The 112818-nt window shown below is 71.9% G+C and carries 111 protein-coding genes and 1 pseudogene (2 of these 112 running past the window's edge); 53 read left to right on the top strand and 59 right to left on the bottom strand.

Translation table 11 applies throughout. From position 1 onward, the window contains the following. From purQ to purB, 4 genes are all read right to left on the bottom strand, one after another. Positions 1-457: the 5' portion of a phosphoribosylformylglycinamidine synthase subunit PurQ gene (gene purQ, locus F9C41_RS22465; protein ID WP_155388782.1), read on the bottom strand. 230 nt of this gene lie to the left of the window's left edge; only the first 457 of its 687 coding nucleotides appear in the window; the start codon lies at positions 455-457; its stop codon lies beyond the left edge, outside the window. Further along, positions 454-696: a phosphoribosylformylglycinamidine synthase subunit PurS gene (gene purS / locus F9C41_RS22460; RefSeq protein WP_120317757.1), complete on the bottom strand. Its 243-nt coding sequence runs from the start codon at positions 694-696 to the stop codon at positions 454-456. Before purS ends, purQ begins: the two co-directional genes overlap by 4 nt. Before the next feature lie 119 nt (positions 697-815). Beyond that, positions 816-1418: a TMEM165/GDT1 family protein gene (locus F9C41_RS22455; protein WP_155388781.1), complete on the bottom strand. Its 603-nt coding sequence runs from the start codon at positions 1416-1418 to the stop codon at positions 816-818. A 76-nt stretch (positions 1419-1494) separates the two neighbouring features. Continuing rightward, complete coding sequence (purB, locus tag F9C41_RS22450) at positions 1495-2937, bottom strand: adenylosuccinate lyase (protein ID WP_155388780.1); 1443 nt, start codon at positions 2935-2937, stop codon at positions 1495-1497. A gap of 96 nt (positions 2938-3033) precedes the next feature. On the opposite strand from purB, the gene F9C41_RS22445 reads away from it, so the two are divergent. Together F9C41_RS22445 and F9C41_RS22440 are read left to right on the top strand one after the other, a co-directional pair. Then, complete coding sequence (locus tag F9C41_RS22445) at positions 3034-3249, top strand: type II toxin-antitoxin system VapB family antitoxin (protein ID WP_155388779.1); 216 nt, start codon at positions 3034-3036, stop codon at positions 3247-3249. Further along, positions 3246-3668, top strand: a complete 423-nt coding sequence (locus F9C41_RS22440; RefSeq protein ID WP_155388778.1) for a PIN domain nuclease — start codon at positions 3246-3248, stop codon at positions 3666-3668. The genes F9C41_RS22445 and F9C41_RS22440 overlap by 4 nt, the downstream gene beginning before the upstream one ends. Here F9C41_RS22440 and F9C41_RS22435 read toward each other — a convergent pair. The 3 genes from F9C41_RS22435 to F9C41_RS22425 form a co-directional block, all read right to left on the bottom strand. Then, positions 3665-4438, bottom strand: a complete 774-nt coding sequence (locus tag F9C41_RS22435) for a hypothetical protein (RefSeq protein WP_155388777.1) — start codon at positions 4436-4438, stop codon at positions 3665-3667. The two genes, F9C41_RS22440 and F9C41_RS22435, sit on opposite strands and share 4 nt — an antisense overlap. After that, complete coding sequence (locus F9C41_RS22430) at positions 4435-4932, bottom strand: SigE family RNA polymerase sigma factor (protein ID WP_155388776.1); 498 nt, start codon at positions 4930-4932, stop codon at positions 4435-4437. Before F9C41_RS22430 ends, F9C41_RS22435 begins: the two co-directional genes overlap by 4 nt. Positions 4933-5077: 145 nt before the next feature. Beyond that, a complete protein-coding gene (locus F9C41_RS22425) occupies positions 5078-6340 on the bottom strand; it encodes an acetyl-CoA C-acetyltransferase (RefSeq protein ID WP_155388775.1) in 1263 nt (420 codons plus the stop codon). 46 nt (positions 6341-6386) lie between these two features. Here F9C41_RS22425 and F9C41_RS22420 point away from each other — a divergent pair, with 46 nt between their 5' ends. Then, positions 6387-7688 (top strand): 3-oxoacyl-ACP reductase, encoded by a 1302-nt coding sequence (locus tag F9C41_RS22420; protein ID WP_155388774.1) that lies wholly within the window; start codon positions 6387-6389, stop codon positions 7686-7688. Beyond that, on the top strand, positions 7688-8488 hold the full coding sequence (locus tag F9C41_RS22415; RefSeq protein ID WP_155388773.1) for a MaoC/PaaZ C-terminal domain-containing protein: 801 nt from the start codon (positions 7688-7690) through the stop codon (positions 8486-8488). The genes F9C41_RS22420 and F9C41_RS22415 overlap by 1 nt, the downstream gene beginning before the upstream one ends. Here F9C41_RS22415 and tadA read toward each other — a convergent pair. From tadA to F9C41_RS22390, 5 genes are all read right to left on the bottom strand, one after another. Beyond that, complete coding sequence (tadA, locus tag F9C41_RS22410; protein ID WP_407924722.1) at positions 8478-8951, bottom strand: tRNA adenosine(34) deaminase TadA; 474 nt, start codon at positions 8949-8951, stop codon at positions 8478-8480. The genes F9C41_RS22415 and tadA overlap by 11 nt on opposite strands. Next, positions 8948-9457: a tRNA adenosine deaminase-associated protein gene (locus F9C41_RS22405; protein ID WP_155388772.1), complete on the bottom strand. Its 510-nt coding sequence runs from the start codon at positions 9455-9457 to the stop codon at positions 8948-8950. The genes tadA and F9C41_RS22405 overlap by 4 nt, the downstream gene beginning before the upstream one ends. Before the next feature lie 110 nt (positions 9458-9567). Then, complete coding sequence (locus tag F9C41_RS22400; protein WP_155388771.1) at positions 9568-9777, bottom strand: hypothetical protein; 210 nt, start codon at positions 9775-9777, stop codon at positions 9568-9570. A 133-nt stretch (positions 9778-9910) separates the two neighbouring features. Then, positions 9911-10219 carry a hypothetical protein gene (locus F9C41_RS22395; RefSeq protein WP_155388770.1) on the bottom strand — a complete coding sequence of 103 codons (309 nt, stop codon included), beginning with the start codon at positions 10217-10219 and terminating at the stop codon, positions 9911-9913. A 73-nt stretch (positions 10220-10292) separates the two neighbouring features. Further along, positions 10293-11285 carry a prephenate dehydrogenase/arogenate dehydrogenase family protein gene (locus F9C41_RS22390; RefSeq protein WP_230689876.1) on the bottom strand — a complete coding sequence of 331 codons (993 nt, stop codon included), beginning with the start codon at positions 11283-11285 and terminating at the stop codon, positions 10293-10295. A 92-nt stretch (positions 11286-11377) separates the two neighbouring features. Here F9C41_RS22390 and F9C41_RS22385 point away from each other — a divergent pair, with 92 nt between their 5' ends. Continuing rightward, positions 11378-12535 carry a PQQ-binding-like beta-propeller repeat protein gene (locus F9C41_RS22385; protein ID WP_155388768.1) on the top strand — a complete coding sequence of 386 codons (1158 nt, stop codon included), beginning with the start codon at positions 11378-11380 and terminating at the stop codon, positions 12533-12535. Positions 12536-12592: 57 nt separating this feature from the next. On the opposite strand, the gene F9C41_RS22380 is transcribed toward F9C41_RS22385, so the two are convergent. Further along, positions 12593-13582, bottom strand: a complete 990-nt coding sequence (locus F9C41_RS22380) for a hypothetical protein (RefSeq protein WP_155388767.1) — start codon at positions 13580-13582, stop codon at positions 12593-12595. Positions 13583-13859: 277 nt separating this feature from the next. On the opposite strand from F9C41_RS22380, the pseudogene F9C41_RS22375 reads away from it, so the two are divergent. Continuing rightward, a pseudogene (locus F9C41_RS22375) lies at positions 13860-14642 on the top strand (PHP domain-containing protein); the annotation flags it as partial. A 144-nt stretch (positions 14643-14786) separates the two neighbouring features. Here the strand turns inward: F9C41_RS22375 and F9C41_RS22370 are convergent. Beyond that, the gene (locus tag F9C41_RS22370; protein ID WP_230689875.1) at positions 14787-15737 is read right to left on the bottom strand and encodes a DMT family transporter; all 951 of its coding nucleotides are present in this window, start codon (positions 15735-15737) and stop codon (positions 14787-14789) included. A 121-nt stretch (positions 15738-15858) separates the two neighbouring features. Here F9C41_RS22370 and F9C41_RS22365 point away from each other — a divergent pair, with 121 nt between their 5' ends. Next, positions 15859-17529, top strand: a complete 1671-nt coding sequence (locus F9C41_RS22365; protein ID WP_155388764.1) for a DUF885 domain-containing protein — start codon at positions 15859-15861, stop codon at positions 17527-17529. Between the two features lie 57 nt (positions 17530-17586). On the opposite strand, the gene F9C41_RS22360 is transcribed toward F9C41_RS22365, so the two are convergent. Genes F9C41_RS22360 through F9C41_RS22345 form a run of 4 tightly spaced genes read right to left on the bottom strand, consistent with a single transcriptional unit; the run spans position 17587 to position 21075 of the window. Continuing rightward, the gene (locus F9C41_RS22360) at positions 17587-18789 is read right to left on the bottom strand and encodes an ABC transporter permease (RefSeq protein WP_155388763.1); all 1203 of its coding nucleotides are present in this window, start codon (positions 18787-18789) and stop codon (positions 17587-17589) included. Beyond that, the gene (locus F9C41_RS22355) at positions 18786-19451 is read right to left on the bottom strand and encodes an ABC transporter ATP-binding protein (RefSeq protein WP_155388829.1); all 666 of its coding nucleotides are present in this window, start codon (positions 19449-19451) and stop codon (positions 18786-18788) included. The genes F9C41_RS22360 and F9C41_RS22355 overlap by 4 nt, the downstream gene beginning before the upstream one ends. Positions 19452-19504: 53 nt before the next feature. Further along, positions 19505-20554: an efflux RND transporter periplasmic adaptor subunit gene (locus tag F9C41_RS22350; RefSeq protein WP_155388762.1), complete on the bottom strand. Its 1050-nt coding sequence runs from the start codon at positions 20552-20554 to the stop codon at positions 19505-19507. Continuing rightward, positions 20551-21075, bottom strand: coding sequence for a hypothetical protein (locus F9C41_RS22345; protein WP_155388761.1), 525 nt, complete (start codon positions 21073-21075; stop codon positions 20551-20553). Before F9C41_RS22345 ends, F9C41_RS22350 begins: the two co-directional genes overlap by 4 nt. A gap of 112 nt (positions 21076-21187) precedes the next feature. On the opposite strand from F9C41_RS22345, the gene F9C41_RS22340 reads away from it, so the two are divergent. Together F9C41_RS22340 and F9C41_RS22335 are read left to right on the top strand one after the other, a co-directional pair. Beyond that, positions 21188-21844: a response regulator transcription factor gene (locus F9C41_RS22340; RefSeq protein WP_196279890.1), complete on the top strand. Its 657-nt coding sequence runs from the start codon at positions 21188-21190 to the stop codon at positions 21842-21844. After that, the gene (locus tag F9C41_RS22335) at positions 21841-22968 is read left to right on the top strand and encodes a sensor histidine kinase (RefSeq protein ID WP_155388760.1); all 1128 of its coding nucleotides are present in this window, start codon (positions 21841-21843) and stop codon (positions 22966-22968) included. Before F9C41_RS22340 ends, F9C41_RS22335 begins: the two co-directional genes overlap by 4 nt. 119 nt (positions 22969-23087) lie before the next feature. On the opposite strand, the gene F9C41_RS22330 is transcribed toward F9C41_RS22335, so the two are convergent. The 8 genes from F9C41_RS22330 to F9C41_RS22295 form a co-directional block, all read right to left on the bottom strand. Continuing rightward, entirely contained in the window at positions 23088-23651 is a 564-nt protein-coding gene (locus F9C41_RS22330) for a hypothetical protein (protein WP_230689873.1), read from the bottom strand. A 15-nt stretch (positions 23652-23666) separates the two neighbouring features. Beyond that, on the bottom strand, positions 23667-24872 hold the full coding sequence (locus F9C41_RS22325) for an ABC transporter permease (RefSeq protein WP_155388759.1): 1206 nt from the start codon (positions 24870-24872) through the stop codon (positions 23667-23669). A 58-nt stretch (positions 24873-24930) separates the two neighbouring features. Beyond that, entirely contained in the window at positions 24931-25668 is a 738-nt protein-coding gene (locus tag F9C41_RS22320; RefSeq protein WP_230689871.1) for an ABC transporter ATP-binding protein, read from the bottom strand. Then, entirely contained in the window at positions 25665-26828 is a 1164-nt protein-coding gene (locus F9C41_RS22315) for an efflux RND transporter periplasmic adaptor subunit (protein WP_155388758.1), read from the bottom strand. The genes F9C41_RS22320 and F9C41_RS22315 overlap by 4 nt, the downstream gene beginning before the upstream one ends. Before the next feature lie 65 nt (positions 26829-26893). After that, on the bottom strand, positions 26894-28105 hold the full coding sequence (locus tag F9C41_RS22310) for a Fic family protein (RefSeq protein ID WP_155388757.1): 1212 nt from the start codon (positions 28103-28105) through the stop codon (positions 26894-26896). Between the two features lie 100 nt (positions 28106-28205). Next, the gene (locus F9C41_RS22305) at positions 28206-29918 is read right to left on the bottom strand and encodes a sensor histidine kinase (protein WP_230689869.1); all 1713 of its coding nucleotides are present in this window, start codon (positions 29916-29918) and stop codon (positions 28206-28208) included. Then, positions 29915-30652, bottom strand: a complete 738-nt coding sequence (locus F9C41_RS22300) for a response regulator transcription factor (protein ID WP_155388756.1) — start codon at positions 30650-30652, stop codon at positions 29915-29917. The genes F9C41_RS22305 and F9C41_RS22300 overlap by 4 nt, the downstream gene beginning before the upstream one ends. Before the next feature lie 108 nt (positions 30653-30760). Beyond that, the gene (locus F9C41_RS22295; protein ID WP_155388755.1) at positions 30761-32065 is read right to left on the bottom strand and encodes an efflux RND transporter periplasmic adaptor subunit; all 1305 of its coding nucleotides are present in this window, start codon (positions 32063-32065) and stop codon (positions 30761-30763) included. A 133-nt stretch (positions 32066-32198) separates the two neighbouring features. Between F9C41_RS22295 and F9C41_RS22290 the strand changes: the two genes are divergently transcribed. After that, positions 32199-32795, top strand: a complete 597-nt coding sequence (locus F9C41_RS22290; RefSeq protein ID WP_196279889.1) for a PT domain-containing protein — start codon at positions 32199-32201, stop codon at positions 32793-32795. A gap of 132 nt (positions 32796-32927) precedes the next feature. Here the strand turns inward: F9C41_RS22290 and F9C41_RS22285 are convergent, their stop codons facing one another. Then, positions 32928-33509, bottom strand: coding sequence for a TetR/AcrR family transcriptional regulator (locus tag F9C41_RS22285; protein WP_155388823.1), 582 nt, complete (start codon positions 33507-33509; stop codon positions 32928-32930). 169 nt (positions 33510-33678) lie between these two features. Between F9C41_RS22285 and F9C41_RS22280 the strand changes: the two genes are divergently transcribed. The 3 genes from F9C41_RS22280 (at position 33679) to F9C41_RS22270 (ending at position 37108) form a co-directional block, all read left to right on the top strand. Further along, complete coding sequence (locus F9C41_RS22280; protein ID WP_155388754.1) at positions 33679-34131, top strand: SCP2 sterol-binding domain-containing protein; 453 nt, start codon at positions 33679-33681, stop codon at positions 34129-34131. A gap of 85 nt (positions 34132-34216) precedes the next feature. After that, on the top strand, positions 34217-35428 hold the full coding sequence (locus F9C41_RS22275) for an acyl-CoA dehydrogenase family protein (RefSeq protein WP_155388753.1): 1212 nt from the start codon (positions 34217-34219) through the stop codon (positions 35426-35428). Positions 35429-35542: 114 nt separating this feature from the next. Continuing rightward, positions 35543-37108 carry an AMP-binding protein gene (locus F9C41_RS22270; RefSeq protein ID WP_155388752.1) on the top strand — a complete coding sequence of 522 codons (1566 nt, stop codon included), beginning with the start codon at positions 35543-35545 and terminating at the stop codon, positions 37106-37108. Positions 37109-37174: 66 nt separating this feature from the next. On the opposite strand, the gene purD is transcribed toward F9C41_RS22270, so the two are convergent. From purD to F9C41_RS22255, 3 genes are all read right to left on the bottom strand, one after another. Next, the gene (gene purD / locus F9C41_RS22265; RefSeq protein WP_155388751.1) at positions 37175-38422 is read right to left on the bottom strand and encodes a phosphoribosylamine--glycine ligase; all 1248 of its coding nucleotides are present in this window, start codon (positions 38420-38422) and stop codon (positions 37175-37177) included. Between the two features lie 56 nt (positions 38423-38478). Next, positions 38479-39438, bottom strand: coding sequence for a type IV toxin-antitoxin system AbiEi family antitoxin domain-containing protein (locus F9C41_RS22260; protein ID WP_230689868.1), 960 nt, complete (start codon positions 39436-39438; stop codon positions 38479-38481). Between the two features lie 159 nt (positions 39439-39597). Further along, complete coding sequence (locus F9C41_RS22255; protein WP_155388749.1) at positions 39598-40890, bottom strand: adenylosuccinate synthase; 1293 nt, start codon at positions 40888-40890, stop codon at positions 39598-39600. 126 nt (positions 40891-41016) lie between these two features. Here F9C41_RS22255 and F9C41_RS22250 point away from each other — a divergent pair, with 126 nt between their 5' ends. Together F9C41_RS22250 and F9C41_RS41420 are read left to right on the top strand one after the other, a co-directional pair. Then, a complete protein-coding gene (locus F9C41_RS22250; RefSeq protein ID WP_155388748.1) occupies positions 41017-41964 on the top strand; it encodes a diacylglycerol kinase family protein in 948 nt (315 codons plus the stop codon). A 68-nt stretch (positions 41965-42032) separates the two neighbouring features. Then, positions 42033-43676 carry a chromosome partitioning protein gene (locus F9C41_RS41420; protein WP_230689865.1) on the top strand — a complete coding sequence of 548 codons (1644 nt, stop codon included), beginning with the start codon at positions 42033-42035 and terminating at the stop codon, positions 43674-43676. Between the two features lie 70 nt (positions 43677-43746). Here F9C41_RS41420 and F9C41_RS22240 read toward each other — a convergent pair whose 3' ends face one another. After that, positions 43747-44154 (bottom strand): DUF3151 domain-containing protein, encoded by a 408-nt coding sequence (locus F9C41_RS22240; RefSeq protein ID WP_155388822.1) that lies wholly within the window; start codon positions 44152-44154, stop codon positions 43747-43749. 75 nt (positions 44155-44229) lie between these two features. Between F9C41_RS22240 and F9C41_RS22235 the strand changes: the two genes are divergently transcribed. Continuing rightward, a complete protein-coding gene (locus tag F9C41_RS22235; protein ID WP_155388747.1) occupies positions 44230-45333 on the top strand; it encodes an LOG family protein in 1104 nt (367 codons plus the stop codon). 87 nt (positions 45334-45420) lie between these two features. On the opposite strand, the gene F9C41_RS22230 is transcribed toward F9C41_RS22235, so the two are convergent. From F9C41_RS22230 to F9C41_RS22220, 3 genes are all read right to left on the bottom strand, one after another. Further along, positions 45421-45939, bottom strand: coding sequence for a hypothetical protein (locus tag F9C41_RS22230; protein WP_120317715.1), 519 nt, complete (start codon positions 45937-45939; stop codon positions 45421-45423). Between the two features lie 204 nt (positions 45940-46143). Next, positions 46144-47166: a class II fructose-bisphosphate aldolase gene (gene fbaA, locus F9C41_RS22225; RefSeq protein WP_155388746.1), complete on the bottom strand. Its 1023-nt coding sequence runs from the start codon at positions 47164-47166 to the stop codon at positions 46144-46146. A 150-nt stretch (positions 47167-47316) separates the two neighbouring features. Next, entirely contained in the window at positions 47317-47697 is a 381-nt protein-coding gene (locus tag F9C41_RS22220) for a phage holin family protein (RefSeq protein ID WP_155388745.1), read from the bottom strand. A 68-nt stretch (positions 47698-47765) separates the two neighbouring features. On the opposite strand from F9C41_RS22220, the gene F9C41_RS22215 reads away from it, so the two are divergent. Further along, a complete protein-coding gene (locus tag F9C41_RS22215) occupies positions 47766-47984 on the top strand; it encodes a hypothetical protein (protein WP_120317712.1) in 219 nt (72 codons plus the stop codon). Here the strand turns inward: F9C41_RS22215 and F9C41_RS22210 are convergent. After that, positions 47975-49012 carry an LCP family protein gene (locus tag F9C41_RS22210; RefSeq protein ID WP_155388744.1) on the bottom strand — a complete coding sequence of 346 codons (1038 nt, stop codon included), beginning with the start codon at positions 49010-49012 and terminating at the stop codon, positions 47975-47977. The genes F9C41_RS22215 and F9C41_RS22210 overlap by 10 nt on opposite strands. Further along, positions 49009-49506: a SigE family RNA polymerase sigma factor gene (locus tag F9C41_RS22205; protein ID WP_155388743.1), complete on the bottom strand. Its 498-nt coding sequence runs from the start codon at positions 49504-49506 to the stop codon at positions 49009-49011. The genes F9C41_RS22210 and F9C41_RS22205 overlap by 4 nt, the downstream gene beginning before the upstream one ends. Positions 49507-49572: 66 nt before the next feature. Here F9C41_RS22205 and F9C41_RS22200 point away from each other — a divergent pair, with 66 nt between their 5' ends. Next, entirely contained in the window at positions 49573-50334 is a 762-nt protein-coding gene (locus tag F9C41_RS22200) for a DedA family protein (protein WP_230689863.1), read from the top strand. A gap of 96 nt (positions 50335-50430) precedes the next feature. Here the strand turns inward: F9C41_RS22200 and F9C41_RS22195 are convergent, their stop codons facing one another. The 9 genes from F9C41_RS22195 to F9C41_RS22155 all read right to left on the bottom strand — a co-directional run bounded on the left by F9C41_RS22195 (position 50431) and on the right by F9C41_RS22155 (position 60682). Continuing rightward, positions 50431-52155 carry a VWA domain-containing protein gene (locus F9C41_RS22195; RefSeq protein WP_155388742.1) on the bottom strand — a complete coding sequence of 575 codons (1725 nt, stop codon included), beginning with the start codon at positions 52153-52155 and terminating at the stop codon, positions 50431-50433. A gap of 336 nt (positions 52156-52491) precedes the next feature. Next, positions 52492-52887, bottom strand: coding sequence for an ArsR/SmtB family transcription factor (locus F9C41_RS22190; RefSeq protein WP_120317708.1), 396 nt, complete (start codon positions 52885-52887; stop codon positions 52492-52494). 40 nt (positions 52888-52927) lie between these two features. Continuing rightward, positions 52928-53458 carry an orotate phosphoribosyltransferase gene (gene pyrE / locus F9C41_RS22185; RefSeq protein ID WP_155388741.1) on the bottom strand — a complete coding sequence of 177 codons (531 nt, stop codon included), beginning with the start codon at positions 53456-53458 and terminating at the stop codon, positions 52928-52930. Positions 53459-53525: 67 nt separating this feature from the next. After that, complete coding sequence (locus tag F9C41_RS22180) at positions 53526-54401, bottom strand: SDR family NAD(P)-dependent oxidoreductase (protein ID WP_155388740.1); 876 nt, start codon at positions 54399-54401, stop codon at positions 53526-53528. Positions 54402-54410: 9 nt separating this feature from the next. Further along, positions 54411-55070 carry a hypothetical protein gene (locus F9C41_RS22175; protein ID WP_155388739.1) on the bottom strand — a complete coding sequence of 220 codons (660 nt, stop codon included), beginning with the start codon at positions 55068-55070 and terminating at the stop codon, positions 54411-54413. A gap of 139 nt (positions 55071-55209) precedes the next feature. Next, positions 55210-55842, bottom strand: coding sequence for a hypothetical protein (locus tag F9C41_RS22170; protein WP_155388738.1), 633 nt, complete (start codon positions 55840-55842; stop codon positions 55210-55212). Between the two features lie 93 nt (positions 55843-55935). Further along, positions 55936-56820, bottom strand: coding sequence for a hypothetical protein (locus tag F9C41_RS22165; protein WP_155388737.1), 885 nt, complete (start codon positions 56818-56820; stop codon positions 55936-55938). A gap of 54 nt (positions 56821-56874) precedes the next feature. Continuing rightward, positions 56875-59454, bottom strand: a complete 2580-nt coding sequence (gene clpB / locus F9C41_RS22160) for an ATP-dependent chaperone ClpB (RefSeq protein ID WP_155388736.1) — start codon at positions 59452-59454, stop codon at positions 56875-56877. A gap of 88 nt (positions 59455-59542) precedes the next feature. Then, complete coding sequence (locus F9C41_RS22155) at positions 59543-60682, bottom strand: beta propeller repeat protein (protein ID WP_155388735.1); 1140 nt, start codon at positions 60680-60682, stop codon at positions 59543-59545. A 268-nt stretch (positions 60683-60950) separates the two neighbouring features. On the opposite strand from F9C41_RS22155, the gene F9C41_RS22150 reads away from it, so the two are divergent. Next, positions 60951-61382: a hypothetical protein gene (locus tag F9C41_RS22150; RefSeq protein ID WP_155388734.1), complete on the top strand. Its 432-nt coding sequence runs from the start codon at positions 60951-60953 to the stop codon at positions 61380-61382. Positions 61383-61526: 144 nt separating this feature from the next. On the opposite strand, the gene F9C41_RS22145 is transcribed toward F9C41_RS22150, so the two are convergent. The 5 genes from F9C41_RS22145 to dnaK all read right to left on the bottom strand — a co-directional run bounded on the left by F9C41_RS22145 (position 61527) and on the right by dnaK (position 66138). Next, a complete protein-coding gene (locus F9C41_RS22145; protein WP_155388733.1) occupies positions 61527-61742 on the bottom strand; it encodes an antitoxin in 216 nt (71 codons plus the stop codon). A 75-nt stretch (positions 61743-61817) separates the two neighbouring features. Further along, positions 61818-62225, bottom strand: a complete 408-nt coding sequence (locus tag F9C41_RS22140; protein WP_155388732.1) for a heat shock protein transcriptional repressor HspR — start codon at positions 62223-62225, stop codon at positions 61818-61820. A 6-nt stretch (positions 62226-62231) separates the two neighbouring features. Further along, positions 62232-63392 (bottom strand): molecular chaperone DnaJ, encoded by a 1161-nt coding sequence (gene dnaJ, locus F9C41_RS22135; protein ID WP_155388731.1) that lies wholly within the window; start codon positions 63390-63392, stop codon positions 62232-62234. 77 nt (positions 63393-63469) lie between these two features. Next, positions 63470-64297, bottom strand: coding sequence for a nucleotide exchange factor GrpE (gene grpE / locus F9C41_RS22130; protein ID WP_230689862.1), 828 nt, complete (start codon positions 64295-64297; stop codon positions 63470-63472). Continuing rightward, positions 64294-66138: a molecular chaperone DnaK gene (dnaK, locus tag F9C41_RS22125; protein ID WP_155388730.1), complete on the bottom strand. Its 1845-nt coding sequence runs from the start codon at positions 66136-66138 to the stop codon at positions 64294-64296. The genes grpE and dnaK overlap by 4 nt, the downstream gene beginning before the upstream one ends. A gap of 162 nt (positions 66139-66300) precedes the next feature. Between dnaK and F9C41_RS22120 the strand changes: the two genes are divergently transcribed. Together F9C41_RS22120 and F9C41_RS22115 are read left to right on the top strand one after the other, a co-directional pair. Beyond that, a complete protein-coding gene (locus F9C41_RS22120; RefSeq protein WP_196279888.1) occupies positions 66301-66924 on the top strand; it encodes a GTPase in 624 nt (207 codons plus the stop codon). A gap of 78 nt (positions 66925-67002) precedes the next feature. Next, positions 67003-68301, top strand: coding sequence for a P-loop NTPase family protein (locus tag F9C41_RS22115; protein WP_155388728.1), 1299 nt, complete (start codon positions 67003-67005; stop codon positions 68299-68301). Between the two features lie 130 nt (positions 68302-68431). Here the strand turns inward: F9C41_RS22115 and F9C41_RS22110 are convergent, their stop codons facing one another. Further along, positions 68432-69712 (bottom strand): hypothetical protein, encoded by a 1281-nt coding sequence (locus F9C41_RS22110; protein ID WP_155388727.1) that lies wholly within the window; start codon positions 69710-69712, stop codon positions 68432-68434. 312 nt (positions 69713-70024) lie between these two features. On the opposite strand from F9C41_RS22110, the gene pdhA reads away from it, so the two are divergent. From pdhA to F9C41_RS22000, 22 genes are all read left to right on the top strand, one after another. Beyond that, on the top strand, positions 70025-71167 hold the full coding sequence (pdhA, locus tag F9C41_RS22105; RefSeq protein ID WP_155388726.1) for a pyruvate dehydrogenase (acetyl-transferring) E1 component subunit alpha: 1143 nt from the start codon (positions 70025-70027) through the stop codon (positions 71165-71167). Beyond that, positions 71164-72153: an alpha-ketoacid dehydrogenase subunit beta gene (locus tag F9C41_RS22100; protein WP_155388819.1), complete on the top strand. Its 990-nt coding sequence runs from the start codon at positions 71164-71166 to the stop codon at positions 72151-72153. Before pdhA ends, F9C41_RS22100 begins: the two co-directional genes overlap by 4 nt. Positions 72154-72165: 12 nt before the next feature. Then, complete coding sequence (locus tag F9C41_RS22095; protein ID WP_155388725.1) at positions 72166-73569, top strand: dihydrolipoamide acetyltransferase family protein; 1404 nt, start codon at positions 72166-72168, stop codon at positions 73567-73569. Between the two features lie 91 nt (positions 73570-73660). Beyond that, positions 73661-74161, top strand: coding sequence for a flavin reductase family protein (locus F9C41_RS22090; RefSeq protein ID WP_155388724.1), 501 nt, complete (start codon positions 73661-73663; stop codon positions 74159-74161). Between the two features lie 95 nt (positions 74162-74256). Next, positions 74257-75729 (top strand): LCP family protein, encoded by a 1473-nt coding sequence (locus F9C41_RS22085; protein ID WP_155388723.1) that lies wholly within the window; start codon positions 74257-74259, stop codon positions 75727-75729. Positions 75730-75852: 123 nt separating this feature from the next. Continuing rightward, entirely contained in the window at positions 75853-77127 is a 1275-nt protein-coding gene (locus tag F9C41_RS22080) for an LCP family protein (protein WP_230689861.1), read from the top strand. Further along, entirely contained in the window at positions 77124-78407 is a 1284-nt protein-coding gene (locus F9C41_RS22075) for an LCP family protein (RefSeq protein WP_155388722.1), read from the top strand. The genes F9C41_RS22080 and F9C41_RS22075 overlap by 4 nt, the downstream gene beginning before the upstream one ends. A gap of 75 nt (positions 78408-78482) precedes the next feature. Continuing rightward, positions 78483-79703 (top strand): LCP family protein, encoded by a 1221-nt coding sequence (locus tag F9C41_RS22070; protein ID WP_155388721.1) that lies wholly within the window; start codon positions 78483-78485, stop codon positions 79701-79703. A gap of 16 nt (positions 79704-79719) precedes the next feature. Continuing rightward, positions 79720-80055 (top strand): rhodanese-like domain-containing protein, encoded by a 336-nt coding sequence (locus F9C41_RS22065; protein WP_155388720.1) that lies wholly within the window; start codon positions 79720-79722, stop codon positions 80053-80055. Between the two features lie 65 nt (positions 80056-80120). Beyond that, a complete protein-coding gene (locus F9C41_RS22060) occupies positions 80121-80894 on the top strand; it encodes a glycerophosphodiester phosphodiesterase (RefSeq protein ID WP_230689892.1) in 774 nt (257 codons plus the stop codon). A gap of 60 nt (positions 80895-80954) precedes the next feature. Continuing rightward, complete coding sequence (locus F9C41_RS22055; RefSeq protein WP_230689859.1) at positions 80955-82178, top strand: sensor histidine kinase; 1224 nt, start codon at positions 80955-80957, stop codon at positions 82176-82178. Beyond that, positions 82175-82591 carry an ATP-binding protein gene (locus F9C41_RS22050; protein ID WP_196279887.1) on the top strand — a complete coding sequence of 139 codons (417 nt, stop codon included), beginning with the start codon at positions 82175-82177 and terminating at the stop codon, positions 82589-82591. The genes F9C41_RS22055 and F9C41_RS22050 overlap by 4 nt, the downstream gene beginning before the upstream one ends. 33 nt (positions 82592-82624) lie before the next feature. After that, on the top strand, positions 82625-83503 hold the full coding sequence (locus F9C41_RS22045; protein ID WP_155388718.1) for a DUF5926 family protein: 879 nt from the start codon (positions 82625-82627) through the stop codon (positions 83501-83503). Positions 83504-83784: 281 nt separating this feature from the next. After that, positions 83785-84519, top strand: a complete 735-nt coding sequence (locus F9C41_RS22040) for a hypothetical protein (RefSeq protein ID WP_230689858.1) — start codon at positions 83785-83787, stop codon at positions 84517-84519. An 11-nt stretch (positions 84520-84530) separates the two neighbouring features. Next, on the top strand, positions 84531-84959 hold the full coding sequence (locus F9C41_RS22035; protein ID WP_120317685.1) for a transcriptional regulator: 429 nt from the start codon (positions 84531-84533) through the stop codon (positions 84957-84959). 37 nt (positions 84960-84996) lie between these two features. Further along, a complete protein-coding gene (locus F9C41_RS22030; protein WP_155388717.1) occupies positions 84997-85512 on the top strand; it encodes a hypothetical protein in 516 nt (171 codons plus the stop codon). 191 nt (positions 85513-85703) lie between these two features. Next, a complete protein-coding gene (gene pheA / locus F9C41_RS22025; RefSeq protein ID WP_155388716.1) occupies positions 85704-86660 on the top strand; it encodes a prephenate dehydratase in 957 nt (318 codons plus the stop codon). A 3-nt stretch (positions 86661-86663) separates the two neighbouring features. Continuing rightward, on the top strand, positions 86664-87017 hold the full coding sequence (locus F9C41_RS22020; protein ID WP_155388715.1) for a metallopeptidase family protein: 354 nt from the start codon (positions 86664-86666) through the stop codon (positions 87015-87017). A 136-nt stretch (positions 87018-87153) separates the two neighbouring features. Beyond that, on the top strand, positions 87154-87891 hold the full coding sequence (locus F9C41_RS22015) for an AIM24 family protein (RefSeq protein WP_155388714.1): 738 nt from the start codon (positions 87154-87156) through the stop codon (positions 87889-87891). Between the two features lie 80 nt (positions 87892-87971). Continuing rightward, positions 87972-88640, top strand: a complete 669-nt coding sequence (locus F9C41_RS22010; RefSeq protein WP_155388713.1) for a hypothetical protein — start codon at positions 87972-87974, stop codon at positions 88638-88640. 37 nt (positions 88641-88677) lie between these two features. Continuing rightward, on the top strand, positions 88678-89949 hold the full coding sequence (gene serS, locus F9C41_RS22005) for a serine--tRNA ligase (RefSeq protein WP_155388712.1): 1272 nt from the start codon (positions 88678-88680) through the stop codon (positions 89947-89949). Between the two features lie 86 nt (positions 89950-90035). Continuing rightward, the gene (locus F9C41_RS22000) at positions 90036-90860 is read left to right on the top strand and encodes an HAD family hydrolase (protein WP_155388814.1); all 825 of its coding nucleotides are present in this window, start codon (positions 90036-90038) and stop codon (positions 90858-90860) included. A 125-nt stretch (positions 90861-90985) separates the two neighbouring features. Here F9C41_RS22000 and F9C41_RS21995 read toward each other — a convergent pair whose 3' ends face one another. Next, the gene (locus F9C41_RS21995) at positions 90986-91516 is read right to left on the bottom strand and encodes a bacterial proteasome activator family protein (RefSeq protein WP_407924721.1); all 531 of its coding nucleotides are present in this window, start codon (positions 91514-91516) and stop codon (positions 90986-90988) included. A gap of 196 nt (positions 91517-91712) precedes the next feature. Here F9C41_RS21995 and F9C41_RS21990 point away from each other — a divergent pair, with 196 nt between their 5' ends. The 3 genes from F9C41_RS21990 to F9C41_RS21980 all read left to right on the top strand — a co-directional run bounded on the left by F9C41_RS21990 (position 91713) and on the right by F9C41_RS21980 (position 95239). Continuing rightward, complete coding sequence (locus F9C41_RS21990) at positions 91713-92909, top strand: ABC transporter substrate-binding protein (protein ID WP_196279886.1); 1197 nt, start codon at positions 91713-91715, stop codon at positions 92907-92909. Further along, positions 92909-93340 carry an Lrp/AsnC family transcriptional regulator gene (locus F9C41_RS21985; protein WP_120317676.1) on the top strand — a complete coding sequence of 144 codons (432 nt, stop codon included), beginning with the start codon at positions 92909-92911 and terminating at the stop codon, positions 93338-93340. The genes F9C41_RS21990 and F9C41_RS21985 overlap by 1 nt, the downstream gene beginning before the upstream one ends. Before the next feature lie 78 nt (positions 93341-93418). Then, entirely contained in the window at positions 93419-95239 is a 1821-nt protein-coding gene (locus F9C41_RS21980; RefSeq protein WP_230689856.1) for a beta-propeller domain-containing protein, read from the top strand. An 82-nt stretch (positions 95240-95321) separates the two neighbouring features. On the opposite strand, the gene F9C41_RS21975 is transcribed toward F9C41_RS21980, so the two are convergent. The 3 genes from F9C41_RS21975 to mobA all read right to left on the bottom strand — a co-directional run bounded on the left by F9C41_RS21975 (position 95322) and on the right by mobA (position 97443). Then, positions 95322-96350 carry a T3SS (YopN, CesT) and YbjN peptide-binding chaperone 1 gene (locus F9C41_RS21975; RefSeq protein ID WP_155388709.1) on the bottom strand — a complete coding sequence of 343 codons (1029 nt, stop codon included), beginning with the start codon at positions 96348-96350 and terminating at the stop codon, positions 95322-95324. A gap of 202 nt (positions 96351-96552) precedes the next feature. After that, positions 96553-96798 carry a DUF6457 domain-containing protein gene (locus F9C41_RS21970; protein WP_155388708.1) on the bottom strand — a complete coding sequence of 82 codons (246 nt, stop codon included), beginning with the start codon at positions 96796-96798 and terminating at the stop codon, positions 96553-96555. A 27-nt stretch (positions 96799-96825) separates the two neighbouring features. Further along, complete coding sequence (gene mobA, locus F9C41_RS21965; protein WP_155388812.1) at positions 96826-97443, bottom strand: molybdenum cofactor guanylyltransferase; 618 nt, start codon at positions 97441-97443, stop codon at positions 96826-96828. A gap of 114 nt (positions 97444-97557) precedes the next feature. Here mobA and F9C41_RS21960 point away from each other — a divergent pair, with 114 nt between their 5' ends. Together F9C41_RS21960 and F9C41_RS21955 are read left to right on the top strand one after the other, a co-directional pair. Next, positions 97558-98610: a DUF4192 domain-containing protein gene (locus F9C41_RS21960; protein ID WP_155388707.1), complete on the top strand. Its 1053-nt coding sequence runs from the start codon at positions 97558-97560 to the stop codon at positions 98608-98610. 95 nt (positions 98611-98705) lie between these two features. Next, positions 98706-99599, top strand: a complete 894-nt coding sequence (locus F9C41_RS21955) for a fructosamine kinase family protein (RefSeq protein ID WP_155388706.1) — start codon at positions 98706-98708, stop codon at positions 99597-99599. Between the two features lie 72 nt (positions 99600-99671). Here the strand turns inward: F9C41_RS21955 and F9C41_RS21950 are convergent, their stop codons facing one another. Both F9C41_RS21950 and F9C41_RS21945 read right to left on the bottom strand, forming a co-directional pair. Next, on the bottom strand, positions 99672-102344 hold the full coding sequence (locus F9C41_RS21950; protein ID WP_155388705.1) for a polynucleotide kinase-phosphatase: 2673 nt from the start codon (positions 102342-102344) through the stop codon (positions 99672-99674). Further along, positions 102341-103747 carry a 3' terminal RNA ribose 2'-O-methyltransferase Hen1 gene (locus tag F9C41_RS21945; RefSeq protein WP_155388704.1) on the bottom strand — a complete coding sequence of 469 codons (1407 nt, stop codon included), beginning with the start codon at positions 103745-103747 and terminating at the stop codon, positions 102341-102343. The genes F9C41_RS21950 and F9C41_RS21945 overlap by 4 nt, the downstream gene beginning before the upstream one ends. Positions 103748-103835: 88 nt before the next feature. Here F9C41_RS21945 and moaA point away from each other — a divergent pair, with 88 nt between their 5' ends. The 5 genes from moaA (at position 103836) to F9C41_RS21920 (ending at position 110272) form a co-directional block, all read left to right on the top strand. Then, positions 103836-104816 carry a GTP 3',8-cyclase MoaA gene (gene moaA / locus F9C41_RS21940; RefSeq protein ID WP_230689889.1) on the top strand — a complete coding sequence of 327 codons (981 nt, stop codon included), beginning with the start codon at positions 103836-103838 and terminating at the stop codon, positions 104814-104816. Then, the gene (locus F9C41_RS21935) at positions 104813-105061 is read left to right on the top strand and encodes a MoaD/ThiS family protein (protein WP_120317671.1); all 249 of its coding nucleotides are present in this window, start codon (positions 104813-104815) and stop codon (positions 105059-105061) included. The genes moaA and F9C41_RS21935 overlap by 4 nt, the downstream gene beginning before the upstream one ends. A 31-nt stretch (positions 105062-105092) precedes the next feature. Beyond that, positions 105093-106445, top strand: coding sequence for a metallophosphoesterase (locus tag F9C41_RS21930; RefSeq protein ID WP_155388811.1), 1353 nt, complete (start codon positions 105093-105095; stop codon positions 106443-106445). Between the two features lie 65 nt (positions 106446-106510). After that, on the top strand, positions 106511-109549 hold the full coding sequence (locus F9C41_RS21925; RefSeq protein WP_230689855.1) for a UvrD-helicase domain-containing protein: 3039 nt from the start codon (positions 106511-106513) through the stop codon (positions 109547-109549). 114 nt (positions 109550-109663) lie between these two features. Then, entirely contained in the window at positions 109664-110272 is a 609-nt protein-coding gene (locus F9C41_RS21920) for a response regulator transcription factor (RefSeq protein ID WP_230689887.1), read from the top strand. 16 nt (positions 110273-110288) lie between these two features. Here F9C41_RS21920 and F9C41_RS21915 read toward each other — a convergent pair whose 3' ends face one another. Continuing rightward, complete coding sequence (locus F9C41_RS21915) at positions 110289-111209, bottom strand: type II secretion system F family protein (RefSeq protein ID WP_155388700.1); 921 nt, start codon at positions 111207-111209, stop codon at positions 110289-110291. 2 nt (positions 111210-111211) lie between these two features. Then, positions 111212-112818, bottom strand: the 3' portion of a protein-coding gene (locus F9C41_RS21910) for a VWA domain-containing protein (RefSeq protein WP_155388699.1). It continues 295 nt past the right edge of the window; 1607 of the gene's 1902 nt are visible here — the last part of the coding sequence; its start codon lies beyond the right edge, outside the window — the gene reads right to left on this strand; it ends in the stop codon at positions 111212-111214.

Below are 112818 nucleotides of genomic sequence, written 5' to 3'. Positions count from 1 at the left end.
TGCGCTCGTCGGCGACGTAGCAGCCCTCGCCGTTCTTCACCGGGATCAGGATCTCCTGGCCCTCGGCGAAGTGGTTCGTCCAGGCCGTCGAGGAGTTCTCCATCCGCAGCCACTGGTCGCGGTTGCGGAAGTGCAGGTGCTGGTTGCGGGTCAGCGCGCCGGGCAGCAGGTGGGCCTCGCAGAGGATCTGGAAGCCGTTGCAGATGCCCAGGACCGGCATGCCACCGCGGGCGGCGTCGGCGATCGTCTCCATCACCGGCGCGAACCGGGCGATCGCGCCGCAGCGCAGGTAGTCACCGTAGGAGAAGCCGCCCGGGAGCACCACGGCGTCGACGCCGTGCAGGTCCGGGTCGGCGTGCCAGAGCCGTACGACCTCGGCTCCGGAGATACGTGCGGCACGGGCCGCGTCCCCGTCGTCCAGCGAACCGGGGAAGGTCACCACACCGATCTTGCTCATGCTGCTTCGACTACCCGGATCTCGTAGTCCTCGATGACCGGATTGGCGAGGAGCTTGTCCGCGATCTCGCGGGCCCTCTCCAGGTCGGCATCTCCGGCGAAATCGATCTCCACACGACGACCGATACGCACTGAGGCGACGTCATTGACGCCCAGGCGGGGCAGCGCGTTCGCAACGGCCTGCCCCTGCGGGTCGAGGATCTCGGGCTTAAGCATGACGTCAACCACGACGCGAGCCACGGGGAAACTCCTGACTTTTTTCTATGTCTGCCTGTCCGCCACGGGCACCACCAGATTACCGGTCGGCCAAGTCGCCCCTTATTCTGGGGATCGGCAAAAGTCCCACGAGTTGACTGCTTTCACAGAGCTGAGAGCAAGGTCACGACCGCGAGGACCGTACACACCCCGGCTCCGACGTAACGGATGACTGCCAGTCTCACCCGTTTCAACAGCCATCGACCGAGAAGCACGGCGAGTCCGGAAACCGTCGCCAGACCGAGCCAGCCGCCCAGAAACGTCGGCAACATCGGGCGTCCGCTGGCGACCAGACCCGCCAGCAGCAGTTGCGACAGATCGCCCCATTCGGCGGTGAACAGCACCACGAAACTGGCGGCCGCCGCCCGCCAGCCCCGCTTCGGCTCGACGGCCTTGGCCTCGAACTCGGCCTCCTGCTCCTTCTCCTCCGCGTCGGCCTGCTTCGCGCCCCGGGCCAGGACGAACGCCCCTACCGCGAACAGCAGCGCGGCCACCAGCTGCACCGGCCGGGTCGGCAGCTTGGTCAGCAGCACGCCGAACCCCACCGCGATCACGCACTGCACCCCGAACGCCGCGACCGCACCGAGCCAGGTGGGCAACGGACGGTAACGGGTGCTCAGCACGAGCGTCGCCACGAACGTCTTGTCCGGCAGTTCGACCGGAACGATCGCGACATAGGCGACCAACAGCGCGGTGAGGAACTCCACGTGCCGATCCTCCCAGCTCAACGCACACCCACGGGGCCGACAGGCGCACCGCGGCGGTGCCCTTCCTTTGCTCGGGTCAGAGGATGGCGGCGGGCGTGTAGGCGGCGGCGGTGGGGTGGTGCGCGGCGATCTTCTCGACCTGGGCGACGATCGCGGCGACCTGGGCGGAGGCGGCGCCGACGAAGGCGGAGCGGTCGGCGACCAGGGCATCGATCTCGGCGCGGGACAGGCCGAGGCGGGTGTCGGCGGCGAGGCGGTCGAACAGGTCGTTGTCGGCCTGGCCCCGCTCGCGCATGGCCAGCGCCACGGCGACCGCGTGCTCCTTGATCGCCTCGTGCGCGGTCTCCCGGCCGACGCCCTTCTTCACTGCGCCGACCAGCACCTTCGTGGTGGCCAGGAAGGGCAGGTAGCGGTCCAGCTCGCGGTTGATGACCGCCGGGTACGCGCCGAACTCGTCGAGCACGGTCAGGAAGGTCTGGAACAGGCCGTCCAGGGCGAAGAAGGCGTCCGGCAGGGCCACCCGGCGCACCACCGAGCAGGACACGTCGCCCTCGTTCCACTGGTCACCGGCCAGCTCCCCGGCCATGCTCGCGTAGCCGCGCACGATCACGGCCAGGCCGTTGACCCGCTCGCTGGAACGCGTGTTCATCTTGTGCGGCATCGCCGACGAGCCGACCTGGCCGGGCTTGAAACCCTCGGTGGCCAGCTCCTGGCCCACCATCAGCCGGATCGTGGTGGCCAGGCTCGACGGCGCGGACGCGGCCTGGGCCAGCGCGGTGAGCACGTCGAAGTCGAGCGAACGCGGGTACACCTGGCCCACGCTGTCGAGCACCCGCTGGAAGCCGAGGTGGCCGGCGACCCGGCGCTCCAGCTCGGCGACCTTCGCGGCGTCGCCGTCGAACAGGTCGAGCTGGTCGGCCGACGTGCCGACCGGGCCCTTGATGCCGCGCAGGGGGTAGCGGGCGATCAGCTCGTCGAGGCGCTCGTACGCGATGAGCATCTCCTGCGCCGCGCTCGCGAACCGCTTGCCCATGGTCGTGGCCTGCGCCGGGACGTTGTGCGAGCGTCCGGCCATGATCAGGTTTTCGTACTCGGCGGCGCGGGCGGCCATCCGGGTCAGCGCGGCGACGATCCGGTCCCGGATCAGCAGCAGCGAGTCGCGGATCTGCAGCTGCTCGACGTTCTCGGTGAGGTCGCGCGACGTCATGCCCTTGTGGATCTGCTCGTGCCCGGCCAGCGCGCTGAACTCCTCGATGCGCGCCTTCACGTCGTGCCGCGTCACCCGCTCGCGCTGCGCGATCGAGTCCAGGTCGACGGTGTCCAGCACCCGCTCGTACGCCTCGATGACGCCGTCCGGGAGCGCGATGCCCAGGTCGCGCTGCGCGCGAAGGACGGCGAGCCAGAGCCGCCGCTCGGCGCGGACCTTCTCCTCGGGTGACCACAGCGTCACCAACTCGGTGGAGGCATACCGGGTGGCCAGGACATTCGGAACGTGCGGGCGCTTTGTCACGTGCCTCATTCTCGCACGCACCGATCGACGACCCTGGCGAGGCCATGCGGGCGCGCATATACTCGGGAGCCAAGTCGTATATATGTAACGCGAGGGGGAGCGCCGATGGTGAAGATGCTGATCGACATCGAAGAGGAACTGCTCGCCGAAGCAGCCAAGGTCCTCGGCACCAAGACCAAGAAGGACACCGTCAACACGGCCCTGCGGGAGTCGGCCGCCAGGCTACGCCGCGCCCGCGCCCTGGACGAGTTACGGCAACTGGGCGAGGCCGGATACTTCGACGAGCTATTGGACAAGAACAACTATCGTCCGAAGCCATGACTGTCGACTACCTGATCGATACCAGTGCCCTGGTGCGGCTGCTTCGACCCGGTTCGGCGACCCTCGGTTGGGATCAGCAGATCGAACAAGGACTGGTCGGCGTCTGCCCGATCACGGAACTTGAACTTCTCTTTGCCGCAAGGTCGCTGGTCGACCGGAAGAAGATCGTTGCACTCCTGAGCGATGCCTACCCCGGGGTGCCGATGCCTGATGACGTCTACCGCCGGGCAACGCAAGTGCAGGACCTACTGACGCAGAAGGGTCAGCACCGCAGTGCCGGGCCGATCGATCTGCTGGTGGCGGCGGCCGCGGAGCTGAGCGGGCTGACCGTGCTGCACTACGACGGGGACTTCGACGTGATCAAGCGAGCCACCGGGCAACCCGCCCAGTGGCTCGCTCCGCCCGGCACCATCCGCTAGGCGAGCACCTGCTCCGCGACCTCGCTCGCGATCGACTGCAACTGCGCCACCGACAGCGGCGGCTGCTCCTGGAACGCGGTCGCCACGTCGCCGCGCGGTCCCCGGTTGTGACTGGCCAGCAGAAGGTAACGGCCGTCGGCCAGCTTCACGGTGACCTTGTGGTAGACGAACACCTCTCCCGATTCCGCCTCGTCGCGCAGCGTCTCCGCCGGCGGCCCCGGATCGCCGCCGACGGCGGGCACCACCGTCAGTTCCAGCATCCCCCGCCGGCCGTCCGTCAGAATGCCGCTGCGGCCCAGGAAGAGCGTGTGCTCGTTGCCCTGCCCGTCGATCTTGCCGTCGAAGTGCACCGCGAAAGGCAGCCCGTCGGGCTGATCCGGCTCGCCGGGCTTCGACGGGAAGAACAGCCACTGACGATCCGGAGCGACCTCCACCACCGCCGAATTCAGCACCTCGCCGAGCCGCCGCGCCGTCGTGGCCGCCTCCTCCTCGGTGCCGAACACCAGCCGGAACCCGTCAGCCGGCCCTGGAGCGCCGGTCTGTGCCGGTTCGCTGACGACCGGCACCGCCAACGGCTGCGACGGACCGCCCGGCCAGACGCCCGTGCCCAGCACCAGCGCACCGGCCGCGAGCAGGGCCAGGCCGCCCGTGGAGGCGATCCCGAACCGGCGGGCCGCCGCGCCGCGCCGCTCCCGGCGGATGATCCGGTCGACGTCCACGGCCGGTGCCGGAACCTCGCCGATGACGTCGTCGAACAACTGCTGCGTCATGACATACCCCCCATCGGGACGGCCCGCCGACGCAGCGTCTCCAGGCCTCGTGCGGATTGGCTCTTCACGGTGCCGACCGAGATGCCCAGCACCTCGGCGGTCTCCTCGACCGAGTAGTCGAGGTAGTAGCGCAGCACGACCACCGCGCGCTGCCGCGGCCCGAGCTCGCCCAGCAGGGTGTTCAGGCCGTCGCGGTCGAGGAAGCCGTGGGACTCGTGCACCGCCCGCTCCGGCAGCTCTGCGGTGACACGCTCGCGCCGCCACGGGCGGACGGTCTCGTCGAGCCAGACCCGGGTCAGGACCCGCTGGGCGTACGCCTCGGGATTGTCCGCGGCCCGGACCTTGCGCCAGTGCCGGTAGAGCCTGCCGACGGTGACCGATACCAGGTCGTCCGCGGTGTGCCAGTCCCGGCTGAGCAGATACGCGGTGCGCCGCCAGCGGTCCATCCGCTCCGCGACGAACACCCGGAACTGTTCCTCTTCGGACTTCGTCATCCCCTCACCTCCACCCGCCCGACCGGCCCCACACGTCGCGAGGTTGCACGTCCGGCAGTTTCGGGGAAACTGCGCCTTCGCACGACGAGAAACCCGCAGTTTCCCCGAAACTGCGGGAAACTGCGGGCGGGTGAGGCGGAGCGGGTCAGCGTTCGAGGACGGCTACGACGCCCTGGCCGCCGGCGGCGCAGATGGAGATGAGGGCGCGGCCGCGGCCCTTCTGGGCGAGGAGTTTCGCGGCGGTGGCGATGATGCGGCCACCGGTGGCGGCGAAGGGGTGGCCGGCGGCCAGCGAGGAGCCGTTGACGTTGAGGCGCGAGCGGTCGATGGTGCCCAGTCCGTTGGACTCCCACGCGGCCAGGGTCGCGAGCACCTGCGAGGCGAACGCCTCGTGGATCTCGTAGAAGTCGAAGTCCTGCAGCTTCAGGTCGAGGCGGGACAGCAGCTGGGGCACCGCGTACACGGGGGCCATGAGCAGGCCCTCGGGCTCCGGGTCGCCGTGCACGAAGTCGACGGCGGCGGTCTGCGCGGTGACGAAGCGGGCCAGCACCGGCAGCTTGCGCTCGGCGGCCCACTCGTCGGTGCCCAGCAGCACGACCGCGGCCCCGTCGGTCAGCGGGGTGGAGTTGCCCGCAGTCATGGTGGGGTTCTTGCCGCGCAGGCCGTAGACGGGCTTGAGCGCGCCGAGCTTGTCCAGCGAGGTGTCCGGGCGCAGGTTCTGGTCGCGGGTGAGGCCGAGGTACGGCGTGAGCAGGTCGTCGAAGAAGCCCGCGTCGTACGCGGCGGCGAGCTTGCGGTGCGAGTCCAGCGCGAGTTCGTCCTGGTCGGCGCGGGTGACGCCCCAGCGCTCGGCGGTGATCGCGGCGTGCTCGCCCATGGACAGGCCGGTGCGCGGCTCGGCGTTGCGGGGCAGCTCGGGCTTGAACGGCTGCAGCGGGCGCAGCGCCATCGCCGCCTTGATGCGCTCGCCGGTGGTCTTCGCGTTGTTGAGGCGCAGCAGGATGCGGCGGAACTGCTCGTTCAGGGCGAGGGGGGCGTCGGAGGTGGTGTCGACGCCGCCGCCGATGCCGGACTCCAGCTGCCCGAGCGCGATCTTGTTGGCCAGGTAGGTGATCGCCTGCAGGCCGGTGCCGCAGGCCTGCTGCAGGTCGACGGCGGGGGTGGCCGGGTCGAGGCCGGTGCCGAGCACGGCTTCACGGGTGAGGTTGAAGTCGCGGGAGTGCTTGAGCACCGCGCCCGCGGCCACCTCGCCGAGGCGCTGCCCGGCCAGGCCGTGCCGGGCGATGAGGCCGTCCAGCGCGGCGGTGAGCATGTCCTGGTTGGAGGCGCGCGCGTAGCGGCTGTTGGAGCGGGCGAACGGGATGCGGTTGCCGCCGATGACGGCGACCTTGCGCACTTCGGCAGTCACAACAGCCTCCTGGTGTCAGACCTTACTCGCGAGTAAGGTCTACCGCATGAGCGACCGTTACACAAGTTTCGCAAGGTCCGGGCCGGGGCGGGCGATAGTCAAGCGGCTCGGGCTGCCCGATCCGCCGCGGCTGCCGCGCTACCGCTCGGGCGACGCGCTCATCCCCGGGCCGGTGCTGGTCGGGCCGTCCGACGGGCCGCGCTACGAGGAGCTGGCCAAGCTGCTCGGGTCGAACGAGCAGGGCGAGAAGCACCACGCGCTGGTCTTCGACGCCACCGGCATCACCACGCCCGGCGGGCTGCGGGCGCTCTACGACTTCTTCCACCCGGTGGCGCGCTCGCTCACCCCGGCCGGGCGCGTGATCGTGCTGGGCCTGCCGCTGAGCAGCGCCGCCGACCCCGGCCAGGCCGCCGCACAGCAGGCGCTGGACGGCTTCGTGCGCAGCGTCGGCAAGGAGTTCGGCCGGGGCACCACGGCCCAGCTGGTGCGGGTGCACCCGGAGGCCGACGTCGCCGCGCTGCGCTCGACGCTGGAGTTCCTTCTCTCGACGAAGTCGGCGTACGTCAGCGGTCAGACGATCACGGTGGACGCGACACCCGCGCCGGAGGCGAAGGACCTGACAGGCAAGGTCGCGCTGGTGACCGGGGCGGCGCGGGGCATCGGCGCGGCCATGGCCCGGGTGCTGGCCCGCGACGGGGCGCACGTGATCTGCCTGGACGTGCCGGCCGCCGGGGACGACCTGGCCAAGGTCGCCAACGAGGTGCGCGGCGAGGCGTACCAGCTGGATCTGACCGGCGCCGACGCGGCGCAGCGGCTGGTCGGCCACGTCCGGGACCGGCACGGCCGGCTCGACGTGCTGGTGCACAACGCCGGCATCACCCGCGACAAGACGCTCGCGAACATGGATCAGACCCGCTGGGACGGCGTGCTCAAGGTCAACCTGATCGCCCCGGCGCACGTCACCGAGGCACTGCTCGACGCGGGCCTGATCCCGGCGGGCGGGCGCATCGTCGGCGTCGCCTCGATCGCGGGCATCGCCGGCAACCGCGGGCAGACCAACTACGCCGCCAGCAAGGCCGGCGTGATCGGCTGGGTACGCGCGCTCGCGCCGGTGCTCGCCGCGCAGGGCGTCACCGTCAACGCGGTCGCGCCCGGCTTCATCGAGACCGCGATGACCGCGAAGATGCCGGTGCTCATCCGCGAGGTGGGGCGGCGGATGAACAGCCTGTCCCAGGGCGGCCTGCCGGTCGACGTCGCCGAGACGGTGGCCTGGTTCGCCGCGCCCGGCTCGGCCGCGGTGACGGGCAACGTGGTCCGGGTCTGCGGCCAGTCGCTGCTGGGGGCCTGATGCCCAGCATGCTGCGCGCCGCGCTCTCGGTGGTGCCCTTCCCCCGGCCGAGCACGCTGCCCGAGGACACGCTGACCGCCACGGTCACCGTCGACCCCGAGCACCTGGCCCGCTACCAGCGGGTGTGCGGGTTCCGGCTCGACGACCGGCTGCCGGTGACCTACCCCCACATCCTCGGCTTCGGGCTGCAACTGGACCTGATGACCCGGCGCGACTTCCCGTTCCCGGTCGTCGGCGGGGTGCACGTGGCCAACCGGATCGAGCAGCACCGGCAGCTCACCGCCGACGACGTGCTCGACCTCGCGGTGCACGCGCGGGACCTGCGCGACCACCCGCGCGGGCGCCAGTACGACGTGATCACCACGGCGTCGGTGGGCGGCGCGGTGGTGTGGCGGGACGTGTCGACCTACCTGCGCAAGGGCCCGTCGGACGAGCCGAAGGGCGAGCGCCCGGCCCGCGAGGCCGCCCCGGCGGCGCCCCCGCACGCGACGTGGCGCGTGCCGACCTCGACCGGCACCGCGTACGCCGAGGCGTCCGGCGACCACAACCCGATCCACACCTCGTGGGTGGGCGCGCGCCTGTTCGGCTTCCCGAAACCCATCGCGCACGGCATGTGGAGCAAGGCCCGCTGCCTGGCCGCGCTCGACGGGCGACTACCTGCGGCGTACGCCGTGGAGGTGTCCTTCAAGCTGCCGATCCTGCTGCCGGCGACGGTCGGCTTCACCTTCACCGGCCGCGACTTCTCCCTCCGCGACGCCCGCACCGGCAAGCCCCACCTGGCCGGCACGATCACGGCGTGAGCGGGCCGCCGCGGTCGAAGAAGGCGCGGAGCATCGTCGCGGACTCGTCGGCCAGCACCCCGGCGTAGACCTCGGGGCGGTGGTTGAGGCGGCGGTCGCGCAGCACGTCCCAGAGCGAGCCGGCCGCGCCGGTCTTGGGCTCCCAGGCGCCGAAGACCACGGTGCCGATGCGGGCCAGCACGATCGCGCCCGCGCACATGGTGCACGGTTCGAGGGTCACCACCAGCGTGCAGCCCTCCAGCCGCCACTCGCCGAGCCGGGCGGCGGCGGCGCGCAGCGCGAGGATCTCGGCATGCGCGGTCGGGTCGTGGGCGGCCTCCCGCTCGTTGCGGCCGACGGCCAGTTCCGTGCCGTCGGGGGCGTACACCACCGCGCCGACCGGCACGTCCGCGCTGTCGTCACAGCCGGCGGCGACGTCGAGGGCGCGGCGCATCCACTGTTCGTGCCGCGCCCGGGGTCTCAAGACTCCCGCAGCTCCTCGACCTCGTCGCCGCAGCCGATCGCCTGGCACACCTCGGCCGTGACGTCGGCGGGCAGCAGGCCGTCGGTGGCGCAGAGGGCCAGCAGCTTGTGCGCGGAGACGCCGAGGTCGGCCAGCAGGTCGGCGTCGCCCACCGGGTCGGCGGCGGGGTCGGCGGCGGGGCGGTCCTCGTCGTCGTCGGCCGCCTCGACCTCGTCGATCTCCACGACCGGGGCCTCGACGTCGACGAGCAGCAGCTTGCCGAGCCGGGACTCATCGGCGAAGGCCGAGTCGGAGCCGAAGATCCGCAGGTCCTCACCCTCGTCGAGGCGCAGGACGACCAGGTAGGCGTCGTCGGACTCGACGAACATCAAGGAGACGTCGGCACCCGGGTCGGCCTCGCGCAGCAGGTCGGCCACCTCGTCCACGTCTGCCGCGTCATGCAGGTTCAGTTCGCTGGCGGCCCAGCCGGACCGGCCTCGGACCACTGCGGCGGCGAAGTACGACACGGTCCCCCCAAATGGTGTCGATATGGGCTACGAGCGATCCCCGGATCGCCCGCGAGACGGGCACCAGCCGGCGGTCCGCCGAGTGATGACCCTGATCTGACAACGACCAGTCAGCCCGCCAGTCGCCGACGCGTCGCGATCAGCTCGCGGAGTTTGTCGGCCGCCACGCCCTTGCCGGCCCCCCGGACGGCACGCGCAATGCTGGAGGTGCCGCCCACGACCGGCAGCAGCCGCTCGCGGCCGGTGCCGCCGGACAGCTCGGCGAGCAGCTGCAGGCGCCGGCGACAACGGTCCGGATCTGGCTGCTGCGGCGTCCACATACAGCCGAGAGTGCCGCGCGAGTGTGACCCGCGTCAAGTCCGGGAACGCGGTTGTTCGGTGACGCCTTGTGACCGCTGCTCCTCAGCGTCGTACCGCCGGCGAGCTTGTCTCGGGGGTTTAACACAAGGTCACTCACAGTGGCCAGGCTCCTCGGCGGATCCACTCGGCGATTACGGAGAGTGCCGCCGCGGTCCAGGCGACACCGGTCGCCGCGGCGACCCCCGCCGCGACCCCGCGGTCGCCGTACCGGACGAGAGCCAGCGCGGCTGCCCAGGCGAGCAGGCCCGCCACCACGGTCCAGCCGACGTAGCCGCCCAGGGTCACCCCGAACATGCCGAACGACAGCAGCCACACCCCCGCCGCCAGCGCGCCGGCGACCACCGCCCACGGCCGCACCGGGTGGGGTTCACGCAGGGTGGGGCGCGTCCGAAGCTGGGTCATGCCTGCTCCTCGCTGCGCTCGTCGACGGCATGACCGGGACTGAGCCACCCGGTTCGCGCGCTACGCTCGCTCACTACCCTTCAACCGGCAGGAACGCCGTCACGGTACGGCGGTCCGCCGCGACCTCGGTGATCCAGCCGCCGGCGCGGCCCAGCCGCAGCAGCGTCTCCACCCGCACCGGGACCTGCTCGGGGCGGCCGGGCGCGGGCGGCCAGGCCTGCCGGGCGACGTGCCCGTCCTTCGCCCAGTCGCGGATCGCGCGCAGCGGGTCACGTCCCTCCAGGGCCTTGGCCGCCTCGTCCAGCCGATCCTGCACGTCACCGAGCGCGGTCAGCACTGCCGGGGCGTTGCCGCCGCACATCGCGGCCACCAGCTCCGGCCGGCTGCCGGCGACCCGGGTGCCGTCCCGGAACGAGCCCGCGGCCAGGGTCAGCGCCAGCGGATCGCTCGCGGCCGTCGCCGCCAGGGCCAGCGCCAGCAGGTGCGGCACGTGGCTGATGACCGCCACCGCGCGGTCGTGCTCGGCGCTGGTCGACGGCACCACCCGCGCGCCGAGCGAGGTGACCAGGCCCGCCACGGTGAGCCAGTCGTCCAGGCCGGTCGGCTCGTCCAGGCACAGCACCCAGGCGCAGCCCGTGAACAGGGCAGGATCGGCGGAGGCGAAGCCGGACACGGACTTGCCCGCCATGGGGTGCCCGCCGACGAAGCCCGCGAGCGGGTTGGCCGCCCGGCGCAGCCGGGCCGCGACCGCCTCGCGCACCGGCCCCTTCACCGAGGTCACGTCCGTGATCAGGCCGTGGTAGCCGCAGGCCGTCAGCGCGTCGAGCACGTCGTCCAGCGCCGGCAGCGGCACCGCCAGCACCACCAGCTCGGCGTCGGCCGCGGCGTCGCGGATGGTCGCGGTCAGCTGCCAGCGCTGCGCCGCGGGCACTCGGGCCGCCGCGCTGCGGGCGGTGGCCCGGGTCTCCGGGTCCGCGTCGAACCCGAGCACGCGGTGCCCGGCGGCGGACAGGGCGCGCATGAGTGATCCGCCGATGAGTCCGAGTCCGATCACCGCGATGTTCACACGCGCAGCCTGCCACACCGGGAGCGCGGGAGCGTCGGCCCGGTGGGTGCCTCGTTGGGCATGACGTGCTGAAATGTTCAACATTGCGCAATATGACGGTGACCGCGGCACTGGGCGTGCTGATCTCACCACTGGCCTTCACCGCCGTCCTGGCCGCGCCGGTGAATCCTGCCCCCGCTCCTTCGGTGACCTTCAACGGGGAGGTGCTCGCCACCGCGTACTGGGGCAGCACCATCTACGTCGGCGGCGACTTCACTTCGGCCACCAGCAACGGCAAGTCCGTCGGGCGGTCACGGCTGGCGGCCGTGGACGCGCGGACCGGCGCGCTGCTGCCCTGGAACCCCGGCGCGGACGCACGGGTGACCGCGCTGACCGCGGACGGGGGAGGTGTCTACGCCGCCGGCTCGTTCCACAAGGTGAACGGGGTCAACCGCGACAACCTGGCCAAGATCAGCACTTCGGGCGCGGTGCAGAGCACCTTCAAGCACTCGATCTCCGGGACGCCGTACGCCATCGCGGTCGGGCACGGCCGGGTCTACCTCGGCGGCTCCATCACCAGCGTGAACGGGCAGGAACGCACCCGGGCCGCCGCGTTCGACGCGAACACCGGCGCGCTGGACCCGAACTGGCGGCCGCAGATCAACGACCTCGTGCGCGCCCTGCTGGTCTCGTCCGACCGGGTCTACCTCGGCGGGCGGTTCAACGCGGTGAACTGGCTCAGAGGCACCGGCAAGGTGGCCGCGGTCGACCCGGCCCGGGGCGAGGTCGACCTGGGCTTCTGGTCCCACGTCACGGCGATGGTGCACGACCTGGCCCTGGACGGCGGCACGCTGTACGCCGGGATCGACGGCGGCGGCGGCCGCGCCACCGCGATGGACCTGGCGGGCAACGCGCGGTGGACCATCACCACCGACGGCGACGTGCAGGCGGTCGCGGTGCTCGACGGCACGGTCTACCTCGGCGGGCACTTCGACAACGTGTGCCGCAGCGCCAACGTCGGCAACAAGGGCGTCTGCCTCGACGGCTCGGACCGCCGGGTCAAGCTGGCCGCGGTGACCACGTCCGGCGAACTGCTGCCGTGGACCGCCAACGGCAACGGCTCGGTCGGCGTGAACACCCTCAGCGCCAGCCGGGACCTGGGGCAGCTCGTCGCTGCGGGGGCGTACACCGCGATCAACGGCAGCCCGCAGCGCCGCTTCGCGCTGTTCAACCTGGTCAGCCGTCCGGGTTTCCTGGACAGCGGCTGGTGATCCGGCCTTGATCGCGAAGGGGCTCCCGCCGCCGGCGGGAGCCCCTTCGCGTCACGGTCACTTGATGTTCTGGATCATCACCGCGATCAGGCCCGCGACCACCGGGGAGAGCACGACGAGACCGGCCTTCAGCTCGCCGAACGTGGTCTGGTCGAGCCCGAGCAGCTTCTCCAGCTTCCCCTTGTTCTCCGCCGCCTCGATCAGCTCACCGGTCGGCACCTGGTCCAGCGAGAAGTGCCGCTCCAGGTAGAGCTGCCCGCGTCGGCGCAGCGTCGCGGCGGTCGGGGCGAACATTGTGCCCACCACGAACGACGCGACCACCCCGGAATAGAGCACCACGCCCTTGTCCAGCTCCTCACCGAAGCCGATCGCGGTCGCGTTGACCGCCATCACCAGCAGCACGAGGATGCCGAGCTGGCTCAGCATGCGCGAGCACATCCGGCGCAGCCGCAGCAGCGCGTCCAGCTGCTGCCCGGGAGTGCCCGGCAGCGGGTCGGCGACCACCTGCTTCACCGCCCCGAGCGTCGCCGCGCTGGTCATCCCGCCGACGATGGCCAGGGCCGACAGCGCGATCCCGCGGTCGGTCAGGTTGTCCACGTTGTTCTCGCTGCCCAGCACGTACGGCGTCGCCCAGACCAGACCGCCGGCGACCGCGAGCACGGTGAGCATGGACACCCACACTCGCCACCGCACGATGGCGTGCAGCCGGCGCACCTCGGCCCACCGGGACAGGCCGAACCCGAACGACTCGCCGGCCGCGGCGCCCAGCAGTGCGGCGACCACGACGAACGTCATGGGGTGCTCGTCACCGGTCCAGGTGATGCCCACCCCGATCAGCGCCCCGACCAGCATGGTGAGCAGGCGGAAGTCGCCGATCGACCAGCCCCGCGCCTCGCGCGCCTGCGCCTCGTGCGCGGCGGCGACGACGTCCCCGGGCGCGGCGGGCCGGGCGGGCTCGCCGTAGTCGAACGCCCCGATGAGGCCGCCGGACGGCCTCGCCGCCTCGGTCGCGGTGTGGTGCGGGTCGGGCTGGCGTTGCTGGATCACGCGATACTCTCCCGTCGGCATCGGCTCCACCGGCATGCGGTCACTCCCCGGCGTACGGTGCGCACACCCGTGCAGCACCTCACGGCTTTTCCTGTCCGGCTCATCGCCGGTCCACGACTGCTTGCGCGCAAGGCTGCGTCCATCGTGGAGCTCGCGGCACGCATCGCGCGCCGCGGCTGCCGGACCTTATCGCGGCCCTCCGACGACGACAATCCCCTTCCCCGCCTGGGGTTCGCCGGTCGGGGGCTAGCCTGGCGGGATGAGCGGATCAGGTGGGCTGCGGGCCCTGCTGCGCGGGGACTGCCACGTGCACACCGACTGGTCCGACGGCGGCGACACCCTGGAGGCGATGGTCGCCGCGGCGGCCGCGCAGGGCCATGACTACGTGGTGCTGACCGACCACTCCCCCCGGCTCACCATCGCGAACGGGCTGTCCCCGCAACGCCTGCGCCGCCAGCTCGACGCCGTGGCGGCGGTGAACGAGGCGCTGGCGGGCACCGGTTTCCGGGTGCTGACCGGCATCGAGGTCGACATCGCGCCCGACGGGAGCCTCGATCAGGAGCCCGAACTGCTGGCACGGCTCGACGTCGTGGTCGGCTCGGTGCACAGCGAGCTGCGGATGGACAAGGTGAAGATGACCCGGCGGCTGCTCACCGCGCTGGCCGACCCGCACCTGGACATCCTGGGCCACTGCACCGGCCGCAAGCTGCCCGTCGCCACCGACGCCCGGCACGCCTCCCGCGGCGGCGCACCCCGTCGACGCGCGCCGAGCAGCTTCGACGTGGACGCGGTGTTCGCCGCGGCGGCCCGCCACGGCAAGGCCATCGAGATCAACTCCCGGCCGGACCGCCTCGACCCGCCCTCGAACCTGCTGCGCAAGGCGGCGAAGGTGGCCGGCCTCCGGTTCGCGATCAACTCCGACGCCCACGCGGTCGCGCAGCTCGGCTGGCTGCCCAACGGCTGCTCCCGCGCCGAGGCCGCCGGCATCCTCCCCGACCGGATCGTGAATACCCTGCCAGCCGACGAGCTGCTGGCCTGGACCCACACCCACGCGCCCTGACCGCGCCCGCCCCGTCGCCTTGATCGCTCGACTTGCCAGGCAGATGGGCGTAAGCGAGGTCAAGATACGCACGACTGCCGGGCAAGTCGAGCGATCAAGGCGCGCCGCGCCACCCCGCGCCGGTCCGGCGGCACGTGCGGCGGGTCAGGTGGGGCGGCGGCGGGAGAGGGCGCCCTGGGCGACCGCCACGCCGAGCAGGACGACCAGCGCGCCGACGGGCTGGTTCCAGTGCAGGGACTCGTCCAGCACGAGGATGCCGAGCAGGGTGGCCACCACGGGGACCAGGTAGGTGACGAACGCGGCCATCGACGCGCCCGCTGCGGCGATCACGCGCATGTTCAGGGCGAACGCGATGCCGCTGCCGAACACGCCCAGCGCCAGGACCGAGCCGATGACCGGCCAGGACAGCCCGGTCACCGCGGGCGGCATGCCGGACACCAGCAGCGCGGCCAGCACCGAGGCGAGCGCCGCGACGGTGGTCTGGGCGAACGCCAGCGACACCCCGGACGGGCGTACCCCGCCGAAGTCGCGACCGGTGACGAAGCGCTTGAGGTACGGGATCGACACGCCGTAACAGGCGGCGGCGGCCCCGCACATGAGCTGCCCGCTCAGCGAGGACGCTCCGGCGTCGTGCCAGAAGCCCAGCACGATGAGCACCCCGGCGAACCCGATCAGCAGACCGCCGGCGGAACGGGCGGTGAACCGCTCGGTGCGGAACACCAGCACCGCGAACGGCAGCACCCACAGTGCCGTGGTGGCGTTCCAGATGCCGGCGACGAGGCTGTCGACCCGCTCCTCGCCGTACGCGAAAAGGGTGAACGGCAGCGCCACGCCCACCACGCCCGGCAGGAGCATGTGACCCCACAGCCGGCGGTCGCCCGGCAGCCGCTGCCCGGCGATCAGCAGCAGCGCCAGCAGCGTCAACGCGCCGATGACGATCCGCCCGGCGGCGACCCAGGTCGGGTGCAGCTCGCGTACGCCGATCTTGATGAAAATGAAGCTCGAGCCCCAGATGACCGCGTTGGCCGCGAACGCGGGCAACCAGGCGGACCTGGCGGCGGACGCGCTGGTGTCAGGAGCAATCGTGGTGGTCACCCCTGACACACTGCCAGAGTCGCCAGGTCAGGAGCCAGCGGGTTCCGGACATCTCACGGCCGATTCCCGCCACGACTATCTCGCCTGCGCCGAGTCGGCCCGGTCGGCTAGGTTTCCACGCATGGGACGAGTTGATGACCTGGCCGATCGCTATGTCGACGAGTGGGCGCCGCTGAGCCCCACCGGCGCCACCTATGTCGGTATCAGCGGCTATGACGACAAACTGGATGACCTCACCGCGGACGGCTTCGCCGCCGGCGCGGACCTGGACCGCCGCACGCTGGCGGAGCTGCGGGCGATCGAGCCCGAGAACGAGCGCGAGTTCGTCGCCCGGGAGGCCATGATCGAGCGGATGGAGCTCGGCGTCGCCCGGTTCGACGCGGGCGAGGTGACCAGCGAGCTCAACGTCATCTCCAGCGCGCTGCACAACCTGCGGGCCACGTTCGACCTGATGTCGACCGACACCGACGAGTCGGTCGCCAACATCGCCGCCCGGCTCAACGCCTTCCCCACCGCGCTCACGCAGTACCGGCAGACCCTGCTGGACGCCGCCCGCTCCGGCAAGGTCAGCGCGCGCCGCCAGATCGAGGAGGTCGCCAAGCAGTGCGACATCTGGACCAGCGCCGACGGTGACGACTTCTACTTCGGTCTGGCCCGGCGCATCGAGGCCGCCGGCGCGCTGCGCGCCGAGCTGGACCGCGGCGCGACCGCCGCCAACGAGGCGACCCGCGAGTTCGGGGCGTTCCTGCGCGCCGAGCTGGCTCCGCTCGGGCGGGAGAAGGAGGCCGCCGGGCGCGAGCGTTACGAGCTGGCCTCGCAGTACTTCCTCGGCGCGCGCGTCGACCTGGACGAGACGTACGCCTGGGGCTTCGAGGAGCTGCACCGGCTGGAGACCGAGATGCGGGCCGTGTCCGCGGTCATCGCCGGTCCCGGCTCCTCCATCGACGAGGCGGTGGCCAAGCTCGACGGCGACCCGAAGTACAAGATCCACGGCAAGGAGCAGTTCCGGGACTGGATGCAGCAGCTGGCCGAGAAGGCCATCAGCGACCTGAACGGCACCCACTTCGACATCCCCGAGGCGATCCGGCGCATCGAGTGCTGCCTCGCCCCGACCAGCGACGGCGGCATCTACTACACCGGGCCGAGCGAGGACTTCAGCCGTCCCGGCCGGATGTGGTGGGCCGTGCCGCAGGGCGTCACCGACTTCTCCACCTGGCGCGAGGTGACCACGGTCTACCACGAGGGCGCTCCGGGCCACCACCTGCAGGTCGCCCAGGCGGCGTACCAGGCGGACAAGCTCAACCGCTGGCAGCGGCTGCTGAGCTGGTCCTCCGGCCACGGCGAGGGCTGGGCGCTGTACAGCGAGCGGCTCATGGACGACCTCGGCTACCTGGCCGACCCGGCCGACAAGCTCGGCATGCTCGACGGGCAGGCGTTCCGCGCCGCCCGCGTCATCGTCGACATCGGCATGCACCTGGAGCTGGAGATCCCGCGGGACAACCCGTTCGGCTTCCACCCCGGCGAGCGGTGGACCCCCGAGCTGGGCTGGGAGTTCCTGCGGGCGCACTGCCGGGTGCCGGACGAGAACCTGCGCTTCGAGCTCAACCGCTACCTCGGCTGGCCGGGTCAGGCCCCGTCGTACAAGGTCGGCGAGCGGATCTGGCTGCAGGCCCGCGACGACGCCAAGGCCCGCAAGGGCGCCGCGTTCGACCTGCGGCAGTTCCACTCCGACGCGCTCGACCTGGGCTCGCTCGGCCTGGACCCGCTGCGCAAGGCGCTCGCCCGCCTCTGACGGGCGGGAAGGGCACCTTCTACAACGCAAGCGTTGTGAAGGTGCCCTTCCATCCTTTCAGGGGGTGGCGAGCGCCTCGGTCGGGGACAGCCGGGAGGCGCGGACGGCCGGATAGAGGCCGGCGACACCGCCGATCACCAGGGTGGCGGCCAGGCCGCCGAGGGTCGCCCAGGCGGGCACGACCCCGGGCCAGCCCTGGATGAGGGCGTACGCCGTGGTCACCAGCCCGCCCAGCAGCACCCCGCCGACCCCGCCCAGGGCCGCCAGCAGCAGCGACTCGGTCAGGAACTGGCCCCGCACCTGGCCACGGGTCGCCCCGAGGGAGCGCCGCAACCCGATCTCGGCCCGCCGCTCCAGCACCGAGATGACCATCGTATTGGCCACCCCGACCCCGCCGACCAGCAACGCCACCGCGCCCAGGCCCAGCAGCAGCCCGGTGAACGCCTTGTCGGTGGCCAGCTGCGCGGCGAGCGCGTCCGACGGCCGGGACACCTTGACCTCGTTGGGCGCCTCCGGGTTCGCGGTCGCCGCCAGCACCTCGCTCACCGCCTCCACCTGGGACTCCGGCGATCGGGTGTACACCGTCGTGGCGTGCCCGTCGAAGTCCAGGTAGGACTCGGCCGCAGGCCGGCCGACCAGGGCGGCGCTGTCCAGCTCGGCGGCCAGCGGCACCGGCCGCAGGATGCCCACCACGGTGAACCAGCGGCCGCCCAGCCACACCTGCCGGTCCGGCCCGGCCTCGGTGACCCCGAGCCGGCTCGCCGCGGTCGCCCCCAGCACCGTCGCCGGGTAGCGGGCCGTCGCCGCGTTCAGCCAGGTGCCGTCGGCCAGTTCCGCCCCGACCGTGGCGGGCAGGTCCAGGTCGGCGGCGCGTACGCCGAGGCTGCCGCTCTCCGCCGGGGGGATCCGGTCGGTGCGGTAGACCTTGGTGTCGATCCGGCCCACCGCGGACACGTCGGTGACCGGGCCGATCCGCTCGATCATCGTGGCGGCCTCCAGCGGCAGCTTCGCGTCCTGCCCGAACAGGTTGCTGCCGGGGCTGACGGTGAGCAGGTTGGTGCCGAGCCGGTCCAGCGTCTGGTCCAGCTCCGCCCGCGACGAGGCGGAGATGCCGACCACGGCGACCATCGCCGCGATCCCGATGGCGATGCCGAGGGCCGACAGCAGCGCCCGGGTCGGCCGGGTACGCAGCCCGACCGCCCCCACCCGCAGCAGATCCGCCCACCGCAACCGCGGCGCGGCCAGCCCCGCCGCGGTCATGCGGGGACCTCCGCGACGAGGGCGCCGTCGCGCAGGGCGATCATGCGGGGGAAGGCCGCGGCGATCTCCCGGTCGTGGGTGATCACGACCAGGGTGGTGCCGGCCGCGTTCAGTTCGCGCAGCAGGTCCAGGACGACCTCGCCGGAGTGCGAGTCCAGGTTGCCGGTGGGCTCGTCGGCCAGCAGCAGCGGCGGGTCGCCGACCACGGCGCGGGCGATGGCGACCCGCTGCCGCTCACCGCCGGACAGCTCGTGCGGCCGGTGCCCCAGCCGGTGGGCCAGCCCGACACGGGCCAGCGCGGCGGTCGCCCGTTCCCGGCGCTCCCGTAGCGGCACTCCCGCATAGAGCAGGCCGTCGGCGACGTTGTCCACGCAGGACATGCCCGGGGCGAGATGGAACTGCTGGAACACGAACCCGATCCGGCTGCCGCGCAGCGCCGACAGCTGCCGGTCCGACAGGTCCGCCAGGTCGTACCCGTCGATCTCGACGCGGCCGGCGGTGGGCCGGTCCAGCGCCCCGACCATGTGCAGCATCGTCGACTTCCCCGAGCCGGACGGCCCGACGATCGCGGCCGACTCACCGCGCTCGATCCGCAGGCTCACCCCGGCCAGTGCGGTCACCCCGCCCGGATAGACCTTGGCGACGTCGGTGAGGGCGATCATCGGCCCGTCGCCACCGTCCGCCAGGCCGGCGGGGCCCGCAGCGGGCACGCCGGTCACGAGGGCATCCCGACGATCGCGCCCTCGGCCAGGCCGTCCCCGCTGACCTCGACCCTTCCGGCCGCGAACAGCCCGGTCTCCACCGCGACGATCCGGCTCACGCCGCCCTCGACGACCTCGACGCCGTAGCCGCCCTCGGCCAGCGCGAGCAGCGCCGCCACAGGCACGGTCAGCACGCCCTCGCGCGTCTCCGCGGTGAAGTCGACGTCAACGGCAGCCTGGTGGAAGCCCTGCATCGCCTCCTTCGCCGTCAGCGACACGGTGACCTCCAGGTTCGTCGTCGGGTCGGCGCCGTTGACGCCCGGGGCGATCACCGTCTGCACCGCGCTGACCTTGCCGGGCACCCGCTTGCCGTCGGGCAGCTCCACCTCGACCGCCGCGCCGACCGCGGCCAGCCGCTCGTCGGCGACCTCCAGCTCCACCACCACCGCCCGGTCCACCCCGCTGCGGGTCAGGATCGGCGTGCCAGGCTGCACCAGGTCGCCGACGGACGCGCTGAGCGCGTCGACGCGCACCGGGCCGCTCGCGAAGACGATCCGGCCCGGCTCGACCACACCCGTCTCGGGCAGGCCCAGGTCCTCCTGCCATTCCCGCACCGCGCTCGCGGTCGACGAGGTGAACTCGCGGTCCACGGTGAAACCGTCGTACCCGAGCGCCTGGAGGTTCTGCTCCAGCTGCTTCACGTCCGTGCCCTCGACCCCGCCGCGCAGCTGCCGGTACGCGGGCAGGGCCCCGTACAGCAGCAGCACCGGCTGGTCGTCGATGCGGAACAGCGGCTTGCCCCGGCTGATCACCGCGTGCTCCGCGGCCAGCCAGGTGACCGTGCCCGAACTGCGCGCCCCGACGGTGTGCTCCGCGCCGTAGCCCAGGGTGCCGCTCTCGGTCTCGGTGTCCGACAGCGTCTGCCGGGTCACCGTCGCCGTCTCAACCGGCCCGGCGGCGGCCGCCTCCTCACCGCCGGACAGTTTCGGCAGGCCCACGGCCAGCCCCGCCGCCGCGGCGACCGCGAGCACGGCGACACCGCCGACCAGGTAGCGAGCCCTCACTTGCCACCGCCGCCTTTGAAGTCGGGGACGATGGCACGGCACTTCTCGAGCGCCTTCGCGAACTCCGGGTTGGTGCGCCACTCCCCGAGCGCGCCCTCCAGCCGCAGCTTGCCAGTGTCGTCGGGCTCAGGGAACTCCTCCACCCCGTTCTCGCGCATGCACTTGGCGAAGGTCCGCAGGTTCTCCACCTGCTGCGGGTCGAGCTGCACCGCTTCACCGCCGTTGGGCAGCAGCGTCTTGCACGCCTCCATCGCGGGTGCCAGCTTGTCCTTGTCGACCTTCGCCAGGTCGGCCCGCATCTGGTCGCCCGGCTCGGGGTCGGGCATGTCCACGCCGTGCTCGCGCATGCACGCGGCGAACCTGCGCCCCTGCTCCTGCTTGTCCAGCGCGGCCGCCGAAGCCGAGGCCCCCGGCCGGGCCCCGCCCGCGGTCGCCACACCCTCGTCCTTGCTCCCACCGCACGCCGCCAGCACCGGCACACACGCCAGCACGGCGGCCACGGCCATCAGTCTCGTCCTCATGCCGCCATCAGACCCGCCGCCGCGTATCCCCCGCGTAACCGCAACCGCTCGCCGCCGGGCTCCCTCGATCTTGGTTATGCGCCGGTTACCGGTGGGCGGGCATCATTGCCGCGTGCGGGTGCTGGTGGTGGAGGACGAGGACGTGTTGGCGGACGCCGTGGCCGAGTGGCTGCGGCGGGAGGCGTTCGCCGTGGACGTGGCGTACGACGGGGACGCCGCGCACGAACGGCTCGCCGTGCATCCGTACGACGTGGTGGTCCTCGATCGTGATCTGCCGGGGCGGCCGGGGGACGAACTGTGCCGGGAGATCTCCGACCGGCTGCCGCAGACGCGGGTGCTGATGCTGACCGCGGCCGCGGCCGTGCGGGAGCGGGTCGCCGGGCTGGCCCTGGGCGCCGACGACTACCTGGTCAAGCCGTTCGCGATGGTCGAGCTGGCGGCGCGGGTGCACGCACTGGCCCGCCGGGCGGTCGTGCGCAACCCGGCCGTGCTGCAGCGGTCCGGCATCGTGCTCGACCCGGCCCGGCGCACCGCCGAGCGCGACGGCCGCGACCTCGGCCTGGCCCGCAAGGAGTTCGCCGTGCTGGCCGAGCTGCTGCGCGCCGACGGGGCCGTGGTCTCCGCCGAGCAGCTGCTCGAACGGGCCTGGGACGAGCACATCGACCCGTTCACCAACGTGGTACGGGTGACCGTGATGAAGCTGCGCCGCAAGCTCGGCGAGCCGCAGCCGATCGAGACCGTCGCCGGAGTGGGGTACCGCATACCGTGAACAGGCTGACCATCCGCGCCCGGCTGACCCTGCTCTACGTCGTGCTGTTCACCGTCGCCGGGCTGGCCCTGCTGGCCATCACGTACTTCCTGGTGCGCTGGCAGATGGACGCCGACCCGTTCGACAGCAAGATGATCGTCACCGACCTGCTGAAGACCGGCGGCGACTTCAAGGCGCTGCGCGAGCTGCTGCAGGCCAAGACCGAGGAGTCCAACCAGGCGACCCTCACCACGATCATCACCCAGGGCGGCATCGCGCTCGCCCTGGTGCTGACGGCCGCGACCGGCGTCGCCTGGGTGCTGGCCGGACGGGCGCTGCAGCCGCTGCACCGCATCACCGCGACCGCGGGCCGCATCGCGGCGAGCGCCGGGGGCCGCGGCCTGCACGAGCGGATCGCCCTGAACGGGCCGAAGGACGAGGTCAAGCAGCTCGCCGACACGTTCGACGCGATGCTGAGCCGGCTCGACCACTCCTTCGACGGGCAGCGGCGCTTCGTGGCCAACGCGTCGCACGAGCTGCGTACGCCGCTGGCGCTGAACCGGGCGCTGGTGGAGCTGGCCATCACCCGCCCCGAGGCGAGCGCCGATGCGCAACAGCTCGGCGAGGCGCTGCTGAAGGTCAACGAGCGCCACGAGCGGCTCATCGACGGGCTGCTCATGCTCGCCGACAGCGAGCACGAGGTGGCCGAGCAGACCCCGGTCGACCTGGCCGACGTCGCCGAGTACGTGCTGGAGGCGCTGCCGGCGGGCGGCCCCGCGGTGACCAGCCGGCTCGACCCGGCCCCGGTCACCGGCGACCCGGTGCTGCTGGAGCGGCTGGTGCAGAACCTGGTCGAGAACGCGGTCCGGCACAACGTGCCCGACGGGTGGCTGCGGGTGGAGACCGCGACCGCGGACGGGCGGGCCCGGCTGGTGGTGGTGAACAGCGGGCCGGTCGTGCCGGCGTACGAGATGGAGGCGATCTTCCAGCCCTTCCGCCGCCTCGGCCGCGAACGCGTCGGCGGCCCGTCCCGCGGCCTCGGCCTCGGCCTGTCCATCGTCCGCGCCATCGCCCAGGCCCACCACGGCGCCGTCACCGCCACCCCCCGCCCCGGCGGCGGCCTGACCCTCACCACCACCCTCTGACCGGGCGGTTCTTGATCGTCGGAGTCACGCCGACCGGGCGGCCCTCGATCGTCGGAGTTGCCTGGCAGGTGGGCGGATCTTGAAGCCGGATACCCACACGTGCCAGGCAACTCGGGCGATCACGAACCCGCGGCGGTGATCGTCGTGGCGGTGACGGTGGTGTCGGAGGTGGTGCCCTGGACGGTGATCTCGGTGCCGGCGGCGAGATCCTTGAGGGCGATCTTGTCGGTGGCCTGGACGGTGGTGGTGTCGCCGGTCTTGATGGTGAGCAGCCGCCCGTCGGCGGTCTCCAGGTAGACCGTGGTGCCGTCGACCAGCTTGATCTTTCCGGTGATCGGGGCGGCGGCGGGCTGCTGGCCCGTCTGTTGACCGCCCTGGAACCCGCCGGTGCCGGCCTGGCCGAATCCGCCGCGGACACCGCCCGGCCGGTTGCCGGTGCCGCCCGCGCCCGTCGCGGCCGCAGTGCCGGACGTGCCGAAACGCTGCTGGACCTGGACGCCGGCGAGGAACCCGCCGCAGGTCAGCACCAGCGCGAGCAGGGCACCCGTGCTGCGGGTCAGCCACGGGCCGCGTTTGGCCTTGGCCAGGCCCGCCACCAGGTCGTCCATCGGTACGTCCGAGACGGCACCGGTCGAGCTGACACCGGTGGTGTCCGAGTCCCGGGTACGGATCGCATGCTTCATTGAGGTCAAGGCTCCTTACTCGTACCGCAGGGCGTCGATGGGGCGCAGGCCGGCTGCCCGGCTGGCCGGGTAGCTGCCGAAGAACAGGCCGATCGCCACGCAGACGCCCAGCGCCAGCGCGACCGAGTCGGGCATGACCACCGGTTTGATGCCGACGATCTCGAAGTTCGCGCCGATCAGCGCCGCGGCGACCCCCAACCCGCCGCCGGCGAGGCTGAGCAGCGTCGCCTCGATCAGGAACTGGGTCAGGATGACGCGGCGCGGCGCGCCCAGCGCCTTGCGGATGCCGATCTCGCGGGTCCGCTCGGTCACCGAGACCATCATGATGTTGGTGATGCCGATGCCGCCCACCACCAGCGAGATCCCGGCGACCGCGCCGAGCAGCACGGTGAAGGTCTCGGCGGTCGCGGTCCGCGTCTCCAGCAGCTGAGAGGCATCCCTGATCTGGTACGGCGTGCTGCTCGCGCCGTCCGCGACGTGCATCTTCGCGTTGAGGATCGCGGTGATCTCGGCCTTCGCCGCGGCCACGGCGTCCGCACTCGCCGCCTCGATGGTGATCGACGAGACGGGCCCGTATCCGGTGAGCGAGCGCTGCACCGCGGGCAGCGGCGCGATCGCCACGTCGTCGGGGTCGTTGAAGCCGGTCGAGCCCTTCTTCGCCAGCACCCCGATCACCGAGTAGATCTGCCCGGCGATGCCGATGCGCTGCCCGACCGGGTCCACCGTCGTGCCGAACAGCTCCTCAGCGGTCGTCGGCCCGAGCACCACCACCCGCGCGGCCTGGTCGACGTCCTCCTCGGTGAAGCCCGACCCGCTCGCGACCACGCTGTTGGAGGCGGCGAAGTACGACGGGTACGTGCCGATCACCGAGTTGACGTCGTAGGAGGCGTCGCCGAAGGTCAGCGTCTGCGCGCTGTTGACGACCGGCGACACGCTCTTGACGTCCGGCGCGGACTCCTTGTCCTGCAGCGCCTTGACGATGTCGAGGGTCAGGTCGGTGCGGTAGCCGGTGTCGCCGCCGCGGCCGCCCTGCACGGTGAGCGTGTTGGTGCCGAGCGCGGCCAGGCTGTCCTCGACCTGCTTGGCCGAGCCGGTGCCGACCGCGACCAGCAGGATCACCGCCGCGACGCCGATCAGAATGCCCAGCACGGTCAGTCCGGACCGCAGCTTGTTCGCCGCGACGCCGCGCAACGCGAACCCGAAGATCTCGAAGAAGCTCATGCCTCCTCCTCGCTACGTTCGTCGTCGGCATGAGTCGGCGTCGACATGATTCGCTCGCTCATGCCGGAACTCCCACCGGTGTGATGTCGCGGCGGCGTACGTCAGAGACGACCAGGCCGTCGACCAGGCGGATGGTGCGGTGGGCGTGCGCCGCCACCTCGTCCTCGTGCGTGATCAGCACGATGGTGCGGCCCTGCGCGTTCAGCCCGTCCAGGATGCTCAGCACGTCGGCGGTGGAGCGGCTGTCCAGGTTGCCGGTCGGCTCGTCGGCCAGCAGCAGCGCCGGCTGGCTGACCAGCGCGCGGGCCACCGCGACCCGCTGCTGCTGGCCGCCGGAGAGCTGGTTCGGGTCGTGCTCGGCCCGGTTGGCCAGGCCCACCATGTCCAGCGCGGCGAGCGCCCGCTCCCGGCGCACCGCGGGTTTGATCCCGGCGTACGCCAGCGGCAGCTCCACATTGGCCAGCGCGCTGGTCCGGGCGATCAGGTTGAAGGACTGGAACACGAACCCGATCCGGCGGTTGCGCACCAGCGCCAGCTGAGACTCGTTCAGCTCGCTGACGTCGACCCCGTCCAGCCGGTACGTGCCCGAGGTGGGCACGTCGAGGCAGCCGACGATGTTCATCAGGGTGGACTTGCCGGAGCCCGACGAGCCCATGATGGCCACGTAGTCGCCGGGCGCGACGGTCATCGAGACCCCGGCCAGGGCGTGCACCGCCGTCTCGCCCTCGCCGTACGTCTTGACCAGGTCCACGACGTCGAGGACGGGCCGCTGCTCGCGGCCGTACGGGCCGGTCACCGGTTGCCCGGCCGGTTGCCGGTGTTGCCGCCGAAGCCGCCGCCGGTGAAGCCGCCGCCCGGCCCGCCGCCCGGGAACTGCTGCTGGTTGCCGGTCCCGCTGGTCACGGTGGCCAGCACGACCTGCTCGCCCACGGTCACCCCGGAGACGATCACCGTGTACGCGTCGCCCTTGAGCCCGATCTCGACGGCCCGGGTCTCCTGCACGCCGTCCTTCACCACGGTCACCGTGGTCCGGCCGCCGGCCGTGCGCACCGCCGCGGCGGGCACGTAGACCGCGTCGGCGACCTCGTCCACGGTCACCGACAGGCTGACCGTCTGCCCGAGCCGCGCGCCCTCCGGAATGCTGTCCAGCAGCACCTCGATCGGGTACGTCACCGTGTTGCCGCTGGACGCCGTCGGCGAGATCGCCGACACCTTGCCGGTCGCGGTGGCCCCGGTCAGCGCGTTCCAGGTGACCGTCGCCGACTGCCCGACCTTCAACCGGGTCGCGTCGGCCTCGGCGACACCCGCCGTCACCTGGAGCTTCGTCAGGTCGGCCAGCTGCACGAACCCGGAGCCGCTCGACGACGAGGACGAGGAGCTGTTGCCGCCCCCGCCACCGGACGAGCCGCCCGAGGAACCGCCGACCGCGCCGCTGATCGCCACGACGGTGCCGGCCATGGGGGCCTTGAGCACCGTGCCGTCGACCGAGCGCTGCGCCGCGGCGACCGCGGACTCGGCCTGGTCCACCTGGTTCTCTGCGTTGGCGATGCTGCTGTCGTCACCGCCGTCCTCGGCGCGGTCCAGCGCGTCCCGAGCCGCGTCGAGGTTGCGCTTCGCGGTGGCCAGGCTCTCCTTCACCTCGGTCGCGTCCACGGTGGCCAGCACCGCGCTCTTGGCGACCTTGTCACCGACCTTCACCTTGATCGCGGTGACGGTGCCGCCGGTGGCGAAATCGGCCGACATGGTGTTCGCCGACTCGATCGAACCGTCGGCGGTGACCGTCGCGGTCACCGTGCCCTGGGCCACCGCCACGGTGCGCGACGTGTTGGCCTGGGCCGGCGTCGCGTCTCCGCTGATCATGAAGTACGCCCAGGTGCCGCCGCCGACCAGCAGCAGCCCGAGAGCGCTGTTGATCAGTGTGGTCCGCCCGAGCGGGATGCCTCGCCGCAATCGCATGGCACGCATCGTCGCGACCCGCCCTCGACGCGACCTCCCACCAACCTCGGAATGAGCTTGGAGCCTCAGCCTTCGAGCCCGGGCAGCGTCCGCTGGCCGCGCTCCGGTTCACGCGACACGCGCCACCGATCGGCTCCGCGACCGCTGGCTACATCGATAATCTCGTTAGCGAGGAAGTAGCGGCGACGCCCGCGGCGCAGCTCATGAAGGATCCCGACGTCAACCAGCCGTTCCACGGCCAGCGCGGCCGAGCGTGAGCTGACCGCCAGCAACTCCTGTGCCCGCGCGATGGTCAGCGACTGGCGCTCGAAGAGAGCGTCGACAAGTCGCGGCAACAGCGCAGAGGCACGCGCGGTGGTCACTCGCGACCGATAGTCGGCTCGCAGTGCGGACAGTGCGCGCGCCCTGCTCACGGCATCCTGCGCCTGGACGGTCACGCCCTCCAGGAAGAACTGCAGCCATCCTCCCCAGTCGCCCTGCGTGGAGACGGCAAGCAGCCGGGCGTAGTACTCGTCCCGGCGGGGTTCGATGAAGGCGGACAGGTCGAGCACCGCACCCGGCAGCAGACCCCACTCCACCAGCAACAACATGATCAACAAGCGCCCCACACGGCCGTTGCCGTCGAGGAAAGGGTGGATCGCCTCGAACTGGTAGTGCAGGCACCCGATCGCGAGCAGCGGCGGCAGCTCACGATCGGCATGCAGGTACCGCTCCAGCGGATCGAGGCACTCCCAAAGTCGCTCCGGCGGTGGCGGGACATATGTAGCGTCATTGAGCGTGCATCCCGGCGGACCGATCCAATTCTGGCTGCGGCGGAACTCGCCCGGCGTGGCATGACCGCCACGCACACCGGCCAGCAGCGTACGGTGCGCTTCCAGAAGCAACGGCAGGCTCAGCGGCAGGCGCCGATCCGGGTCCAACAGCTGCTCGGTGGCGAGCACGTAGTTGAACACCTCGTTGGTGTCCGCCGCCTCGGCAGCCGATGGCTCCGCCTCGAACAGGGCCAGGTCGAACATGGTGGCCCGGGTGCCCTCGATCTGGCTCGACAAGACCGCCTCATGCCTGATCAGGGACGCCGCCAGCAACTCCGGGCCCGGCAGCGTGCGGGCGACACCTGCCAACTCGCCGACGGCGCGGTCGGCCGCCGACAACCGGCTCAGCAGAGTGCCGCTGAGGTCCATGTGTGGAGGCAGGGGCGGGGGCAGAAAGGCCAGGTAGTTTCGTTCCGCACGGACCACGTACGGCCACTGGGCGGGGAGAAACTGGTCCCGCAACATCCCTCGCTCCTTTGATACTCAACAGAGGGTTAGGTATCAAAGGAGCCTCGTCTTGATACCTAGAGGCCCTGAAGGTATCAAACAATCGCCGAGATGCGCGTTAAGTAGCAAGCGGCAGGAGTACTCGGAACGTGGAGCCCACCCCGGGGGACGTGGACAGCTCGATGCGGCCGCCGTGGGCCTTCACGATCGCCGAGGCGATGGCCAGGCCCAGGCCCGCTCCACCGTGGCTGCGGGCGCGGTGCGGGTCGGCACGGTACAGCCGCTCGAAGATGCGGGCGGCGTGCTCCGGCGGCACCCCTGGCCCGGTGTCCTCGACCTCCAGCACTGCCACCGGCAGGTCCGGGTCGAGATCCGCGCCGACGGCCGCGACCACCGGGCCGCTGTCGCGGGCCACCGGCAGTTCGAACGGTTCGTCGGCGGCTTCGCCGCCGCGGTGGCTCACCCTCAACGTGACCCGGGCGTCCGCCGGGGTGTGCTGGAGCGCGTTCGCCACCAGGTTCGTCGCCACCTGGCGCAGGCGGTGCTCATCGCCCAGTACGCCGACCGGCTCGAACCCGGCCAGCTCCACGGTCCGGCCCGGGGTGCGCACGTGCGCGTCGCGGACCGTGTCGGCCGCCACCGCGAGCAGGTCCACCCGGGACTGCTGCAGCGGGCGCTCCTCGTCCAGCGCGGCCAGCAGCAGCAGGTCCTCGACCAGCAGGCCCATCCGGCCGGCCTCCTGCTCGATACGGGACATGGCCTCGTCCAGCTCCGGGCCGGGCGGCGCACCGCCGCGGCGGTACAGCTCGGCGAAGCCGCGGATCGAGGTGAGCGGGGTGCGCAGCTCGTGCGAGGCGTCCGCGAGGAACTGCCGCAGCCGCTGCTCGGAGGCGGCCCGCGCGGTGACCGCCGCCTCGATCCGGCCCAGCATGGTGTTGAGCGCGAGGCCGAGCCTGCCGGGTTCGGTGTGCGGGTCGGGATCGGGCACGCGGGCGGTCAGGTCGCCACCGGCGATCTGCGCCGCGGCGTGCTCCATGTTGGTCAGCGGCCGCAGCCCGATCCGGACCACGCTGTACGCCGCGAAGCCCAGACCCAGCAGCACCAGCCCGCCCACGGCCAGCACGACCAGCAGCACCAGGTTCGCGGTGTTCTGGACCCGGTCGAGCGCGATGGCCGAGACGCGGTACCTGCCGTCCTGGGTCCTGCCGTCCTGGGTCCTGCTCACGGTCACCCGGAAGTCCTGCCCGGAGGGGCCGGCCGCGGTGAACACCTTGCCCGCGTCACGTCCGGTGCCGACGTGCGCGTTCTCCTGGAGCTGCGCAAAGGTCAGCTGCGGCCCCTCCGCGGCCTTGATGCCGTTGCTCACGCGGCAGACGAACCGCCCCTCCGCGTCGTAGAAGCTCACGATGGTGTCGCCCTGGCCAGGTGGCAGCGCACCGCCGCCGGCCGCGCCGAACCGCCCTTCGCAGATGACGTCGTTGGCCGTGGTCGACGCGCCGACCGGCACGGTCGGGGACGGGGCCGGCTGCGCGGTGGCGGCGGGCAGCGGTGACGCCGTCGCCGTCGGGCCTGGCTGCCCGGTGCCCGGGCCCGAGGGGGTCCGGATGGCGTCCGGCCCCGCCGGCGGCCGGTTACCGAAGCCGCCGGGCCAGGGCCCGCTGCCGAAGCGGTTCAGCTCGCGCACGTCCTCGTCGAGCTGCTGCGCCAGGTAGTGGCGCAGCGTCGTGGCGGCGACGAAGTCGGTGATGAGCAGGGCCACCCCGGCCAGGGCTACCACCGCGACCACCATCCGGGTACGCAGGGTCCACCGCCGCCACGGTGGGCGGATCATTCCTGGCCACCTCGGGGCAGGCGCAGCGCGTACCCGACGCCGCGCACGGTGTGGATCAGCGGCGGGTCCCACTTGTCGACCTTCTTGCGCAGGTAGTAGACGTACGACTCGACGATGCGACCGTCGCCGCCGAAGTCGTAGCTCCACACCCGGTCCAGGATCTGCGCCTTGGAGACCACCCGGCCCGCGTTGACGAGCAGGTAGCGCAGCAGGTTGAACTCGGTCGGGGAGAGGTCGACCAACTTGCCGCCCCGGCGCACCTCGTGCGCGTCCTCGTGCAGTTCGAGGTCCGCGTAGCGGAGCACGCCGCTGTCGATCTGATCGCCGCTGGGCCGGCTGCGCCGCAGGATGGCGCGGATGCGCAGCACGACCTCCTCCAGGCTGAACGGCTTGGTGACATAGTCGTCCGCGCCGACGGTCAGCCCGGAGATGCGGTCCTCCACGGAGTGCCGGGCGGTCAGGAACAGCACGGGCACCAGGGCGTTGTCCGGCCCGCGGCCGTCGGCCCGCAGTTGCCGGGCGACCTCGAAGCCGTCCAGGTCGGGCAGCATGACGTCGAGCACGACCAGGTCGGGCTGGAACTCCTCGGCCGTGATGAGCGCGTCCCGGCCGGTGTGCGCGACCCGCACGTCGAACTCGACCAGCCGCAGCGTCGCCGACAGCAGCGCGCAGATGTTGGCCTCGTCGTCGACGACCAGCACCCTGGTCCGCGCCCGCTCCTGCTGCTGCGTCACTGCCGGCTCCCTGCTACCTCGGTCCTGCCTGTGAGCCCGTTGTATCCGTCATACCTCGGAGAACCCTGGGAGCACCCTCGGAACCCCGTGAACACCGTCCGGGCCGGGTCAGGCCCGGGCGTTGAGGCGGACCTGGGTGTTCTCGGTGAGGCCGGAGAGGATTTCGACGTCGCCGTCGCCGCGCAGGCCGATGCCGATGGCGCGGGTCGTGCCGTCGGGGAGTTTCACCTCGCCGGTGTCGTCGCCGGTCACGCGTACGGCGGATTGGGGCAGCAGGAGACCTTCGGCTCGGGCCAGGACGACGCCTGCGGTGGCGCTCTGGCCGATGAGCAGGCCCTCCGGCGCTCCGTCGAAAGCGAGCAGCACGTGGTAGCGGACCAGGGTGCCGGTGGCGGTGCCGGTGGCGGCGACCTGGGCGATGGTGGCGGGCAGAACCTCGTCGGGGCGATTGGCCAGGGTGACCGTGGCGGGCTGGCCGACGGCCAGGCTCACCGTGTCGGCCTCGGCGAACTCGGCCTCGACCATCATCGTGGCGACGACGCCGAGGGTGATGAAGGTCGCGGTGCTCGCCGTGTCCCCGGCCCGGCCGCCGACGCTGAGCACCTTCGCCGCGACCGGCGCCGTGATCGTCGTGCCGGCCAGGTTGCGCTCGGCCTTGGCCAGGTCGGCCTCGGCCTTGTTCACCGCGACCTGGGCGGAGTAGATCGCGTCCCCGCCGCGCCCGCCGGTCGCGCCGCCGCCGTTGGTCGAGCCGCCGGACGAGGAACCGCCGGACGAGCAGCCGCCGGGTCCGGTGCTGGGCGCGGACGTGCGCGACGGCGCGGCCGAGGGCTGGGCCGACGCCGACGGCTTGACCGAGGCTGAGGGCTGCGGCGAGGCGGACGGTGACGGGCTGCTCGACGGTGAAGCGTCGGCCGGGTCCGGCGTGGTGGTCGACGCCGGCTGGGTGAGCAGCACCGCCGTCACGGCAGGGACCGAGTCGTACGCCGCGGCGCGTGCGGTGGTGCAGCCGGTGGTGGTGTCGGCGCTGTCGGCGGCGTCCTGGGCGTCGGCGAGGGCCTGCTCGGCCTCGGACAGCGCGTTGGCCGCGTCGTCGCGGGCCTCCCGGGCGTCGGCGTCGTCGATCGTCGCCAGGTCCTGCCCCACGACCACCTCGTCGCCCGGCTTCACCAGCACCGCGGTGAGCGTGCCCGCCACGGAGAAGGCCAGCTCGCGGGTGGCGACCGGGGACACCTTGCCCGATGCCGCGACCGACGAGGTGACCTCGCCCCGCTGTACCGCGACCGTCGCCGCGGCCGCCGGGGCCGGGTCACCGCCCTGCACCACGAGCACCGTCACCACCGCGGCGGCGATGAGCACCGCCGCGCCCGCGGCCACCCACCGGCGTCGCTTTCCGCGCACCACGAACGTCATGGCCGGGAGTCTCGCGGCCGCCGCTCGGTGATCGCTTCAGCCCACCTCGGAGCCACCTCAAAGCCCGCCACTCCCAGCGCATCCTGAGGCACGGTCGAGCGAGCCCTGAGCCGCGGCGCGCAGGCTCGCGCAGGTGAAGACGCCGAAGAGACACTCCCGCGCCGCCCTCACCGCCGCCGTCGCGATCGCCGTGCTCGGCCTCGCCGCAGCCTGCGGTTCCGGCGACGACACCACCGGTCAGACCGCCTCCGGCGGCGAGACGAGCGGGTTCGCCGCGTACGCCGCGTGCCTGAAGGAACAGGGGATCACGCTGCCGGAGGGCTTCGGTCAGGGGCAGGGCAGACCGTCCGGCGCGCCGACGGCGCGGCCCACGAACCAGCCGACCGCCCGACCTACCGCTCGGCCGACCGTGCGCCCCAGCGGGCAGCCGGGTGGTTTCGGCGGCCCCGGCGGGGGTATGCGGGCACCGGACGGCGTGGACGCCGAGAAGTGGCAGCAGGCACAGCAGGCTTGCGCAGCGGTGCGCCCCAGCGGCGGACCCGGTGGAGGCTTCGGTGGCAACCGGGGCGACAACGGGGCCAACGCGGCGTACCGCAACTGCCTCGCTGAACGCGGTGTGGAGTTCACACCCGGGCAGCAGCTCGCGACCGCCGATCCGAAGGTGGCGGCGGCGATGCAGGCCTGTGCCGTGCTTCGCCCCACCACCGCGCCGAGCCCGGCGGCGAGCTGACCGCATCTCGCAGCCGGCCGGGCTGGTGGACCGGAGCCGGTCCGGGCGGTGCTGTCCCCCCGTCCCGCCCGGCGGGCCCGGCCCCCCTCCCCCGCCGGGCGCCACCGGCGGTGCGCCCCCTTCTCGTGCGGGTCAGGCCGGTGGACGCCAGGCCACTCCGCGCATGAGCTGGTCGGCGCCGAGCCAGACGGCGTTCATCAGACGCGTCGCCGTACGCCCGGGGTCTTCGTCGGGGTGGTCGGCCAGCCAGTCGGCGAGCGACTCGCTCGCGCCGACCAGCGTCAGCGCCATCGCCGTGAGGTCGTCGGGTTTGACCTGCCTGCCCTCCAGCCGCAGCGCCCCGTCGAGCCGATCGGTGATCACCTCGACGACGGTCTCGCGCATCGCGGCGACCTCCACCGAGAACGGCTGCTGGGTGCGGGCCTGCCGGTAGAGCACCGACCAGCCGTCGCGGTGCGCGCCGACGAACTCGAAGAAACCTTTGAACCCCTGCCACAGTTGCAGGTCCGGGGGGAGGGTGGGATCGGCCGCGGCGGCCAGGCCGCTGACCAGGCGCGCCGATTCGCGGCGCAGGCAGGCGATGAACAGTTCCTCCTTGGTGCCGAGGTACGCATACACCATGGGCTTGGACACGCCGGACAGCTCGGCGATCTCGTCCATGTTGGCGTGGTGGAATCCCCGGCGGGAGAACACCAGCACCGCGGCGTCGAGCATCTGCTGCTCGCGCTCCGCTCGCGGCACCCGGCCGCGCGGGGTGTCCCCGGCGCGCGGACCAGCCGGCGCGTCGTCACCTGGAGGAAGTGGGTTGCTCTGCACCTTGCCAGCCTACCTACTCCGTCGTAAGGTTACGCACGAGTAAGTTCCAATGGTTATGGAGGACATCATGGCCGACTTGAACCTGTCCGACTTCAGCTCCCTCGACCCGGCGCAGTTCGCAAGCCTGGTCAAGAACGCTTCCGACGCGCAGCTGAACGAGGTGCTCGGCGGCGACCTACGCACCAAGGTCCTGGACGAGATCTTCCGCCGGATGCCCGGCCTCTTCCGCCCCGACCGTGCGGGCAACACCGAGGCGGTCATCCACTGGATCATCACGGGCGCGGCCGACGGCGGCTCGGACACCTACGAGCTGGTCATCTCGAAGGGCACCTGCTCTCTGTCCGAGACCCCGGTCAACGAGCCCAAGCTCGCCGTCACGGTGGGCCCGGCCGACTTCCTCAAGGTGGTCTCCGGCAACGGCAACCCCGTCATGATGTTCATGACCGGCAAGCTGAAGGCCAAGGGCGACCTCGCGCTGGCCGCCAACATCGCCAACCTCTTCAACATCCCCAAGGCCTGAGCTTGAGCAAGCGTAGCGAGCTCAACATGAGGCCCCGGGAAGGTCATGCTCGACGTTCGCGAAGCGGGCGACGAGCATGACCGGCATGGAGTTCTCGCTCGATCTGAACGAGGAGCAGCGGGATCTGCGGGACTGGGTGCACGGCTTCGCCGAACAGGTCGTGCGCCCGGCCGCCGCGGAGTGGGACGAGCGCGAGGAGACTCCCTGGCCCGTCATCGCCGAAGCCGCCAAGATCGGCCTGTACGACTTCGAGTTCCTGGCCAACCTCTGGGCCGACCCGAGCGGTCTGTCCATGTGCATCGCCAGCGAGGAGCTGTTCTGGGGTGACGCCGGCATCGGGCTGGCCATCATGGGCACCTCGCTCGCCGTCGCCGGGATCTTCGGCTCCGGCACCCCCGAGCAGATGGCCGAATGGGTGCCGCAGTGCTTCGGCACGAAGGAGGACCCGAAGGTCGCCGCGTTCTGCTCGACCGAGCCCGAAGCCGGCTCCGACGTGGGCGCGATGCGCACCCGCGCGGTGTACGACCAGGCCACCGACGAGTGGGTGCTCACCGGACAGAAGGCGTACGCCACCAACGGCGGCATCGCCAACGTGCACGTGGTGACCGCCGTCGTCGACCCGGAACTGGGCTCGCGCGGGCAGGCCGCCTTCATCGTGCCGCCCGGCAGCAAGGGCCTGCACACCGCCCGCAAGCTGCGCAAGCTCGGCATCCGCGCCTCGCACACGGCCGACGTGTTCCTCGACGAGGTGCGCGTGCCCGGCAACTGCGTGCTCGGCGGCAGGGAGAAGCTCGACGAGCGGCTCGCGCGGGCGCGGTCCGGGCAGCGCTCCTCGGGGCAGGCCTCGATGCGCACCTTCGAGCTGTCCCGGCCCGCGGTCGGCGCGCAGGCGCTGGGCATCGCGCGGGCGGCGTATGAGTACGCCCTCGAATACGCCAAGACGCGGGTGCAGTTCGGCAAGCCCATCGTGGAGAACCAGGCGATCGCGTTCGCGCTGGCCGACATGCGCCTGGAGATCGACGCCGCGCGGCTGCTGGTGTACCGGGCGGCCTGGATGGGCCGCAACAACCGGCCGTTCACTGCGGGCGAGGGCTCGATGTCCAAGCTCAAGGCGGGCGAGGTCGCGGTCTCGGTGACCGAGAAGGCCCTGCAGATCCTCGGCGGCGCGGGCTACCTGCGCGAGCACCCGGTGGAGCGCTGGTACCGCGACGCCAAGATCTACACGATCTTCGAGGGCACGAGCGAGATCCAGCGCCTGGTCATCGCCCGCGCCATCACCGGCGCCTCGCTGCGCTGACAACGCTTCAGCCATAGACGGCGGTCTGCTTTTGCAGGCCGCCGTCTTCACTTTTTAGTTACCGCTCAGTAATATCCGGGTAACCCTGGCGATCGAACGAGAGGCCTCACCGTCGTGGACCTGCTCTTCATTGTCCGTACCCTGGCCCGCCGCGGGCTGCTCAGCCCCGGCAGCCCGACCCGCGTCGCCGACCAGCTCAACACGCTGCGCCGGTGGGGCTTCACGCTCGCCGGCGAGCTGCGCGCCGCCGAGGCCCGCGACCCGCACCGCCCCGCGATCATCGACGAGCACCGCGGGGTGATCACCTACCGCCAGCTGCTGCACCGCGCCCAGCGCCTGGCCGTCGCGCTCGGCGGCACCCGGGGCGTGGCGCCCGGCGTACGCGTCGGCCTGATGTGCCGCAACCACGTCGGCCTGATCGAGGCCATGGTCGCCTGCTCGCTGCTCGGCGCGGACGCCGTCCTGGTCAACACCGCACTGTCCGCGCCACAGCTCACCGCGGTGGCCGAGCAGCAGCAACTGCGCCTGCTCATCCACGACCGCGAGTTCGCGCCGGTCGCCGCGGCCGCGCCGTGCGAGCGGCTCGACGAGTCCCGGGTCGACGCGCTGCTCGCCGAGACCCCGCCGCAGGGCCGCTGGACCGAGGTGAGCCGCGCCGGCCGCACCATCGTGCTCACCTCGGGCACCACCGGCGCGCCCAAGGGCGCCCGCCGGCCCACCCCGCCCGGCTTCGGCCCGCTCGTCTCCATCATCGACCGCATCCCGCTGAAGGTCGGCGAGCGCATCCTGATCTCGGCACCCCTGTTCCACACCTGGGGGTACGCCGCGCTGCAACTCTCCCTGGCCATGCGGGCCACCGTGGTGCTCCAGCGCCGGTTCGACCCCGTGGCCACCGCGCACGCCGTCGACGTGCACGGGTGCACCGCACTGTTCGCCGTGCCGGTGATGCTGCAGCGGCTGGTCGAGGCGGGAGCGGTGCCCGCGAAGCCGCCGCGCGTCGTCGCGGTCAGCGGATCCGCCCTGCCCGGCGGCCTGGCCACCCGGTTCATGGACACCTGGGGCGACTGCCTCTACAACCTGTACGGCTCCACCGAGGCGTCCTGGGCGTCCATCGCCACCCCCGCCGACCTGCGCCGCGACCCCGGCACCGCGGGCCGGCCCCCGCACGGCACCCGGATCGCGATCCTCGACCCGACCGGCCTGCCCGTGCCCCGCGGCCGCGTCGGCGAGATCCACGTCGGCAACGAGATGCTGTTCGAGGGATACACCCGCGGCCCCGGTGTCCCGCCGCCGCCCGGCGACCGGCCCGACGGCATGCTCGGCACCGGCGACCTGGGCCACCTCGACGCCGACGGCCTGCTCTACGTGGACGGCCGCGCCGACGACATGGTCGTCTCCGGCGGCGAGAACGTCTTCCCCCGCCCCGTCGAGGAACTGCTCACCCAGCTACCCCAGGTCCGCGAGGCGGCCGTGATCGGCGTCCCCGACCCGGAGTACGGCCAGCGCCTGGCCGCCTACCTGGTCCTGCACCCCGGCCAGCACCTGGACACCGACGAGGTCCGCGAATACGTACGCCACTACCTGGCCCGCTTCAGCGTCCCCCGCGACGTCCACTTCGTCCCCGAGCTCCCGCGCACCGCCACCGGCAAAGTCATCCCCCGCCTCCTCCGCACCCTGTGAGCAAAGGAAGGGCACCTTCTTGACGCTCCGCGTTATAGAAGGTGCCCTTCCAGCGCCACCGCGGCGTCAGCGCCAGGGGGAGACGACGCGGCCCTCCTCGGCCGCCAGGGCGATGTCGGTGCGGTACTGCCCGCCCGCCAGCTCCACGTGCGACACCAGCTCGTACGCCGCCGCCCGTGCCGCGTGCAGGTCGTGCCCCGTCGCCGTCGCGCACAGCACCCGGCCCCCGGCCGAGCGCAGCACACCGTCGGCGTCGCGCTTGGTGCCCGCGTGGATCAGCCCCGCCGCGCCGGTGATCTCGTCCCCGGTCCGCGCGCTCGCCGGATACCCGGCGCTGGCCAGCACCACGGTCACCGAGAAGGCGTCCTTCCACTGCAGGTCGGAGTGTCCCGCCAGCTCGCCGGTGGCTGCCGCGTACAGCAGGCCGCCCAGCGGGGTGTCGAGCAGCGCCAGCACCGACTGCGTCTCGGGGTCGCCGAAGCGCGCGTTGAACTCGATCACCTTCGGGCCGCCCTCGGTGATCGCCAGGCCGATGTAGAGCAGGCCGGAGAACGGGGTGCCCGCGTCGCGCATCTGCTGCAGCGTCGGGTGGGCCACGGTGGTCATGACATGGTCAACCAGGTTGGGCGGCGCCCACGGCACCGGCGCGTACGCCCCCATGCCGCCGGTGTTCGGCCCCGCGTCGCCGTCGCCGATGCGCTTGAAGTCCTGCGCGGGCAGCAGCGGCACCGCGGTCACGCCGTCGGTCACCACGAACAGCGACACCTCGGGCCCGTCGAGGTACTCCTCGATGACCACTCGCCCGCACTCGGCGGCGTGCGCCAGCGCGGCGTCCCGGTCGTCGGTGACGACGACACCCTTGCCCGCGGCCAGGCCGTCGTTCTTCACCACGTACGGCGCGCCGAACGCGTCCAGCGCCCGCGCCGCCTCCTCGGCCGTGCTGCACGTGAAGGCACGCGCGGTCGGCACCTTGGCGGCGGTCATGACCTGCTTGGCGAAATCCTTGGAGCCTTCGAGCCGGGCGGCGCTGCCCGACGGGCCGAAACAGGCGATGCCCTTCGCCCGCACCGCGTCGGCGACCCCCGCCACCAGCGGCGCCTCCGGCCCCACCACCACCAGGTCAGCCTCGACCTCCACGGCAAGCCCCGCGACAGCCTCCGGCGACAGGATGTCCACATCCCGCTGCTCCGAAGCCACCTCCGCGATCCCCGGACTCCCCGGAGCCGCGATGACCGCCGTAACCCCCGGATCCCGCACCAGCCCCAACACCAGGGCGTGCTCCCGCCCCCCACCACCAACCACCAGTACCCGCACCACCCCACCCTACCCTCCGAGTTGATCATGAACTTATGGCACGGGTCGACGGCGATTCATGTCCACAGCTTCCTGATCGACTGCGACGACCCCATCGGGACCCGGGTCTGCGGAGCCCGGGCGAGTGCTCGGCGAACGATGCGGGGGATGCTCGCCGGGTCGAGAGTGTCGGACCAGGTGAAGCGGACGATCCGGTAGCCGGCGTGGACAAGGTCGTTCTGGCGCTGCCGGTCCCGGTACACCGCCTCGGGACGGTCGTGCACCTCGCCGCCGTCGGCCTCGCCGATCAGCCGCGCCGCGCGCCAGAGCATGTCGACCCGTGCGAGCGCGTGGCCGGATGCGTCGGCGATCACCGCTTGCAGTTCATCGGGCGGCACGCCTGCGTCGACGCAGCGCAGCCGAGCCCGAGTTTCCAGCGGCGACTCCGCACGCCCGTCCGCCTGCTCGATCCAGGCACGCGCCTTCGTGGCTCCCCGGCGGCCGAACATGAGCAGCGGCAGCTCCGCGAGGTCGTCCTCGGCGAGCAGACCCAGGTGGAGCGCCGAGTCGAGGACCGATACCGCCGCCAGGCGGTCGAGCTTCAGGAGCAGATCGGCGACGGTACGCCGCACCGTGGTCACCGCGATGCCGTCCACCACTGTCACGTCCCCGGCGGCCAGGGTCAGCTGGTGCGGCACCACGGTCGCATCGGACAGCCGTCGTGGCACCGCCAGCTTGCCCGGCAGGCTGACGTGCAACCGGGTTTGCGGCCGTAACCCGTGCAGCCCGTGCACGGCCGCGGCGCTCTCCAGCACCGCGACGGCGTTCGGTCCGGCGCCCAGCACGGCCGCCCGGACGAGCGCCCGCGGCGAGTCGAGCACGCCACGCATGTCGGCGTCGACCAGGTAGACGCCACGGCTCAGCGTCCGCCAGACCCCCTGCCGGAGGAACCTCTTGACAGAGGCGGTGGATAACTCCAGGTCGCGGCACTGGGCCGCCGTGATCAGGCCGTCCTGGCGCTCGGCAAGTCGTTGCACAGCAAGCACATCCGCCAGCCTGAGCCGCCCAACCCCAGCTCACAACCCCTGTGGATAACCCTGTGGACAGCAGGAACGCTTCTGTGTGTTGATCATGAACTTATGGCAGCGACACGCCGCCGAGCCGTGCCATAAGTTCATGATCAACCAAGAGAAGCGTCAGGCCGCGAGCATGTCGTGGCGGACTACGTTTTCTTCGCGGCCCGGGCCTACGCCGATCATCGAGATGCGGGTGCCGCAGAGTTCTTCGAGGCGTTCGATGTAGCGCTGGGCGTTGAGGGGGAGTTCGGCGAAGTCGCGGGCCTTGGAGATGTCCTCGAACCAGCCGGGGAGGTACTCGTAGATCGGCTTGGCGTGGTGGAAGGCGGTTTGGGTCATGGGCATCTCGGTGAGGTGCTCGCCGTCGACCTCGTAGCCGATGCAGACGGGGACCTGCTCCAGGCCCGACAGGATGTCCAGCTTGGTGACGACGAGGTCGGTGATGCCGTTGACCCGGACCGCGTAGCGGCCGATGACGGCGTCGAACCAGCCGCAGCGGCGCGGGCGGCCGGTGGTGGTGCCGTACTCCCCGCCGGTCTTGCGCAGGTGCTCGCCCATGTCGTCGTGCAGCTCGGTCGGGAACGGACCCGCTCCGACGCGCGTGGTGTACGCCTTGATGACGCCGATCACGGAGCTGATCCGGGTCGGCGCGATGCCCGCGCCCACGCAGGCGCCGCCCGCGGTCGGGTTCGACGAGGTGACGAACGGGTATGTGCCGTGGTCGAGGTCGAGCAGGGTGGCCTGGGCGCCCTCCATGAACACGGTCTTGCCCTCTTCGAGGGCCTTGTTCAGGATCAGGCGGGTGTCGGCGATGAACGGCTTGAGCCGCTCCGCGTAGGTGAGGTACTCCTCGACCACGGCGTCGACGTCGAAGCCCTTGCGGTTGTAGACCTTGAACAGGATCTGGTTCTTCTCGCGCAGCACCAGCTCCAGCTTCTGCCGGAGGATGCCGGGGTCGAGCAGGTCCTGCACCCGGATGCCCATGCGGGCGACCTTGTCGCCGTACGCGGGGCCGATGCCGCGGCCCGTGGTGCCGATGCGGGCGGTGCCCAGGTAGCGCTCGACGACCCGGTCCAACGCCCGGTGGTGGGGCATGACCAGGTGCGCGTCGGCGGAGATGAGCAGGCGGGACACGTCCACGCCGCGCTCGGCCAGTCCGTCGATCTCGGCCAGCAGAACCTTCGGGTCGATCACGACGCCGTTGCCGAGGACGATCTCCGCGTTGGGGTGCAGCGCGCCGCTCGGCATCAGGTGGAGGGCGAACTTCTGGCCGTCCGGGGTGACCACGGTATGGCCGGCGTTGTTTCCCCCGGAGAAGCGGACGACGTAGTCCACTCGTGATCCGAGCAGGTCGGTAACCTTGCCTTTGCCCTCGTCGCCCCACTGGGCGCCGAGAAGCACGATCGCTGGCATCTTTCCTTCGCCTCCTAGGCGAGCCGCGGGCCGCCCACGGCTGTGGTGACCCCGGGGTGCCAGGCTAACAGCTTGATCGGGCGCGCATGCCCGGGCAAGGCCGGAACCGGAGAGGACGAACGCACTGTGTATGACGTGGTGCTGCTGAGCATGGCAGAGCCTGAAGGCGGCTGCTGCGGTTCCGACGGCTGCGGCGACGGTCACAGCGACGCCCCGCGCCCCCGGGTGCCCGTGCTGCACTGCGCGGACGCGCTGCGCGCCGCCGGGGCCCGGGTGGAGACCGTGGTGGCCTGCTCGGATACCGAGATCGACCAGGTCCTGGCGCGACTCGACGGGCCGCCCCGCGAGGACGGCCTGACCTGGCCGGACGCCGACGGCAAGACCCGGCTGGTGATCGCGGTCACCGACGACGGGCAGCTGCGCCACGTGCTGCGCCGCCTGGTGCGCCGGTATGCCCCGGCCCCGTCGAAGCGCCCCGCCGAGCTGCCCGCCGGGCGTACGGTGCCGGATCTGCCCGCGCTTGCGGTGCTGCCGATCGATGCGGCCGCGGTGGACTTCGCGGCGCAGCTCGGCCTGCCCCGGGACCCGGCCGCGGTGGCCGCGGCGGTGCTGGGCGACCGGGCGCGGCGGCTGGACCTGCTGCGCCACGACGGCGGCTCGGTGACGCTGGACGGGGTGCTGCTGGCCGGCTCGACCGAGGACGGCCAGCCGGTGCAGTGGGCGGGCCGGGTGGAGGTCGACGACGCGGTGCTGACCGACGGCGCGGAGCCGCTGCTCGCGGTCGCCGTCGCCAACGGCTCCGGGGCCACCCTGCTGGACGGGCTCCCCCTGCTCACGGCCGTGGACCCGGCCGACGGTGTGATCGATGTCGCGGTCGCGGTGCCGGTCCGGCACAAGCCGCTTTTCGGTACGCCGCGGCTGCGGATCGAGGTGCGCCGGGCACGCGGCCGGGCAGTGTCGGTGACCCCGCGCGACGCGCAGGTTCCGTTCGCCGACGACGGGGTATCCGGCGAACTGACCCGCAAGCGCTCCTGGTGGGTGGAGCCCGCGGCGTGGGGCGTCTATACCGGCTGACGGGACCTCCTGCGGGGTGTGCGCACTGACTAGGCTGCAGGGGCAGACGGCACTGGGGAGTGATGGCGATGACGGAATGGGAGTGGCCGCCGGACGAGATCAGCGGCCCCGCTGAGGACAGCAAACCGATCGTGCGCGGCCAGGGCGCCCGGGCGTCCGCCGCGGTGCCCCGGCCGGACCAACCCATGGCCGGCGTGCCGATGGCGGTCCCGGCCCCGCAGGCGGGCATCCCGCTCGCAGGCCCGCAGCCGGTGGCGGGGGGCGCCGACCTGACCCGCACCATGCAGGTGCCACTGCCGCCGCTGCCGCAGCGCGAGCGCACCGCGGTGCCGCTGCCACCGACGGCGGTGCCGGTGCAGCCGCACAGCGCACCCATCCCGCTGCCCCCGCAGCAGGCGGCCCCGCCGATCCCGCCGCCGCCCGTCCCGGCCCCGCCGACGACCCCGGCGCCACCGCAGGCCGGGCATGCTGTGCCCACGCCACCGGCCGACCCCCGGGTGCCCACGCCGACCCCGGCCGCCGACGCGCGCGCCGCGGCCCCCGTGGAGGCCCGCGCGACCGTGCCGGTCCCGCCCGCCGAACCCCCCCGGCCTGCGTCCGCGACCGCCGCGGTGCCCCCGCCCCGTCCGGCCGTCACGGCCGTGCCTGCGCCGCAGACCGCGCCGGGTGTATGGCCGGTCTCGCCGACCCCGCACATCCCGCCGCTGCCCACCACGCCCGCCGACGCGCCGCCGCAGTTCGGCGCGCCGCAGCTGCCCGGCCCCGGCGGCGGTGAGGTCTACCTGCCGACGGCCGAGGAGTTCGCCCGCCGGCGGGCCACCCGCCCCGCCGATCCGGTCGCCCACATGGGCATCCAGGCGGCGCTGCGCAAGTCCACGTTCGGCCTGCTCAACCTGAGCCCGGGCCAGCGCGAGCAGGAGATCCGGCGCGCCACCGACCTGGTCCGGCGCAACTTCGGCGGCCTGCGGCAGATCACCGTGGTCAATCCGAAAGGCGGCGCGGGCAAGACCGTGGCCGTGCTGCTGCTGGCGATGACGTTCGGCCGCAAGCGCGGCGGGTACGTGCTGGCCTGGGACAACAACGAGACCCAGGGCACCCTGGGCATGCGGTCCCAGCAGGACTTCCACTCGCGTACGGTGCGCGACCTGATGCGCGACCTGCACCAGTTCCAGGGGTCGCAGAGCCGCGTCGGCGACCTGTCGCAGTACGTGCGCTCGCAGGGCGACGGCATGTTCGAGGTGCTCGCCTCGGACGAGTCCGCCACCGCGGGCGAGATGCTCACCGCGCACGCCTTCGCGGAGATCCGCGAGGTGGTCAGCCGCTTCTACAAGCTGATCATGGTGGACACCGGCAACAACGTGCGGGCCGAGAACTGGCAGGCCGCCATCGACGCGACCGACCAGCTCGTGGTCACGATGTCCGCCCGCAACGACTCGGCGGAGACCGCCGCCCGGATGCTCGACCACCTGGAGCAGACCGGCCGCAGCCGCCTGGTCCGGCAGGCCGTCACCATCGTCTCGCTGCCGCCGAGCCGCCGCGAGCTGGACATCCCCGCCATCGAGCGGCACTTCGCCGCGCGCACCCGGGCCGTGCTCATCGCGCCGTACGAGCGCATGCTCGACTCGGGCGAGCCGATCGACTACGGGCGGCTCACCGAGGAGTCCCAGGACGCCTGGCTGCGCATCGCCGCATCCGTCGCCGAGGGCCTGTAACCGGGAATCCGCCGGGGCCGGGCGGGCGCCGAGCCGCGAAGATCGCGGCCTTCACGCGCCCGCCCGTGCCTCAGTCGTTGAGCGCGTCGAAGGCGGACGGGTCGCAGTCGCGGAGGAACTGGGCGCAGCGGGCCGCCTCGTCGGCCTCGCCGATCTCGGCGGCGGCCACGGACAGGGCGTGCAGGCAGCGCAGGAAGCCCTGGTTGGGCTCGTGCGACCAGGGGACCGGGCCGTGGCCCTTCCAGCCCGCGCGGCGCAGCTGGTCCAGGCCGCGGTGGTATCCGGTGCGGGCGAACGCGTACGCCGGAACGGGCTGCCCCGCGGTCAGCGCGAGCTGCGCCAGCGCGGCCCAGGCGGCGCTGTACGTCGGATAGGCCGCGGCGACGGAGGTCGGGTCCTCGGCGGCGGCCAACGCGGCGTCGGCGGCCTCGTCGGCGGGCAGCAGCGTGGCAGGAGGTTCGGGCATCAGGTTCTGCATACGGCCATTCAACCCGGCCGGGGTGCCGATGTCCCCGCGCTGCGCTGAGGGTTTCGTCACGGGCATACTCGCCTGATGTCTGCTGCTACCCCGTTGGAGATCGAATCCCTGGAGGAGCTGGCCGAACGGCTGGCCGAGAAGAGCCTGGCCGGGCTGACGGTGCAGGGGCTGACCATCACCGCCGACCTGTCCCGGATCAAGGTGAACGACGCGGTCTTCATCGGCTGCACGTTCCCGAGCCTGGCCGCGGAGGCGGCGCTGGTGCGCCGGGGCGCGCACGTCGTGCCGGTGGCCGACTGGGTGCCGTACCCGACACATCCGGCGCGCCTCTACACGGCCGCCGACCTGACCGCGGGGTTCGCCGAGAGCGGCTTCGCAGGCATGTACGACAGCGTGGTGTACCGGCACTTCGTGGCCGCGGGCGGCCCGAACGCGGCGGTCCGGGAGGCGCTGGCGCAGCGGCTGCACGACCACGGCATCGACAACGCGCTGCACGACGCCCTGGCCGCGATCGAGCCGCGGCGGCGCATCGGCATCATGGGCGGCCACGCCGAAGTACGCGGCAGCGACGCGTACCGGATGGCCGCGGCGATCGGCCACGCGCTGGGCGGGCACGGCCGCCTGGTGCTGACCGGCGGCGGCCCCGGTGTCATGGAGGCCGCGAACCTTGGGTCCTACCTGGCCGCGTACCCGGCGGCGGTGCTGGCCGAGGCGATCGGCCGGCTGGCCGCGGAGCCGGACTTCCACGCGCACGACCCGTACACGAAGGTCGCGCTGCACGTACTGGCCGAGTTCCCGGCGGCGGACCCGTGGGCGGGCGGCCTGTCCGTGCCGACCTGGCTCTACGGCCACGAACCGGCGAACGTCTTCGCGGGCCAGATCGCGAAGTACTTCTCGAACGCGATCCGCGAGGACGTGATCCTGAAGGCGGCCCGCGGCGGCATCGTGTTCGCCCCCGGCCGCGCGGGCACCGTGCAGGAGGTCTTCCAGGCCGCCACCAAGACCTACTACGCCACCGACGGCGAGAGCGGCCCCTTCGTCTTCCTCGGCCGCCGCTTCTGGACCGAAGAACTCCCGGTGACCGAACTCCTGCGCACCCTGCTCAACGGAGCTGCCCTGGCCGACCTCGTCCACGTCACCGACGACGTCGACGAAGCCCTCGCCATCCTCTGCAACTGAAGGAAGGGCACCTTCACATCGCCATGCGTGGAGGGAAGGTGCCCTTCCTGACGTTGCACCAGACGCGAGCAGGGCGAACGCTCGCTGCTAAGCGACGGGGATGCGGCGCCAGAAGCCGACCGGGAGGTTGACCTCGGGTTCGCCGGTGAGGCCGTTCTCGTCCATCGCGTTGAACAGGGCGACGCGCAGGTCGCCGAAGAAGAATTCGAGCGCGTGCAGCACGTGCGGGCGCCAGGCGGTGGGGCTGATCCGTTCGATGAGGTTGACCCGGGTCAGCGGGCGGCCGCGGGCCGACAGGATGGCCGGGTGGGTGTCGGCCCACCAGTCCAAACGCAGGCCGGGCCAGTCGAGCTGGGCCTGCAGATCGATGGTGTCCCAGCTGATCGCGCACTCGTCGAACTTGCGGTGGGTGATCTCGATGTTGGCGTCGGGGAACCCGAACACCACGGGGCCGCCGGTGAACCAGGCCTCGGCGTCCAGGTCCCACACCAGCCAGGAGCCGACCAGCGGCTGTCCGATGACGCGGGCGAAGCGGTTGCGGTGCGCCGCCGCCAGCGCACCGGCATCGTGGTGCCAGACCGGGTCGTACCCGTCGATGCCCAGCACGTGCGGACCTCCTGCCCTGAGACGCGGATTCGGACGATCGTACCGATTCCCGTCAGGTTACGCGGGGACCCGGGACGACACGCGCGCGGCGAAACACGCCGGGAACGCGAAACGCGGTCATGACCTGCGATCGAGCCGCAGATCACGACCGCGTTCGGCGATCTTGTGCCAACTCGCGGACCGCAGCGGCCCGCGCGTGGCGGATTACTTGATCCGGGTGCCGGTGGAGCGCAGGTCCTGGCAGGCCCGGGCCACGCGGGCGGCCATGCCGGCCTCGGCGGCCTTGCCCCAGGCGCGCGGGTCGTACTGCTTCTTGTTGCCGACCTCGCCGTCGACCTTCAGCACGCCCTCGTAGTTGCGCAGCATGTGGTCGGCGACCGGGCGGGTGAAGGCGTACTGCGTGTCGGTGTCGACGTTCATCTTGACCACGCCGAAGTCGAGCGAGTCGCGGATCTCCGACAGCAGCGAGCCCGATCCGCCGTGGAACACCAGGTCGAACGGCTTGTCCTTGCCGTACTTGGCGCCGACCTGCTCCTGGATCTCCTTGAGGATCTCCGGGCGGAGCTTGACGTTGCCCGGCTTGTAGACGCCGTGCACGTTGCCGAAGGTGAGGGCGGTCATGTAGCGGCCCTTCTCACCCAGGCCCAGCGCGGCGGCGGTGGCCAGCGCGTCCTCGACGGTGGAGTACAGCTTCTCGTCGATCGCGCCGACGACGCCGTCCTCCTCGCCGCCCACGACACCGACCTCGATCTCGAGGACGATCTTCGCGGCGTGGGTGAGGGCCAGCAGCTCCTCGGCGATCTGCAGGTTCTCGTCCAGCGGCACGGCCGAGCCGTCCCACATGTGCGACTGGAACAGCGGGTTCTCACCGCGCGCCACGCGCTCGGCGGAGATCGCCAGCAGCGGGCGGACGAAGCCGTCCAGCTTGTTCTTGGGGCAGTGGTCGGTGTGCAGCGCGACGTTCACCGAGTACTTCTTGGCGACCTCGTGCGCGAACGCGGCGAACGCGACCGAACCGGAGACCATGTCCTTGATGGTCGGGCCGGACAGGTACTCGGCGCCGCCGGTCGAGACCTGGATGATCCCGTCGCTCTCGGCCTCCGCGAAGCCCTGCAGCGCGGCATGCAGCGTCTGCGAGGAGGAGACGTTGATCGCGGGGTAGGCGAACGCGCCGGCCTTGGCGCGGTCGAGCATCTCGGCGTAGACCTCAGGGGATGCGATAGGCATCTGTGAACGCTCCTAGCGTGCGTGCAGTGACGCGGATGGCCGCGGCGGTGCGCGTCGCCGCGCCCGATGGCTGCGGGAAGACCGCGATGTCCTCGTTACAGGAGTATTGCCTACGTCACTTGACCTGGCGAATCGGCCCCTCCCGCCGCGTCAGCCCTCGTCGCCGTCCGGCACCAGCAGGCTGAGTGCCCAGCTCACGATGCCCATCACGATGGCGCCCCAGAACGCGGGCCAGAACCCGTCGATCTCGAACGGCAGCTTGAACACGGTCGCCAGCCAGTCCACGAGCAGGAACAGCCCAGCGTTGACGAACAGCGCGAACAGGCCCAGCGTGATCACGTAGAAGACGCAGCCGAGCAGGTGGATGACGGGCTTCAGGATCGCGTTGACCAGGCCGAAGATCAGCGCGACCGCGATGAGGGTCAGGATGCTGCGCGTGGTGGTCGCCGCGGTGATCTCGATGCCCGAGACGATCAGAGTGGTGACCCAGAGCGCTACTGCGTTGATCACCCAGCGGATCAGAAAGCCCATATGGTCATCTTCTACGCCGAAACCCACATCTGCTGGCGAATATCGCAGGCGAGTCATACCGTGAAACGATGACCGAGAACGTGGCAGGGAACGCGTACGACGTGCCCGAAGCCGACGCGCTCGAGCAGTCGACGCCGGCGGATCCCCTGGCGGACGCCGAGGACCGCAACAACGCCCTCCCGGAGGAGCCACTCGGAGAGCCGGACGAGCCGGTGCCGCCGGCCTCCGAGTGGGACAAGATCGAGCAGAACGTGGTGGTCGTGCCCGCCGACGAGGACTACTCCTGAAGCACCCAGCTCGGGTGCTTGCTGACGAAGTCGTTCATGGTGCCGTCCCGCAGCGCCGCTGACAGGTCCGGCGCGACCTTCGGATCAAGTTGCTCGACTATTTCACCATTGCCGAGCTGGAGGGACAGGAACGTCGGCTGGCTGACACCGATGATGCCCGCCGCCTCGACTCGGTCCAGCCGCACGGCCAGGCCGAGCACGCTGAGGTCGCCGGTGTGCAGCGTGATTCCCGGGGTACCGACCAGCTGATTCACCAGGCCGATGTTGCTCAGCAGGGCCCGGTCGCTTGCCTCCTTCGCGAGCGCCAGCAGCACCCGCTGGACGATGCGGTCGCGGTCGTAGGCACCGTTAGGCAGGTTCCGGCGCTGGCGGGCCAGGTCCACCACCTGGGTGCCGGAGTACTTCCGGCAGCCCGCCGGGTAGGCCTTGCCGGTGTGGCTCGACTTCACCGTCTCGGGCAGGCAGACCGACAGGCCGCCCAGGGCGTCGGTCACCGACTGCATGGCCGACAATTTCACCTCCGCCACGGCGTCGGCCCGCACGCCGGTGAGCTGTTCGACAGCCTGTCGTGCGCCTTCGGCGCCGCCGAGGGCGTACGTCCCAGCGATTTTGATCTTGCCCATGCCAGGGGTGTCCGTGATGACGTCCCGTTCGATGGAGACCAGGTAGGCCTGGCTCCCGTCTGCGGGCAGGTGGATCAGCATGTACGTGTCGGCGCGGGAGCGGTTCGTGCTGTTCGGGCCGCCCTCGTCGAGTCCAAGCAGCAGCAGGTTCAGCGGGCCCTGCGGCACCGCGACCGGTATCCCCGTGCCGCCCAGCTGAGCCGGCAGGGTCAGCTCGCCCCGCCACAGCTGCACCGGCAGCGCCAGCGCCAGCGCGACGACCACGGCGGCGGCCCCGGTGCGGGTCGCCGTGCGGCGGCGGCGACGCCGTGCGGCCAGCGCGTCGATGGCCCGGCGCAGCGGTTCCAGCGCGGGCGCCTGCTCCTCGTGGCGGGCGAACGCTCCGCGCAGTTCTTCTTCGATCATCGGACTCCTCCCAGGCTCAGCCGCTCCGCCGACTCCCGCAACCGGGCCAGCGCTTTCGAGATGTAACCGCGGGCCGTGCCGACGGTGCAGCCGAGCATCTCGGCGATCTCCGCATCCGGCAGGTCCTCGTAGTAGCGCAGCACCAGCGCCGCCCGCTGCTGCCGCGGCAGCGTCGCCAGCACCGACCAGACCAGGTCGCGGTCCGCCGAGCGCTGCGCATGATCCACGGGTACGGCGACCGCCTCGTCGGCGTCGGGCCGCAGGAACACCCGGCGCAGCCAGGATCCGCGCCGCCAGTCCACGTACTGGTTGATCATCATGCGCTTGACGTAGCGCTCGGGCGCGTCGGCCCGGGCCACCCTGCGCCAGTTGAGCTGGACCCGGACCATCGTCTCCTGGACGAGGTCCTGGGCCGTGTGCTGGTCACCCGTGAGCATCAGCGCATAGCGCGCGAGCGCGCCGAGTCGCGAGTTGACGAATTCCTCGTACGTCACAGCCACCTCCTCGACTCACAGGACGTGTCCGGGTGTTCAGAACATTGCCCGGTACTGTTGTGCGGCGTGACCGTAGTCGACACTCTCCAGGCCCTGGCCGCGCCCCCGCTGGCCGCCGCCGACTTCAATCCCCTGAATCCGACGGACTGGTTGAACCTGTTCGGACCGGCCGCGCTGTTCGGCGTCTGCTTCATCCTGTTCGCCGAGACCGGCCTCATGGTCGGCTTCTTCCTGCCCGGCGACTCGCTGCTGTTCATCGCGGGCGTCTTCGCCTCCGGCTTCCTCGAGTCCAAGGGCGTCCAGCTGCCGATCGGCTGGCTGCTGGTGCTCGGCCCGATCTGCGCGATCATCGGCGCGCAGCTGGGGCACTGGCTGGGTGCGAAATACGGTCCCAAGATGTTCAACAAGCCCGACTCCCGCCTGTTCAAGCAGGAGTACGTGCGCAAGGCCGAGCACTACTTCGAGAAGTTCGGCCCGCGCAAGGCCATCGTGCTGGCCCGCTTCATCCCGATCGTGCGCACCTTCATGAACCCGGTCGCGGGCGTGCTGGGCATGCCGGCCAAGCAGTTCTTCGTGTGGAACGTGGTCGGCGCGATCCTCTGGGTCGATGGCATCCTGCTGGCCGGCTACCTGCTCGCCGAGCAGATCATCAGCGCGATCGGCGGCCCCGAGCACATCGACAAGTACATCCTGCCGATGGTGTTCCTGATCGTGTTCCTGTCGCTGATCCCGGTCTTCATCGAGATCATCCGCGAGCGCCAGGCCAAGAAGCGCGGCCGGCACGGCGGCGACGAGACCGTCGTCATGAGCAAGGTCGACATCGGCTGACCAGCACGCGAAGAGGGGGTACGGCCGTCGGCCGTACCCCCTCTTTCACGTCTGTACTCAGGCCAGCAGCGCCTTCAGGCTGAGCCGCCGCTTCCTTCAGGCAAGAAGCGCCTTCAGGAAGATCGCTTCCATCTGGCTCGGGTCGGTGACCTGGAACGCCGCGCCGCCGGTGGTGTCGGCGACCGCCTGCAGGTCGGACAGCTTGACGTCCGGGCCGAGGCCCAGCAGCACCACCCGGACCGGCTTGGTCACGTCGGCCAGCTTCTCCAGCTCGCGCTGCATCGCGCGCAGCTGCATGCCGGAGCTGTCCCGGCCGTCGGTGAAGATCACCAGCGTGTTGCTGCGGCTCGGGTCGTATCCCTTGATCAGCTCGCGGTACCCGTCGAGGATCGACGCGAAGAGCGGGCAGACGTCGGTCGGCGAGGGCGCGGCCTGCTGGACGGCCCCGTTCAGCTTGTCGCGCTGCGACCTGGTCAGCTCGGCCAGCGGCACCAGGGGCGCGTGGCCCTTGCCGGCGAAGGCCCACAGGCCGACCTCGCTGTCGTCGGTGAACAGCCGCAGGCCCTTCTCCGCGGCGCTGCGCAGCACCTGCATCCGCACCGCCGTGTTGCCGCCGCCGGTCATCGTGCGGCCCATCGACGAGGTGGCGTCGACCAGCGCGATCACCCGGGACGGGGTCTTCGCGGCGACCCAGACCGTCATCGCGCCGCGGACCTTGTTCATGTCGTTGAGCGGCTGCACGAAGACGTTGTTCGAGGTGACGCCGTGGCCGGTGGGGAAGCCCGTGGAGGCCTCGCCCTCCGGCGAGCGCAGACCCTTCTCGGCGAAGACCGACTTGTAGTCGCCGCTGCGCAGCGCCTGCGAGAACAGCGCCGCCGCGGCGGCCAGCGGGCGCGGCTGGCGGGCCCGCACGGCGAACGGGAAGTCCAGCGTCGGCGCCTGGGCCAGGGGGATCGCGGCCATCGGAGCCTTGGGCGTGGCTGCGTTGTAGGCGATCACGGCCTGCTCGCTGACCGGCGCGCCGGTCATGCCGGCGGCGTACGCCTTCCACAGCGCCCCGGTGTCCGCGACCGGTCCGCCGATGCCGCGGTACACCGCGACCAGCATGGGCAGGTCCGCCTCGGAGGCGACGACCGCGTCTGACAGCATCATCGCGCCGACCATGCCCGCCGTGTCGCGGCGCGGCTCGACCACACCCAGCTTGAGCGCGGGCGTCTTGCTGAACAGCAGGCTCTTGAGCATCGTCGCGTCGACGCCGGTGCCGAGCTTGTCGGACAGTTCCCGGGCGACGGTCTCCGGCACGGCGAGCACGACCGGGCTGGCGGCCACGGACGGGGCCGCGGCGTCGAAGATGTCCCGGTCCACCGCCCGCACCCGGCCCAGCCAGTACGACGAGTCGGGCACCCAGACCACGGGCAGCTCGGACTCGGACGGCGTGGGCGCGGCCTTGCCCGCCACGTCGACCGAGCCGCCCGCCCAGGTGCCCAGCGAGTTGGCCAGCTCGTAGGACGGCTTCTCGACGACCTCGACGCGGACGCAGTCCTCGCCGACCAGCGGGCCGGTGGCGCTCCAGCGGGAGCCGATCTCGGTGAGGGCCGGCGCGACGGCGGGGTCGGCGGCCACGGTGAGGGTGATGCCGGCGCTGCCGCAGCCGTCGGCGTCCGCGCTCACCGAGCGCAGCACGACCGTGGCCAGGCCGCACACGGACAGGGCACTGACGATGATGACGGGAATCCGTACGGCGCGGCGACCGAACAGGCCGGTCCGGCGGGCGGGTGCCTCGGGGGCATCCCAGCCGTGCCGGATATGGCGTCCAGACATGGGTGACTCCCAGTGAGGGGGCGGCGGCGCCGAGCCCCGCGGCGGGGGTTACCGGGGGCGGCTGCACGCCTGACTGGGCGTCAGCTTAGATGCCTGTCAGCCCACCGCAACCAGGTGTTGACAAATTTCACTCACGGTTGCGGCGGCCTGCGCTCCGTGATCGTTATGGCCGTCCATGGCTACGAAAAGCGCCGGGGGGGGGGCCACGCCGGGGGGGCGGGGGCCCCCCCCCCGGCTGAGGGGCGGTGGCGCCCCCCCCTCCCACCAACCCGGCCGGCGGCCCCCCCCCCCCCCGGGGCGGCCCCCCCCCCCCCCCGCTTCAGGGCCTTGCCAGGGTCAGCGAGCCTTCTTGGTCGCGCGCTTGCGCGGCGGCGTCAGCAGCTCGGCGACGGTGGCGATGGCGGACGGCACCAGGCTGTAGTAGGCCCACACACCGCGCTTGTCGCGGTTGAGCAGGCCCGCCTCGGTGAGGATGCGCAGGTGGTGGCTGACCGTCGGCTGGGACAGGCCCAGCGGAGCGGTCAGGTCACAGACGCACGCCTCGCCCTCGGGGGCAGACTGGATAAGGCTGAGCAGCCGGAGACGGGCCGGGTCGGCCAGCGCCTTGAGGACGCCGGCGAGGCGCTCCGCGTCGGCACGCTCGATCGGCTCACCAGCGAGGGGCGAGATTTGAGGCAGCGGGGTTTCCACCAGAGCTGTTCCCACGTGATTTCTTCCTTCCAACAACAGCATCGATCCACCTACATATTAGCAGGTACAGATCGGAGTTCCGTTAGGCCGACAGGCCAAGGTCCGCCAACGTATAGGCGGCTCGGTACGACAGTCCGGCAGCACGCACCGTATCGCCCGCGCCTCGATCGACAATAACCGCAACACCGATGACCTCGGCACCCGCCTCCCGCAGTGCATCAATAGCGGCAAGAACACTACCGCCAGTAGTCGAGGTGTCCTCGACAGCGAGCACGCGGCGGCCGGCCACCTCGGGTCCTTCGATGCGGCGCTGGAGCCCGTGCGCCTTGCCCTCCTTGCGCACCACGAACGCGTCCAGCGGACGCGAGGCGGTGTGCAGCATGGCGGCGGCGACCGGATCGGCGCCGAGCGTGAGACCGCCCACGGCGTCGAAGTCCCAGTCCGCGGTCAGTTCGTTCAGCACGCGCCCGACCAGGGGCGCAGCAGCGTGGTGCAGGGTGATCCGGCGGAGATCAACGTAGTAATCCGCCTCCTGTCCGGAGGACAGGACCACCTTTCCCCGAACCACCGCGAGGTCAGTGATGAATTTACGCAGGTCGTCGCGGTCGGACATGGCTGGGACACTACCCGCCGATCCTGAGAGCTCGATCTAGGGGGGTGCGTTGACCTCCCCACACTCGTCAGCTGTCGGATTCGGTGTCCCGGCCGGTACGCACCCGCGCCCCCCGCGCGAGCCGCCGCAGCAGCCGCGTCGGGGTGTGCCGCATGAACCCGACAAGCACTTTGTATTTCCAGCTCGGGACGCTCACCGTGCGGCCCCGCCGCAGGTCACGCAGGCTGTCCGAGACCACCTGGGGGGCCTGCAGCCACAGCCACTGCGGCGTCTTCGTCATGTTGATTCCGGCCCGGTCGTGGAACTCCGTACGGGTGAATCCCGGGCACAGCGCCATCACCCGCACCCCGCGGTGCGCCACCGAAAGAGCCACCGACTCGCTGAAGTTGGTGACCCACGCCTTACTCGCCGGGTAGGTGCTACCAGGCATCGCCGCGCCGAACCCGGCCACCGATGAGACATTGATGACATCTCCGCGGCCGCGCGCCGCCATGACGGGCAGCGCCGCGTGCGTCAGCCGCATCACCGCCTGCACGTTCACGGCCAGCAGATGCAGCTCCTGCTCCACAGTGGATTTCAGGAACGGCGTGTTCAGCGACAGTCCCGCGTTGTTCACCAGCAGGTCCACCGGCCGGGCGGAGTCGCGCAGCCGCGCCTCCACCAGTTCGCAACCCTCCGTGGTGGCCAGATCCGCCGAGATGACACTCGCCTGCACGCCGTATGTCCTGCTCAGTGCCTCGGAGAAGTCGGCCAGCCGGCCGGCGTCGCGGGCCACGAGCACCACGTCCCACCCGTCGGTGGCCAGGCGGACCGCGAACGCGCGCCCGATGCCGGCGGTCGCGCCGGTCACCAGCGCGGTGCGGCGTTCACCCGCGGGTTCCGGCGTGGTCTCGGGTGCCGCCGCGGTGGCGGGCACGGCGGTGCTGGCGGAGGAGGAGGACATCGGTTCACCTCAGGCGGTCGTCGGCGGGGGCACCGCGGGGGTGTCGGGGCCCGGCGGCAGCGACCGCGTCCGGCTGAAGAACTCGTTGGCAGCCGGGAGGGCGAGCAGCACCGCAGTGGCAATGTAGCCGAGAACCTGGGCCGCCGAGGAGAGCCCGGTGAGCCCGGCCCACCAGCCGGGGAAGGAGTCGACGAGGGCCTGCGCCCCGCGGGTCACCGACGGGTCGCCGCCGCCCTGCACGGTCACGTTTCCCGAGCCCAGGCTGGCCGCGCCGGAGATGCCGCAACACGCCAGCAGGATGCCGAGGCCGCAGGCGATCCAGGTGAGGATGCGGGCGACCCGGTTGCCCTGCCAGACGCCCCAGGCCAGGGCCAGCAGGATGATCGCGGCGACCACCAGGATCAGGGCGCCGACCAGGAGCCCTACCTTGAGGCTGGTCTCCAGGGCGCCCATGTCGGCAGGGTTCACGCCCGCCAGCACGGCCCGTACCCGGAACCGGTTGAGCACGCTGCTGATCGCGGCCAGGTGCAGCAGCGCGTTCACCAGGTTGAGCAGGGCGAGCAGGGCGAGGATCGCGGCTGCCGCGGTGACCACCGCGGGTCGCCCGGCCAGCGCTCTGGGCCCGGCCGGGGACACCGGCTCCACCGGAAACGAGGCGGATTGCGACATTGGCGTACCCCCGATGCGGCCCGAAGATTGCTCCAGATCGGAAGTTACCCGCACTACCAGGGACTATGTGCCTGATTGAGGATATCGCCGACAGCACGCGGGGCCGGCGCGACGTGCGCCGGCCCCGCGATGTGGCAGGTCAGACGGTCGGGTACGCCGGCGGCGTCCACTCGGGCGCCGGCTTGCGGAAGTACGCGTTCGACGGCGGCAGCGCCAGCATGATGATCACGGCCAGCATCGACAGCAGCAGCACCACGCTCAGCAGCGTGCTCACGGTGGTGGACCAGGCCGGCATGGCGTCGGCGAGCCGTTCGGTCACCTCCGCCTGGTCGATGCCGCCGGTGTTGGACGTGCCGAAGCTGCTGCCGACCGACTGGAAGGCCAGGCCGAACCCGACGCAGCACAGGCCGATGCCGGCCAGCACCCAGGTGGTGATCCGGGCCCACTGCTTGCCGCGGCCCACGAACAGGCCGAGCACGACGAAGAGCACGGCGAGCAGCACGTAGACGGCGGCTCCGGCGTAGGAGCCGATCGCCGCGGCGGCGGCGCTGGTCTCCGCGAGGTTGGCGTCCATGCCCGCCTCACGGTAGATGTCCTCGATGAGGCCCTCGGGCATCGACGCGAACGTGTACACGGAGATCGCCGAACTGAGCACCAGCACGGCCGAGATGACATAGAGCAGCAGGGCGGACACGGAGACCGTGCTCGGACGCGGGCTGGAGCCCGGCGCGGCGGGGACGAGGTAACCGCTCGGAGGTGGCGTGTACGACATGCAGCACACCGTAATCGCCGACCGCCACGAGCGCCTGCGACCTCAGATCGATCGCCGCTCACCCCTCAGGAGGAGATCCCCTGCCCGCCCGGCTCAGGAGCCGGCCGCCGGCTGCCCGGGATCCGCGGCCGGCGTCGCTGCGGGCGGCGTCGCTTCCGGCGGTGCCGCCTGCACGGCACCGGGGTGCGGCGGGTACGGCTCGACCGGCTGGTACGGCTGGCCCGGGTACAGGTACTGCTGGCCCGGGTGCAGGTGCACCGGGTACCCGGGGTACGGGTGGCCCGGATACGGGTGGCCCGGGTACATCCCTCGGGGCGGCGCGGGACGCCGGGAGTACCAGCGGTTCGACGGCGGCACCAGCAGCAGCACGAAGGTCGCCAGCAGCAGCGCCGCCAGCAACGGCAGCAGCAGCCCGGGGGCGACGTCGGTCCAGTGCGGCTGCTCGCCGGACAGTTCGTACAGCTTGTCGATGAACGGGTCGCCGCTGCCGAGATCCGCGAACGGATCCGTGCCGTCCGTCATCGGATCCGCCGGGTCCATCGGGAGGAGGAAAAGCGGCGCCAGGAGGAGCAAGGAGAACAGGCCCAGGCAGCTCAGCGCGACGCCGCCGAACGCGATCAGGCCGGCGCCCACCAGCGACATGATCCGGCCGACGTTGGCACCGCGCCACAGGGGCACCAGGGTCGCGCCGAACCACGCCGTCATCAGTCCCAGCACCACGGTCATCACGATCGTCGCGACCAGGTCGGCGTCGCGCTCCGCGGCGACCACGGCCGGGGCAGTGCCGGGAGCGAGCCGCGCCGCCTCGTCGATCAGCTCCGTCATGTGCAGGTGGGCGAGCCAGGCGAGGCCGATCAGAAGCCCGCAGAGCAGCACAGCGGCACCCTGCAGCCACACGGCGACGGTGGCGGTGGCGGGACGGGGACCGCGATCCGCCGCCTGGTCAGGCAACGCGTACGGGGCGACGAGGGTGGTCATGGCCCGGCACTGTACCGGCTCGCGACCACTCGCGCCGCCCCGCAAATCCCCTGGTCAGGCCAGCTTGAGCGCGTCTCCGTCGCGATCGATGATCACCGTGTCGCCGTCGCGGATCTCCCCGGCGAGCAGCGCCTTGGCCAGCTTGTCGCCGATGGCCGACTGCACCAGCCGCCGCAGCGGGCGGGCGCCGTACACCGGGTCGTAGCCGTGGCTCGCCAGCCACTTGCGGGCCACCTCGGAGACCTCCAGGGTGAGCCGGCGGTCGGCCAGCCGCCGCCGCAGCCGGCCCAGCTGGATGTCGACGATGTGGGTCAGCTCGTCCTGGGTGAGGGCGTGGAACACCACGATGTCGTCGAGCCGGTTCAGGAACTCCGGCTTGAAGTGCGAGCGCACCATCGCCATCACCGCGTCGGCGCGCTGCTGCTCGTTCAGCGCCGGGTCGGTGAGCGCGTGCGAGCCCAGGTTCGAGGTGAGGATCAGGATCGCGTTGCGGAAGTCCACCGTGCGGCCCTGGCCGTCGGTGAGCCGGCCGTCGTCGAGCACCTGCAGCAGCACGTCGAACACGTCCGGGTGGGCCTTCTCCACCTCGTCGAGCAGCACCACCGAGTAGGGGCGGCGGCGCACCGCCTCGGTGAGCTGGCCGCCCTCCTCGTAGCCGACGTAGCCGGGCGGGGCGCCGACCAGCCGGGCCACCGAGTGCTTCTCGGCGTACTCGCTCATGTCGATGCGGACCATGGCGCGCTCGTCGTCGAAGAGGAACTCGGCCAGGGCCTTGCCCAGTTCGGTCTTGCCGACGCCGGTCGGGCCGAGGAACAGGAAGGAGCCGGTGGGCCGGTCCGGGTCGGCGACACCGGTGCGCGCCCGGCGCACCGCGTCGGAGACCGCGCCGACGGCTTCCACCTGGCCGATCACGCGCGAGCCGAGCGACTGCTCCATCCGCAGCAGCTTCTCGGTCTCGCCCTCCATCAGGCGGCCGGCGGGGATGCCGGTCCAGGCGGCGACGACCTCGGCGATGTCGTTGGCGCCGACCTCCTCCTTGAGCATCGCGCCGTTGGTCTGCAGCGCGGCCAGCTCGGCCTCGGCCCGGGCCTGCTCGCGCTCCAGCGCCGGGATGCGCCCGTAGCGCAGTTCCGAGGCCCGGCCGAGATCCAGGTCGCGCTCGGCCCGGTCGGCCTGGTTGCGCAGCTCCTCCAGCTGCTCCTTGGCCGCCGAGATGGCCTGGATGTGCTGCTTCTCGTTGCGCCAGCGATCGGACAGCGCGGCCATGTGCTCGCGCTTGTCGGCGAGTTCGGCGCGCAGCTTGCTCAGCCGCTCGGCGGAGGCCGGGTCGGGCTCCTTGGCCAGCGCCATCTCCTCGATCTCCAGGCGGCGCACCTGGCGCTCGATCTCGTCGACCTCGGTGGGACGGGAGTCGATCTCCATACGCAGCCGGGAGGCGGCCTCGTCCACCAGGTCGATCGCCTTGTCCGGCAGGAAGCGGTCGGCGATGTAGCGGTCGGACAGCCCGGCCGCGGCGACCAGCGCGCCGTCGGTGATGCGCACGCCGTGGTGCACCTCGTAGCGTTCCTTGAGGCCGCGCAGGATGCCGATGGTGTCCTCGACGGTGGGCTCGCCGACCACCACCGGCTGGAAGCGGCGCTCCAGCGCCGGGTCCTTCTCGATGTTGTCGCGGTATTCGTCCAACGTGGTCGCGCCGACCATGCGCAGCTCGCCGCGGGCCAGCATGGGCTTGAGCATGTTGCCCGCGTCCATCGAGCCCTCGCCCTTGCCCGCGCCGACGACCGTGTGCAGCTCGTCCAGGAAGGTGATGACCTGGCCGTCGCTGCCCTTGATCTCCTCCAGCACGCTCTTGAGCCGCTCCTCGAACTGGCCGCGGTACTGCGCACCGGCGACCATCGCGCCCAGGTCGAGGCTGACCAGCTTCTTGTCCCGCAACGACTCCGGCACGTCACCGGCCACGATGCGCTGGGCCAGGCCCTCGACGATCGCCGTCTTGCCGACGCCGGGCTCTCCGATCAGGACCGGATTGTTCTTGGTACGCCGGGAGAGCACCTGGATCACGCGGCGGATCTCGGCGTCGCGGCCGATCACCGGGTCGACCTTGCCGTCGCGCGCCCGCGCGGTCAGGTCCACGCCGTACTTCTCCAGCGCCTGGTACTGCTGCTCGGGGTCGGGGCTGGTGACCCGGCGGTCCCCGCCGCGGATCTGCGGGAACGCGGCGACCAGGGCCTCCTCGGTCGCGCCGGCCTGCTTGAGGGCTTTGCCGACCGCGCCGCCGACCCGGGCGAGGCCGGCCAGCAGGTGCTCGGTGGAGACGTACTCGTCGCCGATCGGGCGGGCGATCTGCTCGGCGGCGTTGATCGCGTTGACCAGTTCCCGGGAGAGGCTCGGCTCGGCCACGCTCGACCCTCGTGCCGTGGGCAGCTGCTCGACCGCGCGCGCGGCGGCCCGGCGTACGTCGGCGGGGTTCGCGCCGACGGCGCGCAGCAGCCCGGCGGCGGTGGACCCGCCGGTGTCGAGCAGGGTCAGCAGCAGGTGCCACGTCTCGACCGTGGCGTGGCCCCGCTGCTGCGCCGTCGCGGCCGCTTCCGTGATGACCTCGCGGCTCTTCGTGGTCAGACGCTGAGTGTCCATACGCTCCCTCGACTGATGGTCTCCGAACCGAAGTTGAGCCTACTGCACTCAACTTATCCGGGCCAGTCTGGCGGGATCCGCCGGCGGGCTAGCGCAGTGTGACCTTCACCCAACCGCGCTGCCAGCCGTGGCCGGTGCCCAGATAGAACTCGCCCGGCGAGTCCTGACGGGCGAACAGCGTCCCGTCGGCCAGCTCGCTGACCCAGTCCAGACGCGGCGTGCCGGGAATCTCGACGTAGCGGTCGGCGAGGTAACCGACGGCGTCCGGCCCCGCGACGGCCAGCATCCCGTCGCCGGCCGGGGCCACGGTGTACATCTGGTTCGGCCGCTCCCGCAGACCCTCGATCGGGCGGGCCCGCCAGGCACCGTCGATCAGCTGCCAGATCAGCGGCAGCCCGGTGGCCTTGAGCACCGAACCGCGCAGCAGCGAGGTGCCACCGCCGGCGGACATCATGTCCTGCTCGCCGACGAGCCAGACGTCGCCGGTGGGGGAGACCCGCACGGACAGCATCCACAGTTTGCGGCCGGGCTGCTCCGGCACGGCCAGCCGCTGCCAGGTGCGCCCGCCGTCGACGCTGCGGGCGGTCTCCTTCGCCGGCTCGAACCTGGTCAGCCAGATCGCGCCGTCAGGTGTGGCCACTGCGCCCGCACCCTGGTAACCGTCGGGCAGCGGCACCGGCTCACCCGTCTGCCAGTCGCGCAGCACCGGCTCGTTCGCGGCGAAGTCCACGCCGTAGCGGACGCCGGTGGCGGCGTGGTAGTCGGCCGGGACCGTGCGGCTGAAGGTGAAGGTCAGGCCGCCGTCGCGGGAGAGGTGGTAACCGTCGGCCGCCTCACCCCAGATCATCATCTGCCGCGGGCCGACCACGTACAGCTGGATGCTCTTGTCCTCGGCCAGCGGCATCGGTCGGGCCTGCCAGGTGGCTCCGGCGTCCGCGGTCGCGAACAGGCGGCCCCGGCAGGGCCCGCTGCCACCGCAGTCGGTGAAGACGGCGTAGCCGTGGCGGGCGTCGGCGAACTCGACGAACGGCTGGTAGTCCGGTGGCACGCCGACGTCGGCCGTGCGCTCGGTCACCGCGGCCCGTGCGGGCGGGGACCCGGTCGCGCCGGGGACCGCCGCGGGCGGCGAGGAGGAGGGCGCCTCGCCGCGCGGGGTGCAGGCCGCGATCAGCGCGAGCCCGAGCGCCAGGACGAGCAGCGGCCGTACCCGGCCCGCGAATCGATTCACGCTGGTGGAAGTCATACCGGGTCGAGCCCTGAGCCGGCGCGTCGGTTCCCGTGGACGGGGGATCGCGGCCGTCGATGGCCTGCCGTCACCCTCCCCTGACGCCCAGCGGCCGTGCGGGGTTGGTCGCAATGCGTAACAGGTTGATGAAAGTCCTTGCCTTGACCTTCCCTTGACCTGGGAGAGCACGCTAGCGTGTCGCGGCAGCAGCGCCGCTGACTTTGGCCGCGTCTTCCACAAATCCCGCGTCATCACAGCGGAGGAGATAACGATGAGCGCTCCCCCGGCGGTGTTCCGAGGATTCGCCAACCCGGTCGACCCCACCCCCCACGAGTTGCGCACCTGGGCCTACGCGCCGGACTCCGTGCCGCTCACCGCCATGCCGCCGGACTGGGACCTGCTCGTCTCCGGTGACCGGCTCATCGGGACCCTGTTCGACCTGGCGATGGACACCAGTTGCCCGGCCCGCCGCTTCACCATGCACTGCCTCTACATCTACGCCGCCGACGCGATCCGCACCGGCTTCAAGGCCCACCCTCGGCGCAAGCTGCGCAAGATGGTCGAGGAGGCCGAGGAGGAGGGCGACGAGCAGATGGCGATCTGGGCCCACAACACCCGCGTGCTGCTGGCCCGACCGCAACTCTTCGACTACCACGACTGGTGCGAGGGCGGCCTGGTCCGTCACTCGCGCAGGTTGCAGTAACATTCGCCGATGGCTCTGCGGCCTTGATCGGCGTCATGCTCCGCGTTCGCTCCGCATGACGCCGAGCGGCCGGCAACCGCCATCGGCTTGCGCACACACGGCTCCCCGCGGCACCTGACCGCGGGGAGCCGTGGCGCGATACGACTATTTCTTGTCCATCTTGTCGATCGCGTCTTTAGCCATGTCCTGGGCCTTGTCGACGTGACCGGCGTACTTGCCGCCGGTCTTGCTGTCGACCGCGTCGCCGGCCTGGTCGACGGTCTTCTTGGCCTTGTCCTGCATCTGCTTGGCCTTGTCCGAGGCCTGGTCCGCCTTGTCGTCGATGCCCAGGGCGTCCTTGGCCTTGTCCAACATGCCCATTTCATCCCCCTCTGGGATTGTCCGACAATTCGGACTGATCCCATATCGAGGATACCGGCAGGCGACCTTACGGGCTCAGCCTTCGGCCGAACGCGGCCGCCACACCACCAGCGCCGTCGACGTGCGCGTGCTCGGCAACAGATCGGTGCGCGGGAACGCGGAGATGGTCTCCAGCTGCGCCAGCCGCCGCTCGGCGTACGCCAGCTGCTGCTGAGCCTGCTCCAGCCGCTCGCGCAACTCCAGCACCAGGCGCTCGAGGTCGATGATCCGCTTGACGCCGGCCAGGCTGACGCCCTCCTCCTGGCTCAGCCGCTGGATCTCGCGCAGCAGCTCCACGTCGCGCAGGCTGTAGCGGCGCCCGCCGCCCGCGGAGCGGCCCGGCTCCACCAGACCCATCCGGTCGTACTGCCGCAACGTCTGCGGGTGCATGCCGGCAAGCTGCGCGGCCACCGAGATGAGCAGCACCTTCGCCTGTTCATCCACTGTGGATCACCTCCGTTCCAGGTGGTCCCGCCGCACCGGCGGGGCCAGCTCGGTGAAGCGCGCCAACGCCTCCCGGGCTTCCTCGGAGAGCTGCTGCGGCACCACTATCTCCACGGTAACCAGCAGATCCCCGCTGTGGCCATCACGTTTGGGCACACCCTTGCCCCGCACCCGCAGCAGTTGTCTGCTGGCCGTGCCGGCGGGCACCTTGACCTTCATCATGCCGTCCAAAGTGGGCACCCGGACCTCGGCGCCGAGCACCGCCTCGGCGTACGTGACCGGCACCGTGACGGTGAGGTCGTCGCCGTTGCGGCCGAACATCGCGTCCGGGCGCACGATCGCGCGGATGTAGAGGTCACCGGGGGCGCCACCGCGCTCGCCCGGCTCGCCGCGCCCGGCCAGCCGGATGCGCTGCCCGTCGGAGACGCCCGCCGGGATGCGTACGGTCAGCGTGCGGGTCTTGGTCACCCCGCCGGTGCCGTGGCACTCCGGGCACTTGGAGTCGACGACCGTGCCCACGCCCTGGCAGTCGCGGCAGGCCTCGGAGAAGCCGAACGCGCCCTGGTTGCGGTTGACCACGCCGGTGCCCTGGCAGTGCGGGCAGGCCCGCGGGCGGGTGCCCGGCTTGGCCCCGTCGCCGTGGCAGGTGTCGCACACGCCCAGCGTGCGCAGCGTCAGCGGCTGGGTGGTGCCCTGCACCGCGTCGGCGAAGTCCAGGAAGATCTCGGCCTCGACGTCGCGGCCGCGGGCCGGGCGGGCCGGAGCCCCCGTGCCGGCCCCGCCGGAGAAGATCGAGCCGAACAGGTCGGAGAAGCTCGCGCCACCGAACCGCTGGTCCGGGCCCTGGCGTCCACCGCCCTGGCCGAACAGGTCGTTCACGTCGAAGTGCTGGCCGCCCGCGCCGCGGGCGCTGCGCCGGAACGCGCCGGCCTCGAACAGCGAGCGCATCTCGTCGTACTCGCGCCGCCGGTTCTCGTCCGACAGCACGTCGTACGCCTCGGACACCGCCTTGAACCGCTCCTCCGCGGCGGCGTTGCCGGGGTTGTGGTCAGGATGCAGCTCGCGAGCGAGCCTGCGGTACGCCTTCTTGATCTCGCTGGACGTGGCGTCCTTGGCCACTCCGAGCACGGCGTAGAAGTCCTTCTCCAGCCAGTCTTTCGAGCTCATCCGTCCCCCTCCCCCTGTCGTGATCGAAGCTCCCTCCCCGCCCGGAATCGGACGGGAAGAGAGCCCCGGTCATGTTGTCATTCCGGTGCGGCTACGGCCACCATCGCGGGGCGCAGCAGGCGCTCGCCCAGCAGGTAGCCGCGGCGCATCACGTCGATGCACGTCGGCTCGGTGACGTCGGCGGACGGCAGGTGCGCCACCGCCTCGTGCCGGTTCGGGTCGAAGGCGTCGCCCTTCTCGCCGAACGCGGTCAGGCCGAACTTCGCCACCACCGCGGCGATCTGCTCGGCCACCGCGCCGAACGGCCCGCTCAGGTCGCCGTGCTCGCGCGCCCGGTCGAGGTCGTCCAGCACCGGCAGCAGCGCCGACAGCACCTGGCCGGTGGCGAGCTCGGCGGAGACCGTGCGGTCGCGCTCCACCCGCTTGCGGTAGTTGGCGTACTCGGCGGTCACCCGCTGCAGGTCCGCGGTGCGCTCCTCGAGCGCGGACCGCAGCTGCGCGAGCTCCGCGCCCAGCGCCGCGGGGGCCGCCTCGGCCGCGGGCGCGGCCGTCGCGGTGACCGGCTCGGCCTCCACGACCTCGCCCTCCACCGCCTCGGCGGCGTCCGGCTCGGCCTCGGCAGCCGCCTCGGGCTGCGGGGCGGCCGGCACCTCGACGGTGTCCTGCTCCCCGACAGTCTGGTCGGTGACATCCGGGGTCGGGTTCTGCGCGTTGCTCTCCGGGGCGGGGGTCTCCTGCCCCGGAGTGGGCTGTTCGGTGCCGGCCGCCGGGGCGGCCGGCGTCGCCGGCTGCTCGGACATGGTCGCTCCGCTCGGGCTGATCTTGCGCTTGTTCTTGATCACGATGCGCTCGCCGGCGGGAGGCTGCTCCTCCGCCGGCGAGGCACCCTGTGCTGCTCCGGTCACTTCTTGCCCTCGTCGTCGATGATCTCCGCATCCACGACGTCGTCATCGGCGCGACCACCGGCCGCCGAGTCCTGCTGGTGGCCCGCACCGGCCGCGGCCTGGCTGTCGGCCTGGCCGTACAGGGCGGAGCCGGCCGCCTGGGAGACCTGGGCGAGCTTCTCGTGCGCCGACTTGATCTTCTCCAGGTCGGTGCCCGCGAGCGCACTGCGCAGCTCGCTCAGCGCGTCGTTGATGTTCTCCTTGGCGTCGGCGGGCAGCTTGTCGCCGCTCTCGGCCAGGAACTTCTCGGTCTGCCACTGCAGCGCCTCGGCCACGTTGCGGGTCTCGGCCTCCTCGCGGCGGCGGCGGTCCTCGTCGGCGTGCTCCTCGGCGTCGCGGCGCATGCGCTCGATGTCGTCCTTCGGCAGCGACGAGCCGCCGGTGATCGTCATCGACTGCTCCTTGCCGGTGCCGAGGTCCTTCGCCGAGACGTGCACGATGCCGTTGGCGTCGATGTCGAAGGTGACCTCGATCTTCGGCACACCGCGCGGGGCCGGCGCGATGCCGGTCAGCTCGAAGGTGCCGAGCTTCTTGTTGTACGCCGCCATCTCGCGCTCGCCCTGGAAGACCTGGATGAGCACGGAGGGCTGGTTGTCGTCCGCGGTGGTGTAGACCTCGGAGCGCTTGGTCGGGATGGTGGTGTTGCGCTCCACCAGGCGGTGCATGATGCCGCCCTTGGTCTCGATGCCGAGGCTCAGCGGGGTCACGTCGAGCAGGAGGACGTCCTTGACCTCACCCTTGAGCACACCGGCCTGCAGCGCGGCGCCGACGGCGACGACCTCGTCCGGGTTGACGCCCTTGTTGGGCTCCTTGCCGGTGAGCTGCTTGACCAGGTCGGTCACGGCGGGCATACGGGTGGAGCCGCCGACCAGGATGACGTGCTCGACGTCGGACAGCTTCACGCCCGCGTCCTTGATCGCCTGCTCGAACGGCGCCTTGCAGCGGTCCAGCAGGTCCTGGGTCATGCGCTGGAACTCGGCCCGGGTGAGCGTGACGTCCAGGTGCAGCGGGCCCTCGGCGCCGGCCGTGATGTACGGCAGGTTGATGCCGGTGGTGTTGGCCGCCGACAGCTCGATCTTGGCCTTCTCCGCGGCCTCCTTGAGGCGCTGCATGGCCATCTTGTCCGCGCCCAGGTCCACGCCGTACTGGCCGCGGAAGGTCTTCACCAGGTGCTCGATGATGCGCTCGTCCCAGTCGTCGCCGCCGAGGTGGTTGTCGCCGGAGGTCGACTTGACCTCGACGACGCCCTCGGCCAGCTCCAGCAGCGAGACGTCGAACGTGCCGCCGCCGAGGTCGAAGACCAGGACGGTCTGCTCCTTGGAGCCCTTGTCCAGCCCGTACGCCAGCGCGGCGGCGGTGGGCTCGTTGACGATGCGCAGCACGTTGAAGCCGGCGATCTCACCGGCCTCCTTCGTCGCGGTGCGCTGCGCGTCGTTGAAGTACGCCGGGACGGTGATCACGACGTCGGTCACGGTCTCCCCGAGGTAGGCCTCGGCGTCGCGCTTGAGCTTCTGCAGCACCCGCGCGGAGATCTCCTGCGGCGTGTACTTCTTGCCGTCGATGTCGACGGTCCAGTTGGTGCCGACCTCGCGCTTCACGGACCGGATGGTCCGGTCGGGGTTCGTCACCGCCTGGCGCTTGGCCACCTCACCGACGAGCACCTCACCGTTCTTGGCGAACGCCACGATCGAGGGCGTCGTGCGGGAGCCCTCGGCGTTCGCGATGACGGTGGGTTCGCCACCCTCGAGCACGGCCATACAGGAGTTGGTCGTACCCAGGTCGATGCCGACCGCACGTGCCATTTTCGTGTTCCTCCAAGATCAAGGTTGCCGCAGATTCAAGTTGAGTCCGGACGGCTCAATACTGACATGAGACCGGGAAGTGTCAAGCGGAAGGTTGAGTCGGTCACACTCAAGTTTGACGGTGTCCTAGTGAGTTGTCCCATTTCCGCTTACGCTTCCCCTGTGTATGACCAACGAGTAACCGAGGAGGGCGCGGCGCGGACCGGCCCTCTGCTCGTGGTGGTCGGCGGGCCGACCGGCGCGGGCAAGTCCACGCTGGTGAACAGCCTGGTCCGGTCACCCGTGAGCACCACCGGCATCCTTCGCCCCACCACCCGCAAGCCCACCCTCGTCTGCCACCCGCGCAGCGTGGCCGCGACCCACGTGGCCGGCCTGCTCCCGATCGCCGCCCCCGCACTGCCCTCGCACGTCGCCGTCGTCGACGCGCCGGACCTCAACGCGATCGACCAGACGAACCGCTCAGTCACCGAGGCCGTGTTCGAACAGGCCGACCTCTGGATCTTCGTGACCACCGCGAGCCGCTACGCTGACGCCGAGGCGTGGCGGCACCTGAGGGCCGCGCAGCAGCGCCGGGTCGACCTGGCGGTGATCCTCAACCGGCTGCCCACCGAGGCGGCGGACGAGATCCTGCCGCACCTGACCCAGCTGCTCGGCGAACCGGTGCCACTGTTCGTGGTGGCCGAATCGGCGCTCGACCGGCAGGGCATGCTCTCGGACCGAGTGGTCACCCCGATCTGGGAGTTCCTCGACAAGACCGCGAGTGCGAAACTTGCCGAGTCAAGATGACACCGGACGGCCGCTCCCGCGGGCGACGAGGGTTCAGGTCGGCACGGCGTCGGCTGAGGAGAGCGTGAGGAGGGACCAGTGACCCACTCCACCCCCGGCAGTGAGTCCGTCACCACCAAGCTCGACATGGTCCAGCAGTTCGTCGACCTGGCGGGCGAGCACCTCGCCGGCGAGCCGGCGCTGGAGAACGCGCGGACGGTGGTGGAACGCTCCGCCGACCGGCTGCGGCTGGCCCGCGGATTCACCACCATCGCGCTGGCCGGCACCACGGGCAGCGGCAAGTCCAGCATGTTCAACGCGTTCACCACGATCGACCGGTCGCCCGCGGGCATCCTGCGCCCGACCACCTCCGAGCCGTACGCCTGCGTCTGGGGCAGCCTCACCTTCGCCGACGAGCTGCTGGACTGGCTCGGCGTCTCCTCGCGCCGCCGGTTCACCCGGGAGTCGGCGCTGGACGCCAACGACGAGGTCGGCCTGCGCGGCATGATCCTGCTCGACCTGCCCGACGTCGACTCCGTCGAGCCGCGCCATCGCGCCGAGGTCGACCGGCTGCTGCACCTCGTCGACGTGGTGATCTGGATCTGCGACCCGCAGAAGTACGGCGACCAGCTCGTCCACGAGGGCTACCTGCGCCAGCTCGCCAGCTCGCGGGACGGCCTGATCGTGGCGCTCAACCAGACCGACCGGCTGCAGCCCGCACAGCTGCCCAAGGTCGGCGCGGACCTGCGCCAGTTGCTCGACGAGGGCGGCCTGGCGAAGGTCCCGCTGGTGCCGACGTCGGCCACCGGCGAGGTGCCGGCCCTGCCGCCGGCCAAGCGCGGCCCGATCAAGCCGAAGCCCGGCCCGTTCATCGCCGAGCGCTCCCCGCGCGGCCACTCCGGCGTCTCCGCGCTGCGCGCAGTGCTCGAACCGGTCATCCTGCGCGGCACGCTGGCCGAGGAGTCCGTCGACCGCGACCTCACCGCGAGCATCGCCGACCTGTCCAAGCTGACCGGCGGCCCGGCCAGCCCGCCGTCGATCAACCCGCTGGTCCGCGGGCTGTCCTCGGCCGGCACCGACCCCGCCCGCATCGAGCAGACCATCCAGGCGTACGCCGGCAGCGCTGCGGTCGGCCTGCCCGGCCCCTGGGCGCACGCGGTCGCCAAGGCCGCCCGGTCCCGCCTGCACGAGCTGCCCGCCGCCCTGGGCCAGGCCGTCGCGTTCGCCGACGCCCAGCGACCCCGGCGGATGTGGCTGCCCGGCGGCAAGAAGCGCGCCGATCAGAAAACCGAGATCGTCCTGCGCGCCGAGATCGACAAGGTCGCCCTCCGGTACGTCGTCGAGCCGGTCCGCCGCGCCCTCGCCGCCTACGAACGCTCCCGCACCACCCTGAGCTGACCTGGCCGCGATGATCGCTGTCTCGTGTCGAAACCCGAGGTCTGACCTCACGAATCGACACGAGACAGCGATCATCGCCGTTCACGGAACGGGTCCTCGCGGCGGGCAGGCCTTCAGGACGGGGCGGTGGTCAGCGGTCGCGGCGACGAGTGTCGTGGTGGCGCCCCTCGGCCTTTGCCCGGTGCGTCTTGAGCTTGGCGTGGTGCGTCTTGAGCTTGGCGCGGTGCGCGCCGCCGTGCTGCGCCTTCGCCTTGTGCTCGTGGTGACGCCTGCTCGCGCCGTCACCCCCACGTGTCGGGGTCCGGTGCACTTCCGCCTGCCGCACGGCCGGGCGCCGCACTTCCGGTCGGCGCACTTCCGGTCGGCGCACCGCCGCACGATGGCCGTCCTTCACATGTGCGGGCCGGTGGTGGGCGTCGGCGGCGTTCGGTGCGCTGCGGTCGGTCGGCCTGGCCGCGTTTCGCAGCACGTGCCGGGCTGACGACACCGAGTCGGCGGAAGCCCGCGACTTCAGCGGGCTGCGCCGGGTGGGCAGGCCCGAGGCTGCCGAAGCCCGCCAGGTCGGTCGACCCTGCCGGGCCGTGGCCCCCAGATCGGGGCCGGACGGGCGACGGGCCGCCGGCCTCGCCGGCCGTGGGGGCAGGGCCTGTACCGACCCCGGACGCCCGCCGGCCGCGGGCCGCGCGCACGGGTCGTCGCCGGGGCGCGGCCCGTGATGGCCGCCGGGACGCCCCGGCCAGCCGGGCCAACCGTGTCCGCCCGGTCGATCGGGCCCATCAGGAGTCCACGGTCCACCGCGGAAGGAAGGTCCGCTCGGGAACGAAGGTCCGCCGGGGAAGGGCGGGCTGCCGGGCGTGGCCGGGCCGCCGGGTGAGGACGGGCCGCCGGGTGAGGACGGGCCGCCGGCGGGCGGGGCAGGGCGCGGCGGGGCCGGGGTGCCGGTGCCGGGACGCCAGATCGGGCGGATGGGCAGGGTCACCGGCTGGCGGCGGCGTTCGAGTACGGGTTCGGCGTGGTTGTCGGGCCGATCGTCGCCCTCGCTGTTCTTCCCGGCGGGTCCGCCGGGTTGGGCCAGTCCGGGGTCGGCCTGCGGGGCGGGGCGGAGCGGGCGCTCGGGCAACCGGAACGGCGCCTGGGCGAAGTGGTCGCCGGGCACCACGAAGGGCTCGACCGGGCCGGCCAGGCGGGCACCGAAGTCGGGGTCGACGCCTTCGACGCCGGCCCGCAGCACGATCCAGCTGGGTATGGCGGTGATCCCGACCAGCAGCGTGACCAGGAGTCCGTATCGGCGGGACGGGGATCGGCGGGAGGGCGGGGCGGGGCGGGCCCGGAACGCGGCCGGCACCGCGGGGGGCGGTGGCGGCGGTGGCGGGGATCCGAACAGGTCTTCCAGGAAATTGTCGTCGGGCATCGAAGTGCTCCTAGGGCACGGGGGAATTCGCCCAGAATGCCCCAACCACTGCCATGATCCGGGTATTTGGGGTATACGTGGACCCAGGTTTTTCCGCCGACGGTTGCCAATATCACCTGCCCGGCCTGTGACTACCGCCACCGATACGGCAGTATGGGGGCCAGGCGGCAGCGTGGCCGTGGTCACCGCGTACTCCGGTCCACTACTGCCGCAGCCAGGCGTCTTCTGCCCCCACGAGGGACACGACGTGGCGCCACCGATGCGCGGCAGACACACCCCGTCGCCGACGCACCACTGACAGGGAGAACACGGATGACCAAGGTCGAGCGCGCGGCAGCCCGCCGCGGAGGCAAGCGCTCGGGACCCCCCGAGCCGGAGTTCGTACAGCTCCTCACCCCTGAGGGCGAGCGAGTCTCACACCCCGACTACTCCGTCGACTTCACCGATGACGAGCTGCGCGGCCTGTACCGCGACCTGGTCACGGTGCGCAAGCTCGACGCCGAGGCGACCGCCCTGCAGCGGCAGGGTGAGCTGGGCATCTGGGCCAGCCTGCTGGGCCAGGAGGCGGCGCAGGTCGGCTCCGGCCGGGCGCTGCGCCAGCAGGACATGGCCTTCCCGACGTATCGGGAGCACGGCGTCCTGTACTGCCGCAACATCGACCCGATCATGCCGCTGGGCCTGTTCCGCGGCGTGGACCAGGGCGGCTGGGACCCGGTGGCACACCGGTTCAACATGTACACGATCGTCATCGGCGCGCAGACGCTGCACGCGACCGGCTATGCCATGGGCATCGTCAAGGACGGCAAGGTCGGCGACGACGACGAGACCAGCGAGGCCGTCATCGCCTACTTCGGCGACGGCGCGACCAGCCAGGGCGACGTCAACGAGGCGTTCATCTTCGGCAGCGTGTACAACGCGCCGATCGTGTTCTTCTGCCAGAACAACCAGTACGCGATCTCCGAGCCGCTGGAGCGCCAGACCCGCATCCCGCTGTACCAGCGCGCGGCCGGCTTCGGCTTCCCCGGCATCCGGGTCGACGGCAACGACGTGCTGGCGACGTACGCGGTGACCCGCGCGGCGCTGGACAACGCGCGGCACGGCCAGGGCCCGACCCTGATCGAGGCGTACACGTACCGGATGGGCGCGCACACCACCTCCGACGACCCGACGCGCTACCGCGTGGCCAGCGAGGTCGAGGCGTGGCAGGCCAAGGACCCGGTCGTGCGCATGCGCAAGCTGCTGGAGAAGCAGGGCATCGCCGACGAGGCGTTCTTCGCCGCGGTCGACGAGCAGGCCAGGGTCGAGGCGGTGGCGCTGCGCGAGCGGGTCCTGTCGATGCCCGACCCGGACCCGGCGACCATGTTCGACCACGTCTACCCCAACGGCTCGCCGCTGATCGACAAGCAGCGCGCCGAGTTCGAGACCTACCACGCCTCGTTCGAGGGGAGCCACTGATCATGGAGACGCTTACCCTCGGCAAGTCGCTCAACCTGGGCCTGCGCCGCGCCATGGAGGACGACAGCAAGGTCCTCATCATGGGCGAGGACGTCGGCAAGCTCGGCGGCGTCTTCCGCATCACCGACGGCCTGCAGAAGGACTTCGGCGACGAGCGCGTCATCGACACCCCGCTGGCCGAGGCCGGCATCGTCGGCACCGCGATCGGCCTGGCGCTGCGCGGCTACCGCCCGGTCGTCGAGATCCAGTTCGACGGCTTCGTGTACCCGGCGTACGACCAGATCGTGTGTCAGGTGGCGAAGTTCCACTACCGGTCCCGGGGCAAGGTCAGCCTGCCCATGGTCATCCGGATCCCGTTCGGCGGCGGCATCGGCGCGGTCGAGCACCACTCGGAGTCGCCCGAGGCGTACTTCTCGCACACGGCCGGTCTCAAGGTCGTGGCGTGCAGCAACCCGTCCGACGCGTACTGGATGATCCAGCAGGCCATCGCCAGCGACGACCCGATCATCTTCTTCGAGCCGAAGCGCCGCTACTGGGAGAAGGGCGAGGTCGACACGGCCGCGCCGCTTTCCTCCGCGTACCCGCTGCACAGCTCGCGGGTGCTGCGCTCCGGCGGCGACGCGACGCTGCTGGCGTACGGCCCGATGGTGCGCACCTGCCTGGACGCCGCGACCGCGGCGGCCGAGGACGGCCGCAACCTGGAGGTCATCGACCTGCGCTCGCTGTCCCCGCTGGACATGGCCCCGGTGTTCGAGTCGGTCCGCAAGACCGGCCGGGCCGTGGTCGTGCACGAGGCTCCGGGCAACATCGGCCTGGGCGCCGAGGTCGCCGCGCGGATCTCCGAGGAGTGCTTCTACTCCCTGGAGGCTCCCGTGCTGCGGGTCACCGGCTACGACATCCCCTACCCGGCCTCCCGGGTGGAGGAGGAGTTCCTGCCCGACCTGGACCGCGTGCTCGAGGCCGTCGACCGTTCCTTCGGGTTCTGAGGGGGCTGACCTATGGCGATCAACCAGTTTCCCCTGCCCGACCTCGGTGAAGGACTGACCGAGGGCGAGATCCTCAAGTGGCTCGTCGCCGAGGGCGACGTCATCGAGCTGAACCAGCCCATCGTCGAGGTGGAGACCGCCAAGGCGGCGGTCGAGATCCCGGCGAAGTGGGCCGGCACCGTCGTCAAGATCTACGTGCCCGAGGGCACCGTGGTCGAGGTCGGCTCCCCGATCATCTCGATCGACACCGGCGGCCCGTCCGCGCCGGTCGCCGACGACATGTCCCAGGGCGCCGCCGCGCAGGCCGAGAAGGCCGCGGAGGCGACCGGTGGCCTGATCGGCGAGACTACGGCGTCCGGCCGCACCGCGGTGCTGGTGGGCTACGGCCCGCGGGTCACCGCCGCCAAGCGCCGCGCCCGCAAGGACGCGCCCGCCGCACCGGCCCCGGTGGCCGCCGCTCCGGTGGCCGCACCGGCCCCCGCGCCGGTCGCGCCCGCTCCGGCGGCTGTCGTCGCTCCGGCGGCTCCGGCCGCCAACGGGCACGGCGTGCTGGCCAAGCCGCCGGTCCGGATGCTGGCCCGCACCCTCGGCGTGGACCTGTCCACGCTGACCGGCACCGGCCCGCAGGGCTCGATCACCCGGGACGACGTGCAGGCGGCACTGGCGGCCCCGGCCGCGGCGCCGAGCACGCGGGTGGTCATGGCGCCGGGCGCGCGCGAGACCCGCGTCCCCATCAAGGGGGTACGCAAGCTCACCGCGGCCAACATGGTCGCCTCGGCCTTCACGGCTCCGCACGTCACCGAGTTCCTGACGGTCGACATGACGCGGTCGATGAAGGCGCTGGAGCGGCTCAAGGCCGACCGCGAGTGGCGGGACGTGCGCGTCTCGCCGCTGCTGCTGGTCGCCAAGGCTGTGCTGCTCGCGGCCAAGCGCCACCCGATGGTCAACTCGTCGTGGGACGAGGCGGCGCAGGAGATCGTGGTCAAGGACTACGTGAACCTGGGCATCGCCGCGGCCACCGAGCGCGGCCTGATCGTGCCGAACATCGCCGATGCGGGACGGCTGTCCCTGCGGGAGCTGGCCGACGCGATGACCGACCTGGTGGCGACGGCGAAGTCGGGCAAGACGCCGCCGTCGGCGATGTCCGGCGGCACGTTCACGATCACCAACGTGGGCGTGTTCGGCGTGGACACCGGCACCCCGATCCTGCCCCCGGGCGAGGCCGCGATCCTGGCCTTCGGCGCCGTACGGGAGACCCCGTGGGCGCACAAGGGCAAGGTCAAGCTGCGCCAGGTGACCACGCTGGGTCTGTCGTTCGACCACCGCATCATCGACGGCGAGCTGGGCTCGAAGTTCCTCCGGGACATCGGCGCCTTCCTCGCCGACCCCGAGGCGATGTTCCTCGCCTGGACCTGACCTCTGATGGGACGATCTCGCGGGGACCGCGCACACGGCACACCCGTGCCGGAACCGGTCCGCGCGAGATCGTCCTGAGGAGCCGAGCGTCATGATCCATGACACTGATCCGTTCGCGACCCCGGAGTCGGCGCGCAGCAACGTGCGCCGGCTGCGGGGTCGTTTCGGTATGACGGTGTGCCTGTGGACCGCGCCGGGGCCGGCCGGGCTGACGGTGTCGTCGACGCTGGTGGCCGACGGCGACCCGGGACGGCTGCTGGGCATCGTCGACGACGAGTCGGAGCTGTGGCCGGCGATCGAGCGGGCGGGCGTGTTCGCGGTGACGCCGCTGGGGGAGCCGCACCGGCAGCTGGCAGACCGGTTCGCCGGGCTGATGCCCGCCCCGGGCGGGCTGTTCAAGCAGGAGGCCTGGACGCAGACGCCGTACGGGCCGATCCCGGCGGGCACGGGGACCTGGGCCGGCTGCCGGCTCGACGGCTCCCGGCCGTTCGGCTGGGGCCTGCTGGTCGAGGCGAGCCTGGTGGAGATCACGCTCGGTGACGCCGTGCCGCCGCTGCTGCACCACCGTGGCAGGTACACGACACTGTCGTGATCGAGTCGGATCGCGGGGCAACCGGCCTGTGACCTGCCGCGCCACGATCATCGCGTATCAGGGGGTTGTCGCAGACGCCTCGTAGGCTGGTTCTCATGTCCCAGCAGACGCCTGACGAACCCGAGGCCACCCCCCAGGCTGGGGACGCCGGGGTCGAGGACGTGTCCTCGACGCCAGAGGCCAAGCCCGCACAGCGCCCGACCGGCCGGGCGTCGGTCGGCCGTGCCTCGGTGACGCCGCCTCCGGGCGGCTTCGCCAACCTCCCCACCGGCCCGTATCCGTCGGTCGGCGGGTCGGCGGGCGACAAGAGCACGCCGTCCGCGCGCGTCTACGGCCGTGCCGCCTCCGGCGGCTCGTCGGATGACAAGGCGGCAGACGACAAGGCGGCGGGCCGCGGTTCGGCCGCACGGGCCACGAGCGGGCGGGCCGCGGTGCCGACCGGACCGTCGGGCTCGGCGCGGCCGTCGTCCGCCTCGTCGCGCGGGCGCGGCGCGAGTTCGGCGCGGGTGCCGGTGGCCGGCGCCGGCAACACGTACGGCGCCGCCAAGAAGAAGATCCAGCCCAAGTGGGGCCGGATCGCGCTGGTGGCCGTGATCGCGCTGGCGCTGTGCGGCGGGCTCGGCCTCGGCGGCGCGTGGCTCTACGCCAAGAGCGTCGAGGGCGACCTCACCCGCACCGACCCGTTCTCGGCGCTCACCGGCGGCCGGCCGCCCAAGACGGTCAACGGCAGCCAGAACATCCTGCTGGTGGGCAGCGACTCGCGGGACCCGGACGCGCCCACCGACCAGGGCGGCCAGTGGCGCACCGACACCATGATCATCATGCACATCCCGTCCTCCCAGGACCGGGCCTACCTCATCTCGCTGCCGCGGGACCTGCACGTCTACATCCCGAAGGACGCCTCCGCGACCGACTGCGGCACCCGCAAGGCGAAGCTGAACGCCGCGTACGCCTTCGGCGGCATGCCGCTGCTGGTGAAGACGGTCGAGTGCTACGCGTCGGTGCGGATGGACCACGTGATGCTGATCGACTTCGGCGGCTTCACCGAGGTGGTCGACGCGATCGGCGGCGTGGACATGAAGATCGAGAAGACCATCACCTCGATCCACAAGCCCAAGCGCACCTTCACCAAGGGCACCATGCACCTCAACGGCGCGGAGGCGCTGGACTACGCACGCCAGCGCAAGCAGTTCCCGGACGGCGACTTCGCCCGCATGCGCCACCAGCAGCAGCTGCTCAAGGCACTGCTGGACAAGGCCGCCAGCGGCGGCATCCTGACCAGCCCGGGCAAGCTCAACGACTTTCTCGGGGCGGTCACCAGCGCGGTCACGGTCGATCAGGAGTTCAAGCTGATCGACATGGCGATCCAGTTCCGCGGCATCCGCAGCGACGACCTGATCTTCCTGACCAGCCCGCACAAGGGCAGCCAGATGGTCGGCGGGGAGAGCGTGGTCGTCTCGGACAAGGAGAAGGCCATCGCCCTCTACGAGGCGGTCGGCAGGGACGCCATGAAGCAGTGGTACGAGACCAACGTGAGCCCGCCGCCGTCACCATCTGTCAATAACTAGCAATGAAAATTGCTCGCAAATCGGCCTAAACCCATCTGATTTGTTCTATGCGTCCTCGCGATGTCGCAGACCGAGCCATTACAGTGGCTCGGTCTACGACTAACCAGACCCCTGGGGGGACGCGTGGCGAACAAGCAGCGGCGAGGCGGTGCGAACAACACCGTGCCGGGCCAGCGAAGCCGCCGACAGTCCGCGGACCCCTATACGGACGCCTACGACGAACCCGCCGGCCGCAAGACCGGGCACTCCCTGAGCAAGGGCAAGGCCAAGGGCAGGAAGAAGGCGAAGCGCACCGCCCCGCTCTGGGCGAAGCTGACGCTGACCTTCGGCGCCCTGCTGATGATGGTGGCCGGCGGCGCGATCGTGGGCATCAGGTCCTTCGAGGGCAACCTGACGGAGAACGTCTCGGTGGTCGACGTCCTGGGCGACGCCGGCAAGGCCGACACCGGCCCGGAGGGCAACGACCTCAAGGGCCCGATCGACATGCTGCTGCTCGGCATCGACACGCGTGCCACCCAGGACGTGGACGACGCCCGCGCGGACACCGTCCTGCTGCTGCACATCCCGGGCACGCACGACCAGGCCTACCTGATGTCGATCCCGCGCGACACCCAGGTCGAGATCCCGAGCAACCCGGCGACCAAGTACGGCGGCGGCAGGGACAAGATCAACGCAGCCTTCTACTTCGGTGCGCAGAACGGTGGCGGCCGGGCCGGCGGGCTGGCCCTGACCGCGAAGACGGTCACCAAGCTGACCGGCGTCACCTTCGACGGCGCGGCCGTCATCGACTTCGGCGGCTTCAAGAAGATCATCGACGCCCTGGGCACGGTGAACGTCTGCGTCGAGGAAGACACCAAGTCCAGCCACTACTTCATGATCGACGGCAAGCCGAAGTACGTCTCCGGCTCGGGCAGCGACAACAAGACGGTGGAGCACCGACTCGGCCTGATCGGCAAGGAGTACGTGCACAAGAAGGGCTGCCGGGAGAAGCCGGGCTGGGAGGCCCTGGACTACTCGCGCATCCGCAAGTCCCTCGACGACGGCGACTACGGCCGCCAGCGCCACCAGCAGCAGCTGATCAAGGCGATGGCGAAGAAGGCCGGTTCGAGCGGCGTGCTCACCGACCTCGACAAGATCAACAGCCTGATGAAGGCCGTCGGCGAGTCCATGATCCTGGACACGCACGGGGTGCCGCTGATCGACTTCATGTTCTCGCTGAAGGATCTGGCCGGCGCCGACCTCGTGCTGCTGAAGACGAATGCGGGTTGGTACAACAGCGCGGGAAGCGGCGGTGAGGCGATCAGCTCCAGCACGATGCAGATGTTCCGGGCCGCCAAGAACGACACCCTGGGGCAGTTCACGCTGCTCAACCCCGAGTTTGTGAACAGGGAGAAGTGACCGCGCTCCGCAACGGCGACCGACCCGACGCACCGGACCTGGAAAACCACGTGGCCACCTCGACGCTCGACACCGACGAGCAGCCCGGCACGATTCCGCAGCAGCGCCCCGAGCATGGCGACGACGCGGACCAGCCCGCTGCCGAGACCCGCGAACGCGAGAAGCGGCGCGGCGCCCCGCTGTCGGCCAAGCTGGCGATCACGTTCGGCGCGCTGCTGATGATGGTCTCCGGAACGGCGATCATCGGGGTCAGGTCGGTCGTCGGCAACCTCGAGGGCAGCATCCAGGTGTCCCGCAGCGACGACCTCGTGGACCCGGAGGCCTCGGCGAAGCCCGCCGCGCCGGCGGGCAAGGCGTTCGTCGGCGCCTTCAACATCCTGCTGCTGGGCATCGACACGCGCGCCGGCCAGGAGGCGACGAACGCCCGCTCCGACACCATCCTGATCCTGCACGTGTCGCAGAACCACGACCAGGCATACCTGATGTCGGTCCCGCGCGACGCGGACGTGCCCGGCACCCAGCAGCGCATCAACGGCGCGTTCACGAACGGGCTGGGCGGCGACGGCGACTGGCAGGGCGGGCTGAGGTCGGCGGCCAAGGCCATCAGCAAGCTGACCGGCGGCATGACGTTCGAGGCGGCCGCGGTCATCGACTTCGGCGGCTTCAAGACGTTCATCGACGCGCTCGGCACGGTGCCCATGTGCGTGGAGGCGCCTACCGAGTCGATCCACCACTTCGTGGTCAAGGGCAAGCCGACGTACATCGGCGGTATCGCGGACGAAGGCGCGGCGGACAGCTACGCCCGCCGGAGCGGCAACCCGCGGTTCCTGCACCAGCCGGGCTGCTCGGAGATGGCGGGCTGGCAGGCCCTGGACTACGCCCGCCAGCGTTACCTGCCGGACGACTCCGGTGACTACGGCCGCCAGCGCCACCAGCAGCAGCTGATCAAGGCGATGGCGAAGAAGGCCGGTTCCGTCGGCGTGCTGAGCGACTTCGGCAAGGTCAACGAGCTGATCTCCGCGGTGGGCAAGTCCATGCTGCTCAGCCTGCCCCAGGGGATGGGCGTCACGGACTTCCTGTTCACCATGAAGGACCTGGCGGGCACCGACCTCGTGCTGCTCAAGACCAACGCGGGCACCTACGAGAGCGTCATGGTCAACGGCCAGTACCAGGGCGAGGGCCTCGACAAGACGACCAAGGACATGTTCCGCGCCGCGAAGAATGACAAACTGGGCAACTTCGTATTTCTGCATCCTGAGGTCGTCAATAACGAGAAGTAATTTCGGATTCAACGCCTACTGGAGTGAGCGGTCCATACGCTGAGAGTGAGGATTTCTCGCTCCCGGGGAGGCGGCATGGCCAGCTCCGTGTGGCGGTCCGGCGGCGGCGGGAGGGATTCGGCCCGAGTCACCGGCGTCGGCTGGCCTTCCCCCACGGCGGCCGCACCCGGGCACGCCTCGCCCCGATCCGGACTCGGCTGGCCGGAGACCGCGCGCGAGCGCCGCAACACCCACCGCGCCGCCCGGACGCTTCGCACGACGACCCCGCCGGTCCCACCGCGCCGCAGCACCCGGCGCTGGCCGAAGGCGCTGGCCGCGATCCTGGTCGGCCTGGTGCTGCTGGCCGGCGGCGGGCTGATCGCCGGGCAGGCACTGGTCCACCGGTACGAGTCGAGCATCAGCCGCGACGTGCTGCTCGATCCGAGCGCCCGGGACACCGGCGACGCGTACGTGGGCTGGCGCCGCCTCAGCGGCCCGCTGAACTACCTGCTCATCGGCTCCGACCTGCGCTCGGCCAACCCGGACGCGGGGCAGCGCTCGGACACCATCCTCGTCGTCCAGGTGGACCGCGAGCTCAACCACGCCTACGTCATCTCGATCCCGCGCGACCTGCGAGTGGAGATCCCCGCGTTCGGCGGCACCGCGTTCGGTGGGGCACAGCAGCGCATCAACGCGGCGTTCGAGTTCGGCGGGGGCGGCAGCGGCGGGGTGCAGCTGCTGTCGGCCACCCTGACCCAGCTCACCGGGATGCGCTTCGACGGTGCCGCGGTCGTCGACTTCGGCGGGTTCACCCAGGTCATCGACGGTCTTGGCGGGGTGAACATGTGCGTCGACACCGAGCTGCGGTCGATCCACACCAAACGCCTGTTCACCGTCGGCTGCCGCCAGATGAACGGTGCGGAGGCGCTGGACTACTCGCGGCAGCGCTACGGCCTGCCCGGCGGCGACTTCGACCGGCAGCGCCACCAGCAGCAGCTGGTCAAGGCGATCCTGAGCAAGGCGCTGGACAGCGGGGTCACCCGCAATCCGGTCAAGCTGGACCAGTTCATCCGCAGCATCGGGCACTCGCTCACCCTCGACACCGGCCAGGCCACGCTGACCGATCTGATCGTGGCGCTGCGCAACATCAGGCCCGACTCGCTCACCGGGATCCGCGTGCCGTCCTACGTGCAGAGCATCGGCGGGGTGTCGTACGTGCTGCTGCAGGACGGGGCAGCGGACCTGTTCCGCGCCATGCGCGACGCCGACCTGGCCACCTGGGTGCAGCAGCATCCGGAATGGGTCAACTCGATCTGACCTCTACACTTGCAGCGTGTTCGCTGCGCAGATCCCCACCGCCACCGTCGCCGAAGTGCCCGCCGACGCCTTCCTGCTCGACGTCCGCGAGGACGACGAGTGGGCCGCCGGCCACGCGCCCGAGGCTGTCCACCTGCCCATGATGCAGATCCCGGCCCGGATGTCCGAGGTGCCGCAGGACCGGGAGGTCTTCGTGATCTGCCGGGTGGGCGGCCGCTCCGGGCAGGTCGTGTCATACCTGCGCCAGCAGGGCTGGGACAACGTCACCAACGTCGACGGCGGCATGATGGGCTGGGCCGCCGCGGGCCGCCCGGTGGTCGCCGGCGAGGGCCTACCGCCGCAGATCATCTAGTCGTGCGCGAACGACCCGTCCCACCCGGTGACCACGTCGCCGGGCAGCGATTCGAGGAGAAGGCGTTGAGCCGCACCCCCGACCCGTCCCCGCTGGTGTTCGCCCACCGGGGCTCGTCGGCCGCCCTGCCCGAGCACACGCTCGGGGCGTACGCCCGTGCGCTGCGCGAGGGCGCCGACGGCGTCGAATGCGACGTGCGCCTGACCCGGGACGGGCACCTGGTCTGCGTGCACGACCGGCGGTTGGACCGGGTCAGTGACGGGCGTGGGCCGGTGGCCGCGTACACGCTGGCCCAGCTGCGTTCCTTCGACTTCGGGTCCTGGCACGCCAGCGGGCAGCCGGCCGGCGTGCTGACGCTGGAGGAGCTGCTCGACACGGCGCGCCGGGCCGGGCGGCCGGTGCGCCTGCTGATCGAGACCAAGCACCCCAACCGGTACGGCAAGGCGGTGGAGTACCGGCTGCGGGCGGTGCTGAACCGGCACGGCCTGACCAGCACCTCCCCCGATACGCCGGTGCGGGTGACGGTCATGTCGTTCTCGCCGCTGGCGGTGCGCCGTTCTCGCGAGCTGCTGCCCGGGCTGCCCACGGTGCAGCTGATGGACCTGCTGCCGCCGGGGCTGCGGATCCGGCGGCTGCCGTTCGGCACCCGCATCGCGGGCCCCGGCCTGGAGCTGGTGCGCCGGCGGCCGGACCTGGTGCGGCGGCTGAAGGCGGGCGGCCAGCAGGTGTACGTGTGGACCGTGAACGCCACGGACGACGTGGACCTGCTGCTCAAGCTCGGGGTCGACGGCATCATCACGGACCGCCCGGCGGAGGTGCTGGCACACCTCGGTCGTTGAATCATCACCGATCGGTCACAGCGCTGGCGCGGATCGGCTCCGGCAGGCAGGATCCTGCATGTGGAGGTGGCGTACCGCGAGCTGACGCTGGGCATCGCCGCGCTCTTCAACGACCCGGTGACCGGCCGTGGCGGCCTGCCGGCCCTCGACCGCCTGCTGCACATCGGCCAGTACGCGCTGGGCGTGCCCGGCATGGCCCTGTCCGAACTGCACGACTCCGGCGGCGCGGGCCGGGTCATCGCCGCCACCGGCAGCGCCGACTGGGCGCTGGGCCGCCCGGTCCAGCCTGAGGTGGTGGCCGCCGTCCTGCGCCCCGGCCCGGCGACCTACCGGGTGGAACTGGGCGCCATCGACGACGCGGCCTCCGACCAGCTGGTGTCGCTGGGCAGCCGGTGGATCCTGCTGCACCGGATCGACCTCGACGGGCGCACGCCCGCCATGCTGGGCGCGTTCATGCCGGACGACCGGCCGGCCGGCCCCGACCAGCTCGCGGTGATGGCCCTGCTCGGGGCGACCGTGGGCCGCCTCTACAGCGAGCGGGCCGGGCTGCCGGTGCAGCACGCCGGGGACGATCTGGCCGACCGCGAGCTGTTCATCGCCGTCACCAGCCACGAGCTGCGCACCCCGGTCACCGTCATCAAGGGGTACGCGGACACGCTGCGCGACCATTGGAGCCAGCTCGACGAGAAGGCCCGCCGCGAGGCGGCCCGGGTGATCGGCCAGCGCAGCGACGAGCTGGCCCGCCTGGTCGACCGGTTGCTGGCGGCGAGCACCGACACCGCGGTCGGCACCCTGTCGCCCGGCCCGTTCGACCTCGTCGAAGCGCTTCGCCACGCGGCGGCGAACCTGCCTGCCGACCTGCGCCGCCGGTTCCGGCTGGAGCTGCCGGAGCGGCTGCCGCTGGCCTACGGGGACCGCGCCACCATCCCGAACGTGCTCACCGAGCTGGCCACCAACGCCGACAAGTACTCCGCCCGCGAGCAGACCGTGGTGCTGACCGCCGGCAACGACCGGCGCACGGTGTTCTTCCAGGTACTCGATCGGGGGATAGGGATCGCCCCCGAACAGGTTCACCAGGTGTTCGAGCGGTTCTGGCAGGCGGACAGTGGCGACGGACGGCGGTACGGTGGTGCCGGTCTGGGTCTTTATCTCGTCCGAAAGACTATTGAACGACAAAACGGATGGGTGTCCTTACGTCCCCGGGATGGGGGAGGTACGGTCGCAGAGGTACGGCTGCCGCGAGGTGACGTGAAGAGGGATGCGCACGCATCCGGGGAGGCATGATCGTGTCGATGGCTGTCGCTGAGCGAGCCTGGTGCGTGGTGGTCCCCCACCACGCGCGCGGCGCGCAGCAGGCGCGACACCGCCTCGCCGCCGCCCTCGCCGGAGCCGTCACGCCGTCCCTGCTCGCCGACGTCGTCTCGGTCGCCGCGGAGCTGGTCGGCAATGCCGTGCGCCACGCCGAGCCGCTGCCGGGCGGGGTGGTCCGACTCGCCTGGCGACTGCGTACCGTCGAATCCAAGCAGGTCATCGAGGTCCGCGTGACCGACGGCGGGGCGCAGCAGCTACCCCGCCCCCGCACGGCGGGAGCCGAGGATCCCGACGGCCGGGGCCTCACCATCGTCGATGCGCTCGCCGTCCGGTGGGGTGTCGAGCGGGACGGTCTCGGGCAGAGCGTCTGGGCGGAACTAAGCTGACCGGTGATCCGACGCCGAGCTTAGGAACGGTCGATGAGTAAGAAGAATCGCCTCGAGAAGAAGCAGCAGCCCAAGCAGCCGAAGGTGCGTGACGTCTTCGTGGCCCGCCCGTTCGCGGGCCTGGCCGCCGAGACCGAGCTGGTGGCGCTGCGCGAGCTGGTGCCCGCGGCGACCGCCCCGCTCACCCTGGCGCCGGAATACGTCGAGAAGTACGGCGACCGGCAGGTCACGCTGGCCACCATCCTGCCGATGGCCTGGCCCGCGCTGACCAAGACGGACGGCCGCATCGTGCTCGGCCTGCAGCGGCACGAGCGCTCCGGCGACGTGAACCGCGACCTGGCCGTGGCGCTGTTGTCCGCGCTCGAGGGCGAGCCCGGTGCGCCGGTGAACGTGCCCCCGCTGCCCGGTGAGGGTCCGCGCCTGGCGGACCTGCTCGTCGACGCGCCGCTGGAGGTCACGGTGCACGACGGCTTCGACTTCTGGCTCGACGCGGATCAGGAGCGCGACGCCGAGGTGTCCGCGTCGCTGGACGCCGCCAACGCCTCGGTCTACCCGACCGTCCGGATGGCGGCCGCGCCGGCCGCGTACTGGTGCCGGGTGCCGGAGAAGTCGCACGTGCGCTGGGTGCTGCCCGACAGCGAGGACGTGGCGCTGAACGCGCTGGCCCGGCTCAGCGCGGCGGGCGAGCTGAAGCTGACCGAGGAGACGAAGTTCGCCGGCATGTTCCGGGCGCACGGTCTGCTCGTCCCGGTGTGGGACCTGCCGTCGGCGCCCGAGGCCGGGGCCTGGGAGGAGTCGCTGGCCGCGGTCGCGGCGCGGTATGCCACGGCGAAGGGCGTCGACTCCCCGCTCACGCCGGACCAGCGCCGCGCGCGGCAGGGCCTGCTCGGTCGCCAGCTCACCCTGCGCTGACCTGCCCTTTCACGTACGTTTCGACCGCCCGTGCTGCTCCGGCGGCACGGGCGGAGCCGTGTCCCACGATGTGCTCACCGAACGTCGGGCGGGCACGTGAAAATCTCGTCGGCGCGTGGACGGCGGACCCGCCGCATGAGCCCCAGGGAATGAAGCTGAATCGGACATTCACCCATTCATTCGTGCTGAGTGCCAGATTTGTCCCCTGACACATCGACGAACGAACACGTACGGTAAGGGACACCTAACTCAATGCGTGTCGTTCCACCCGGAGGCACACCATGACCGTCTATCCCGATCGTGCGCCCTTCCTGCGCCCGACCTTCGGACGCTCCCCGAGCCTGCCGGTGCCGTCAGGACCAGACACCGCCCCGCCGCCCGCCTCCCCGGTGGACTGGGCCCGCCGTCGCCGCGCCGACCGCGCCGTGCGGCGCATGTCGGCCGCAGAGGACCGCGCGGTGCACCGCCTCGGCCGCGACTGGCACGTCATCGAGTGGCCGCACGCCCTGCTCACCAGCCAGGCACAGGCCGCCGGCACGGCCAAGCCGCAACCCTCCGCGGCCGGCTTCCTCGCCATCGGCCCGGGTGGCATCTTCAGCGTCTGCATCGCGCAGCACGGCCGCAGCCGCGTGCTCATCGCCGGTGACGTCGTGCAGATCAGCGGCCGCCGCCCGCCGTACATCTCGCAGGCCAGGCGGGACGCCAAGCGCGCCGCCAAGGCCATCTCCGCCGCGGTCGGCCAGGACATCAAGGTCTTCGCCGTGCTCGCCTTCGTCGGGAGTGGACCGATCAGCGTCAACGGCCTGCCCAAGGAGTGCATCGTCACCTCGTATCGCGAGCTCGACAAGGTGCTCGACTCCACCGGCCGGCGGATCACCGGCACGACCGCCGAGAAGCTGTCGCAGGTGGCCCGCAACCCCGCGATCTGGGTCAATCAGCCATACGCCGCGGGCAGCGGTTACACCTGGCATCCGGAGGGTGCGACCCCCGGTGACAAGGGCACTGCGCGCGGGTAACGTGAGCAGCGATGACCCACATCGAGCTCTCCCTCTCCCCGTTGGAGCCGATCGCCGTCGACCCGCTGCACAGCTGGTCGGTCCCGGTTTCCTCGGCCGAGGAGTCGTGTTTGGTCATCGACGCCGACGGTGTCATCGTCGCCGCCTCCACGCCCTGGGTCCGGCTGCTCTCGGTGGAGCGCCCCAGTGAGCTGGCCGGCCACCACGTGCTCAACGTGCTGTGCCTGATCGACTTCACCGCCGCCGGTAACGAGCTGGGAGAAGCAGAGCGCGAGCAGATCCCCCCACTGCTCGCGCTCACCTCCAAGCGGCCCGCGCGAGGCCTGCTGCGGGTGCGTGCGCCGCAGGGCGCGCCCAGCCGCACCCTCGACGCCGTGGCCACGCCGTTGTGGCAGGGCGGCCAGGTCGTCGGCTCCCTCAGCTTCTTCGCCGCGGTATGACCGCGGGTACGGCCGACGCGCGCTAGTCTCGTTGCCCATGCCCCTGCGTCCAACCCGTCCGTCCGACCCGGCCCTGCCGCTCGCCACCGCGTGCCTGGTCGGAGTGGCTCTGCTCAGTGGCTGCGGGGTGCCGCCCGAGCTGCAGCCCAAGCCCGGCGGCACCGTGCCGCAGCCGTCCGTGTCACCCAGTGCGGTGACCCTGCCGCCGAGCTTCAGCCTGCCGCCCTCGGCCCCGCCGAGCAGCCCCGGCCCCTTCCCCGAACTGACCGTCACCGACTGCCAGGGCCGCCCCTCCGGCGAACAGGTCATCGCCGCCGTACGCCGCAAGTCGTCGGTCCTGCCCGGCTCGGGCACGATCACCGTGACCAGGCCCCCCGTCTGCGCCGGAACCTGGCAGTACACCGAGCTCACCGTGCCCGGCCGCGAGCCGCTGCAGGTCGTCACCAAGGGCGCGCCCACGGCGCTCGACCTGGTCACCGCGGGCACCGACATCTGCACGGTCGAGGTGCGCAACTTCGCCCCGCCCGGCATCCGCATCGCCGCCGGCTGCTGAGCGACGCAGCCTGCGGAAAAGACGCAGCCTGAGAAAAAGGGCCGCGACCACAACGCATTCGGCCGCCGACCGCACCCGCCAGGAGCGGAAGTTCGCGCAGCGAACGAGCGACCGGCGGGTAAGGGAGGCTTCCAAGGCCGAATGCCGTGGCCGCGGAGGCGGCCACCAACAACTCAGCTTAGGCTGATCTCATGCCTGGAGTCCCGCCCACCCGCTTCGTCTACCTCGGCCCGGAAAGCACCTTCGCCGAGCAGGCGCTGCTCACCATCCCGGCAGCCGAGCGGGGGATCCGGACGCCGGCCCGCAGCGTCCCCGAGGCGCTGGAGGCCGTACGGGCGGGTGATGCCGACTCGGCACTCGTGCCGTGGGAGAACTCGATCGGCGGCGCGGTCGGCGTGACCCTGGACGAGCTCGTCGACGGCGATCCGCTGGTGATCACCCGCGAGGTGGTCATCCCGGTGGAGTTCGTGCTCGCCGCCCGGTCGGCCACCGCGCTGGCCGACGTACGGTCGATCGCGGCGCATCCGCAGGCGTCCACCCAGTGCCGCGGCTGGCTGCGGGCGTACGCGCCGGACGCGACGGTGGTCGACGTGCTGTCGAACGGAGCCGCGGCGGCCGGGGTGGCCGCGGGCGACTTCGACGCCGCGATCTGCGCGCCGATCGCCATCCAGCGGTTCGGCCTGCGCCGGCTCGCCGACAAGATCGCCGACCACCCGGACGCCGCGACGCGCTTCGTGCTGTTGTCGCGGCCGGGCACGCCACCGGAGCCGACCGGCAACGACCTCACCTCGCTCGCCGTGTGGATCTCCCACGACCGGGTCGGGGCGCTGCTGGCGGTCCTCACCGAGCTGGCCGTCCGCGGGGTGAACCTGACCCGGATCGAATCCCGTCCCACCGGCGAGCGGCTCGGCCGCTACGTCTTCTTCCTCGACTGCACCGGCCACGTCGCCGAGGCGCGGGTCGGCGAGGCGCTGCAGGGCCTGCGGCGGATCTGCGCCGGGGTGCGCTTCCTCGGCTCGTACCCCCGGGCGGGCATGCCGGGCGCGGCGCCGGAGCGGCCGGTGCCGCCGCCGGCCGGACTGTCCGACCCGGACTACACCGACGCCGCCGCCTGGCTGGGCCGGCTGCGCCGGGGCGAGCTGTCCTGACCCATGCCGGTCGAGATGAGCCGGGAACGCTTCGAGGAGCTGGTCTCCGACGCCCTCGACGAGGTCCCGCAGGAGCTGCTCAACCTGATGCGCAACGTCGTCATCCTGGTGGAGGACGAGTCGCCGCCCGGCGAGCCCGAGCTGCTCGGCCTGTACGAGGGCCACGCGCTCACCGCTCGCGGTTGGGACTACGCCGGGGTGCTGCCCGACCGGATCACCATCTACCGCCACCCGATCCTGCGCATCTGCGACACCGACGACGACGTCGTCGAGGAGGTGGCGGTAACCGTGGTGCACGAGATCGCGCACCACTTCGGCATCGACGACCACCGCCTGCACGACCTCGGCTGGGGTTGACGGTCCGGGTAGCCCGTGGTTTCCCGGATCTTCACCCTGACCTTTGCCGATGAGTCACCAACACGACGTTCTTTCTTGTGCTGGTCAACTACGCTCGGTGCGTTTCTCCGCCCCCGTTTCTATGGAGGATGACGACATGCAGAGCGCACTCTTCGCTGCTGAGAACCTGGAGAAGGAGTCCACGACTCCCGGTCTGACGCTGCAGAACTCGAAGATGCTGAAGATCGAGCTTAACGGCGAGGTCATGGCGCGCACCGGCGCGATGGTTGCCTACCAGGGCCAGGTGCAGTTCCAGGCGCTCGGTTCCGGAGGCGCGGCCAAGTGGCTCAAGAGCAAGATCACCGGTGAGGGCGTGCCGCTGATGAAGCTGTCCGGCCGTGGTGACGTGTTCCTGGCCGACCGGGCCGCGGACGTGCACCTGATCGACCTCGGTCCCGGCGACGCCCTCAGCGTCAACGGCACCAACGTGCTGGCCTTCGAGTCGACGCTGAACTACGACATCAAGATGGTCCAGGGCATGGGCATGTTCTCCGCGGCCGGCCTGTTCAACTGCGTCTTCTCGGGCCAGGGCCGGATCGCGATCACCACCAAGGGCACCCCGGTCGTGCTGACCGTGGACGCGCCCACCTACGCCGACCCCCAGGCGGCGATCTGCTGGTCGGCCAACCTGCAGACCGGCTACCACCGTGCCGAGCAGCTGGGCATCGGCACGCTGCTGGGCCGCAGCACGGGTGAGGCCTTCACCATGAGCTTCCAGGGCCAGGGCTTCGTCGTGGTGCAGCCGTCCGAGGAGCCCCCGGCGGGCATCGCGGGCGGCACCGGCGGCGGCCAGCAGCAGCAGGGCGGCCTGCTGGGCGGCCTGCTCGGCCAGTGAGCCGGCGGACGGGTTCGTGACGGCAGGCTCCTCCTTCGGGAGGGGCCTGCCTTTTCATCTGTCCGTGGCATGATGCGCCCATGTCCGAGGAACTCGATGTGTTGGAGTTCGGCCCGGCCACGGCTGCTCCGGTGACCCGCCGCCGCCCCGGCTGGCGTGCGATGACGACAGACACCCGGTTGACCACAGGCCTCGTCGTGCTCGGCGGCGCGGCGGCGGTCGCATCCCTGGTGGGCGAGTGGCAGGTCATCGACACCACCCGGTCCGGCGACGAGTATTTCGCCAGCATTCCGTACGTGACCAGCTCGGTCTGGTCGGCGACCGGCGGCACGCCCTACCTGGGCGGGCTGATGCTGCTCGGCGGGGCGGCCGCGGTGGCGCTGTTCGGCCCGGTCGCGGCGCGGGCGACCGCGCGGGTGGCCGCGCTCGGCACCTCGGCCGTGCTGGTCATGGTGCTCGCGGCAACGGCGAGCGTGCTGAGCTCGACCAGCGAACTGCCACGCGCCTTCGGCGGGTTCATGAACTCCGAGCTGCTGTCGCGCTTCAGTTCCAGCCCCGGACGCGGTATGTGGGCGGCGCTCGCCGCAGTGGCTCTGCTGGGGCTCGCCATGCTGTCCGCGCACCGGCGCGAGCCCGAGCCGCCGGTCGGCCGCCACGCCGCGGTCGAGGACGCCGAGCCCGACGACGACGGGTCGGGCGACATCGAATTGACGGTCACCACCGCCGCGCCGTTCTTACGGCAATACTGACGCGAAGCTCCGAACGCGGGCCGGTACGCTTTTCGACGTGATTGATCTGCGTCTGCTCCGCGAGGACCCCGAGACCGTACGAGCCAGCCAGCGCCTGCGCGGCGACTCGGTCGACTCCGTCGACGACCTGCTGCGCGCCGACGAGGCGAGGCGGTCCGCAGTGGCGTCCTTCGAGGCGCTGCGGGGCGAGCAGAAGCAGCTCGGCAAGCAGATGCCGAAGGCCGTCGGTGACGAGAAGGCCGCGCTGCTGGCCCGCACCAAGGACCTCGCCGCTGAGGTGAAGGCGGCCGAGGCCGCGGTCAACGAGGCCGAGCAGGTGCTGCGGGCCGCGCAGTTCGCCATCGCGAACGTGGTGCAGGACGGCGCGCCCGGCGGCGGCGAGGACGACTACGTCGTGCTGCGCGAGGTCGGCGACCGTCCGGTCTTCGACAACCCGCGTGACCACCTGGCCCTGGGTGAGCTGCTCGGCGCCATCGACACCGAGCGCGGCGCGAAGGTGTCGGGTGCCCGCTTCTACTACATGACCGGGGTCGGCGCGCTGCTGCAGCTCGGCCTGCTGCAGATGGGCCTCTGGCAGTCGGTGGAGGCCGGGTTCACCCCGATGATCCCGCCGGTGCTGGTCAAGCCGGAGTCGATGGAGGGCACCGGTTTCCTCGGCTCGCACGCGGCCGAGGTCTACCACCTGCCCGCCGACGACCTCTACCTGGTCGGCACGAGCGAGGTGCCGCTGGCGGCGTACCACAAGGACGAGATCCTGAACCTGGCCGCCGGGCCGCAGCGCTACGCCGGCTGGTCGAGCTGCTTCCGCCGGGAGGCGGGCTCGTACGGCAAGGACACCCGCGGCATCATCCGGGTGCACCAGTTCGACAAGGTCGAGATGTTCTCGTACTGCGACCCGGCGGAGGCCGCCGAGGAGCACCTGCGCCTGCTGGCGTGGGAGGAGGAGATGCTCGGCAAACTGGAGCTGGCGTACCGGGTGATCGACGTGGCTGCGGGCGACCTCGGCTCGTCGGCGGCGCGCAAGTTCGACTGCGAGGCCTGGCTGCCCACCCAGAACCGGTACATGGAGGTCACCTCGACCTCGAACTGCACCACGTTCCAGGCGCGCCGCCTGAACACCCGCTTCCGCGACGCCGACGGCCGCACCCAGACCGCCGCGACGCTCAACGGCACGCTGGCCACCACGCGCATGCTCGTGGCGCTCCTGGAGCAGCACCAGCAGCCGGACGGCTCGGTGCGGGTGCCCAAGGCGCTGCAGCCGTTCGTGGGCGGCCGCGACGTGCTGGAGCCCGTCAAGGCAGGGTCCTGAACGGCGTGCCCGACCACGGGGGATCGGGGCACGTCGAGGTGCCGGCACGCGACACGGCCGGCTGGGCCCGGTTGCGCAGCGACGGGCTGCGGCCGCGCGGGCTGCCGAAGCTGGTCGCCACCGACCTGGACGGCACCGTCGTCCGGTCGGACGAGACCGTCAGCGGGTTCACCCACGCCGTCTTCGACCGGGTGCGCGCGGCCGGGGTGCCCATCGTGGGCGCCACCGGCCGCGGCCCTCGGCTGGAGGAGCTGAGCCGGATCGACCTGCCGCACGCGGACCTGCTGGTGCTGGGCGGCGGCGGGCGGGTGCTGGACCTGCGCGATCCGTCCGCGCCGCGGGTGCTGCGCGACGCGCGGCTGCCCGGACCGGTCGTCGCCGGGCTGGTCGAGGCGCTGGAGAACCGGCTCGGGCCGGTGAAGCTGCTGGTCGAGGTGCTGGACGCGCAGCGGGCGCCGCTGTGGGGCGACGCCGTCGACGACTGGCCGTACCCGGACGACCTGAAGTTCCGGCCGCGCGAGGAATCACTCTGCTACGACGTGATCAAGGCGTTCGTGAAGACCGACGACACGGACGCCGACACGCTGCTGCGTACGGCACGGAGTCTGGTCGCGCCCGAGGTGGCCGCGTTCACCCACTCCGGCCTGGGCTGGGTGGAGGTGACCCCGCCCGGCGTCGACAAGGCGACCGGGCTGGCCGTGGTCGCCGCCGAACTGGGCATCGACCCCGCCGACGTGCTGGTCTTCGGCGACATGCCGAACGACATCCCGATGTTCGAGTGGGCCGGCCACCGGGTGGCCGTGGCCAACGCCCACCCGGAGGTGCTGGCCCTGGCCGACGAGGTCACCCTCTCCAACGACCGTGACGGTGTCGCCGTCTACCTCGACGATCTCCTCAAACGCACGGCCTGACCCCACCGGCCGGGTCCCGGCCGGTTCCGGCCGCGAATCTTGAAGGGTCGCGCCTTTCGACGGATGGCGAAGGCGCAGGTCTTCAAGATTCGCGACATACGGCCGGCCGGGTGTGGCCGGTGGGGTCAGAGGTACTGACCGGTGCTGGTGGACTTGCCGGGCTCGGCGTGGGTGCCGGGCGGCAGGGCGGGCATGTTGCGCATGTGCTCGAGCTGCATGCGGGCGGCCATCTGCTGGGCCACCAGGGCCGCCTGGATGCCGTGGAAGAGGCCCTCCAGCCAGCCGACCAGCTGCGCCTGCGCGATGCGCAGCTCGGACTCCGACGGAGTCGCGCCCTCGGTGAAGTCGACGGAGATGCGCTCCAGCTCGTCACGCAGCTCGGGGGAGAGTCCGTCCTCCAACTCGACGATCGAGCGCCGGTGTATCTCCACCAGGCGCTGGCGGCCGGCTTCGTCGAGCGGTGCTGCGCGTACCTCCTCCAGCAGCTGTTTGATCATGCTGCCGATACGCATGACCTTGGCTGGTTGCTCGATGAGGTGGCTTGGATCCTCCTCGCGCCCGGTGGCGCCGTCAGGGTTGACCTCGACCGTGCCGATGGGTTGTCCGTCCGGACCGACGACCACGACACTCTTCTCCTCGGGATGCTGCTGGCTCACCGCGACCTCCTCAGCGTCGAACCCACCCATCCTAGATCCCGAGACACAGGCCTATGTTGATCATTGACGGGAGTGCCGGGACACGGTAGAACGCCACAGTGGGTCATAAGACCGCGCGCCCACAGCTTTGGCGTCACCCCCCAACGGCCGTGCCACCGGTACGCGCGTCCGGCCGAATGTCACTCTGGAGGACACATTGGACGGCCTTGACCGTCGCAGACTGCTCGGTCTGCTGACCGGCGTCGGCGTTGCGGGCGTGACCGGCGGCCTCGCGGGCTGCTCGAGCGCTGGCACGCCCAGCGAGCGCAGCGGCGTCAGCATCGGTCTCCTCGTCCCCGCCACCGGAGCGAACAAGGAGGTCGGCGCCGACCTGGAGCTGGGCTTCAAGCTCTACCTCGACCTGCACGACGGCAAGCTCGGCGGCCGCACGGTGCGCATCGAGGTGGAGGACGAGGGCGAGAGCACCAAGTCGGGTGCCGCGGCACTGGAGAACCTGTACAAGGCCCAGGTGCTCGCCGTGGTCGGCGTCGCCAACCCGGATCTGCTGCCCTTCATCCGCGACCGGGTCGAGGAGGCGAAGGTGCCGCTGCTGGCCGCGCACGCCTCGCCGGCCGAGATGCCCAGCGCCCCGTACATCTGGCGCACCTCCTACCTCACCGACGAGCCGGCTCTCGCCATCGCGCACTACCTGCGCCGCCGCCTCGGCAACGGCAGCGAAAGGGTCAGCCTCATCACCGTGCCCGGAACGGCCGGCGCGGAGCTGATGCTCGGCTTCACCAGCGTCTACGGCAGCGGCTCGCAGGACGTCATCACGGTGAAGAGCGGCATCAAGCCGACCACCGGCGACTACGCGCAGTACGCGGGGCAGATCGCGGAGAAGCACCCCGCGGCGATCTTCTGCAATCTGCCGAGCTCGCACATCGTCAAGTTCATGGACGCACTCAGCCAGGCCGGGCTCAAGCCGGGCCGTGACGTCGAGCTCTACGCCCCCGGCTCGATCGCCGAGGGCGGCGCGCTCGACGAGCTCACCGACGGCGCCCGCGGGCTCTTCACCGCGATGCACTACTCGGCCGACCTCAACAACCTGGCCAACCACACTTTCTCGTCCTTGTTCCAGGCCAAGTTCCAGCGCTCCCCCACGGCGTTCGCGGTCGCCGCGTACGACGCCGCGGCGGTGCTCGACCAGGCGCTGACGCTGGCCGGCGACGGCACGCTCAGCGCGCCGAAGGTCAACACGCTGCTGTCGAACGTCGGCCAGGTGATCAGCCCCCGCGGCAACTGGCAGTTCAACCAGCAGCGTTCCCCGCAGCAGAAGTGGTACCTGCGCAAGGTCGAGAAGGACGGCCCCATCCTGTCGAACGTGCTGATCAGCGACCTCGCTACCCTCGGGTAGTGCAGTTGGACGACGTTGACCAGCGAATTATCTCCGCGCTCCTGAGCGACGCGCGCACCACGTATGCCGAGATCGGCATGGTGGTGTCGCTGTCAGCGCCCGCCGTCAAGCGACGGGTGGACCGGCTGCGCTCCGGCGGGGTGATCAAGGGCTTCACCGCCGTGGTGGACCCGGCGGCGGTGGGTGGCGGCACGGAGGCCTTCGTCGAGCTGTTCTGCACCGGGCGCACCACGCCCGCGCAGATCACTCAGGCCACCCGCCGCCACCCCGAGGTGGTCGGGGCGTACACCGTCTCCGGCGAGGCCGACGCGCTGGTGCACCTGCGCGCGGCCGACATCTCCCACCTGGAGCAGGCGCTGGAACGGCTCCGCGCGGAGCCCTTCATCACCAGCACCCGGAGCATGATCGTCCTGTCCCGCCTGGTCGACTGACCTCGTCCGGGCGGGCCGGACGGTGCTGCTTCGCCCCAGACGGGAGCCGACCGCTCGATGCCTGCGTCGAAGACGGGCATGAGACGAAGCGTGCTCTGCCTGCTCACCACGTTGTCCCTGGCCGGCTGCACGGCCGGCGGCGGCGCGATCGCGGACCGCCCCGTTCCTGGACCCGCGCCGCAACTGCGCCTGGTGTCGTACGACTCCTGCGACGACCTGCTGGCGTCGGTGCGCGAGGCGGCCAAGCGCGTGGTGACCTCCTGGGGCCTGCCCGGCAGCAGCTGGGGGATGCGCGAGCAGTCCGCCCGGCCGGCCACAGGGGACGCCGCGCGGACGGGTGGGGACGGCGCCGCCAAGTCCTACTCCGGCACCAACACGCACGAGGCGGGAGTCGACGAGCCGGACATCGTGAAGACCGACGGCCGGCGCATCGTGACCGTGCTCGGCGACACGCTGCGGGTCATCGACGCGACGAGCCGCCGGGCGACCGGGTCGCTGCACCTCGGCTACGGCATGCACCAGCTCTTCCTGCAAGGTGATCGCGCGCTCGTGCTCACCGCCACGCAGGGGATGACCTACGGCGGCATCGCGGACGCCCGGATGCCCATGCGCGGCGGGCCGTCGTCGACCCGGCTCCGGCTGGTCGAGCTGACCGGCGAGCCCCGATTCACCGGCCAGTACGAGATCGGCGCCCAGCTGACCGACGCCCGGCTCGCCGACGGCACCGCCCGCGTGGTGGTGACCTCCCACCCGATGATCGACTTCACCTGGCTGGAGAAGGGGACCGAGGCGGACCGCATCGCCGCCAACCAGAAGGTCATCGACAGCACGCCGCTGGAGCGGTGGCTGCCCGCGTACACCGCCGACGGGACCGGCGGGCGGCTCGACTGCGGGCAGGTCAGCAGGCCGGCCGAGTTCAGCGGGACCTCGCTGGTGACGGTGCTCAGCTTCGACCTGAACCGCGCGGCGCTGGGCGACGGCCTGCCGGCCGCGGTGCTCGCCGACGCCCGCACCGTGTACGGCACCGGCGGCCGCCTGTACCTCGCCCACGACGAGGGCTGGAAGGGCGAGCAGGCGAGGGACCGCACCGAGCTGTACCTGTTCGACGTCTCCGGACCGCGCCCGGTCTTCGCCGCCTCCGGGAGCGTGCCGGGCTGGCTGCTCAACCAGTACTCGCTGAGCGAGCACGACGGCGTGCTGCGGGTGGCCACCACCACCGGCCAGCAGTGGCAGCGGCCGCGGGAGCAGACCAGCGAGTCCGCGGTGTACACGCTGCGCCGCAACGGCGGGCAGCTCCAGCCGCTGGGCAAGCTCGGCGGCCTGGGCAAGGGGGAGCGGATCTACGCCGTGCGCTTCCTCGGCTCCACCGGATACGTGGTCACGTTCCGCCAGACCGACCCGCTCTACGCGATCGACCTGCGCGACCCGGCCCGCCCGGTGCTCGCCGGGGAGCTGAAGATCCCGGGATACAGCAGCTACCTGCACCCCGTCGCCGACGGCCGGCTCATCGGGGTGGGCCAGGACGCGACCGGCCAGGGCCGGGTGACCGGGCTGCAGGTGTCGCTGTTCGACGTCGGCGGCGCGGACCCGAAGCGGCTCGACCAGGAGAAGATCCCACACGGCTGGAGCGAGGCGGAGTACGACCCGCACGCGTTCCTCTACTGGCCGGCGACCGGGCTGCTCGTGGTCCCGTACGCCGCGTACGACAAGCAGGAGCGCACCGGCGCCCTGCTGTTCCGGGTGGGCTCCGGCTCGCTGGAGAAGGCCGGCGAGGTGAATCCCGGCGGCTACCCGCGCCGCAGCCTCGTCATCGACGACACGCTCTGGGTCGTGTCGGACACCGCGGCCGTGGCCACCACCCTGTCCGGCACCGCCGAACTGGCCCGGGTCGCCCTCTGACCCGGGCGCTCCGAAGCACGACGATCCTGGGCGGATCGCGGGTCACCCCCGCGGTCCGCCCAGGATCGTCAGATCAGGCTGGTCAGAGGTACTGGCCGATGCGGGCTTCGGGGATGTTGCCGGCGGGCTTGTCGCCCTCGCCGAAGAAGCGCTTGCCGCCGAACTCGCCGTGCAGGCGGTCGTCCAGCTCGTCGGCCAGACCCGTCATCACCTGGATCGCCAGGGCCAGATGGCTGGCCTGGAAGTCGCGACCGAACACCGGGATCGAGGCCCAGACCGTGCCGGCGGTGCAGTAGAGGCGGCCGATCGGCATGCGGTTGGTCAGCTCGGACAGCTTCACGAACAGCTTCTCGGTCGGCTCGATGTCGGTCAGCACCGGCGAGAACACGTCGATCAGCGGCGGGTTCTCGCGGACGCGTACGAACACCATGGCCGAACCGGCCCGGATGCCGATGTCACCGTCGCCGTCCACCTGCAGCTCGTCCGGGTCGGACTTGAGCATCGCGGAGACCACGATGCGCACCCGGTCGCCCAGCTCCAGCCCACTGGCGTCGAGCGAGTCGATCGAGGGCAGGAACGCGTCCACCGTCGACTCGTGCCGCGCGGTGCCCAGCGGCTCGATGGCGACCGGCTCCTCCTCGCGGTCGTGCGCCTCGTAGACCAGGAACGCGGGGTGCGGGGCGCCGTACACGTCGCGCAGCGTCCGCGTGATCACGTTCGCGAGCCCTTCGCCCGCTCCGGTCATGCCGAAGTTCTCCCGCGACCCGGCCATCACGCCGGGCGGCGACCAGCCCAGCGCGACCATCGCCGCGATCGCGGGCCGCTCCAGCCGGAACCCGTCCGGCAGGTTCGCGTTGCTGACCGCCCGCGCCTGCAGCGACCCGTCCTCCAGGCACTCCACGCTCACGCCGTACACGGCGGAGCCGGTGCCCGACGCGGTCGGGTCCAGAGCCAGTTCCAGTTCGCTGCCGACCGGTAGCGTCGGCAGGGCCGCGGCCAGCGATCTGGCGAACTCCCGCCACGCCTCGGCGACCTTGGCATGCAGGTCCGCAGTGGTGGGTTCGTCGAGCAGCCCGGCCTCCGCCAGGCCAGGGTTCGACAGTTCCGACATGGGTGCGCCTCCTCGTCGAACCTGGCTCATCCCGGCACGCCGTCGGACAAACCTGGGTCCTCTGTCACCGAGACACTACCGACCGGAAGCGCATTCGCGTAGTCGGCCTTTCGACCCTCCACATCCTTGCGCGACCTGTCCGCGTCGGCACCCCCGTACGGCCTGACCGCCTCGGCACACCCGGCAGCCGCGGTCGGCGGCGTCAGTCCGGATCGGCTGCGGCGAGGCGGTGGGCCAGGCCGGTCAGGCGAGCCGCCAGCTCCTGCGGGTCGCCACCGCGCCCGACCGCCAGCCCCAGCAGGTACGCGCCGACGGGCGCACCGGGCCGCACCGCGTGGTGCGCCACCTCCCGGGCCAGGTCCAACACCATCGTCACGTCCACGTCCGTGCGGGGCACGCCAAGCTCAACGCAGGCCGCCTCGGTGAACTCATGCAGGTCCACGCCCATGACTCCTCCTCGCCGCGCTCGTCGTCCTCACGACGGCGCATCCAGGTGGTCGGCTCGCCCAGGATCGCGCGCCGGACCGGCCCGCTCGTCCACGGCCTCCGCCTGCCGCAGCTCGTCCGGGGTGTCGCAGTCATACCACGGCGCGGGCCCACTGCCCGCCCACGGCACCTCGGCCACGTCGACCTGCGCCAGCAGCACCCGCATCGGAGCCCCGTGCGGCCGCGCGGGCAGGGCGGCGCGCAGCGCGCCCAGCCGCCACGCCGCGCACAGGTGCTGCCGGCGGCCGTCCGCGTCGGTGAACATCACCACATCCGCGTCCACCGCGAGCAGCGCCGCCACCGCGTCCCGGGTCAGGAAGGGGAGATCCGCGGCGACCACCAGCACCCGGCCGGTGTCGCCGGTCTCCGGCAGACCCGCCGCACCGGCGGCGACGGCCGCGACCGGCCCCCCGCCGGGCGGGTCCTCGCGGGTCAGCACGGCTCCGGGCGGCAACTCGGCGGCCAGCTCAGGCGGGCCGACGACCACCAGCGGGCTCGCCTCGGCGACCGCCGCGAGCACCCGGCGCAGCATCGGCACCCCACCGACGGGCAACAGCGGTTTGGCGACCCCGCCCATCCGGCGGGCAGCACCCCCGGCCAGCACCATCGCCGCGTACGAGATCATCTGCTCGCTCCCCGCCCTGTGGATGAACCGGCGTGTCATCCACAGGTTAGCGATCATCGCTGTCCTCGTCGCGCTGCGCCGGGGAGGCTCCCGCACATGACGACCGACTCCCCGACCTACACCCTCACCGAGCGCGCGGACCTGCTCGGCTACGTGCCCTACCTGCTCGGCTTCCACCCGGCGGACAGCGTGGTCGTGCTCGGCCTGACGGACCGGCGGATCGGCGTCGTCGCCCGCGCCGACCTCGGGCACCCCCACGCCGAGACGGCGCGCCGGCTCGGCCGGCTGCTGACCGCGGCGGGTCGGGGAGGACGAGCCGCGATCACCTCGGTGCTGCTCGTCGGCTACGGGCCCGACCCGGCGGCTGCCGACACGACGCGCGAAGTGGCGAACGCCCTCGACGCCCGGGGCTACCACGTGCGCGAGGTGCTGCTGCATGCCGGCGACCGCTACCACTGCCTGCAGTGCGACGACTGCACGCCGCCCGAGGGGGCCCCGTTCGACCTCAGCCGGACCGCCGCGGCCGCGATCGCCACGTATCAGGGACTGGTCGCGCAGCCCGACCGGGCCGCGGTCGAACATCTGGTCGAGCCCGTCGGCGGGCCGGCCGCGATCGCGATGGCGCAGGCCGTGGACCGCGCCGAGGAACGTCTCGACGCGCTGGTGCGCGACGGCGCCGCCGAGCCCCGCCGCGACGGTTCCGGCGGGTCGGGTGGTTCCAGCAGGGCAGGCGGTTCCGGCGGGGACGCGGCCGACGACAGGCTGGTGCGCGCCGGGAGGGCGGCGGTCGAGCATGCGCTGCGCGTCGCCGAGGCGGGTGGGCGGCTCGATGACGACCAGGCTGCCTGGCTCACCGTGCTCCTGCTCGACCTGCGCTGCCGGGATCATGCCTGGCAGCTGACCGACATCGAGCCCTGGCAGCTCGACCTCTGGTTGGACCTGACCCGGCGCGGCGAGCCCGCGCTGCTGGCCCCGATCGCCAGCCTGCTGGCCTGGTGCGCGTGGCGGTCCGGCAACGGGATGCTGGCCGGCGCGGCGTTGCGGCGGGCGCTGCTTGCCGACCCGGCGTACACCCTGGCGCACCTGCTCGGCGAGGCGCTCGACCAGGCCATACCGCCTGGAAGCGTCGGTCCCTGGCCCGCAAGGTAGGCCTCCTTTTCCCGGAAATCGTGGTCGTCAGCGCGATCGGGCGGCGAACGGCACGCCCGCGAAGCGGCACGCGGCCGACGGCTCAGAATGGGACCGTGGACCTGGCCTACCTGCGCGCGCATCCGCACCTGCTGCCGACCTTCCTGCACCATCAGCGGATCCGGGAGACGCCCGTCGACGGCGGCTCGATCTGCCACACCAGCAGGCTGACCTTCGACGACGGCGAGTCGATCTTCACCAAGTCGTGGCCCGAGGCGGGGGGGCGGGCACCGGACGGCTTCTTCGCCGCCGAGGCCAACGGCCTGCGCTGGCTCGCCGAGACCGGCACGGTCGCGGTGCCCGAGGTGCTGGTCGACACCCCGGACCTGCTCGGCATGGCATGGATCGAGCACGGGCAGCCGTCGGCCGCGGCGGCCGAGGAGTTCGGCCGGGCGCTGGCCGGGCTGCACCGTGCCGGGGCCACCGCGTTCGGCGCACCCTGGCCCGGGTTCCACGGCTCCGCCCCGATGGACAACACGCCGCACCCCGGCCCCTGGCACGAGTGGTACGGCGAGCGCAGGCTGGCCGCGTACCTGCGGCTGTCGGTGGACCGGGGCGCGCTGGAGCCGGCCGACACGGCCCGCGTCGAACGCGTCCTGGCCGGTCTCGACCGCGTCGGCGGCGACGAGCCGCCGGCCCGCATCCACGGCGACCTGTGGAGCGGCAACCTGCTCTGGGGTGCGGACGGCCGGTGCCGGGTGGTCGACCCGGCGGCGCACGGCGGCCACCGCGAGACCGACCTGGCCTACCTGCGGCTGTGGGGCGGCGCGCCGTTCGCGGACCGGATCCTCGCCGCGTACGCCGAAGCCTGGCCGCCCGCCGCGGGCTGGACCGACCGCGTCCCGCTGCACCAGCTCTCCATGTACCTGCTGCACACCGCCCTGTTCGGCGCGGCCTTCGCCCCCGGCGTCCGCGACACCACGTCGGCCTGCCTTCACCTGACCGCCTGACGTAGCGACAGTTTCGGGGAAACTGCTGCTTCGTTCTCTGCCGAAGCAGCAGTTTCCCCGAAATGACACGCGCTACAGGCGCGGGTCGGTGGGTTCGGATTCGCTGGCGAGGATGGCGAAGACGAGTTCGTGGACCCGCCAGAGGGGGCCGTCGCGGCCGACCGTGTCGAGGGCGGCCAGGCCCAGGCCGTGCTCGCGCAGGGCGAGGGCGCGCTTGCGGCCGAGCTTGCGCTGACGGAGCCGGGCCAGCTGCGCGGGCTCGGTGTACGACGGGCCGTAGATGATCCGCAGGTACTCGCGGCCGCGGCACTTCACCCCGGGCTGGACGAGGCCCTTCGCGCCGCGCACGGACAGGCCCGCGTACGGCTTGACCACCATGCCCTCGCCGCCGGAGCCGGTCAGCTCCAGCCACCAGTCCGTCGCCCGCGCCACCGCGTCCGCGAAGGCCGCGTCGGCGACCGCCGCCCCGGTCGCGACGGCCGGGTCGGCAGTGGACGCGTCCGCGGTGGACGGGTCGGCGGTGGACGGGTCGGGCGCGGTGGTCCGGTCCGCCGGGGCCGGCCGGGGTGGCAGGTCGAGGACCAGGCGGCGGGTCGGGGTGAAGGTGACCGGGTCGGCGGCGACCAGCCGGTCCGCGACGGACAGGTGCCAGCCGTGGTCGGCGTCGGCATACGCCTTGCCCTGCGCGGCCAGCACCGCGAACGGGGCCAGCGTGATCCCGGCGATCCCATCGGTCGGGGCGACGTAACGGCGGTAGGCGTCGGTGAACGCCTGCACGTCGCGCAGCGACCCGGCGAGCCGCTCCCGCTGGGCGGCCGTGTCGAGCCCGCGCGCCGCAGCCGCCGACAGCACGTCCAGGGCCGCGGGCAGCACGGCCCGGCCGGACGCGCCGACGGCGGCGTACTGGTGGATCAGCGTCTGCGCCTTGGCCGACCAGGGCAGCAGCTCGCAGTCGAGCAGCAGCCAGTCGGTGTCCAGCTCGGCCCACAGCCCCGCCGCGGTCACCGCGTCGCGCACCTTGGCCAGCAGCAGCTCGGTGCGCTCCGGGTCGAAGAAGGCCCGCCCGGTGCGCGTGTAGATCACACCGGTGCTGCCGTCGTCGACGAAGCGCTTGGCCGCCACCGACGCGTCCTTGCAGACCAGGACCACCGCGCGGGAGCCCATGTGCTTCTCCTCGCAGATCACCCGGGGCACGCCCGCGTGCCGCAGGTCGGCCAGCGCCTCGGCGGGATGCTCCAGGTATCCGTCCACGGCCGACGTCGACGACGGCGCCATGGTCGGCGGCAGCCACAGCAGCCAGCGCGGGTCGACCGCGAACCGGCTCATCACCTCCAGCGCCGCCGCGCTGTGCTCGGCGGGCACGGTGACGGTGCCGTGCAGGGTCTGCACGTGGCGGCGGCCGGTGACCTCGGACAGCCGCAGCGCGCCCGCGGCCCGGTCGGGCGGTGCGGCAGGGTGCAGCGGCCGGGCGGGCGCGTAGTGCTCCCGCTCCGCGTCGACCTCGACCAGCTCCCGCTCCGGGTAGCGCAGCGCGGTGAGCTTGCCGCCGAACACGCAGCCGGTGTCGAGGCAGATGGTGTTGTTGACCCACTCGGGCGTGACCGTCGGCGTGTGCCCGTAGACGACCATGGCGCGGCCTCGGTACTCCTGCGCCCACGGGTAGCGCACGGGCAGTCCGAACTCGTCGGTCTCGCCGGTGGTGTCGCCGTACATGGCGAAGGAGCGCACCCGGCCGGAGGCCCGGCCGTGGTAGGCCTCCTTGAGGCCCGCGTGCGCGACCACCAGCCGGCCGCCGTCGAGCACGTAGTGGCTGATCAGCCCGTCCAGGAAGGAGGCCAGCCCGTCGACCGGGTCGGTCTCCAGCTGCGCGACGGTCTCGGCGAGGCCGTGTGTGAGCTGCACCTTGCGCCCGCGCAGGTGGCGCAGCAGCTTGTTCTCGTGGTTGCCGGACACGCACAGCGCCCGGCCACCGGCGATCATGTTCATGACCAGGCGCAGCACGCCGGGGGAGTCCGGGCCACGGTCCACCAGGTCGCCGACGAACACCGCGGTACGCCCCTGCGGGTGGCTCGCGTCCACGGCCCGGCCGGTCTCGTCCCGGGTCAGCTCCCAGCCGAGCGCGGTGAGCAGCTGCTCCAGCTCGGCCCGGCAGCCGTGCACGTCACCGACCAGGTCGAAGGGACCGGTCAGCTCGGCGCGGTCGTTGAACAGCTTCTCGTAGCGCAGCTCGACGTCGGCGGGGTCTTTGACCACGTACACCTTGCGGAAGCCCTCGCGGGCCAGTTTGTTCAGCGAGTGCCGCAGGTCGCGGTGCTGGCGGCGGAGCACCTCCCGGCCGAACACGCGGTCGGGCCGGGCCTGCGTGCGCTCCCAGCAGACCGCCTCCGGGGTGTCGATGACCACGGCGACGGGCAGCACGTCATGGGCCTTGGCCACCTCGACCAGCGCGGCGCGGGCGTGCGACTGCACGTTGGTCGCGTCGACGACGGTGAGCCGCCCTGCCGCCAGGCGCTTGCCCGCGACCAGGTGCAGCACCTCGAAGGCATCCTTGGTGGCGGCCTGGTCGTTCTCGTCGTCGGCGAGCAGCCCGCGGAAGGCGTCGCTGGACAGCACCTGGGTCGGCAGGAAGTGCTCCCGGGCGAAGGTCGACTTGCCGGACCCGGAGATCCCGACGAGCACGACCAGGGCCAGCTCAGGCAGCGCGACCGTGGTGGTCCGGCCCTTCTCCTCGCTGCGCTCGCTCATGCGGGCACCTCCTCGGTGACAGTGCCGGTCTTCGTGAACAGGGCGAGCTGGGTCGGCGGGCCGACCTCCGGGTCCTCGTCGCCGACGCCACGCAGCGTGTACGTGTAGCCGTACTCGGCGGCGACCTGGTCGCACCAGGCCGTGAACTCGGCTCGCGTCCACTCGAAGCGGTGGTCGTCGTGGCGGTGGCCGCCCTCGGGCAGCGTCTCGTAGCGCACGTTGTACTCGACGTTCGGCGTGGTCACCACGACCGCGCCGGGCTTGGCGTCGCCGAACACCGCGGCGCACAGCGCGGGCAGCCGGGGCAGGTCGAGGTGCTCGATGACCTCCATCAGCACCGCGGCGTCGTAGCCGCGCAGCCGCTCGTCGACGTAGGTCAGCGCGGACTGGATCAGCTTGATCCGGGCCCGCTGCCGGTCGGGCAGCCGGTGCAGCCGCAGCCGCCGCTCGGCGATCTCCAGCACCTTCGGCGACACGTCCGCCCCGACGATCTCGGTGTACCGCTTCTCCCGGATCAGGTCGCCCAGCAGGGCACCCCCGCCGCAGCCCAGGTCGAGGACGCGGGTCGCCCCGGTCTCGGCCAGCGCGGCAAGCACGGCCGCGCGCCGGCGTACGTTCAAGGGCTTGGTCTTCTCGATCACCGGACCCTCGGCGACGGAATCGTCGGCGGGCGCCTCCTCCAGCGGCGCGAGCGCCGCGTCGGCCTGGGCGGCCAGGGCGCGGCTGTGCGCCAGGTAGCGCCGGATGATCAGCGGGCGCTCCGGGTGCCCGGCCAGCCAGCCCTCCCCGGCCCGCAGCAGCTTCTCGATCTCGTCGGGCGCCACCCAGTAGTGCTTGGCGTCGTCGAGCACCGGCAGCAGCACGTAGAGGTGGTTGAGTGCGTCGGCGAGGCGCAGCTCACCGTCGAGCGTCAGGTCGACGTACCGGCTGTCGCCCCACTCCGGGAATGCGGGGTCCAACGGCAGCACGTCGCCGCGCACGGTCCAGCCCAGCGGGCCGAACAGCCGCTCGGCCAGCTTCAACCCGCCCTTGGCACGCAGCGACGGGACCCGGATCGACAGCGGGATCGCGCTCGCGGCCAGCTCGGGCCGGTCCTTGGAGACACCCCGCGCCGCGGTGCGGAAGACCCGGTTCAGCGCGGCGGCCAGCAGGCTGGACGCGGCGTACGGGCGGTCGTTGACGTACTGGTTGAGCTGCTGCCCGTCGGCCCGGGTGTCGGCCAGCCGCTGCGGATCGATCTCCAGCAGCAGCGCGGCGGTGCACCGCTGCTCGCTCGCCTCCGGGTAGAGCACGGTGGCCGTGCCGTGGCTCAGCTCGAAGCTGTGCACGCGGTCGGGATGTTTGACGAGGAGGAAGCCGAGGTCGGTGGCCGGCGAGTGCGTGGTCGAGAGGGTCAGCAACACGGCGGCGATCCTGCCAGGTGGCGCTGGGCCGCGCATTCTGATTGCGACGCGATAGGTTCGTGGGGTGACCTCTGCCCAGGCTGGCCTGATCGACCGGTACGGACGCCGTGCTGTGGATCTGCGGGTCTCTCTGACGGACCGCTGCAATCTGCGCTGTTCGTACTGTATGCCCCCGGAAGGGCTGCCCTGGCTGCCCAAGCAGGAGATCCTCACCGACGACGAGGTGCTGCGGCTGATCACCGTCGCGGTGACCCGGCTGGGCGTCGAGGAGGTGCGCTTCACCGGCGGCGAACCGCTGCTGCGCCCCGGCATCGTCGGCATCGTCGCGGGCAGCGCCGCGCTGACCCCGCGCCCGAAGCTGTCCGTCACCACCAACGGCATCGGGCTGGCCCGGCTGGCCGTGCCACTGCGCGACGCCGGGCTGGACCGGGTCAACGTCTCGCTGGACACCATCGACCCCGAGCGGTTCGCCGCGATCGCGCTGCGCCGCCGCTTCGACGAGGTGATCGACGGGCTGTCCGCGGCCGCCGCGGCCGGGCTGACCCCGGTGAAGCTCAACACGGTGCTGCTGCGCGGGATCAACGACGACGAGGGGCCGGCACTGCTGCGCTTCGCCCTGGCACACGGCTACGAGCTGCGCTTCATCGAGCAGATGCCGCTCGACGCCCAGCACGGCTGGAGCCGTGAGCAGATGATCACCGCCGCGGAGATCCTGGCGTCGCTGGAGGCCGAGTTCGACCTCAGCCCCGACCCGGCCGAGCGGGCCGGCGCCCCGGCGGAGACCTGGCTGGTGAACGGCGGCCCGGCGAAGGTCGGCGTGATCGGCTCGGTGACCCGGCCGTTCTGCGGCGACTGCGACCGGACCCGGCTCACCGCCGACGGCCAGGTGCGCAACTGCCTGTTCGCGACCGGGGAGACCGATCTGCGCGGACTGCTGCGCGGTGGGGCCGATGATGAGGACATCGCCGCGCGCTGGCGCGAGGCGATGTGGGGCAAGCTGCCCGGCCACGGCATCGACGATCCGTCGTTCCTCCAGCCGGAGCGCCCGATGTCCGCTATCGGAGGATGACTGTGCTGACGATCCGCTACTTCGCCGGAGCGCGTGCTGCCGCCGGGGTCACCGAGGAGCAGCTGCCCGCCGGGCAGGACCTGACACAGCTGATCAAGGAACTCGGCGCGGCGCACGGGGACGCCCTGAGCCGGGTGCTGCTTTCAGCCAGCTTTCTGGTTGACGGGCTAGCCTGGCACGACCGCCGTGCGCCGCTTCCGTCCGGCGCGACCGTGGACGTGCTCCCGCCCTTCGCCGGCGGCTGAAAGGAAAACCCCCGTGGTGCTGCAAGCGCTGATGTTCTTCAGCATCGTGCTGATCGTCGTCGGCCCGATCCACTGGTACCTGTACAAACGCCTGGTCAAGGACACGACCACGACGAAACGCGGCCGCCGGATCGGCGCCGTGGCGATCATCGCGCTGGCGGTGGCGCTGCTGGCCGCGTTCATCGTGCCGCGGGCGATCGGCGCGAAGGCGTCCTGGGTCATCCCGATGGTCGGCTACATGTGGCTGGCCGTCCTGTTCTACCTGATGGTCACGCTGCTGGTGCTGGAGATCCCCCGCGTGATCGCCAACCGCACCTGGGCCCGCCGCCCCGCCGCCCGAACCCCGGTCACGGCCGACTCCGTCGCCGCGACCGTCCCCGCCGCGGCGCCCGGCACCGGGTCGGGCGGGTCGCAGACCCTGCTCGCCGAGCCCGGCCTGCCCGCGGCGGCCGAGATCACCGGACCTGCCGGGCAGGTGGACGAAAGCGAGACCCCGAACGCCACGGGTGCCGGGCAAGTCGGTGGATCAAGCGCCGAGCCGACGCGCGGCGGGCCGGCCGACCCGAGCCGACGGCTGCTCATCGCGCGCAGTGCGGCGATCTTCGCCGGGCTGACCGCGACCGGCATCACCGCGTACGGCGTCAAGACCGCGCTCGGCGACCCGGTGCTCAAGCGGGTGCAGATCCCGCTGGCGAAGCTCCCCCGCAGCATGGACGGTTACAAGATCGCCCTGGTCAGCGACATCCACCTGGGCCCGCTGACCGGCATCGAGCACAGCCGCCGCATCGTCCGCTCGATCAACGGCATGAACGCCGATCTGATCGCCGTCGCGGGCGACATGGTCGACGGCACCGTCGCCGAGCTGGGCGACGAGGCCGCGCCGCTGGCCGAGCTGCGCTCGCGCGACGGCGCGTACTTCGTCACCGGCAACCACGAGTACTTCTCGGGGGCCGAGGAGTGGCTCGTCGAGGTCGAGCGCCTGGGCATGCGGCCGCTGCAGAACGAGCGGCTGGACATCCGCGGGCTGACCCTGGCCGGCGTCAACGACGTCAGCGGCGGCGACCTCGGCGAGGGCGGGCCCGACTTCGGCAAGGCGCTGGACGGCCGGGACCCGGGCAAGCCCGTGGTGCTGCTGGCGCACCAGCCGATCCAGGCGTTCGAGGCGGCGAAGCACGGCGTGGACCTGCAGCTGTCGGGGCACACGCACGGCGGCCAGATGGTCCCGTTCAACCTGATCGCGGCCCTGCAGCAGCCGGTCATCTCGGGCCTCGGCGAGGTCGACGGCACGCAGGTGTACGTCACCAACGGCGCCGGTTTCTGGGGCCCGCCGGTGCGGGTCGGCGCGCCGCCGGATATCACATTGGTCGAACTGCGCGCGATGTAGGTAACAACTCTCACTGACGCGCGTGGCGGGTGCCGCCGGACGGGCCGGGCGTGTCAGGATGCTGCGTGCCCCCCGTCTGGACTGCTGATCTGCATATCCACTCGCGGTACTCGCGTGCGTGCAGCAAGGACCTCGACCTGCCCACGTTGGCATGGTGGGCACGGCGCAAGGGCGTGGCCCTGCTCGGCACCGGCGACGTCACCCACCCCGCCTGGTTCGAGCACCTGCGCGAGCAGCTGCGCGAGGCCGAGCCCGGTCTGTTCCGGCTGTCGCCGGAGGTCGAGCGGGACGTCGCGCAGCGGCTGCCCGCGCGCCTGGCGGCGGGGGAGCCGGCCCGCTTCATGCTCAGCTCCGAGATCTCCACGATCTACAAGCGGGGCGACCGCACCCGCAAGGTGCACCATCTGATCTACCTGCCGGACCTCGACGCCGCGCAGCGCTTCCGCGACCGGCTGGGCCGGGTCGGCAACCTGGCCAGCGACGGCCGCCCGATCCTGGGCCTGGACTCCCGCGACCTGCTGGAGATCACCCTGGAGGCCAGCCCGGACGCGTACCTGGTGCCCGCGCACATCTGGACGCCGTGGTTCTCCGCGCTGGGCAGCAAGTCGGGCTTCGACGCGATCGCCGACTGCTACGCCGACCTCGCCGAGCACATCACCGCGGTGGAGACCGGCCTGTCCAGCGACCCGGCGATGAACCACCGGGTGTCCAGTCTCGACCGATACACCCTGGTCTCGAACTCGGACGCGCACTCGCCGCAGGCCCTGGCCCGGGAGGCGACCCGGTTCGACTGCGCGCTGGACTACTTCGCGCTGAAGGCGGCGCTGGCGGGCGCGCCCGGACTGGCCGGGACGATCGAGTTCTTCCCCGAGGAGGGCAAGTACCACGGGGACGGGCACCGCGACTGCGGCGTCAACTGGACCCCGGCCGAGTCCCGCGCGACCGGCGGCATCTGCCCGGTGTGCGAGCGGCCGCTGACCATCGGGGTACTGGCCCGGGTCGAGGCGCTGGCCGACCGGCCCGACGGCACGCCCGCGCCGAACGCCCGCCCGGTCACCCACCTGGTGCAGCTGCCGGAGATCGTCGGCGAGCTGGAGGGCGTCGGCCCGAAGACCCGCACCGTCGAAGGACGGGTGAACGGGCTGGTCGCGGCGCTGGGTTCGGAGCTGTCCATCCTCATGGAAGCGCCGCTGGACGAGGTCACGGCCGCGGGCGGTGAGCTGCTCGGCGAGGCGCTGCGGCGGCTGCGCGCCGGGCGGGTGCACCGGGTGCCCGGCTACGACGGCGAGTACGGCGTGATCCGGCTGTTCGAGCCGGGCGAGCTGCGCCCGCAGGACACCGCCGACACCCTGTTCGACCTGCCCGTCGCGCCGGTGACACCCGCGCCGCGCAAGGCTCGTGCGCCCAAGCAGGCCGCGAGCAAGCCGGCGGTACGCCGGACCAAGCCCGTCTCCGCTCCGCCGCTGCCGCCGGAGCCCTCGCCGCACGAGCCGTTCGAGCCGATGCTGGCCGGGATGGAGGAGGTCGGCACCGGGCTGCTGGACCGGCTCGACGCGATGCAGCGCGTGGCCGCGTCCGCGCCGGGCGGGCCGCTGCTGATCGTCGCCGGTCCAGGCACGGGCAAGACCCGTACGCTGACCCACCGGCTGGCATACCTGTGCGCGGAGATGAACGTCTACCCCGAGGACTGCCTGGCCATCACGTTCACCCGGCGGGCCGCCGAGGAGCTGCGGCACCGGCTGCGCGGGCTGCTCGGCCCGGTCGCCGAGGACGTCACCGTCTCCACCTTCCACTCGCTGGCCCTGTCGCTGCTGCGCGAGCAGGAGCCCGACCTGGTCGTCGCGGACGAGCCGGGCGGCGAGGGTGTGCTGCTCGACGAGCTGATCCCGCGCCTGGTGGCGCTGCTGAAGGCGCAGCCGTCGCTGCAGGACAAGCTGCGCTCGCGCTGGCCGTGGGTGTTCGTCGACGAGTACCAGGACGTCGACCCCGACCAGTACGCGCTGCTGCGGCTGCTGGTGCCCAGCGACGGCAACCTGTGCGCGATCGGCGACCCGGACCAGGCGATCTACTCGTTCCGCGGCGCGGACGTCTCGTTCTTCCTGCAGTTCTCCCGCGACTTTGTGGACGCCCGCGTCGTACGGCTGACCCGCAACTACCGCTCGTCCGCGCCGATCCTGGCCGCCGCGGTGCAGGCGATCGCGCCCAGCTCGCTGGTGCCCGGCCGCCGCCTCGACCCGGCGAGGGTCGACCCGGAGGCGGCGCTGATCGGGCAGTACGCCGCGAGCAGCCCCGCCGACGAAGCCGCGTTCATCGCCCGCAAGGTCGACGAGCTGGTCGGCGGCGTGTCCCACCGGACGAAGGCCGACGTGCGCGGGGTGACCGGCACGACGGTGTCGTTCAACGACATCGCGGTGCTCTACCGCACCGACGCGCAGGCCGCCGCGATCGTGGACGCGCTGTCGCGGGCGGGCGTGCCGGTGCAGAAGCGCTCGCACGACCGGCTGCGCAGCCGGGCCGGGGTGAACACGCTGCTGGCCGAGCTGCGCCTGGCCACTGGGCTGACCGGCTCCGTCGCGGCCCGGCTGAAGCTGACCGCGAAGGTGCTCATCGAACGGCCCGCGCTGGGCGGCGGCTCACCCGAGCCGGACGAGGTGTGGGCCGCGGTGGACCTGCTCACGCCCCTCGCCCTGCGCTGCGGGCAGGACCTGCAGCGTTTCCTGGGCGAGGTCGCCACCGGCGCGGAGGTCGACGCGCTGGACCCGCGCGCGGAGGCGGTCACCCTGCTCACCCTGCACGCGGCCAAGGGCCTGGAGTTCCCGGTGGTGTTCCTGGCCGGGTGCGAGGACGGGCTGCTGCCGCTGCGTTTCCCCGGCACCGCGCCGACCGAGGCGGAGGTCGCCGAGGAGCGCCGGCTGTTCTTCGTCGGGCTGACCCGGGCGCAGCGGCGGCTCTACCTGAGCCACGCGGCGCGGCGGGTCCGCTACGGCAGCGAGCGGGACTGCCGGCCGACGCCGTTCCTCCACGCGGTCGATGCGGGACTGCTGGAACAGCTCGGCGACCTGACCCCACGACGGCCCCGCGACCAGCAACTTCGCCTGATCTGACGGATCGTGACACCCGAACGAACGAGTTCGGTGACGTGACAGTGACACCGGGAGCCCCGGCGGCGCTCAGTAGGACGGAAGCGTCCGCAGCGTCAGCAGGAGCACCCCTTGTCAGTGAAGCTGATCACGGTTGACCCCGTCACGCTGGTGCGGTTGGGGTACAGCGCCGCCTGCGCCACCTACACAGACATCGACCTGGTCGGTCAGGCCGTCACGGGTGAGGAGACCCGCGACCTGATCGGTGACCTCGAACCGCACGTGGTCACCATCGACGCGGCCGTCCCCGGCGAGGGCGGGCTGCAGCTGGCCGCCGAACTGCGCGCCGCGCGGCCGCAGCTTGGGGTGGTCCTCACCGGCCCCGCCGAGGACGGGCTGCTGCTGCAGGCGCTGCAGGCCGGGCTGTCGGCATACCTGCCGCGCTCCGCGCCGGTCGAGCTGCTGATGTCGGCGGTGCGGCACGCGGCGGTGGCCCCGGCCTCGTTCACCGCGCCCAACCTCGCCGAGGCGATGGCCCGCCGCCGGACCCGGTCGACCGCGCTCAGCCCGCGCGAGGAGCAGATCCTGCAGCAGCTGAACACCGGTGGCAGCCTGGCCGCGATCGCGGTGCGCATGCGGCTGACCGAGTCCACGGTGCGCACCTACGTGGCACGCCTCTACGACAAGCTGGGCGTGCACAACCGGACCCAGGCCCTGCAGGCCGCGGCCCGGTTGTACCTCATCTAGCCCGGACCGGGCCGGGTCAGAAGGCGTCCATGATGCCGATGATGCCGGGCCCGAGGATGACGATGAACAGGGCAGGGAACAAGCAGAAGATCAGCGGGAAGAGCACCTTTACCGGCAGCTTGCGTGCTGTCTCCTCGGCGAGCTGGCGGCGCTTGACCCGCATCTGCCGCGCCTGCTCCCGCAACACGCTCGCGATCGGGATGCCGAGCTCACCGGCCTGGACGAGGGCCAGGGTGACGGTCTTGAGCTCGCGGACCGTGGTCCGCGCCGCGAGCGCCCGCAACGCCTCGGACCGGCGCTGGCCCATCTGCATCTCCTGCAGCACCCGGGCGAACTCCCGGGACAGGGCACCGGGCATGGTGACGGCCACCTGCGCCAGCGCGGCGTCGAAGCCGAGTCCGGCCTCGACCGACAGCGTCAGCAGGTCCAGCCCGTCCGGAAGCCGGCGCCGGATCTCCTGCTGGCGGCGTACCCCCAGGTCGTAGACGACCAGGAACGGCGCCCAGAAGCCCAGGGCGGCCCCGCCGACCACCCACATCACGACGGCCCCCGGGCCGAAGTCCAGCGCCAGCGCGGCCGCCGCGCCCAGTGCGGCGAGGACGAGCAGGCCGAGGCCCTGCATCTCGACGATCCGCTCCGGCGGCCAGGCCACGGGGTTTCCGGCGTAGTCGAGCCAGTGCTGCAGCCGAGCGCCGGCGCCCCTGGGTGTCAGCAGCCGACCCAGGGCCGACATCTGCTGCGCCGCCGGCCGAAGCCGGTCACCGAGCTTCTCTTCGGCTGCCGCGGCGCTGCCCGGCGCGTAGACGGTGTCGATCGTCTCCAGCGCCTTGGCGACCCCGGCCCGGCCGATACTGGCCGACATCAGCGTGATCACCGCGAGCGTTATGGCGGCGAAGATGGCTCCGATGCCGACGTTGAGGATCAGCTGCACGCCCACGGTCACACCTCGATCTTGATCAAGCGGGACAGCCAGAAGCCGCCGGTCAGCAGCAGGAGGACACCCGTTGCCAGCATCACGATGCCGCGGGTGTCGGTGTAGAGGGGCCGGACGTACTCCCCCCGGCTGAGGAACATGAACGCACCGGCGCCGATCGGCAGCGCGAGCAGCACCCAGGCGCTGAGCCGCCCCTCGGCCGACAGCGAACGCACCTCGCGGTACAGCGCCTCGCGCTCCCGCATCGTTTCGACCGTCGTGCTCAACACCTCGGCCAGGTTGCCGCCGATGTCGCGCTGCACCCGGATCGCGACCACCGCCCAGGCCAGGTCCTTACTGCGCATGCGCACGGCAACCCGATCCAGGGCGTCCTCGATGTCGACGCCGAGGCGCGCCTCGCCCAGCGCGCGGCCGAATTCCGACGCGATCGGCTCGGGCAGCTCGCGGGCCATCGCGTCGATGGCCTGCGTCAGCGAGAAGCCGGACCGCAGTGAGCCGACGATCAGCTGGAGCGCCTCCGGCATCAGCTCGCGGAAAGCCTCGACCCGCTTCGTGGCGCGGTTGCGGTGGTAGAGCGAGGTGAACAGCCAGCCCACCAGCGGGCCGAGTACGACACCCGCCAGCGGTGCCAGCATCACGCCGATCAGCACCGCGGCCACCACACAGGCGAGCGCGCGCAGCAGCAGCCATTCGTGCGGCCGCAGCCGCATGCCCGCCCGGTCGAGCTGCGTCGCGAGCCGGCCCTCCACGTTCGCCGACTTCACCACCTGCTCTGACAGCGCCAGCGCGGCAGCGGTGACCTGGCTGGAGCCGTCGACCGGGGCGGCGGAGCGGCGAGGCGCGACGAACTGGTCCACCTGTGACAGGCGGCGTCGGCGGTCGGACGCGGAGAGCATCGGCCCCACCACGAGCAGGGCCGTGCCCAGCAGGCCGACGAAGACCACCGCGCCGATCACCAGCAGCCAGGTGTTGCCCGGCGCGCCGCCAGGCACACCGATCAGCGGCCCGACCGCGCGGGTGTCGACGGCGAAGGCGACCGGCACCTCGGTGCTCGCCCCGCCGGCCGCCACCGTCAGCCGCACCTGCTGCCCCGACAGCTCCGCCGGCACGGTCACCTGCACCAGCAGCTGCATCGAGAACGAGCCGGACGCCTCGGCGAAGGCCGCGCTGAGTGCGGTGGCGTCGGCCGCGGTGAACGCCCTGCCGCCGGTGGCGGTGGACAGCCCGGCGAGGATGCCCGCAGTCGTGTCCGGGGTTGAGAACGCGATCGTGTCGACCGCGACCGCCCCCGCCGACTGCCGGGCTGTCGCCAGCGTGTCCTTCGAGGCGGTGTCGGCGCCGTCGGAGAGCGCGACGATGCGCCGCTGTCCCCACTCACCCTTGTTCATCAGCCCGGCCGCCAGCCGTACGCCGTCGTAGAGGGCCGTCTCGCCCTTGGCCGCCAGCGCGTCGACCGCCCGGTTCGCGGCGGCGCGATCCTTCGTCGGCGCCAGCGCCACGGTCGCCGGTGCGCCTGCGGTCACCAGGCCGATCTCGACGTCGGCCGGGATCAACTCCAGGTAGCGCCGCGCGGCGGACCGGGCGGCGTCGATGGGACCGCCGGTCATGGAAC

It is taken from the genome of Catellatospora paridis, assembly GCF_009720365.1.
In the GTDB taxonomy this organism is placed as follows: Bacteria; Actinomycetota; Actinomycetes; order Mycobacteriales; family Micromonosporaceae; genus Catellatospora; species Catellatospora paridis.
The sequence above is the reverse complement of the archived record's forward strand: the minus strand, read 5'-3'. Positions and strand labels throughout refer to the sequence as shown.

What these genes read in the sequence shown, in the direction of transcription:
- purB (WP_155388780.1), bottom strand. Translation starts at nt 2,937, where the DNA reads ATGAGGCACGTGACAAAGCGCCCGCACGTTCCGAATGTCCTGGCCACC.
- F9C41_RS22445 (WP_155388779.1), top strand. Translation starts at nt 3,034, where the DNA reads ATGGTGAAGATGCTGATCGACATCGAAGAGGAACTGCTCGCCGAAGCA.
- F9C41_RS22440 (WP_155388778.1), top strand. Translation starts at nt 3,246, where the DNA reads ATGACTGTCGACTACCTGATCGATACCAGTGCCCTGGTGCGGCTGCTT.
- F9C41_RS22435 (WP_155388777.1), bottom strand. Translation starts at nt 4,438, where the DNA reads ATGACGCAGCAGTTGTTCGACGACGTCATCGGCGAGGTTCCGGCACCG.
- F9C41_RS22430 (WP_155388776.1), bottom strand. Translation starts at nt 4,932, where the DNA reads ATGACGAAGTCCGAAGAGGAACAGTTCCGGGTGTTCGTCGCGGAGCGG.
- F9C41_RS22420 (WP_155388774.1), top strand. Translation starts at nt 6,387, where the DNA reads ATGAGCGACCGTTACACAAGTTTCGCAAGGTCCGGGCCGGGGCGGGCG.
- F9C41_RS22415 (WP_155388773.1), top strand. Translation starts at nt 7,688, where the DNA reads ATGCCCAGCATGCTGCGCGCCGCGCTCTCGGTGGTGCCCTTCCCCCGG.
- F9C41_RS22400 (WP_155388771.1), bottom strand. Translation starts at nt 9,777, where the DNA reads ATGTGGACGCCGCAGCAGCCAGATCCGGACCGTTGTCGCCGGCGCCTG.
- F9C41_RS22395 (WP_155388770.1), bottom strand. Translation starts at nt 10,219, where the DNA reads ATGACCCAGCTTCGGACGCGCCCCACCCTGCGTGAACCCCACCCGGTG.
- F9C41_RS22385 (WP_155388768.1), top strand. Translation starts at nt 11,378, where the DNA reads ATGACGGTGACCGCGGCACTGGGCGTGCTGATCTCACCACTGGCCTTC.
- F9C41_RS22365 (WP_155388764.1), top strand. Translation starts at nt 15,859, where the DNA reads ATGGGACGAGTTGATGACCTGGCCGATCGCTATGTCGACGAGTGGGCG.
- F9C41_RS22360 (WP_155388763.1), bottom strand. Translation starts at nt 18,789, where the DNA reads ATGACCGCGGCGGGGCTGGCCGCGCCGCGGTTGCGGTGGGCGGATCTG.
- F9C41_RS22355 (WP_155388829.1), bottom strand. Translation starts at nt 19,451, where the DNA reads ATGATCGCCCTCACCGACGTCGCCAAGGTCTATCCGGGCGGGGTGACC.
- F9C41_RS22345 (WP_155388761.1), bottom strand. Translation starts at nt 21,075, where the DNA reads ATGAGGACGAGACTGATGGCCGTGGCCGCCGTGCTGGCGTGTGTGCCG.
- F9C41_RS22330 (WP_230689873.1), bottom strand. Translation starts at nt 23,651, where the DNA reads ATGAAGCATGCGATCCGTACCCGGGACTCGGACACCACCGGTGTCAGC.
- F9C41_RS22325 (WP_155388759.1), bottom strand. Translation starts at nt 24,872, where the DNA reads ATGAGCTTCTTCGAGATCTTCGGGTTCGCGTTGCGCGGCGTCGCGGCG.
- F9C41_RS22315 (WP_155388758.1), bottom strand. Translation starts at nt 26,828, where the DNA reads ATGCGATTGCGGCGAGGCATCCCGCTCGGGCGGACCACACTGATCAAC.
- F9C41_RS22310 (WP_155388757.1), bottom strand. Translation starts at nt 28,105, where the DNA reads ATGTTGCGGGACCAGTTTCTCCCCGCCCAGTGGCCGTACGTGGTCCGT.
- F9C41_RS22305 (WP_230689869.1), bottom strand. Translation starts at nt 29,918, where the DNA reads ATGATCCGCCCACCGTGGCGGCGGTGGACCCTGCGTACCCGGATGGTG.
- F9C41_RS22295 (WP_155388755.1), bottom strand. Translation starts at nt 32,065, where the DNA reads ATGACGTTCGTGGTGCGCGGAAAGCGACGCCGGTGGGTGGCCGCGGGC.
- F9C41_RS22285 (WP_155388823.1), bottom strand. Translation starts at nt 33,509, where the DNA reads ATGCTCGACGCCGCGGTGCTGGTGTTCTCCCGCCGGGGATTCCACCAC.
- F9C41_RS22280 (WP_155388754.1), top strand. Translation starts at nt 33,679, where the DNA reads ATGGCCGACTTGAACCTGTCCGACTTCAGCTCCCTCGACCCGGCGCAG.
- F9C41_RS22275 (WP_155388753.1), top strand. Translation starts at nt 34,217, where the DNA reads ATGGAGTTCTCGCTCGATCTGAACGAGGAGCAGCGGGATCTGCGGGAC.
- F9C41_RS22255 (WP_155388749.1), bottom strand. Translation starts at nt 40,890, where the DNA reads ATGCCAGCGATCGTGCTTCTCGGCGCCCAGTGGGGCGACGAGGGCAAA.
- F9C41_RS41420 (WP_230689865.1), top strand. Translation starts at nt 42,033, where the DNA reads ATGACGGAATGGGAGTGGCCGCCGGACGAGATCAGCGGCCCCGCTGAG.
- F9C41_RS22240 (WP_155388822.1), bottom strand. Translation starts at nt 44,154, where the DNA reads ATGCAGAACCTGATGCCCGAACCTCCTGCCACGCTGCTGCCCGCCGAC.
- F9C41_RS22235 (WP_155388747.1), top strand. Translation starts at nt 44,230, where the DNA reads ATGTCTGCTGCTACCCCGTTGGAGATCGAATCCCTGGAGGAGCTGGCC.
- fbaA (WP_155388746.1), bottom strand. Translation starts at nt 47,166, where the DNA reads ATGCCTATCGCATCCCCTGAGGTCTACGCCGAGATGCTCGACCGCGCC.
- F9C41_RS22220 (WP_155388745.1), bottom strand. Translation starts at nt 47,697, where the DNA reads ATGGGCTTTCTGATCCGCTGGGTGATCAACGCAGTAGCGCTCTGGGTC.
- F9C41_RS22215 (WP_120317712.1), top strand. Translation starts at nt 47,766, where the DNA reads ATGACCGAGAACGTGGCAGGGAACGCGTACGACGTGCCCGAAGCCGAC.
- F9C41_RS22210 (WP_155388744.1), bottom strand. Translation starts at nt 49,012, where the DNA reads ATGATCGAAGAAGAACTGCGCGGAGCGTTCGCCCGCCACGAGGAGCAG.
- F9C41_RS22195 (WP_155388742.1), bottom strand. Translation starts at nt 52,155, where the DNA reads ATGTCTGGACGCCATATCCGGCACGGCTGGGATGCCCCCGAGGCACCC.
- F9C41_RS22190 (WP_120317708.1), bottom strand. Translation starts at nt 52,887, where the DNA reads ATGCTGTTGTTGGAAGGAAGAAATCACGTGGGAACAGCTCTGGTGGAA.
- pyrE (WP_155388741.1), bottom strand. Translation starts at nt 53,458, where the DNA reads ATGTCCGACCGCGACGACCTGCGTAAATTCATCACTGACCTCGCGGTG.
- F9C41_RS22180 (WP_155388740.1), bottom strand. Translation starts at nt 54,401, where the DNA reads ATGTCCTCCTCCTCCGCCAGCACCGCCGTGCCCGCCACCGCGGCGGCA.
- F9C41_RS22175 (WP_155388739.1), bottom strand. Translation starts at nt 55,070, where the DNA reads ATGTCGCAATCCGCCTCGTTTCCGGTGGAGCCGGTGTCCCCGGCCGGG.
- F9C41_RS22170 (WP_155388738.1), bottom strand. Translation starts at nt 55,842, where the DNA reads ATGTCGTACACGCCACCTCCGAGCGGTTACCTCGTCCCCGCCGCGCCG.
- F9C41_RS22165 (WP_155388737.1), bottom strand. Translation starts at nt 56,820, where the DNA reads ATGACCACCCTCGTCGCCCCGTACGCGTTGCCTGACCAGGCGGCGGAT.
- clpB (WP_155388736.1), bottom strand. Translation starts at nt 59,454, where the DNA reads ATGGACACTCAGCGTCTGACCACGAAGAGCCGCGAGGTCATCACGGAA.
- F9C41_RS22150 (WP_155388734.1), top strand. Translation starts at nt 60,951, where the DNA reads ATGAGCGCTCCCCCGGCGGTGTTCCGAGGATTCGCCAACCCGGTCGAC.
- F9C41_RS22145 (WP_155388733.1), bottom strand. Translation starts at nt 61,742, where the DNA reads ATGGGCATGTTGGACAAGGCCAAGGACGCCCTGGGCATCGACGACAAG.
- dnaJ (WP_155388731.1), bottom strand. Translation starts at nt 63,392, where the DNA reads ATGAGCTCGAAAGACTGGCTGGAGAAGGACTTCTACGCCGTGCTCGGA.
- dnaK (WP_155388730.1), bottom strand. Translation starts at nt 66,138, where the DNA reads ATGGCACGTGCGGTCGGCATCGACCTGGGTACGACCAACTCCTGTATG.
- F9C41_RS22110 (WP_155388727.1), bottom strand. Translation starts at nt 69,712, where the DNA reads ATGCCCGACGACAATTTCCTGGAAGACCTGTTCGGATCCCCGCCACCG.
- pdhA (WP_155388726.1), top strand. Translation starts at nt 70,025, where the DNA reads ATGACCAAGGTCGAGCGCGCGGCAGCCCGCCGCGGAGGCAAGCGCTCG.
- F9C41_RS22095 (WP_155388725.1), top strand. Translation starts at nt 72,166, where the DNA reads ATGGCGATCAACCAGTTTCCCCTGCCCGACCTCGGTGAAGGACTGACC.
- F9C41_RS22090 (WP_155388724.1), top strand. Translation starts at nt 73,661, where the DNA reads ATGATCCATGACACTGATCCGTTCGCGACCCCGGAGTCGGCGCGCAGC.
- F9C41_RS22085 (WP_155388723.1), top strand. Translation starts at nt 74,257, where the DNA reads ATGTCCCAGCAGACGCCTGACGAACCCGAGGCCACCCCCCAGGCTGGG.
- F9C41_RS22070 (WP_155388721.1), top strand. Translation starts at nt 78,483, where the DNA reads ATGGCCAGCTCCGTGTGGCGGTCCGGCGGCGGCGGGAGGGATTCGGCC.
- F9C41_RS22050 (WP_196279887.1), top strand. Translation starts at nt 82,175, where the DNA reads ATGATCGTGTCGATGGCTGTCGCTGAGCGAGCCTGGTGCGTGGTGGTC.
- F9C41_RS22045 (WP_155388718.1), top strand. Translation starts at nt 82,625, where the DNA reads ATGAGTAAGAAGAATCGCCTCGAGAAGAAGCAGCAGCCCAAGCAGCCG.
- F9C41_RS22040 (WP_230689858.1), top strand. Translation starts at nt 83,785, where the DNA reads ATGACCGTCTATCCCGATCGTGCGCCCTTCCTGCGCCCGACCTTCGGA.
- F9C41_RS22035 (WP_120317685.1), top strand. Translation starts at nt 84,531, where the DNA reads ATGACCCACATCGAGCTCTCCCTCTCCCCGTTGGAGCCGATCGCCGTC.
- F9C41_RS22030 (WP_155388717.1), top strand. Translation starts at nt 84,997, where the DNA reads ATGCCCCTGCGTCCAACCCGTCCGTCCGACCCGGCCCTGCCGCTCGCC.
- pheA (WP_155388716.1), top strand. Translation starts at nt 85,704, where the DNA reads ATGCCTGGAGTCCCGCCCACCCGCTTCGTCTACCTCGGCCCGGAAAGC.
- F9C41_RS22020 (WP_155388715.1), top strand. Translation starts at nt 86,664, where the DNA reads ATGCCGGTCGAGATGAGCCGGGAACGCTTCGAGGAGCTGGTCTCCGAC.
- F9C41_RS22015 (WP_155388714.1), top strand. Translation starts at nt 87,154, where the DNA reads ATGCAGAGCGCACTCTTCGCTGCTGAGAACCTGGAGAAGGAGTCCACG.
- F9C41_RS22010 (WP_155388713.1), top strand. Translation starts at nt 87,972, where the DNA reads ATGTCCGAGGAACTCGATGTGTTGGAGTTCGGCCCGGCCACGGCTGCT.
- F9C41_RS21980 (WP_230689856.1), top strand. Translation starts at nt 93,419, where the DNA reads ATGAGACGAAGCGTGCTCTGCCTGCTCACCACGTTGTCCCTGGCCGGC.
- F9C41_RS21975 (WP_155388709.1), bottom strand. Translation starts at nt 96,350, where the DNA reads ATGTCGGAACTGTCGAACCCTGGCCTGGCGGAGGCCGGGCTGCTCGAC.
- F9C41_RS21970 (WP_155388708.1), bottom strand. Translation starts at nt 96,798, where the DNA reads ATGGGCGTGGACCTGCATGAGTTCACCGAGGCGGCCTGCGTTGAGCTT.
- mobA (WP_155388812.1), bottom strand. Translation starts at nt 97,443, where the DNA reads ATGGTGCTGGCCGGGGGTGCTGCCCGCCGGATGGGCGGGGTCGCCAAA.
- F9C41_RS21960 (WP_155388707.1), top strand. Translation starts at nt 97,558, where the DNA reads ATGACGACCGACTCCCCGACCTACACCCTCACCGAGCGCGCGGACCTG.
- F9C41_RS21950 (WP_155388705.1), bottom strand. Translation starts at nt 102,344, where the DNA reads ATGAGCGAGCGCAGCGAGGAGAAGGGCCGGACCACCACGGTCGCGCTG.
- F9C41_RS21935 (WP_120317671.1), top strand. Translation starts at nt 104,813, where the DNA reads ATGACTGTGCTGACGATCCGCTACTTCGCCGGAGCGCGTGCTGCCGCC.
- F9C41_RS21930 (WP_155388811.1), top strand. Translation starts at nt 105,093, where the DNA reads ATGTTCTTCAGCATCGTGCTGATCGTCGTCGGCCCGATCCACTGGTAC.